This window comes from Kitasatospora sp. NBC_01539 (assembly GCF_045040525.1).
Taxonomy (GTDB): domain Bacteria; phylum Actinomycetota; class Actinomycetes; order Streptomycetales; family Streptomycetaceae; genus Kitasatospora.
The window spans coordinates 4,515,965-4,630,597 of sequence record NZ_CP109390.1 but is presented as its reverse complement, the minus strand read 5'-3'; the positions used below and the strand labels follow the sequence as shown (position 1 = coordinate 4,630,597).

Here is a 114,633-nt window from a genome sequence, read left to right as displayed (position 1 = left end):
GCGTCCTGCGGCCTGCGGAGCGGGCCGCCGGGCCACCGGCCGGACGCACCCGCAGCGCCTCGACGCACGGCCCGCAGCGGCAGTCGGCCGGCACCGCCTCGGCGAAGCCGATCAGCCCGCTGCCTGCGGCTATCGTCACGCCTGCCGCCCGTCGGTGCGGTTCGCACCCTCCTTGCGGGCGGTGCGGGCGGTGCGGGCGGCGGGCGCGGGCACCGGGGCGGTCACCCCGGCCGGGGCGACGAACGCCACCAGCAGGTGCTCCATGAGCGCGCTGCGGGCGGCCTCGTCGAGCTCGTGGGCGGTGGCCCGCTCCAGCCTCCGGACGGCCAGTGCGGCGGCCTCGACGGCGTCGTCGACGAGCACCGTGCGCAGGCCCGCGTCCAGGTCCGCGAGACGGCGGCGGCGCATGGACTCGGCGACCTCGGGCGCGTACTCGAGGGCGAGGGGTTGGGCGGAGTAGACCTCCAGGCCCGCCGCGTGCGCCTCCGCCGCGAGCGCGCGGCTGAGCTCGTCGGCGAACCACTGGCCGTCGCGGAGCGCGGGGCCGGGGCCGGAGTTGGAGTCGCAGGGGAGGCGGCTGGCGGTACGGCTGAGCACCGCGTGGATCTGCTCCCGCAGGTAGGCCTCGTGCTCGGCGACGGACAGCACGGCGCGTGCCGTGTCCCGGACGCGCCACACGACGAGCAGCCGGACGACGATGGGCGTGCCGGTGCGGTCGGTGACGGTGACCGGGTCGCTGCGCCAGTGCCGCAGTCGGACGTCGACCCGCCGCCGGCGGACCAGCGGGTTGACCCAGAGCAGACCGGCCCGGCGGACGGTGCCGCGGTAGCGGCCCCAGCGGGTCAGCACGCGGGCCTCGCCCCCGGGGTTGGAGAGCAGTCCGGCGAGGACGGTGACCAGCATCAGGCCGAGCCCGGCGACCGCGGCGATCTCGGGCGCGGTGAGGCCGACCGGGCCCCCGCGGCGTACGGCGTCGGTGCGGATGTCGGGGAGCGCCTCGAACTCCGGCAGCACACCGGCCCGGACGAGGATCGCCAGCACACCGGCGGCACCGGCGAGGAGCATCAGCAGCGCGAGCCAGCCGGGCAGTGTGAGGGCGTGCCGCTCGCGCACCGCCTGGTCGACGCGGGGCGGGCGGCGCGCGGCGGGCGTCTCGGCCTCGGGGCCGGGGCGGGGGCGCACCGGGGTCAGCGGCCGGGTGGGCGGCCCGTCCTGGTCGTCCGGCCGGACCGGCGGGGCGGCCGGGGCGGGCCGGGCCGACGGGGCGGCCTTGCGGAGCAGCGGCCGGGTGAGGCCTCCGCTCGTCGCCCGGGGCGGCTGGGCCTTTCCGGTGGCGGCGGTCGATCCGGCCGCGCCGGTCCCGTCGGGGCCACCCGCCGCGAGGTCGGGCAGGGGGGCCGGGTGGGGGGCGGGTCGTGGCGACGAGTCGCGGGTGACGTCCATGCGCGGATCCTCGGGTTCGAGTGCGGCACAACGGGGGCCCGGATCTGACGGGCAGCGCCGGTGCCAGGCTAAGTTGACAAGTCATCAAATGAGACATAGCGGACAGCAGTGGGCGTGTCGACGGGTGGTCCGCCGACCGGGCGGGGCCGCCGGGCGGGCGGCACGGACCCGAGGTCCGGCCGCCGGTGCGGTCGGCCGCGCGGTCAGCGGCGCCGGGCCCCGGACCCGCGGGCGAGCATGCGCCGCAGCAGCAGGCCGGCCGTCAGCGTGACCAGCGGCATCGCGACGTACAGCACGAGGTGCAGCCCCTCCCCGCCCGACTGCGACAGCGCCGTGCGGTCCGGCGGCGGGGCCATCGCGTGGGCCAGCAGGACGGCGGCGGGCGAGGGTGCGCCGGGCTCCCCGGACACCGTCGGCGACGGGGACACCGGGGGTGCTCCCGCAGCGGGCGTGCCGCCGGTCGGTGCGGCCGCGACCGCCGAGGGATCGACGGACGGTTCCGCCGGGCCGGGCCGTTCCTCCGTCACGTGCACGACGACCGGTGCCGCCGCCGCACCGTTGCCGGCCCGGTCGGTGGCGGTGGCCGACACGACCTGCTCGCCCACCGCCATCGGGGCGTCGGCGACGCAGGACCAGGCCCCGTCGGCCGCCGCCGTCCCGCTGCACAGGGTGGTCCGCTCCCCGCCGCCCGTCCGCGCGGTCACGGTGACGGTGGCGGCGGCCTCCGCCCGGCCGCCGAACCGCGGCCGGGACGGGACGCTCTCGCCCGCCCGCGGCGACGCCAGCGCGGGGGCCCCGGGCGCGACCGTGTCCACGGTGAGGGCGGTCGGCCGGCCGGTGGCGGTGTTCCCCGCGGCGTCCACCGCCTTGGCGGTGAGCCGGTGGGCCCCCTCGTCGAGGGGCTCGACGGGCAGGCAGGACCACGTGCCGTCGGCGCCGACCCCGGTGCTGCAGAGCTCCCCGGCGATCCGGGTGGATCCGGGCGGCTCGGTCACCGAGACGGTGCTGCCGGGTTCACCGCGGCCGGTGACCAGGAGGCCGGGGTCGTTGGTGTACTCGGGCAGCGTGAGGACGGGAGCCGCGGGCGGCGCCGTCTTGACGGTCAGCCGGACGGGCTCGCTCCGGCGCACCGCACCACCCGTCGCGGACTCCTCCGCCACGAGCGCGTGCGGGCCCTCCGCGAGAGCGGCGTCGGGGCGGCACCCCCAGGTGCCGTCCTGGCCCGCGGTGGCCCGGCAGACCGCGGCCGCGCCGTCGGTGACGGCGACGGCCGCACCGGCGGTCCCCGCGCCGGCGACCTGGGGCCGGACGTCGGCGGTCGCCGTGCCGTCCACCGGCAGGGTGATCTCCGGACGGACCGGTCCGGGCGCGAGCCGGATGCGCTGGTCGGACACCTGTCCGGAGTCGGCGAAGCCCGCGGGGTCGACCATCTGGGAGGCGTCGCGCCCGATCCGCAGCCGGGCCCAGGTGTCGCCCGGCACCACCCGGCCCTGCACGGTCCACTCCAGCCGGGCGGCGTCGGCACCGGCCGCGACCTCGGTCTGGACGCGTTCCAGCGCGTCGAACCGGCCGTTGCGGTCGAAGTCGACCCAGCCGGCGAGGACGGCCGCGCCGCCGCCGGTGGCGACGGGCACGTCCAGCCCGTACGTGCCGCCGGTCACCGCGTCGGCCGGGAAGACGAGCGTCGGGTCCGCGCCCTGGTACGGCGCCCGGCCCGGGCCGGTGCGGGGCGGCACGGGGCTGGCCCAGATGCTGCGCCCGCCGGCCCCCGGGGCGAGTTCGACCAGCGGGCGGGTGGCCGGCACCTCGGGGCGGCCGCCCGCGTCCGTCCGGTCGGCGGACGTGCCCCCCGGCGGGACGGCGGCACCCGGGCCGTCGGCGGGCGGTGCGGGGACGAGCGGCCGCACCAGCGGCGGCGGCACGGCGCGCGACCGGTGGGCCTCGTCGGCGGCGTCCTGGCCGAGGTAGAGGTCGGAGAGCACGTGCGAGGCGTTGCCGTAGCTCTGCGGGGCGGTGCCGAGCGATTCGTCGAGGGTGACGGTGAGGGCGGGGACGAGCGCGGGCGGCGGCGTGGTGGAGCCGTTGCGGGCGGTGGTGCGCTGCTCGATCCGGAGGGTGACCCCGGAGAGGGTGCCGGCGAGTTCGACGGTGCCGGTGCCGTCGGCGGCGGTGTCGGCGTTCGCGTCGGCGGGCGGGGCGAGTTCGTTCCCGGCGGCGGTCCAGCCCGTCCAGGCGGTCCGGCCGACCAGGGTGGGTGCGGTGGGGGTGGCCCCGGTGACGGTGAGCCGGGCCGCCGTGGCGGTGGTGCCGGCGGCTCCGGTGGCGCGTGCGGTCAGGCCGCTGACGTGCAGCCGGGGATTGCGCACGGATCGGGAGAAGGTGATCCGGAGCTCCCCGAGGGTGCGCCAGGAACCGTCCGCGGACGGCCTGTCCCCGCCGATCCGGAAGGTCTCGGCGGGATCACCCGGCCGGATTCCGTCCGTGTACGCTTCGCCTGCTCCGGCACGTCGGCCGAGCGTTCCGGGGGCGGCGCTCGCGGCGACCCCGGGAAGGGGCGAGAAGTCCATCTGGACGGCGAGACCGGACGGCAGCACGGCGCGGCGGTCCTTACCCCACGCGGCCGGGCTCTGCTGCGCGTCCGCGACCCCCGCCGACAGGGCGAGGAGCGCCGCGGCCAGTGCCGCCGCGGCCGGGCGGCGCGTCCGGGCGGGTCGCGGCGCCTCCACCGTCCGGCGGCCGGCACCGGACACCGGTGCGGACGGGCGGAACCGTCGGTTCATCCGGCTCTCCTTCGCTGCCGTGGGGCGTGCCGCGCAGCCGAGAGATGACGCGGCCATAACATCCGACAAAAGCGAACCACGGCGGACAATCCGTCAAACCACGACACCGGACGACACGTCCGCATGTGCACCCGATTGGCCCCGACCCGGCGGAACGTCAGCATGCCTGCGGAGATGGCGGTTTCCCGCCATTCCGGCGAGATCACGATCGGAAATCCCCGCCTGTTTCCGATCATTCGCCGATGGGACCTGTTCGATTTGTCGGTGCGTCAGTAGAGTCGGCGCACGTGAGCATCGACCCCCTTCTCGTGAAGAGCAGTTTCGCCGCCGTCGAACCCCACGGCACCGAGGTGACGGCCTACTTCTACCGCCACCTCTTCGAACACCACCCCGCTGTGCGCGGCCTCTTCGCCGAACACATGGACGACCAGCAGGACCGCCTGTTCGCCGCTCTCGGCGCGCTGGTCACCCACCTGGAGGACACCGACACCCTCGTGGGGATCCTGCAGGACCTCGGCCGCCGCCACGCCGCGTACGGCGCGCTGCCCGAGCACTTCCCGGCGGTCGGCGGCAGCCTGCTCGCGACCCTGGCGCACTTCGCGGGCGACGCGTGGACCCCGGAGACCGAGGCCTCGTGGACCGCCGTGTACGGCGTCGTCACGGACACCATGGGCGGCGCGCTGGCGGACGCCGTCCGATCCGCGGCCCGCGACTGAGACCGCTCCGGTGGCCTTCGACCCCGCGGTCCTCCGCGCCGGCCTCGCCGTGGCCGAGCGTCGCGCCGACCAGCTGACCACCTATTTCTACGCGCACCTCTTCGCCCACAACCCCGGCGTGCGGGCGCTCTTCCCGGAACAGCTCGACGAGCAGCGCGACCGGCTGCTCGCCGCGATCACCCACCTGATCGGCCGCCTCGAAGAACCCGAGCGGCTGACCGGATACCTCGCGGCCCTCGGCCGCGACCACCGCAAGTTCGGCGCCGCCCCCGAGCACTACCCCGCCGTCGGCGCCAGCCTCATCGCCGCCCTCCAGCAGGTCTGCGGCCACTCCTGGACGGTGGAGGACGAGAAGTCCTGGACGGAGGCGTGGACCGTCATCTCCCAGGCGATGATCGACGCGGCCGCCGCCGTCCCCGCCGACACCCCCGCCTGGTGGGAGGCCGAGGTGGTGCGCCGCCGCCGCGCCGCACCGGACGTCGCCGTGCTGACCCTCGCTCCCGACCGGCCGTACCCGTACGTCCCCGGCCAGTACCTCACGCTCTGTTCGCCCCGGGTGCCCCAGGTCTGGCGGCCGTTCTCGATCGCGTGCGCCCCCCGCGAGGACGGCACGCTCGACGTGCACGTCCGCCGGGTGCCGGACGGACAGCTCTCCCCCGTGCTCGTCAACGACGTCGTGCCCGGGGACCGGCTGCGGATCGGCCCGCCGATCGGCGAGGCCGTGCTCGACGCGACGTCCCGGCGACCGCTGCTGGCCGTCGCCGGCGGCACGGGCTGGGCCCAGGTCAAGGCCGTCGTCGAGCAGGTCGTCAGGGACGGGACCCGGCACGTCACCGTGATGCTCGGCGCCCGCGCCGACGCCGACCACTACGACCTCGACGCCGTGCACGCCATGGTGGCCGACTGCGTGCGGCTCGACGTGGTGCTCGCCGCACCCGCCGACGGATCGGCGCGCGGCGAGGCGGTCGCGCTCCTCCACGAGGGCCTGCACCGGCTCGGCGACTGCTCCAACCGGGAGGTGCTCCTCAGCGGGCCGCCCGACCTCGCCCCCTCCGTGACGGAGATCCTGATCGGCCTCGGCGCGGACCCCGAGCTGATCCGGCACGACCCCGTGCCGCGCACCCTCAACCGCTCCCGCCCGCTGACGGCCCCGGAGCGGTTCCTGGAGGAGCGCGACGTCGCCTGGATCAACCGCACCGAACTGGCCTGAAGCCGGGAGGAACGACGAAGGCCCCGGACGGTGTCCGGGGCCTTCGGGTGGTGCGCTCAGCAGGATTCGAACCTGCAACCTCTTGATCCGTAGTCAAGTGCTCTATCCGTTGAGCTATGAGCGCCGGAACGGCCCCTGGGGGCCGCCGCGGCAAGGTGTGGTGCGCTCAGCAGGATTCGAACCTGCAACCTCTTGATCCGTAGTCAAGTGCTCTATCCGTTGAGCTATGAGCGCTCGCCCTGGCGTCTTTCCTCCGGGGCGGTGCGGGGACAACATTACATGACCGTCGACCTGGGGTGAAATCGATTGATCCCGGACGCCCCGCGGCGCCCGGCCCGGCCCCGCCCGGGCGCCGGGACCTGCCGGGACGCACCGGGAACCCCGCACGCGCCGGGACCGCGGGGCGCGACGGAGGCGTGACCGAGGCGCGACGGCGCGTGGGCGGTGCGGGTGCGTACCGGGTGCGGTGCGGGTGCGTAGCGGGGCCCGCCGGAAATGCAGGAAGCCCCGCCGACTTCCGTCGGCGGGGCTTCCTCGATGGCGGAGGCTGAGGGATTTGAACCCTCGATGGGCTTGAAGGCCCAAACCGCATTAGCAGTGCGGCGCCATAGACCGGACTAGGCGAAGCCTCCTCCACCGGACCGCGCCCCCACCGCTCGGGCGCACTCCGTGCGCAAGTGATGATGCCACAGCCCAGGGGCCCGACACCAACCACCGACAACGTTACTAGCCGGGTCGTCCACAGCGCAAAGAACAATGAGATACTGCCGGGGCCCGAGGAGAGCGCGAGCCGCGAGCGCCCGCCGTGACCAGCCGGCGAGCCATCGCTGCGGTGGCCCGAAGCCGTGAGGAGACCTGTCGACGTGAGCAGCAGGCCGACCCGAGGCGCTGCTCGCCTCGCCGCCATACTCGATGCCCTGCCGGACGCGCTGTTGCTGGTGAACAGCAACGGCACGGTGGTCGACGCGAACAAGGCCGCCGTGGAGAGCCTCCAGGCGCCCGGCACCTCGCTCGTGGGGCGTGGCGTGCTCGACCTCCTCCCGGAGTTCGACCCGAGCCGAATCCCCGGCTCGATGCGCCCCCCCGCGGCGGAGAGCGAGGGGCTGGACAAGCCGGTCCGGATGACGGCCCGCCGCACCGACGGCGACACCTTCCCCGTGGAGGTCTCCGGCAACGACTTCAGCGACGACGGCTCCGGCGGCGAGGACCGCGGCTACGTCCCCTACGACCCGTACCGCGAAGGGTCCGGGCAGGACCTGCTGCTGCTCCTGGTGCGCGACCTCACCGGGCGCCTCGGCATCGAGGCGGAGCTGCGGCGCCAGCACAAGCAGACCGAGATGATCCTCCGCGCGGCGGCCGAGGGCGTGCTCGGCGTCGACCTGGAGGGCCGCGTCGTGCTGGTCAACCCGGCCGCCGCGCACATACTCGACTACCGGGCGAGCGAGCTCGGCGGCCGCGAGCTGCACCCGCTGATCCAGCACTCCCAGGCCGACGGCACCCCGCTCGCGCTGGAGGCCTCCGCCCTGCTCGACACCCTGGTCTCCGGCCGCAAGCACCGGGTGCGCGGCGCCGTGCTCTGGCGCAAGGACGGCACCCCGGTCACCGTCGACCTCACCACGGCGCCCGTGCGCGACGGCGAGCAGCTGGTCGGCGCGGTGATGACCTTCACCGACCGTACGAAGGAACTCGCGCTCGTCGCGCGCAACGAGCACCTCACGGCCGTGCTGGAGACCGAGCTCGGCGATGCCCTCACCGCCCTGCACCGGCGGATCGACGCGCTCGCCGGCGACCCGGCCGGGCAGCTCTGGCCGGAGGCGAACTGGACGCTGCGCCGGCTCGCCGACGAGTGCCGCCGGTTCGGCACCCTGATCGACGGGGTGCTCGCGCACCAGGCGTTCGAAGCCTCGGTGGAGACCGGGAAGCAGCAGCTGAAGCGCCGGCCGGTCGGCCTGGACACCGTGGTGCAGCGCGCCGTCGAACGCGCCGGCGAACTCGTCGGCCCCGGCCGGGTGCGCTACTCGGTGCACGCCGCCGCGGTCGAGGTGACCGCCGACAAGGAACGGCTCGGCCGCGCCCTCGCCCACCTGGTCGCCGACGTCAGCGGCATCGGCCCCTCGCTCGACGCGCCCGGCACCGGCGCGCTGCCCTCGCTCGGTGTGCCCGCACTGCCGCCGGCCGGCGGGGACACCCCGATGGTCGTCGTGGCGGCGGCCCAGCGCGGCGAGGTCGCCCGGATCGAGGTGCGCGGCCCCGCCCTGCGGAGCAGTCCCGTGCACCTGCCGATCGCCCGGGGCACCGTCGAACGCCACGGCGGCGTGCTGCAGCGGCACGAGCTGCCGGGCGGCGCCGGCACCACCTACGTCGTGGAGCTGCCGCTCGACCCGGCGGCGGCCCGCGCGGCCGCGGTGGGCCGGCCGAGCGTGCCCAAGGAAACCGACACCGCGATACTGCCGGACCTCCCGGAGCTGCCCTCGGCCGAGCGCCGCGAGGACGCCCCGGCCGAGCAGTCCGGCACGCCGGCCGACCGGGCCGGGGCCGGGACCGCCACGGGCGAGCACGGCCGGCGCGGACCCATCGCCCTCGGCCCGTCCGTCGAGACACCGCAGGCCCTCGTCCCCGACGGTCCGGCCCCGCACCAGGGCGAGCACGGGCCCGGCGCCGACGACGGACAGGGCGGGGCGGAGCGGCACCCCGGCGGGTCCGGCCCGTCCGGCCGGTCCTCCGACGGCACGACCGCGCCCGAGGCGGCCGCCCCCGCCCCCGTCCCCGGACAGCGCACCCACGCGCCGATCGCCCTCGGCCCCGGCCCGTCCTCCCCCGCGGAGGGCTTCGCAGGCGGTTCGGTGGACGACCTGTCGACCCCGCCCGGCGGCGTGCCCGCCGCGGGGCAGCCGGCTGACGGCGCGTCGGGATCCGGCCAGGAGTCCGGGCGCCCGTCACGGCGGCGCCGGGGTGTGCCCGCCGTCGACGAGACGCCCGCGGGCGCCGTTCCGCTGCCCGGGGCTCCCGAGCCGGGCCTGCCGTTCTATCCCGGCCTCGAACACGCACTGCCGGTCGGCGGACCGCCCGCCGCGGCGCCCGCCGTCCAGCCGACCGGGCGCAGGCGCCGACTCGCCGTGCCCGCCGACCCCGGCACGCCGGTGGAGAGCGCGGCGCCCGAGGCGCCCGCGCCGGAGCAGTCCGTCACGGAGCAGTCCGTCACGGAGCACGCACCGGCGGAGGGCCCCACCGCGCTGCCGCCCGGTCGGACGCCGGAGTCCGGCGTCGCGCTGCCGACCCCGGCCCCTCCGGTTGCCTCGGCCGAGCTCGCACCGACGCGGTCCGCCGCGCCCGAGCTGCCGTCGGCGGCCCCGGCCGCCCCGCAGCCGGTGGGCAGCGGGCTGGGCGAACTGAGCCCGCCGCGGCCGCTGCAGAGCGCGTTCGCGTCCGCCTTCCCGAGTGCCTTCCCGCAGCCCGCGGCGCCCGCGGAGCCCGCCCCCGCCGCCCCGGCGGAGCTGCCGGCCCTGCCCGCGGCCACCGGTCCGGGCAGCGCCGCGGACCAGACCCCTGCGGCGGCGGAGCAGCGGACACCGCCGCGTCCGCTCTCCGAGCTCGCACCGGCGGGTGTACCGGCCCCGGCCCCGGCCCCCGCTCCGACTCCGACTCCGACTCCGACGGAGCAGCCGACCGTGCTCGTGCCCGCCGTCGACGGCGGGCCGCGACGGCTGCTGGTCTGGCCGGAGCCGGACGCCTCCACGAAGCAGGCCCTCCAGGACCGCGGCTACCGGCCGGTCATCGTGCGTTCGCGCGAGGAGGTCGACGCGCAGGTCTCGGGCTTCCCCGCGGCGCTCTTCGTCGACCCGCTGACGGGCCCGATCACCCGTACCGCACTGGAGTCGCTGCGCACCGCCGCGCTCAACCAGCGGGTGCCGGTGCTGGTCACCGCGGGCCTCGGCCAGGCCGCCCGCGACGCCGCCCACGGGGCCGACCCCGCCGTGCTGCTGCGCGCGCTGGCCCCGCGGGACAGCGAGAGCCACGCGCCGCGCGTGCTGCTCGTCGAGTCCGACGCCGACATCGCGGCCGCGATGATCGCCAGCCTCGAACGCCGCGGCATGCACGTGGAGCACACCACCGACGAGAACGAGGCGGTGGCCCGGGCCAGCAGCGTGCAGCCGAACCTGGTGGTGATGGACCTGCTGCAGATCCGCCGCCGCCGGGTCGGCCTGCTCGACTGGCTGCGCGCGAACGACCGGCTGCACCGCACCCCGCTCGTCGTCTACACGTCGGTCGACCTCGATCCGAAGGATCTGCCGCGGCTGCGGACGGGCGAGGCGGTGCTCTTCCTCGCGGAGCGTTCGACCTCGGACGACGTCCAGGCGCGCATCGTCGACCTGCTCGGCCGGATCGGCTCGCTCGCCGAGGGCGGTGCCGTCGCGGGCGCCGCGACCGGTTCGGCGGTCGGCGGCTGACACCGCTCGGGCCGGCCCCGGGGCCGGCCCGAGCGCGGTGCCGGCGGTGGTCAGTGGTGGGCGTGGACGACGGCGTGGCCGCGTCCGCGGGTGATCAGCCACCGGTTGACCGGCACGGTCAGCACGAAGGCCACCACGAGGGACAGCAGCAGGGCCGCCCAGAAGAGCGCCCGGCCGAGTCCTGCGTCCATCACTCCGGGCACGGTGACCATGACGGTGTTGTCGACGAGCTCCATGACGAGGATCGACACGGTGTCGGCCGCGAGGGCGACCCGCAGCGCCGCGCCGAGGGCGAGGCCGGAGCGCAGCAGGCCCCGCATGGTGAACGCGTAGCCGAACACGAAGGCCAGGGCCACCGACAGGGCGACGGTCGCGCCGCTGCCCAGGCCCAGGGCGGTGCCGACGATCATGCCGAGCACCTCGCCGGTGGCACAGCCGACGAGGCAGTGCAGGGTGGCGAGCGCGGCGGTCCCCCAGGTGGACACGGATACCGATGCGGACGGGGGCGCGGACGGGGACGCGGGCCGGTGGGGATCGGCCGGGTGCCGGGGGTGATGGTGGTGCTCCATGGTGCGGGCTCCTCTCCCTCGCGGGTTCCATCCAGGGGAACCACATACCCCCTGGGGGTATTCCCCGCGAGGGAGGGGAGGGCGGCTACTCCTTGCCGAGCACCGTGACGTCCAGCGCGTCGGCGGCGTACTCGGCCCGGATCACCTTCTTGTCGAACTTGCCCACCGAGGTCTTCGGCACCGACTCGATGAGCGCCCAGCGCTCCGGCAGCTGCCAGGAGGCGACCCGCCCGGCGAGGAAGGCCCGCAGCTCGCGCAGGCCGGCGACGGCACCGGGCCGCAGGACGACGGTGGCCAGCGGCCGCTCGCCCCACTTCTCGTCCGGCACGGCCACGACCGCGGCCTCCGCGACCTCGGGGTGGGCCATCAGGTGGTTCTCCAGCTCGACCGAGGAGATCCACTCGCCGCCCGACTTGATGACGTCCTTCGCCCGGTCGGTGAGCGTCAGGTAGCCGTCGGGGGTGATGGTGCCGACGTCGCCGGTGCGCAGCCAGCCGTCCTCGCTGAACTTGTCCTCGGGCCGCTCGGGCTCGCGGTCGGCGCCGCCGAAGTACGCGGCCGCGATCCAGGGCCCGCGGACCTCCAGCTCGCCCGCGGCCTCGCCGTCGTGCGGCATGCGCTCGCCGCCCGGGCCGACGAGCCGGGCCTCGACGGAGGCCGGGAACAGGCCCTGCGTGAGCCGGTACGGCCACTCCTGCTCGGCGGTCAGTCCGGCCGGCGGGAGGGAGAAGGTGCCGAGCGGAGAGGTCTCGGTCATGCCCCAGGCGTGCACGACGTTGATGCCGTGCCGCTCCTCGAACGCCTTCATGAGGGCGGGCGGGCAGGCGGAGCCGCCGATGACCACCATGCGGAGGGTGGAGGTGTCGTAGTCGCCCGCGTCGAGCTCGTCGAGCAGGCCGCTCCAGATGGTGGGGACGGCCGCGCCGACGGTGGGCTTCACCCGGTCGATCATCTCGGCGAGCGGCTTGGGCTGCAGGTGCCGGTCGGGCATGAGCAGGCTCGCGCCCGACATGAAGGCGGTGTGCGGCACGCCCCACGCGTTGACGTGGAACATCGGGACGACCGGCAGCGCGACGTCGCGCGCGGTGAGGCCGAAGCTGTCGGCCGCCATCACCTGCAGACAGTGGAGGTAGACCGAGCGGTGGCTGTAGACGACGCCCTTGGGGTCGCCGGTGGTGCCGGAGGTGTAGCAGAGCGCGGCGGCCCGGCGCTCGTCGAGCTCGGGCCACGGGTAGACCGCCGGGCGGTCGGCGATCAGTGCCTCGTACTCGTGGACGGTGCCGGTGAAGCCGTCCAGCAGGGAGCGGTCGCCCTCGCCGCTGATCACGATGTGGCGGAGGGTCTCGTTCAGCTGCCCGAGCACCCCGGCCAGCAGCGGCAGCACGCTGCCGTTCACGATGATCACGTGGTCGGCGGCGTGGTTGATGATGTACGCGAGCTGCAGCGCCGGCAGCCGGAGGTTCAGCGTGTGGAGCACGGCGCCCATCGACGGCACCGCGAGGTACGCCTCCAGGTGCTCCGCGTTGTTCCACATGAGGGTCGCCACCCGCTGGTCGCCGTTCACCCCGAGCTCGTCGCGGAGCGCGTACGCGAGCCGGGCCGCCCGGACGCCCACCTCGGCGTAGCTGCGGACCACCGGGCCGGTGCCGTCCCAGGTGGTGACCGTGGAGCCGGCGTGCACGGTGGAGCCGTGCGCGAGGATCCGGGAGACGGTGAGCGGTACGTCCTGCATGGTGCTGAACACGCGGGTCCTCCTTGACCGGGTGGCGGCAGACACCGGCGGAGCTACTCACAGGTAGCCACGGCCGGCATGCCGATTCTTGTCCGCCCCGGGCCCGGTGTCAGCATTCGTGGTCGAGTTGAGACCAGCGTCTCCGGCGCAGGCCGGAGCCCGGATCAGCCCACCGGCGAGTCGAGCTCGTCCCGGTCGATGGAGAGGGAGACCCCGCCGTACGACTCGGTGACGTTGCCCTGGTGCTGGTGGATGCGCCCGCTGTCGGTCCACAGGTCGGGGTTGAGGTCGCCGGCGCCGTCGGTGACCGTCGCGTGGCCGTCCCAGCGGGCGTACCAGACGGCGTCGGGCAGCGGGGAGCTGCCGGCCCGGGCGGCCGCCGCGAGGTCGGCGACCCCGGACTCGGCGGAGGAGTAGAAGCCCGCCCGGTGCCCTGCCGCGTGCAGGGCCTGGGTCCAGCCGACGGTGAAGTCCATGACGGCCTGGCTGCACGTGCTGTCGCCGCGCGGGTAGGCCTCCATGTCGAGGTAGACCGGCGTGCCCGCGCCGAAGCCGAGTTCACGCAGCGAGGCGACGGCCTCGGCCGCCTCCTGCTGGCCCTGTCCCACGGCGTCGCCGGGGTCGATGTGCTGCGGCTTGCTGCCGCTCGTGCTGCACGGCGCCTGTCGGCCGACGTGCGTGGGGACGAACCGCCAGCCCATCGCGCGGGCCTGCGCGACCCAGTCCGCGGTGAGCCGCGACTGCGTGCAGCCGCGCTGGCTGCCGCTCGTGTAGATGCCGACCGCGCCGTACGGGGAGTCGTCCCACCAGGTCTGCATGGTGGCCAGGGTCGGCGCCGTGCAGGCGTCGAACCCGGCGCCCTGGTAGACCTCGCCCTCGGCCAGACGGCTTCCCGGCGCGGCTGCCGGGTCGTCGAGCACGGTGCGGCTCAGCCGGGGGCCGGCACCGGGCGGGGCGGCCTCCGCCGCGGGCACGGCGGTGGCGCCGATCAGCAGGACGGTCGAGGCCGCGGCCAGCGCGGCTGTTCCCAAGGTACGCACGCCACAGTCGTACTGACCGATCGTCGGATCGCCGGGTCAGGCGCGCGGCCGATCGGGCACGATTCACCCGGCCGGTGGGGGACTTCGGGGATCATGTAAGGGATTTGCAGGCCCTGCGGTCCTTACGTCAGACTCGTCGCCATGCCCGCCGCCGACACCTTCGCACCGCCCACCGGCTCCGCCGCCGGCACCACCAGCACTGCTGTCATCACCAGCACCGCCGGCACCAGCCCGGGCAGCAGGACCTCGGCGCCCACCGGCGTCGCGGCCTCCGCCCGTGGCCGACGCCCGGAACACGGCCCGGCCCGCGTACCCGCCCCCGTGCTCTGCATCACCGCCATGGCCGCCTGCCAGCTCGGCATCGCCGCCTGCACCTCGCTGTTCGGCCTCGTCGGCGTGGCCGGGGCGACCTTCCTGCGCCTGGCCGTCGCCGCCGTCGTCCTCCTCGCGCTCACCCGCCCCCGGCTGCGCGGACGCAGCCGCCGAGACCTCCTCGCCGCCGCCCGGCTCGGCATCGCCTCCGCCGGGATGACGCTCCTCTTCGCCGCCGCCACCAGCAGGCTGGCCATGGGCACCGCCGCCACCATCGAGTTCCTCGGACCACTGGCCGTCGCCCTCGCGTTCTCCCGCCGCGCCGGACACCTGCTCTGGGCCCTGCTCGCCGCCGCCGGAGTCGCCCTGCTCACCCTGGTGGGTCACGGCAGCGGCGGAGCGGCACTCGACCCCGCCGGACTCGGCTACGCCTTCGGCGCGGCCGCCTGCTACGCGGGCTACATCCTCCTCACCCACCGGGTGGGCGCCGCCTTCCACGGGTTCGAGGGCCTCGCCGTCTCCTTCGCCGTCGCCACCCTCGTCGTCGCGCCGTTCGGAGCGGCCCAGGCCTGGCACGGGCTGGCCGCGTCCCCCTCCCCCGCCCTGCTGCTGCTCGCCGTGGCGGGAGTCGCCCTGCTCTTCCCCGTCCTCCCGTACGCGCTGGAGATGACCGCCCTGCGGCGCATGCCGCAGCGGGTGTTCAGCGTGCTGGTGAGCCTCGACCCGGCGATCAGCGCCCTGGTCGGGCTCGTCGTCCTGGGTCAGCTCCTGGGCGGCGTGCAGTTGGCCGGCATCGGGTGCGTCGTCGCGGCGAGCGTCGGCGCGACCCTCACCGCGCGCCGCTGACCCGGCGTCACCGGCGTACCCCCTACTGGCGGCCGTCGCGGGCGGCGAGGTCTGCGCGGGGTCGCGGAAACGAAGGGCGGGCGGGCGCCGCTGTACGGCACCCGCCCGCCGGAACCCGCTGCGGCAGACCCTTTCCCCGCCCGGGTGTCGCCCTCTCCGCGCACCGGCCGCCGGACCGTCGCTGCCACCCCGCCGCTCGGCGCCCCCGCCGACGGCCGAACGGCCAGGTCCCCTCAGGCGGCCCGCGCCTCCGGGGTCAGGGCGTGATCGATGGGCCGGCCGGGGCCGGGGCCACCGCACGGACCACCCGCGGTGGAGCGGCGGTCGGAGCCGGACCGGCAGGCGGGGCCGTCGGACGGGAGTGCGCCATGGTGTTCCTCCGTCGTGCGGGAGTGGCGGGGATCGAAGCACGCCGGACCGGAGCCCGCCGTCGAGGGAGAAGACTTCCGCAACAAATCGACAAAGGCATAGCTCGACCCGGCCTTTTCGCCCGTTAGCGTGATCCCGGTGCGGCGGAGGAATAACCGAGAAACGCCATCACGGTGGCCCCACCTGCGGATTCACCCGATTCGTGGGCGCCCGGAAACCGCCCCCAGTGCGCCGTACCGTCCGCCGGGGCGCATGATGCGAACGCGGTGCGCCCCCGGCCGGATCGTCGGACAACCGGACGTCACACGGCCTTTCCGGGATTCAGGATTCCCAGCGGATCGAACACCGCCTTGATCTGCCGCTGCAGCGCCGACCCGACCGGCCCGAGCTCCTTCGCGAGCCACTCCCGCTTCAGCAGGCCCACACCGTGCTCACCCGTGACGGTGCCGCCCAGATCCAGTCCCAACGCCATGATCTCGTCGAAGGAGGCCTTCGCCCGGGCCGTCTCGTCCGGGTCGTCCGCGTCGAAGATCACCACCGGGTGGGTGTTGCCGTCACCGGCATGGCTGACGACGCCGATGGTCAGCCGCTGCCGCGCGGCGATCTCCTCGACGCCGTCCAGCATCTCCCCGAGCCGCGACCGCGGCACCGCCACGTCGTCGATCATCGTGGTGCCGAGCCGCTCCATCGCGGGCAGCGAGAGCCGGCGCGCCTCCAGCAGCATGTCCGACTCGGCCTGGTCCTCGGCCGGCACCACCTCGCTCGCACCCGCCGCCCGGCACAGCTCGGCCACCGCCGCCAGCTCCGCCTCCTTCGCCGGACCGTCGAACGCCACCAGCAGCAGCGCCCGCGTCGACTCCGGCAACCCCATCTTCGCCATCGCGTTCACCGCGCGGACGGTCGTCGTGTCCATCAGCTCCATCAGCGACGGCACGTGGCCCGACGCCATCACCGAGCAGACCGCCGCGCTCGCCGCGGCCGTACTGGGGAACTCCGCCGCGAGCGCCAACTGCGGGGCCGGCGCGGGACGCAGCGCCACCACCGCCTCCACCACGACCGCGAGCGTGCCCTCCGACCCGACGAGCAGCCGCGTCAGGTCGTACCCGGCGACACCCTTCGCCGTACGCCGACCGGTCGTCAGCAGTTGCCCGTCCGCCAGCACGACCTCCAGGCCCAGCACGTACTCGCTGGTCACGCCGTACTTCACGCAGCACAGCCCGCCGGCACCCGTCCCGATGTTGCCGCCGATCGTGCAGGACTCCCAGCTCGACGGATCCGGCGGGTACGCCAGCCCGTACCCGGCCGCGGCCCGCGACAGCTCGGCGTTCACCACACCCGGCTGCACGACCGCGATCCGGTTCACCGCGTCGATCTCCAGGATGCGGTTCATCTTCACCATCGACAGCACGATGCAGCCGTCCACGGCGTTCGCCCCGCCCGACAGACCGGTCCGCGCCCCCTGCGGCACCACCGGCACCCGCAGCTCGGTCGCCGTCCGCATGACGTGCTGCACGTGCTCCACCGTCTCCGGGAACACCACCACCGCCGCCACCCCGGCCTCGCAGAACCCCGCCATGTCGTGCGCGTACGCCGCCACGACATCCACGTCGACGGCCACCGCCGCCTCCGGGAGCCCCGCCAACAACCGGTCGACCAGATCACCCACGGCAGCCTCCACCTCTCGCACACCCGTCCGCTCTGCACTCTGCCCCCGCCGGACGCCCGCGGCAAGGACGGTGCACAATCACCGATCACGCCACCGCCGGACCCACCCCCGAGCGCGTCCGCCCCCGAGCGGGCCCCGGACGGTCGCCGGGCGCACGCAACGCGAAGGGCGGGTACCGACTTGCGTCGGTACCCGCCCTGAGCTGGGCTTTCGCCTCACCTGCGGAGGGTGTGGGATTTGAACCCACGGTGAGGGGTCACCTCACGACAGTTTTCAAGACTGTTCCCTTAGGCCGCTCGGGCAACCCTCCTGGCGGGGGTCAGCCTAACGGTTCGGGGCCTCCTCGGTGCACTCCGTTTCCGGGTGGGCGTCAGCTGTCGCCCTTGCGCTCGCCGAGGGTGACGGTGGTCTTGGCGGCCTTGCCGTCGCGGGTGTACTCGACCTCGACCTTCTCGCCGGGCTTGTGCGTCCAGATCTCGGAGACGAGGGTCGGGCCGCTGTCGATCGGGATGCCGCCGAGCTTGGTGATGACGTCCCCGGGCTTGAGGCCGGCCTGGTCGGCGGGGCCGCCGGCCGTGACGGCCGCCTGGCCCTGGACGGCGGCGGTCTGGATCTGGGCGCCGTCGCCCTTGTAGTCGTCGTTGCGGAGGACGCCGAGGATCGCGTAGACGGGCGTGCCGTCCTTGATGAGGGTCTCGGCGACCCACTTGGCCTGGTTGATCGGGATGGCGAAGCCGAGGCCGATCGAGCCGGCCCGGCCGGAGCCGCTGGTGTTGGACTGGATCGCCGAGTTGATGCCGATGACCGCGCCGGAGGCGTTGAGCAGGGGGCCGCCGGAGTTGCCGGGGTTGATCGAGGCGTCGGTCTGCAGGGCGTTCATGTAGGAGGCCTGGGCACCGGTCTCGTCGCCGGAGGCGACGGGGCGGTCCTTGGCGCTGATGATGCCGGTGGTGACGGTGCCTTCGAGGCCGTACGGGGCGCCGATGGCGATGGTGGCGTCGCCGACGGCGGCCTTGTCGGAGTCGCCGAGGGGCAGCGGGTTGAGCTTGTCCCTGGGCGGGTTGTCGAGCTTGACGACGGCGACGTCGTAGCCCTGGGCCCGGCCGACGACGGACGCGTCGTACGAGGAGCCGTCGGAGAACTTGACCGTGAGCTTGCCGCCGTTGGCGGCGGGGGCGACCACGTGGTTGTTGGTGAGGATGTGGCCCTCGGTGTCGAAGACGAAGCCGGTGCCGGTGCCGGACTCCTGGGAGCCGGTCGCCTTGATGGTGACGGTGCTGGGCAGCGCCTTCGCCGCGATGCCCGCCACGGAGTCGGGGGCGCGGTCGGTCACCTTGCGGCTGTCGCTGACGCTGACGGTGGTGCTGGAGTGCCCGGCGCTGCTGTCGCTGCCGTCTCCGTCGGAGACGGCGACGCCGATCGCCCCGCCGGCCACACCGGCGACGAGGGCGACGGCCGCGACGAGGGCGATGAGCCCGCCGCGCTTGCGGCGCGGGGCGGGGCCGCCCGCGGAGGCGTACGGGTAACCGGGGCCGCCGGGCTCGGCCGGTCCGCCGGGGACCCCGGGGCCGCCGGTGGGGTGGCCCCAGCCGCCGACGGGGTGGCCCGCGCCGAACGGGTGGTGCGCCTCGGTCGGGGCGGAGGGTCCGGCGGGCGGCGGGGTGCCGGGGGTGCCCGGCGTGCCGTACGGGTCGGTCGACCCGGTGGCCGGAGCCGCCGGGACCGGCGCAGCCACCGGGACCGGGACAGCCGCCGGGGCGGCGTACGGGTCGGCGGCGACCGGGGCGGCGTACGGGTTGGACGCCTGCGGCTGGGGCACGACGGGCGGCGGCGCGTCGATGTAGGCGGGCGCGGCCTGGGGTGCGGCGGGCGGCGGCGCGTCCAGGTAGGCGGGCGCGGCCTGGGGCACGACGGGCGGCGGGGCATCGATGTACGGGGACGGCGCGGCGGGCGCGGGTGGCGCGGCCGGGGCGTCGCTCAGCTTGGCGAAGGCGAGCGTGGGCGCGGACTCGACGACCGGCGGCGCGGCGGCCGGCGCGGTGTCGTGAGCCGGACCCACCGCCTGGGGCGCACCGGAGGGCTGGCCCTCCTGCGGCCCGGTGGACCCACTCGCGTGCTCGGTGCTCACGGACGACCTCCATAGCTGACAGGACCTAGAACCATAGTTTTTCGCATCCCGGATTCGGTTGCCGTAAGGAGCCCCCTGAAGAACGCCTAAGAATCCTTAGGTGTCCCCGACGAACCGCCCTCCGACCTGGTCCGGAGCCCTCTGCTCCGTCCCGCGATCCGGACGGCGGACCTCCGGGCCTTGGCCTCCGGGACTGCGCCGGATAGCCTGTCGTCCTATCTGAACACGCGGGAGCTTGGACCTTCCAGGCTGAGAGTGCGCCGATCGACCGGCCGGGCAGTGACCGGCCGGGCCGAGGTGGCGCAGACCGCCTGAACCTGTCCGGGTAATGCCGGCGTAGGGAGTATCGGCCATGACGGCTGTTCCGCCTGCCTCTTTTTCCGATCCTGGAACCGGGTCTGAGCCCGTCGCCCCGGACGGCGCGCGTGTCGAGGCGCCGCTGGTGCTGGACACCGCTCCCCCGCGGACGCTGGACTTCCGGGCGCAGTTCGCGCTCTGGGCCAACCTCGGCGTCAGTCTGATCGGCTTCCAGAGCGCGGTCACGGTGCTGGTGGTGGGCGGCCGTGAGCTGTCGTTCGCCGCGGCCGTGACGGCGATCGTCGCGGGCACGGTCATCGGCACCTCGATGCTGGGCGTGGCGGCGCTGATCGGCGCCCGGACGGGCGCGCCGGCGATGGCGATGCTGCGCGGGCTGTTCGGCACCCGGCTCTCCTTCCTGCCGACGGTGCTCAACATCCTGCAGTGCATCGGCTGGGGCGTGTTCGAGCTGATCGTGATCGCCGGCGGCGCGCAGACGGTGGCGGGCACGCAGGGGTGGCGCTGGCTGTTCGTGCTGCTCGCCGGCGTGGTCACGACGGTGCTGACGATCTGGCCGCTCGGCGCGATCGCGGTGCTGCGCAAGTACGTGGCGGTCGCGGTGGGCGTGGCGATGGTGTACTTCACCGTCCAGCTCGGCCGGCAGGGCTTCCCGGACCCGGGCGCGGGCAACTGGCACGGTTTCCTGACGGCGACCGACGCGGTCATCGCGGTGTCGGTCTCCTTCGTGCCGCTGGCCGCGGACTACACCCGGCACGCCCGCACCGCGACGTCGGCCTTCTGGGGCAGCTTCACCGGGTACTCGCTGGCCCAGGCCTGGTGCTACGCCCTCGGCCTGATCGCGCTGCTGCAGTCGGGCGGCGACCCGTCGAAGGTGTTCTCCTCCTTCACCGGGGTGGCCGCCGGCTGGGTGTTCCTGCTGGTGCTGGTGGTGCGCGAGACCGACCAGTCGTTCGCCAACGTGTACTCGACGGCGATGTCCGTCCACAACCTCCTGCCGCGGGTCGACCGCCGTCTGCTCACCGGCGGGATCGGCGCGCTGGTGACGCTGCTGGCGCTGCGCATCCAGGAGGGCGAGTTCTACGAGACCTACGCGAACTTCCTCTACCTGATCGGCGCGGTCTTCGTGCCGCTGCTGGCGGTGCTGGCGGTGGACTACTTCTTCGGCGCCGGCCGGCAGGGCTGGAACACCGCGCAGGACGCCCCGGCCCGGCCGCTGATGCTGCTGCCGTGGGTGCTCGGCTTCGCCGCGTACCAGTTCCTGGCGCCGACCGGCATCGCCGACTGGTGGACGGACTTCTGGATGCGGCTGCGGGACGCGGTGGGCTTCACTCCGCAGTCCTGGACGTCGGCCTCGCTGTTCGGCTTCCTCGTGGCGGCGCTCGCGACCTGGGGCCTGACGGCGCTGACCGGCCGGACCTCCGGCACCGGGGCGGACGCCCGCTGACGGCCGTACCGGCCGACCGGCAGGACTAACCGGACCGACCCGAACCAGCCGGACCGACCCGGACCGACCCGGCAGGCCACCGCCCGCCGGGAGGCCGCGCCGGAGCTGTTCACCGCGGGTTCCCCGTGGCGGGTGCGTCCGGACATCCGGGCCCTCGTAGGGTGTTGCCGTGGACACCCGAAGACTCCGTCGGACCGTTCCCGCGGCAGCGGGCGGCCCCGCACCCGACCGCGGCGCCGTCGAGGTCGTCGCGCACCGCGGCTCCTCGGCGGCCCTGCCGGAGCACACCCTGGCGGCGTACCGGCGGGCGATCGACGAGGGCGCGGACGGCCTGGAGTGCGACGTCCGGCTGACGGCCGACGGGCAGTTGGTGTGCGTCCACGACCGGACGGTGCAGCGCACCTCGGACGGCCGGGGCGTGGTCTCCACGATGACGCTCGACCAGCTCGCCGCGCTGGACTTCGGCTCCTGGAAGTCGCCGGACGCGCCGGAACCGAGCCCGGTGCTGACGCTGGCGCAGCTGCTGGAGCTGGTCGCCGGGGCCGGGCGGCCGGTGCGGCTGGCGATCGAGACCAAGCACCCGACCCGCCACGCGGGCCGCACGGAGACCGAGCTCGTCCGGCTCCTCGACCACTACGGCCTGCTGCCGCGGACGGCCGAGGAGTCGCTGGTGCGGATCATGAGTTTCTCGGAGCTGGCCCTGCACCGGGTGCGCCGCGCGGTGCCGGCGGTGCCGACGGTGTACCTGCTCGACCGCCGGTGGCCGGTGCTCGGCCGGACGCGGTCGCTGCCCGGCGGCGCCGGCATCGCCGGTCCGGGGATCGAACTGGTGCGGCGGAGCCCGGGGCTGGTCCCGGCGCTCCGCCGGGCGGGGCACCGGGTGCACGTGTGGACGGTCGACGACCCGGCCGACGTCGACCTCTGCCTGGAGCTGGGTGTGGAGGCGCTGATCACCAACCGGCCGCACGAGGTGCTGGCCCGGCTCGGGCGCTGAGCGGGCCGTCCGGCGGGTGTCCGGGAGCGTCCGGCGGCACCTCGTCCGGTGCCCGTCCGGGCGCGGGGCGGAACCGGGTGTACAGGACGCGCACAACAGCGTGCGCGGGGCGGTCAATCTCCTGAACGGGGGTCAGCGGACGCTCAATTCCTGTGACTTTCACAACGGACCGTAAGCAGTTTTTCGCCGGTTGAATACCGTCCGTCGCGGTACCTCGAAATGTCCGCGCGCGATCGCCCGGGGCTCGTTTCCGACGCATTCCGGAGGGGCATCCATCCCTCGGCAGACGCTGAAGGAGGTCCCGGGGGTGGCGTTGATGGTGGCGCGTGCTGTGCCCGAGAAGGTAGGGCCGACTTCGTCGACCTTGGCGGTGCCGCACGGTCCGGCCAGTGTCGGCGCCGCACGGCGACGGATGCGGCGGGAGCTCGGTGATCGCGCGATACCGGAGACGGTCATCGACGACGCGGTGTTGATCCTCTCCGAACTGCTGAGCAATTCCTGTCGGTACGCGCGGCCGCTCGGAAAGCTCGCGGAACTCGACGAACGGACCGTCGAGGAACACGCCGCGGAGGAGCTGGCGGACGTCCTGGCATCGGCCGTCACCAACCGCGCCCGGAACGCCGGCCGTGCGGATCCGGACGACATCTCCGAGCCCGGGCCCGGCGGCATCCTGGTGCGCTGGTGGACCCAGGCGGACGGGCTGACGGTGGAGGTCACCGACGGCGGCGCACCGACCCGGCCGATGCCTTCCAGTCCGTCGCTGACCGCGCGCGGCGGGCGCGGTCTGAGCATCGTGGGACGCCTCGCCAGCGCATGGGGCGTCCGCGACGCGCCCGGGGAGGTCACCGTGTGGGCGGCCCTGTCCCTGTGCGACGGCAAGAGCGGCGAACCGGTGGCGTAGCGCGCGCCCGGCGGGCCGCGGGCGCCCGGACGCACGGCGGCGGCCCGGAATCTCAGTAGGCTTCCGGTGCACTGTCGCCGTACCCGGGAGCCCCACCATGGCCAAGAAGGCCGCGAAGTCCTCGTCCGAGCCCAGCACCTCCACCGCCACGGGCGAGATCCCGGTCGTCGGCGCGCGGGAGAAGTGCCCCTGCGGTTCGGGCCGCCGTTACAAGGCGTGTCACGGCCGGGAGGCCGCGCACGCCGTGCAGGAGCTGGTGCACCGTCCGTTCGAGGGCCTGCCGGGCGAGGCCGACTGGGTCGCGCTGCGCGAGCTGGTGCCCGCCGCGACCGTGCCGCTGACGCTGGCGGCCGGGGTGGCGGACGGCGCCGTCGGCGAGGTGCCCTCGGTGACGCTGGCGACCGTCCTGCCGCTGGCCTGGCCGGCGCTGCGGCGCGCGGACGGCTCGGTGCTGCTGGGCCTGCAGACGCAGTCGAGCTCCGGCGACCTGAGCCGCGACCTGGGCGACGCCCTGGAGCTGGCGCTCGCCACCGAGCCGGGCACTCCGGTGCCGGCCCGCCGCACCGTGCCCGGCGGCCGCCGCCTGCAGGACATGCTCGACACCGCGGCCGCGTTCGACCCGGCCGTGCACACCGGCTTCGAGTTCTGGCTGGAGGACGCGGAGGCGGCCTCCGGTGAGGTGGCCGCCTCCCTGGAGCGGGCCAACGCCTCGGCGATCCCGACCGAGAAGGTCGCCGGCGTGGACGCCGCGTACTGGTGCGGCACCCCGGACAAGAACCACCTGCGCTGGGTGATGACGGTGCCGGAGGAGAAGCTGCTGGACGCGCTCGCGCGGCTCTCCGCCGCCGGCCTGTCCTCGCTGGGCGAGGGCACCAAGCTGGTCGGCTCGTTCCGGGCGCACGGCCTGACGGTGCCGGTGTGGGACCTCCCGGTGGAGTTCTCGGCGGACGACTGCGAGAAGCCCGCTGCGGAGTTCGCGGAGCGGCTCGCGGGTGCGCTGCAGGAAAGCGCTCCCCTGAGCGCCGAGGAGCGCCGGTCCCGCGCGAACCTGGTGAACCGTCAGGTCACCCTGAACTGACGGAGATGTGACTCCCGTCACATTTGCGGCGGGAGGACGGAGAATCCCAGGTCGGCCGGGGACGGACAAATTGGCTCCCCGCCGGATCTTTGTTACTGTTTAAACAGTCCGGTCGCTGGTGCATCCCCCGTCGCCAGCGGCCGGATTTTCCATTGTCCGGTGCAGAACGCGCTCCCCGGCCGCGCCCGTCGACCGGTTGCCGCGCGCACCGGCCCCACCGGCCATGCCGATCGGCGCACGGAGCCCCACCGGCCGGACGATCGGTCCTCGGCCCGGGCCCGCACCCCGTCAGTTCGGCAGTCGACTGCCGTCCGGCTCGGCCGAGCTCGCCGCGATCAGCCCCTCCAGCAGCGTGCCCACCTGAGGGAGCCACAGCCCGCCCTCCACCGGGGGTGACACCCAGTGCACCGCGCCGGCCCCGCCCTGCGAGGGCGGCAGCATCACGTACCCGCCGGGCCCGTGGTACCGCAGCGAACCGGGCACCCAGGGGCGCTCGGCCAGCAGCCCGCCGAGCTCCTCCAGCGTGAACGGCGCCACGAGCAGCGCGCACCGGGAGGGCGTCGCCAGCACCGGGCCGACCGGCACCCCCAGCTCCGCGAAGTACGCGAGCACCCGCACGCCCGCCGCGGCCGGCAGGCTCACCGCGCAGACCGTACGGCCCGTGGCGACGAGCAGCGGCGCCCCGGGCGACCGGCTCTCCCACCACCACTGGACCATCCGCCCGTCGGTGGTGGCCGCCGCCAGCGGGGGGTCGTGCGGATGGGCCCCGGGCTGCGAGCAGCGCGGGTCCTCGCAGGAGCACGGCCCGAACACCCCCCGGGCCGCACGGGCGCCGGGCACGACCGGCCATCCCCGCTCCGCCGCCTCCAGCGCGGCCACGAGCAGCGCGCCCTGCTCCCGGCGGCGGCCGCCCGGCCACCGCAACTGCATCCGACGCATGGGCGCTCGTTCCTCTCCGCGACCGTGGGGCTCGGGACGGCCGGACGGCGGGGCCGCGACCGGCGTGAGATGAGGGAGGGTCATCGGAACGACGCCCCTGGAACGAGAATCCCCCATACGGCCGGATGGACGCGCCCCACGGGCCGTTGGTTCCACCGTACGAGTGAGTCGGACCCGGCCCGGAGGGCCGCCGGGAGGCGGAAGCATACGATCCGGACCACCGGTTGACCGGTCGTCAGCCGAAGCGGCCGCGCAGGACCGCCCCGGGCCTGCTCCGGCATGCCCGCCGGCTGCCGCGACGGGCCGCGGAAGCGGGAGGCACCGACCTCGTCACGCTTCTGGACATGCCCCGATCGGCCTGTGTACAAGTGGTGGATTGCTGCCGACTAGTGAGATAGCAATCGTTTGGTCCGGCTCTCGGGGTTCCTGCGTGACACGTACCAGTATGTGGGGAGTTGCGACATGACCGACGCCCAGCCGAGCGGACTGGCGGTGTCCGGCGGGGCGCCGTCCGGCCCGGCGGCGCGCGGGACGGCCCAGACGGCGGGCGGGACCGCCGCGGCGGTGTGCCCCCCGGCGCCCGCGGGCGGCGTGCTGGCCCCGGCCGCACCCCTCTCCGAGCTGCTCGGCACGGAGTTTCCCGGCGAGGACGACGCCGCGGGGCTGCAGGACCGTTTGGCCGGATGGCTGTCCGATTTCACGAGCCTGCACGAGCACATCGAACTCCTCGCCCGGGCCCGTGGCCTGGACGCCGCCCTCGCCGCCGTGCTGGAGTCCGGGGCCGCCCTGCTCGGCGCCCGCCGCGGCCTGATCACCACCACCGCCCGCGGCGCCGGACGGCCCGTCGGCCTCGGGCTCGACCGCTGCGGCATCGGCTGCCTGGAGACCGTGCCCGTCGAGCACGGGCCCTTCGCCGGACTGCTCGGCCGGGCCGGCACCGGCGGCCGCCTCCTCGTCGCCGACCTCGCGGCTGACCCCGCCGTCGCACCGCGGTTCCGCGAGGTGGCCGCCCATCTCGGCCTCGGCGCCTGCTTCGCACTGCCGCTCGGCACCGGCGACGACGGCCCGCTCGGCGCCGCCGCGTGGTTCTACGACGAGCCCGCCGAACCCAGCGAGCGGCGCCAGCAACTGGTGCGCCGATACTGCGAGTTCGCCGCCCCCGTCCTGGCCGGCCAGCTCGCTGCCGACCGCACCCGGCGCGCCACCGACGCCCTTCGCCGCGGCCTGCTGCCCGACCGCCTCCCCGTGCTGGACGGCGTCCGGCTGGCCGCCCGCTGCGTGGCCGCCGGCCTGGAGAACGCCACCGGCAGCGACTGGTACGACGCCGTCGAACTCCCCGACGGCACCCTGGCCGTCACCGTGGGCAGCGTCTTCGGCGACGGCCCCGGCGCCGGCCCGGCCTCCGCCCCCGGCGCGGCCGCCGCCATGGGACGCATCCGGGCGGCGCTGCGCGCCTACGCCGTGCTGGAGGGCGAGGACCCGGTCTCCGTCCTCGGCGACCTCGAACTGCTCCTCAAGACCACCGAACCCGCCCGCACCGCCACCGCCGTCTACGGCTGGGTGGAGCCCGCCGAGCGCCGCATCACCCTGGCCGGCGCCGGACACTGCCCGCCCATCCTCGTGAACCGGGACGGCGCCTCCTTCGTCGAGACCTCCCTCTCGGCCCCGCTCGGCGTGCTCAGCTGCTGGGAGGCGCCCGGCGTGGAGCTCACCGCCGAGCCCGGCGACCTCCTCGTCCTCTACACCGAGGGCATGGCCCGCCGCTGCGGCCCCACCCTGCACGCCGGGCAGTCCGTGCTGCGCCGCGCAGCCGCCGACGCCCCGCGCGACGCCCGGCTCGACCCCGACCGGCTCTGCGCCCACCTGCTGGAGGCCACCGGCGGTGCCACCACCGGCACCGACGACCTCGTGCTGCTGGCCCTCCGCTTCGGCTGACCCGGCGGCCCGGCGGCCCGCGGCCCGGCCCGCGGGCCGCCGCCGAACGGATGTCCGACACCCGTACGGCCCGTTCGGGCCGCCCTCGTACCATGGGGGCACGGCCGCCCACGCACCTCGCGATCCGAGATGTCCGGGGCGGCATTACGCGCAAGGAGGCGACGTACGTGACCGAGGACCGCACTCCGGCTGTGTCCGACAACCCCGAGGGCCTGGCCGCCGACGAGGAGGACGAGCCGATCAAGGGCCGCAAGAACGGCCTGTACGGCGAGATCTCCGACGAGCTCGGCACCTCGATGAAGTCCGGCTGGGCCGACACCGGGCTCCGCGGCCTCACCCCGATCGCCCAGGCCGGCCACGCCGCCGAGCGCCGGGCGAAGCTCTCCGCCCGTTTCCCGGGCGAGCGGCTGGTGGTCCCGGCCGGCAACCTGCGGGCCCGCGCCAACGACACGGACTACCCCTTCCGTGCCGCGAGCGAGTACGTGCACCTCACCGGCGACCAGACCGAGGACGCCGTGCTCGTCGCCGAGCCGAACGGCACCGGCCACGACTTCTCCCTCTACCTGCGGCCCCGCTCGAACCGCGAGAACGGCGAGTTCTGGCTCGACGGCCACGGCGAGCTGTGGGTCGGCCGCCGCCACAGCCTGGAGGAGGCGCAGGCCCTGCTCGGCCTGCCCGCCCGCGACGTCCGCAAGGCCGCCGAGGAGCTCGCCGCCGCGAACGCCGTGCCCACCCGGATCGTCCGCGGCTACGACGCCGCCCTGGAGGAGGCCCTCACGGGCGTCCTCGACGAGGAGCACGACGACGAGCTGAAGGTCTTCCTCTCCGGCCTGCGCCTGGTCAAGGACGCGTGGGAGATCGGCGAGCTGCGCGCCGCCTGCGACGCGACCGTCCTCGGCTTCACCGACGTCGTCCGCGAGCTCGGCCAGGCCGTCGCCACCTCGGAGCGCTGGATCGAGGGCACCTTCTGGCGCCGCGCCCGCGTCGAGGGCAACGACGTCGGCTACGGCTCCATCTGCGCCGCCGGCCCGCACGCCACCACGCTGCACTGGGTGCGCAACGACGGCGACGTCCGCCCCGGCGAGCTGCTCCTGCTCGACGCCGGCGTCGAGACGGACACCCTCTACACCGCGGACGTCACCCGCACCCTGCCGATCAACGGCCGGTTCGACGCCCTCCAGAAGAAGATCTACGAGGCGGTGTACGACGCGCAGGAGGCCGGCATCGCCGCGGTGAAGCCGGGCGGACGCTTCCGCGACTTCCACGACGCCGCGCAGCGCGTCCTCGCCGAGCGCCTGCTCGCCTGGGGCCTGCTCGACGCGTCGGTGTACGACGTCGAGAAGGTCCTGGAGCTCGGCCTGCAGCGCCGCTGGACCCTCCACGGCACCGGCCACATGCTCGGCCTCGACGTGCACGACTGCGCGCACGCCCGCCGCGAGCAGTACGTGGACGCGGTGCTGGAGCCCGGCATGGTGCTGACGGTCGAGCCCGGCCTGTACTTCCAGCAGGACGACCTGACCGTGCCCGAGGAGTACCGCGGCATCGGCGTGCGCATCGAGGACGACATCCTCGTCACCGCCGACGGCAACGAGAACCTGTCGGCCGGCCTCCCCCGCCGCGCCGAGGACGTCGAGTCGTGGATGGCGGGCCTCGCGGGCTGACCCGCACGGCACCGCACGCCTGCGCCGGACGGCCGGGCCCCGGTCGGGGCCCGGCCGTCCGGCGCAGGCGGCGGGGGTGGACGGCTAAGCCCCGACCGGGGTCCGGCCGGCGGAACAGGAGCACGACGGCGCGGATCGGGATGCGGCGCCCGGGCTCCGGGCGCCGTGCGGTGTGTCAGCGGCGGGCGCCGCGCCGGCCCCAGCCGGACATGCGGGTCGGCGTGGTGGTGTTCTTCGCATAGGTGGTGAAAACGGACGCACGCATGGCAAGACCCCCCAAGAGATCACTGCGGGTGTGGTGATGGGCGTGCGACGAGGCCCGCCGGTCGGCCCTGCCGGACCGGCGTCGTTCCCCCGAACCCTCGTCGTGGCGTGCCTGTATCCTCCCGGACGGGTGCAGTCGCCTCCCACTGCTTTTTCACAACCCCGCCGTGGGCCGGCGCCGACCCCTGGACACACCCTCAGACTACGGCCGGGCACTGACAATCCGGCCGCCCCGGGGCCCGGCCGGACCTCAGCGGACCAGGCCGAGATCGGCAGGGGTGGCGGTCTCCGGGTCGATCGGGCGGCGCCCCTCGGTGGGCCGGCCCTCCCGCACCCAGTACTCCAGGCCGCCGATCATCTCCTTGACCTCGCGGCCCAGGGCGGCGAGCTTCATCGCGCCCCTGGTGGAGCCGTTGCAGGCCGGGCCCCAGCAGTACACGGCGACGACTCCGATCCTCGCGCCCGGCCCTCGCCCGCGGACAGTGGCGTGGACGACTACACTCGCCGAGATCCCGCCAGTCCGGACGAGGGGAAGCAGCATGCCCGCGCAGCCGTCGAGCGGCCCGGTGCCCGTCACCGTCGGCCGCCGTCCCGAGCCCGTGCACACCGTCGCCGTGTACGCCTTCGACGGCATGTCGCCGTTCGAACTCGGCGTGGTGGTCGAGGTGTTCGGCCTGGCGCGGCCCGAGCTGGGCAGTCTGCTGACCGCCCCCTGGTACACGGTCGTGGTGTGCGCCGACGAGCCGGGGACACCGCTGAACGCCGTCGGCGGTTTCGGCCTGACCGCCCGCCACGGCCTGGACGAACTCGCCGCCGCCGACACGGTGATGGTCGTCGGCGTACCCAACGCCTTCAGTGGTGAGGTCTCCCCGGGCCTGGTCTCCGCCCTGCGGACCGCGCACCGGCGCGGCGCCCGCGTCGTCTCCATCTGCTCCGGCGCGTTCGCCCTCGCCGCGGCCGGCCTGCTCGACGGCCTGGAGGCCACCACCCACTGGCGCTACGCCGAACTGCTGCAGCGCCGCCACCCGGACGTCCGGGTCAACCCCGACGTGCTGTACGTCGACAACGGTTCCGTGCTGACCAGCGCCGGAAGCGCCGCCGGCATCGACCTCTGCCTGCACCTGGTGCGGCGCGACCACGGCGCCAGGGTCGCCAACACCGTGGCCCGCCGCTTCGTCGTGCCACCCCACCGGGACGGCGGTCAGGCGCAGTTCATCGAGGCCGCGGTGAAGCCCGTCGCCGACGAGGACGACGGCGTCGCCCGCTCCATGCAGTGGGCGCTCGACCGCCTCGCCCGGCCGCTCACCGTGCCGCTGCTGGCCCGCGCGGCGCGCATGTCCGACCGGTCCTACCTGCGGCACTTCACCGCCCGCAACGGCACCAGCCCGATGCGCTGGGTCACCACCCAGCGCATCGCGGCCAGCCTGCCCCTGCTGGAGGCGGGCACCGGCACGGTCGAGGAGGTCGCCGCGGCCGTCGGCTTCGAGAGCGCCGCGACCTTCCGCCACCACTTCGGCCGCACCATGCGGACCTCCCCCACGGCGTACCGCCGCGCCTTCTGCCGGGGCGTGGCCTGACGCACCGCCCCGCCCCCACCCGGTGACCGCTACGCGCCGTGGCGCTCGGCGTTGGCGAGGATGGCGTCGTGGAGCCATCGGGCCAGGCCGGGGGCGAGCCGGTCGTAGGCGGCGGTGAAGCGCGGGTCGGCGACGTACATCTCGGCGAGCCCGCGGTGGATGGCGTGGTGGCACGTGTAGAAGTGCCGGGTGATGTGTCCGCGGTGCTCCTCGGCGAGGGCCGCGGCCTGCTCCGAGCCGGCCGGCACGCCGGCCGTGAACGCCTCGGCGAGGCGGGAGTCGAGGGCGTCCGCGGCGGCCCTGACGCGCTGCCAGTCGGCCTTCGTGTAGCCGCCGGTGCGGCGCTGCGACTCCTTCCAGGGGTCGGTGCCGCCCCAGCGTTCCCCGGCCTCGTCCTCCCAGCTCTCCCGGTAGTCGCTCCCGAACACCTCGAACTTCTCCTCGGGTGTCAGCCGGATTCCCATCTTCTGTGCCTCCATGGCTCGTTCGACGGCCGCGGCGAGCTCCTGGAGGTGGCCGATCCGCTCCCCGACAAGCCGGCGCTGGCGGCGCAGGTGCTCGTTCGGCGAGAGGGTGCGGTCGTCCAGGATCGTCGCGATCTCTTCGAGGGGGAAGCCGAGTGCGCGGTAGAACAGGATCTGCTGCAGCCGGTCGAGGTCCGCGTCCTCGTACCGGCGGTAGCCGGCGGGGGTGCGGCCGCCGGGAGAGAGCAGGCCGATCGCGTCGTAGTGGTGCAGGGTGCGCACGGTGACGCCGGCCAGCCCGGCCACCTGGCCCACGGTGTGTCCGCCCATCGGGTCGTTCCCTCCTCGTGGCCTCCAGCCTCGGGCCTCACGGTGCGTGAGGGTCAAGCGCGGGCCCGTACGAGTCTCCGACCGGCGGTGCCGCGGGCGGGCCGGGGTTGGGCGCACCGGACAATTGTCGCCGCACGGCGGGCCGGACACGATGGCGGCATGACGACGAGACCCCTGGTGGGCCGGCTGGCGGCGGAGGCGTTCGGCACCGCGGTGCTGGCCGCCGTGCTGATCGGCTCCGGTGTGCGGGCGGCCGCGCTGAGCGGCGACGCCGGGGTCGGGCTCGTGGCGAACGTGCTGCCCTCGGTGCTCGCCCTGGCCGTGCTGCTGACCGTGCTGGGCCCGGTGTCCGGCGGCCACCTGAACCCGCTGGTGAGCCTGGCGGCGTGGTGGACCGGCCGCCGCCGGGGCGGCGGTGGCCTGCCCGGCCGGGAGCTGCCCGCCTACGCCGCCGCGCAGCTCACCGGGGCGGTGGCGGGTGCGGCCCTGGCGAACGCGATGTACGGCCGCCCGCTGCTGGAGGCCGCGGCGCAACGGCGGACGGGTGGTGCGCTGTGGCTGTCGGAGGCGGTGGCGACCGGGGTGCTGGTGCTGCTGGTGTCCGCCCCGGTGCGGGACGGCCGGGCCGGGTCGGTGCCGCTGGTGGCGGCGGGCTGGGTGGGGGCGGCCTGCTGGGCGACGTCCTCGGGGGGTTTCGCGAACCCGGCGCTGACCGCGGCGCGGTCGCTGAGCGACACGTACGCGGGGATCGCACCGGGGTCGGTGCCGGGGTTCGTGGTGGCGCAGACCGCGGGTGCGGTGCTGGGCCTGGCCTCGGGCGGGCTGCTCCTGCGGACGCCGCGGGCGGGTCAGGTCGCCAGGAAGGACTTCGCGCGGAGCAGGGCGTCCTCGTCGGCGAGCACGTCGCCGGGCCGGTTGCCGCTGCCCAGGAGCACGCCGCCCCAGCGCATCCCGAGGTAGTCGGCGGAGCGGCGCAGGGTGCCGACGAGGGGGTCCGCGTCGGAGGGGTCGGTGCCGGCGTAGGCGCTGACGCCGTAGAGGGTGCGGCCGGCCATGCGGGGCTTGAAGTCGGTGCCGGGCAGGCGCATCCAGCCGGACCAGTGGTCGAGGTAGAGCTTCACCGGGGCGCTGACGCTGTACCAGTACAGCGGGGAGACGATGACGAGGTCGGTGGCGTCGAGGGTGGCGTCGAGCAGGGTGCGGGCCTGGCCGGTCGGCTCGGGGTAGGCGCTGCCGTCGTGGCGGTGGTCGGTGAAGGGCGGGAGGCCGTCGAGGCCGAGCCAGCGCTGCTCGGAGCCCTCGGGGAGGTGTTCGGCGGCGCGGCGGGCGAGGAGTTCGGCGTTGCCGTCGGGTCGGGTCGAGCCGAGCAGGAAGAGGAGGCGGCGCTGGGCCTGGTCGGCCATGGGGGCTCCGGAGGTCGCGGCGGGCGTGGCCGGGACGGTGTCCCGCGTACGCGTGCAACAACGGGCAGCGCCGTGGTTCTTCCCCCCGGGCCCGGGCCGGTCAGTCCGAGATGCCGCCCTGCGCGTTGACCTGGTCGATGCGGATGCGGACGAGGAGTTCGCCGGGGACGCCGTTGCGGGCGCCGAACTCCTCGGCGCGGTGCTCGCCCATGTAGCGGGCGGCGATGCGCGTGGCCCAGTGCCGGAGTTCGGCCGGGTCCTCGGAGAGCGTGGCGGTGCCCTGCACCAGCACGAAGGAGAACGGCGGGCGCTCGTCGTCCACGCAGAGCATGACGCGGGGGTCGCGGGCGAGGGTGCGGCCCTTGACGGTGTCCTTGCCCGTGTTGAGCACGAGGTCGCCGCCGTCCACCAGGAACCAGACCGGCGCGACGTGCGGCCGGCCGTCGGCGCGGGTGGTGGCGAGTTTGGCGGTGCGGGTGCCGTGGCTGAGGAAGGAGCGCCACTCGGGCTCGGTCATCCGGGTCATGGCGTCCATCCTCGCGTCGGGGGGCGGCCGGGCCGCTGCGCCGCGCCGGGGCCGGTGGTGCGGTCAGTGCCGGCGTACGGTCCGGAAGAGCAGGGCGAGCCCGGCCGTCGTCAGGAGCAGCCCGGCCACGGTGACGGCCGGGAGCGCCGCGGGGGGCGCCCCGAGCAGCCGGGCGCCGGCGTTGACGGCTCCCGAGGCCCAGATCAGCAGCACGGCGACGGCGAGCGGCCGGCGGGCGCCCGGGCGGTCGCGCCACCGCGGCGGTGTCCAGCCGGCGAGCAGCGCGGCGGGGAGCGGCAGCATGACGGCGGAGTACGCGAGGAACAGGACGGCCTGGGTGCTCACCGCCGCACTCCCTGCTGGCGGCCGGTGGCGGACCACACGGAGTCGTCGAGCGGAGCGGGTGCGGCAGCGGGGCGGGTACGGTCCACGGGGGGCCTCCGGGGCAGGGTCGGACAACTCGCCGACCAGACTTCCCGGCACACCGTGGGTGAGCGTACCCGCCCTGCGGCGGCAGCGGAACACCTCGTGGGGTCGGATCGGTGACGGAAGGTCAGGCTCCGGGGACGGCGGGGAGGACGTCGGCGAGCTCGCGGAGGAGCCGGGCCTTGGCGCGGGCGCCGACCATGGTCTTCACCGGCTCGCCGTCGCGGAAGACCACGAGGGTCGGCATGGAGAGCACGCCGTAGCGGGCCTGGGTCTCCGGGTTGGTGTCGACGTCGACCTGGACGATGCGGATCCGGTCGGCCTCCTCACGGGCGACGGCGGCGAGCACCGGGGCGAGCATGCGGCAGGGCGGGCACCAGTCGGCGGTGAACTCGACCAGGACGGGCCCGTCGGCGGCGAGCACCTCGGCGGCGAAGGTCGCGTCGGTGACCTCGGCGACTCCTTCGATCTGTGCGACGGCCATGCTGTCTCCTCAGGCGTGGTGGCGGGTGGCGGGGTGCGGGGTGGCGGGGTGCGGGGCGAGCTCGCAGCGTGGTTCGGGGCCGCCGGGAAGGTCGGCGCCGGCTTCGAGTTCGGCGCGGGCGAGCTGGGCGGCGACCTCGTCGCGGACGGTGGCGAGGCGGGCGATGACGTCGTCGAGCTCGGCGAGCTTGGCGCGGTAGACGTCGAGCGAGGCGGGGCAGGTGTCGCCGGCCGGGTGCCCGGCCTGCAGGCACTCGACGAACGGCCTGGTCTCCTCCAGTTCGAAGCCGAAGTCCTGGAGGGTCCGGATCTGCCGGAGCAGCCGGAGGTCCTCCTCGTCGTACTCCCGGTAGCCGTTGCCGTTGCGCCGGGCGGGCAGCAGCCCGCGCGATTCGTAGTACCGCAGCGCCCGTGTGGTGGTGCCCGCCCGCCGGGCCAGTTCGCCGATCCGCATGTCTCCGACGGTAGACCTTGCCGCGGACGTCAACGCCAGCCCGGCCCCGGGAACGGGCAGGGGACGGGTCGGGCGAGCGGGCTGCCGACCGGCAGGACGTACGTGATCAGCAGGACGACGGGGTCGGTGCCGAGGTTGCTGCCGAGGTGCACGCGGTGCGGGCCGGCGGGCTCGACGAAGGCGCTGCCCGCGGCCTGGGTGAGCCGGGTGCGGTCGTGGAGGGTGCGGGTGAGGGTGCCGGAGCGCACCACGACGATCAGGGGGCCCGGGTGGTAGTGCCAGTCCGTGGAGGCGCCGGGGGCGAGGGTGACCTCCTGGACGGTCACCTCGGCGCGGCCGCCGACGCGGGCGGTGATGCCGGTGTCGCAGGTGCCGGCGGCGAGCAGGGTGCTGGTGATCCCGCAGGGTGCCGCGGGCCGGTCACCGGTCGGTGTACTGGTCACCGGTCCCCCCGGACGGTCGACTCCTGTGGACCCGTCAGATTATCCGACTCGTTCGGGGGCGTCCGGCGGTCAGCCCGCGGAGGCGGCGGCGTCGAGTGCCGTCGTGACGCGGCCGAGCAGCTGCTGCAGGCCGGTGAGCTCCTCCACCGACACCCCGGAGGCGGCGAGGATGCGCCGCGGCACGTCGGCGGCGCGCTCGCGCAGGGCGGCGCCGTCGGCGGTGAGCCGGACGGTGACGGAGCGCTCGTCCTCGGTGCTGCGCTCGCGGCGCACCCGGCCGGCCGCCTCCAGTCGCTTGACCAGCGGGGAGAGAGTGCCGGAGTCGAGGCGCAGCCGCTCGCCGAGCTGCTTGACGGGCAGGTCGCCGTGCTCCCAGAGCACGAGCATCACCAGGTACTGCGGGTAGGTCAGGTCGAGGTCCTTCAGGACGACCCGGTAGACGCCGTTGAAGGCGCGGGATGCGGCGTGCAGCGAGAAGCAGATCTGGTGGTCGAGGCGGAGCAGCTGCTCGTCCGGCACCGGGGGCGGTGTGGTCATGGCTCCAGGATAGCCGCGCCGCGGGCATGTGAGTTGTGCGCAATTGAATTGCGTGCTCTACTTATGGGGAAGGGCGGCCCGGGCTTCCGGCCGCCGAGCGGCTCCGAGCAAGGGACGGGTTCACCATGGACGCGCTGTACACCGCTGTCGCCACCGCCAACGGCCGCGAGGGCCGGGCCGTCAGCTCCGACGGGCAGATCGACCTGCCGCTGGCCATGCCCCCCGCGCTCGGCGGCAACGGGCAGGGCACCAACCCCGAGCAGCTCTTCGCGGCCGGCTACGCGGCGTGCTTCGCCAGCGCCCTGGGCCTGGTCGGCCGGCAGGCCGGGGTCGACACCGGCGAGGTCTCGGTGACCGCCGAGGTCGGCATCGGCAAGGACGGCGCGGGCTTCGGCCTCTCCGTCGTGCTGCGCGTCGAGGTGCCCGAGGCGCTCTCCGGCGAGACCGGTCAGCTGCTGGTCAAGCAGGCGCACGAGGTGTGCCCCTACTCCAGGGCCACCCGCGGCAACATCCCGGTGGAGCTCGTCGTCGAGTGACCCTCCGGGGCGACGGGAACGGCGGACGGCCGGGGCGCGCACTGCGCCCCGGCCGTCCGCCGTTCCGTCACGCGTGGGCCGCCGCCCGCCGCCTACAGCGCGGCGCGGATCCAGCCGTCGACCACGGCGGTCAGGTCCTGCTGCGCCGCCGCGTGCTCCAGGCGGTAGGTGCGCACCGCGTCGCCGCTGCTCAGGAAGCCGCGCTTGTCGAACTCCAGCACCACCTCGACGCCGTACGCGTCGGCGATGAAGGTCACCTCGATCTCGTTGCAGCGGTGCGCGTACTGCGGCGCCGCCTTGAACTCGATCTCCTGGTAGAAGGGCAGCGTCTGCCGGGTGCCGCGGATGTGCCCGGCCTCCAGGTCGGCCCGGGAGAAGCGGAAACCGAGGGCCAGCAGCCCGTCGAGGACCCGCTGCTGCACCGGCAGCGCCTCCACCGCGAGCGGGTCGACGTCGCCCTTGTCGAGCTGGCCCGCGATGTCGACCTCGGTCCGCACGCCGAGCACCATGCCGGAGAGGTGCTGCCCGCCGATCGCGGTCGCCGGGGTCTCGAACGGCACCGGGAACGAGAACGGCACCGCGCGGTGCTCGCCCGCCGCCAGCCGCAGCGGCCCGCTGACCACCGCGGACGCGAAGGTGCGGTCGGTGTGGCCCTCGTGGTCCTCGTACTCGACCTCGACACGGGCGATCAGGCTGAGCGTGATGCCGTTGATCTCGGCCTCGCGCTCGCCGCCGACCAGGTTGACCTGGCCGAAGACCGAGCCGCCGGGGCGGACGGTCGGCGTGGACAGCACCGTGTCCACGGTGGGTCCGCCGACGCCGAGAGCGCCGAGAAGCCGCTTGAACACCATCGGATGCACTCCTTGGGAGTCACGGGGGGTGAGGCGCTCGATCGTACTTCGCCCCTCCGCGGCCACCCGGGCCGAGGGGCACCCGGCCGGCGGCCTACCAGGGCGTGACGGCCTTCAGGACCAGCAGCAACGCCGTCGCCGCGTTCAGCGCGGACAGTGCCGAGGCCGCCGTGCCCGCAGCCGCGAGCATCGCCGCCCGGCCGGCCGGACTGTGCGCGGGCGGCCAGGACCGCCCCGGCGGCACCGGGCCGAGCAGCGCCGCCACCCGCCGCGGCACCGGGCCGGGCGCCGGGCCGGCGAACGCCGGCAGGTCCGGCCCCGCGGCGCCGCGGCTCACCAGCGCCGCCCTGGCGACCGCCCGCGCCGCCACCCGGCGGTCGCCCACCGCACCGGCGGCCTCCTCGTCGGCCCACCGCTCCGCGCCGTACGCCACCGCCCGGTGCAGCGGCCGCAGGAACGGGTTGACGCAGCCCGCCAGCCGGGTCGCCAGCAGGTAGCGGTGGTGCCGGTGCGCCAGGTGCGCCCGCTCGTGGGCCAGCAGCGCGGCCCGCTCGTCACCGGTCAGGTGCGCCAGCATGCCGGAGGAGACGACGACGCGGCCCGGCCCGCCGGGCAGCGCGTACGCGTACGGCAGTTCGTCGGGCAGCACCGCGACGCCGTCGCCGGACGGCAGCCCGCCGACCGCCCGGTGGGCCCGGGTGCGCACCCGCACGTGGCGCACCAGCGTGCGGACGACCGCGGCGGCCACCGCCGCGAGCATCACGGCGGCGCAGGCGTCCGTCTCCACGGGGAAGGGCACGAGGTCGCGCACCTCGGGGCCGGACCAGCCGTCCGGCAGCGGGTTGCCCGGGATCCGGGCGGTGCCGAGCACGCCGAGCAGGCCGAGGCAGAGGGCGCTGCAGCCTGCCATGGCGAGGCTGAAGCCGGTGAGCAGCCGGGTCGCGGCGCGCGGGTGCAGGTGCTGCTCGGCGAGCCGGGCGATCGGCAGCACGGTCAGCGGCAGGACGAGCGGGAGGAAGACGAAGACGCCCATCGCCCGGCCTCAGCCCTCACGGCCGTCCGGCGCGGCGGCCCCGGCTGTCGGACGACCGGTCTCCGGACGGCCGGTCTCGGCGTGCCCGGCGGCCGGGGGCCCGGTCTGCGCGGCTGGGACGGTCGGCGCGGCCGGGACGGCGTCGAGCAGCGCGCGAAGCAGCAGTTCGTCGTGTGGGAGGAGGGCGGTGACGAAGCTCGCCAGCACCGCGTCCCGGTCGCGTTCGCCGTCCAGCAGGCGGCGCATGCGCAGGGCGGCCAGCCCGGCGGCGTCCGCGGCGGCGAGCCAGAGGTAGGAGCGGCCGGAACGCGTCCGGGAGACCGCGTTCTTGGCGTGCAGCCGGGAGAGGATGGTGACCACGGTGGTGTAGGCGAGGACGCCGTCGAGGTGCTCCTGCACCCAGCCGGCGGTGGCCGGCCCGGGGGCCTGCCGCAGGACGGCCAGCACCTGGGCCTCCAGCTCGCCCTGGCCGCGGCGGCGGGCCCGGAAGCCCCCGCCGGGGGCGGGTCGTTCGTGGGCCATGGCGGCGCCTTCCTGTCCGTGCGGGCGGGGGCGGCGCCCTCCCGGCGGCCCGTCCGCCGGGCGGGCGGTGCGCGGGTCATCCTACTGAGCGGTCCTCCGGCGGGAGGTCGGACCGATGCGTCGTCAGGGTCCGTTCCGGGCAGCACCACCAGCTCTACAGTGCTGTAGATTCATGGCTCGCAGTGATCGAAGTCGGCCGGGCGCACGGGCCCGGCGCGCGCCTCCGGGAGGGAAAGCCATGGGAGTCTCGCTGGCCAAGGGCGGCAACGTCTCGCTGAGCAAGGAGGCCCCGGGCCTGACCGCGGTCATCGTCGGTCTCGGCTGGGACGTCCGCGCCACCACCGGAGCCGACTTCGACCTCGACGCCAGCGCCCTGCTGTGCGACGCCGGCGGCCGGGTGGTCTCCGACGAGCACTTCGTCTTCTACAACAACCTCACCAGCCCTGACGGTTCGGTCGAGCACAGCGGTGACAACCTCACCGGCGGCGGCGACGGGGACGACGAGCAGATCAAGGTCGACCTCGCCACCGTGCCGCCGACGATCACCAACGTCGTCTTCCCGGTGTCGATCTACGACGCCGACAACCGCCAGCAGAACTTCGGCCAGGTCCGCAACGCCTTCATCCGCGTCGTCGACCAGGCCACCGGCCGCGAGGTCGCCCGCTACGACCTCACCGAGGACGCGTCCAACGAGACCGCGATGGTCTTCGGCGAGCTCTACCGGCACGGCGCCGACTGGAAGTTCCGCGCCATCGGCCAGGGCTACGCCTCCGGGCTGCGCGGTATCGCCCTCGACTACGGCGTCAACGTCTGACCTCTAGTGTCCTGAGTCAGGACACTAGAGGTCCAGCCGGTAGTGGCAGGTGCGGTGCGTCGGACGGTAGCCCAGGGCCTCGTTGACGCGCCGCATCGGCACGTTGTGCTCCGCGGTGTCGGTCAGCAGACCGGCCAGTGCGGGGTGGCGGCGCCGCACGGCCCGGATCTGCTCCGCCTTCATCCACCCGGCCAGGCCGCGGCCCCGGTGTCCGGGCAGCACGCCGGTGCCGTAGTGCTGGGCGTCCCCGGTGCCGTCCCCGGGCACGACCAGCTCGGTGAAGGCGACCATCCCGCCGCCCTCCCCGGCCGGGCCGTCCGCCAGGACCGCCGTGGTGGTGAGGTGGTCGCCGCGCGCCGCGACGGCGGCCGCGGCGGACCGCAGCCGGTCCGCGTCCCACCGGACGGCGCCGAAGCCGGTGTCCCCCACCGGCATGTCGTCCATCGCCGGGCGAGCCGCGACGTACCGGTCGAGCAGGTCGTCCGGTACCGTGCCGTCCCACGAGACCAGCCGGTAGCCGGGGTGCGGCCGCTCCGCGAGAGCGGTCAGGGCGGCCTCGTCGGCCTCCGCCAGCGGGAGCCGGGCGGCCGCCAGCACCAGCACGCGGCGCAGCCCCCGCGCGGCGAGGAACGCCTCGCCGGGCCCGCCCTCGTCCGTCCCGGCGAGCAGGACGCTCCGGTCCGCCGCCCGGGCCGCGGCCGCCGCCGCGTCGAGCAGGAGGCCGCCGGTGCCGCGGCGCCGCTCGGCCGGGTGGACGGTCAGCTCCAGCTCGGCCAGGTGCCGGCGGTCGTCCCGGTCGGACGTCCGCAGGTACGCCGAGCCGACCGGCACGCCGTCCTCCTCGGCCAGCCACACCTCGCGGCGGGCACCGGGGGCGGCGGCGGGATCGGTCAGGGCGGTGAGGCGGATCGGCACGGGGGCTCCAGGCTGAGGCGGTGGACGGCCCGGTGACCGTAGGCGGCGCCGGGCCCGGCTGCAACCGGTTTGCGCCGGCCCGCCCCTCGGCCGGGCTCAGCCCGCGGCGGCCACCGCCTCCACCGGGCGCCGGGCGGAGCCGGTCGTCACCACCAGCACGGCGGCGAGCAGCACCAGGTTCTTCACCACGAACTCGCCCACCAGGGTGAGCATCAGCGGGTTGCCGCCGGCGAAGGCGGTGCCGGGCATCAGCACGAGCACGCCGAAGGTGCCGCACAGGTGCGCGCCGAGCACGGGCAGCGCGAGCACCAGCACGCGGCCGGTCAGCAGCCAGAGGCCGAGCGCGACCTCGAACCAGCCCAGCGCGGGCACGATCCAGCTGCCGGGGTGGCCGGGCACGGTGCCCGTCACCAGCACGGCGGCGGGACTGCGCTCCATCACCTTCAGGATGCCGAACCAGACGTAGAGCAGGCCGAGGCCGGCCCTGAGCAGGGTGAGGCCCCACCGGTGCAGGCCGGGGAGCAGGCGGTCGGTACGGGACTCCGGTGCGGGCACGACGGCGGGCAGCGGGCGGAAATCGGGGATCACGGTCACGGCGGCGTCCCTCCAGAACACGGCTGACGGTGGTGCGGGGCGGGCTGCGGCCGCCGGGCCCGCACCAGGACGGCGGAGCACGCGGGCGGCGGAGCGGGGCGTCACAGGGCAGCGCCGGGCCGCACGGGGCGGCACACGGGGTGCGGCGGGTGACGGCGGGCACGGTGACGTACGGGCGGTGGTGCGGGTCGGGCGCGGATCGGTCCGCGGGACGGTCAGGTGCCGTCCTGGCGGATCCCCGCCGGCCGGTGCAGGCTGCGCAGGCTGCGGACGGTCTCCGGCCGGTCCCCGTAAGGGCCGCCGGTACGGCCTGCGGTGTCGCGGCCGCCGCCGTCACGGCCGGCGAGCTCCCGGCGGAGCAGTTCCCGGTAGGACGTCCGGTAGGCCTGGGCGGCGATCCGGTTGCCCGCCGCCAGGTAGGCGGCGACGAGCGTCTCGTGGGCGCTCTCGCGCAGGTTGTCGGCCTGGATCGCGACGAGTGCCGCGTCGACGGCGGCCCCCACCCAGCCGGCCTGGACCAGCCGGAAGGAGAGTGCCTCCAGGGTGTGCAGGCGCTGTTCGCGCCAGCGGAGGCGGTGGTGGTCGAGCCAGTCCTCCTCCCAGTCGGGCAGCAGGTCGTGGCCGAAGTCGCAGCCCGCGGCCCGGCCGAGCTCCTCGGCGTCCAGGGGGAGCGCGAGGTTGAGCACCCGGGCCGCCGTGTCGCGCAGCGGGGTGAGGTCGGTGGTGACCTCCGGGGCGAGCCGGAGGCGTTCCCGGCCCTCGTGGAGCAGGTCGGTGCGGCTGCCCGGCAGGCGGTGCAGGGCGGTGCGCAGGGCGGCACCGGCGCGGCCCTGGTCGAGGCCGGGCCAGAGCACGGCGGCGGCCCTGGTGCGGGTGAGGCCGCCGGGTTCGACGGCCAGCAGGGCCAGCAGGCGGCGGGCGCCGATGCCCGGTTGCGCCTCCTCGCCGTCGATCTGCAGGGCGAAGCCGCCGAGCAGGTCGAGCCGTACTCCGGTGCCGGCGCGGTCGGCGGGGCACGGACGGTGTCCGTCGGTGCCGTCGGCGGCGCGCAGGGCGCGTGGTCGTTGTGGCGTGCGGTCGGCGGCGCTCCGGCGCGCCGGGCCCGCGGTGGCGACGGCTCGCATGCCGACGCCTCCTGGCAGTGCTTGGATCATGGCTTGCCCCCGTGTCCTTCACCTGCTTTCCACGCTAACGACCGGATGTCCACGGCTGCGAGCGCCATCGCCGCATTGCATGGGAGCCATAGAAGAAGCCGATCGGCCGGGTGGCGCGGGCCGATCGCATGAGCAGCGTCGATTCCGGCCCGAACAAATGTTTGACGGGACACGGTCACCCTCACGCAACACGGTGCAATGCTGCTGCAACGTGCATGCCACGAGCCGTCACATACCTTCCGCAAAAAGCCGCTTCCCCGCTTCCGGCCCGTACGCGAGAAGGACGACGCACCGATGACTCAGCCCATATCCCACCCCCGCACCACCCGCCGCCGGGTCATCGCCGCCGGCCTCGGCGCCGCGGGCGCACTCGCCCTGCCCGCGACCGGGCTGCTGCCCACCACCGGCGCCTGGGCCGCGGAGACCCGCACCGGCCGCCGCGCGCCCGGCACCCACCAGGTCAGCATCGTGGTCCGCTGGAACCAGGCCGTGATGGACGCGATCCTCGCGGAGTACAAGATCGCCGGCACCGTCTTCGGCCCGGCCACCGTCAACGCCCGCGCCCTGGCGGTCGTCCACAACGCCGTCTTCGACGCCTGGGCCTGCTACGACGCCCGCGCGGTCGGCACCCGCTTCGGCGGCGCGCTGCGCCGGCCGCGCCGCGAGCGCACCCTGGCCAACAAGAACGAGGCGATCAGCTACGCGGCGCACACCGCGATGCGCGACCTCTTCCCGAACCAGGCCCCCGCCGCCGACTCCTTCCTCCGCAGCCTCGGCTACGAGCCCGACGCGGTCGCCGGCCCCGACACCCCCGCCGGCATCGGCCGCCGCACCGCGCAGGCCGTGCTCGACTTCCGCCACCAGGACGGCGCCAACCAGGTCGGCACGCCCGCCTACGGCGACACCACCGGCTACGTCGCCCGCAACCAGCCGCAGGCGGTCTCCGCGTTCGACCCGGCGCTGGTCACCGCGCCCGAGCACTGGCTGCCGATGGTCGTCAACGGCAAGACCCAGAAGTTCCTCACCCCGCAGTTCTCCGTGATGACGCCGTTCGCGCTGACCCGGCCCGACCAGTTCTCCGTGCCCGCGCCGCCCGCCTACCCGTCGACCCGGCTCTCGGACGCCATCGAGGAACTGCTGGAGATCAGCGGGAACCTCACCGACGAGCGCAAGGCCATCGCGGAGTTCTGGCTCAACGCGGACGTCACCCCGCCCGGCGCCCAGCAGCTGTGGGGCCGCTTCGTCTCCGCCCGCGACTGCTACGGCGTCGACGAGGACGCGCCGCTCTTCTTCGGCCTCAACATGGCCGAGTGCGACGCCGCGATCGGCTCCTGGGCGATCAAGCGGCAGTTCGACTTCGCCCGGCCGTCCACCCTGATCCCCTACGACCGGCGCGGCCAGCAGATCCGCTCCTGGGGCGGGCCCGGCCAGGGCACCGTCACCATGGACGGCATCCACTGGCGCGCGTACGTGCCGGTGCCGCCGTTCCCGGCGACCGTCTCCGGCCACTCCACCTTCTCCGGCGCGGCCGCCGAGTTCCTGCGCCGCTTCACCGGCACCGACTCCTTCGGCGACTCGTACCTCTTCAAGGCCGGCACCTCCACCATCGAGCCCGGCCTCACCCCCGCCGTGGACGTCACCCTGACCTGGCCGACCTTCACCGCCGCCGCCGAGCAGGCCGGCATCTCCCGCCTCTACGGCGGCATGCACTGGAGCTTCGACAACGGCCCCGGGCTGGAGATGGGCCACAAGATCGGCCGAGTCGTCCACCGGAAGGCCCAGGACCTCCTCCACGGCTCGAACACCTGACTCCGCCACCACGGGAGCTGACCGACCATGACGAACCAGACCACCAACCGGCCGGCCGCCGCACCCGCCCCGGCCGCCCGGACCGGCGGCGGCCGCGCCCCGGCCTTCGCCGGCACCCGCGCCACCGTGGCCGGCACGCTGACCACCATCGTGTCGCTGCTGGTGCTGGCCGGGCTCGGCAAGGCCACCGGCTCGCTGCTGCTGATCGCGCCGCTGGCCGCCACCGCGATGATCATCTGCGCCAGCCCGGCCCTGCCGCCCGCCCAGCCCCGCGGGGTGCTGCTCGGCCAGCTCGGCTCGGCCCTGATCGGCTACGCGGCGGCAGCCGTCGCGGGCCACTCGCTGTGGACGGCGGCCGTCGCCGCAGGCCTCTCCGTCGGACTGATGGGCCTGCTCCGGGCCGTGCACGCGCCCGCCGCCGCCACCGCGGTGCTGGTCGTCGTGCAGCACCCGGCGCCCGTCCGCTTCCTGCTGCTGCTCGCGGCAGGCAGCGTCCTGCTGATCCTCGTCGGCCTCGCGGCCTCCCGGATCGGCGCGATCGGCAAGTACCCCACCTACTGGTGGTGACCGCACCCGCGGCGGGCCGACCCGGCCCGCCGTGCGGCGACGGCCCACCCGCACCGACCGGCCCCGCCGGACCCACCCGAGACAGCTGAGACACCGACAGGAAAGGAGAACCGATGGACCGGCACAGCACCCTGGTCGACTGCGACTGGGTCAGGGCCCACGGCTCCGACGAGGGCGTCGTCATCGTCGAGATCACCGACGGCGGCGCCAACCCCGCCGGCCGCATACCCGGCGCGGTGAGCCTCGACTGGACCACCGACCTCCAGGACCGCGTCCGCCGTGACCTCGTCGGCCCGGAGGCGTTCGCCGCACTGCTCGGCCGCCACGGCATCGGCCCGGACGACACCGTCGTCCTCTACAGCGGAAACAGCAACTGGTGGGCCGCCGCAGGCTTCTGGCAGTTCCGCCTGCACGGCCACCGTGAGCTGCGCCTGCTCGACGGCGGCCGGGCCCGGTGGGAGGCGCTCGGCGGCGACCTGACCGTCGAGGCACCCACCCGCACCCCCGTCGAGTACCCCGTGCGGCCCGCCGACGAGGCGCTGCGCGCCCGCCGCGACACCGTCATCGACGGCATCGGGGCGATCAACCTCGTCGACTGCCGCTCGCTGGAGGAGTACCTCGGCGAGCGCACAGCGCCGCCCGGCGTACCGGACGACCAGGGCGTGCGCCCCGGTCACGCGGAGTCGGCGCAGCACATCCCGTGGAGCGCCACCGTCCGCCCGGACGGCACCTTCCGTGACCGGGAGGAGCTGGAGGCGCTCTACTCGCAGCTCGACGAGGCCGCGCCCACCGTCGTGTACTGCCGCATCGGCTGGCGCTCCGCGCACAGCTGGTTCGTGCTGCACGAGCTGCTCGGCCGCGACGGCGTCGCCAACTACGACGGCGCCTGGCGGGAGTTCGGCTCCCTGGTGGCGGCACCCATCGTCGCCGGCCCGCTCCCCTGGGGCGTGGTCCGGGCCGCGGAGGTCTCCCATGCCTGACGTTACCGTCATGCGCGACGTGCTGCGCAACGGCTTCGACATGACCGACCTGCCGTGGGTCCCCTGGACCGAACCCGGCCGTGTCGGCGTCGAGTTCGTCGTGCTGTGGGGCCCCGACGCCGCCGAGGGGGAGGACTCCGCCGCGCTGCTGCTGCGCTTCCCGCCCGGCGCGCACGGCGACTTCCACGAACACCTCGGCCACGAGCTGATGCTGGTGCTCGACGGCGTGCTCGACCACAGCGACGGCCGCAGCTTCCACCGCGGCGACCTCGTCGTCGAGGACCCGGGCACCCGGCACCAGATGTCCAGCTCCGACGGGTGCACGGTGCTCGCCGTCCGCGCCCGCCCGGCCGCAGCCCGCCGCCCCGAGGACGGCGAGATCACCACCGGGGTCGGCGCAGCCGCCTCCTGACCGTACGCCCGGCACGGGCCGGGCACCGGGCGCGCACCACCACGCCGCGCCCGGTGCCCGGCCGCACGACGGGCGCCCCCGACCGGGCGCGCCCGGCACCACCGGACGCCGCCGGCACCACCCCGGCCCTGCGCCGCCCCGCCGCCATCCGAGGAGTAGCCATGTCGCCTTCCCGAACCGCCACGCCGCACGCGCTGCGCCCGGCCGCACCGCTGGAGCCGGCCGAGAGCCGCCGCGTGCTTCTCACCACCGGCTCGTCCGACGCGCACACCTGGAACCTCGTGCACCTGCAGCTGCTGCTGGAGGAGCACGGCCACTCGGTGCTCAACCTCGGCCCCTGCGTGCCCGAGCAGCTGCTCGTCGACACCGCGCAGCTGACCCGGCCCGACCTGGTCGTGCTCAGCTCGGTCAACGGCCACGGGCACCTCGACGGGCTGCGCGCCGCCCGTGCCCTGCGCGCCGACCGCACCACCCGGGACATCCCCATGGTCATCGGCGGCCTGCTCGGCATCTCCCCCGAGGGCGCGGAGCAGCGCACCGCCGAACTCCTCGCGGCCGGTTTCGACCAGGTGCACCCGGACGGCACCGACCCGTCCGTGCTGCTCGCCTTCCTCGCCGACCTGCCCGTCCTGTGTACCGAGCGGGCCGCCGCGTGAGCCGCTCCCCCGCATCCCCACCGGACCTCGGCAGTTACGTCCGCGCCGCCGCCACCGCCGGCGAACTCGTCGTCCAGCCCCGCATGGGCATGGCCGTCCCGAGCGAGATGGCCGCCGGACTCACCGCGGTCGCGGGCCTGGCCGAGCGCACCGTCGCCACCATCACGCTCGACAGCTACACCCGGGTCGGCGACCACAGTGCCGCCGTCGCCGCCGTCCGCGCCGGCAAGCCGCTCAACGGCTTCCCGCTGGTCGGCCACGGCCCGCGGACGACCGCCAAGGTGGCCGCCGCCGCCGGACGCCACACCCCCGTCCAGGTGAGGCACGGCTCCGCCGACCCCCGCGCGATCTTCCGCACGATGGCCGCCGCCGGCCTCGGCACCAGCGAGGGCGGCCCCGTCTCGTACTGCCTGCCCTACGGGCGGACCCCGCTCGCGGAGTCGGTCGCCGCCTGGCGCGAGGCCGTCCGCACCCTCGCCGAGGAGAGCCGGGCGCACGGCATCCGGGCCCACCTGGAGTCGTTCGGCGGCTGCCTGCTCGGGCAGCTGTGCCCGCCGTCGCTGCTGGTCGCGATGTCGGTCCTGGAGTGCCTGTTCTTCGCCCAGAACGGCATGACGAGCGTCTCCCTCAGCTACGCGCAGCAGACCAGTCCGCAGCAGGACGTCGAGGCGCTGGCCGCCCTCCGCCTGCTCGCGGAGGAACTCCTGCCACCCGGTGTCGACCGCCACGTGGTGCTGTACACCTACATGGGCGTCTTCCCGCGCAGCGTGCCCGGGGCCGGCCTGCTGCTCGCCCGCAGCGCCGAACTCGCCGTCCGCGGCGGCGCCGAGCGCCTCATCGTGAAGACCGAGACCGAGGCGCACCGCATCCCCACGGTCGCCGAGAACCTCACCGCGCTGCGCACCGCCGCCGCCCAGGCCCGTCGCGCCCGCCGCGAACTCGCCGACTCCCCGCGCGAACCGGGCGGCGAGGCCACCGAGGTGCTGCTGGAGGCGCGGGCGCTCATCACCGCCGTCCTCTCCCTCTCGGACGACGTCGGCACGGCGCTGCTGCGCGCGTTCCACCGCGGCATCCTCGACATCCCGTACTGCCTGCATCCCGACAACCGGGGTGCGGCACGCGGCACCATCACCGACGACGGCCGGCTGCGCTGGTCCGAGGTCGGTGCGATGCCGCTGCTCGCCACGGTCGGCCGGTCCGGCGCGATGACGTCCGCCCGGCTGTCGCAGATGCTGCGCCGGGTCGCCGAGCAGCACGACCGCGAGGCCGCCCGGCAGGCCCCGGAGCCGGAGGCCGTCCACACCGAGCCGGCGCCGCTGCGGATCGGCCTGGTCGGCGGCGGGCCGCGCGGCCTGTCGGTGCTGGAGCGGCTCGTCGCCCGCTGCCACGAGCAGCCGCCGGCCCGGCCGGTGGAGGTCACCGCGATCGACCCGTACTGCATCGGTGTCGGCCGGATCTGGCGGCCGGAGCAGTCCCGGTGGTTCCTGATGAACACCCCGGCGCGGGAGGTCACGATGTTCTCGGGGCCGTCCGACGGCGGCCCGGCCCGGCCCGGCGCCGGTCCGACGCTCGCCGAGTGGTGGGAGGCCGACGACCCCGAGCACGCCGAGCCCGAGGGCTACGCGCCGCGCGTCGTCTACGGCCGGTACCTGCGGTTCGTCCTCGGGCTGGTGATGAACGCGCAGGCACCCGGCCTGACGATCCGTGCGGTGCGGTCGCGGGTGCTGACCGCCGACCGCGGCCACGGCCCGAACGCGCTCGGCGAGCCGGTGCACCGGCTGCGGCTGGAGCGCGGCGACGTCATCACCGTCGACCGGCTGGTGCTCGCCTCCGGCCACCCCACCAACGAGCTCGACGAGCAGCAGACCGAGTGGCAGGCCTTCGCCGAGGAGCGTCCGCCGCTGCGGTACGTGACCGGCGACTCCGCCGCCGAGATGCCGCTCGACACCATCCCGCCGGGCACCACGACGGGCATCCTCGGCATGGGCCTGACGTTCTACGACGTCGTCGCCGCGCTCACGCTCGGCCGCGGCGGCCGGTTCACGCCCGCCGAGGGGGGCGGCCTGCGCTACCTGCCCAGCGGGCAGGAGCCGCTGATCGTGCCCGCCTCACGCAGCGGCATCCCGCTGCTGACCCGCGGACGCAACCAGAAGAGCGCCGACTTCCGTTACCGCGCACGGCTGTTCACCGCGCAGCGGATGGGCGCCGTGCGCGCCGCCGGACCGGTGGACTTCCAGTCGCAGGTGCTGCCCTGGCTGCTGGCCGAGATGAACCTCGTGCTCCTCGGCACGCGGCTGCGGCACAGCACCGGCCCGGACGCGGAGCGGGAGTTCGGCGACCTCGCCGCGGCGACCTTCCGCGAGGAGCCGCCCAGCCCGGCCGAACTCGGCGTTCTGGCAAGCGGTTTCGGCGACGCCGGGGAACCCCTCGGGGCGCTCTGGCGGCTCTCCCGGCCGTTCGCCGGACAGCGTTTCGCCAACCCGGCGGACTACCGGCGGGCCCTCACCGCCTGGCTCCGCGAGGACTGCGCCGAGGCGCTGCGCGGCAACGTCGACGGCCCGGTGAAGGCGGCGAGCGACGTGCTGCGCGACGTCCGCGCGACGATCCGGTCGGTCGTCGACTTCGCCGGGCTCACCCCCGACTCGCACCGGCGCTTCCTCGCCGACTTCAACCCGGTCGCCGCGGTGATCTCCACCGGGCCGCCCGCGCAGCGCACCGAGCAGTTCCTCGCCCTGCTCGAAGCGGGCGTGCTGGCACCGGCCGGCCCGGCCGCACGCTTCCGCACCGACCGCGAACTCGGCTGCTTCACCGTCGAGTCGGGCCAGGTCGAGGACTCCCGGGTACGGCTCGGCGCCCTGATCGACGCCCGGGTGCCCAGCACCGACCTGCGCTCCGACCGCGATCCGCTGATCCGCGGGCTGCTCGCCGACGGCGTGATCCGCACCTTCGTCAACTCCTGGGCGGGCGGCGCCTTCGACACCGGCGGCATGGCCACCACCGACACGCCGTTCCACCCGGTGCGGGCCGACGGCGCGATCGAGCGCAGCATGTACGTGCTGGGCATCCCGAGCGAGCACACCCGCTGGTTCACCCAGGTCGGCAGCGGCCGTCCGGGGCCGTGGGGCGCGTTCACCCGGGACGCCGACGCCATCGCCGAGTCGCTGCTGGCGGGGGCGGGGACGCCGGCCGCCGAGGTGGCGGCCGCGGTCCCGGCCGGGAGGGCGGGCCGGTGACCGGAGAACTCCCCGCCGGCTACTGGACGCACCGCAGGACGGCGGCGCACCTCGCGTTCCGCGAGGCCCGCGACCGGCTGCTCGACCTGCGCGACGACCTGGCGGCGGCCCGCGCCGCCCACCGGCCGCCCCGGCCCGCCGCGTTCAACTGGGCCCTGGAGTGGTTCGACGTCGTGGCGGCCGACGCCGCGGGCCCGGCCCTGCAACTGCTGGCGCCCGCCGGCCCGGACGGCCGGGCGGCCGTCGCCGAGGAGACCGGCTGGGCCGAACTCTCGGCGCGGTCCGACACCCTGGCGGTCGCACTGACCGCGCTGGGCGTGGCCCGCGGCGACCGTGTGCTGCTGCTGCTCGGCACCCGCACCGAGCTCTGGGAGAGCCTGCTCGGCTGCCTCAAGCTCGGTGCGGTGGTGGTGCCGTCGTACCAGGACGTGACCCGGGAGGAGGCCGCCGACCGCATCGTCCGCGGCCGGATCCGGCACGTGCTCTGCTCCGCGGACACGGCCGCCCTGGTCGACGGCCTGCCGGTGCCGGGCCGCCGGATCACCCTGGGCGACCGGCCCGGGCCCGGCTGGGACGCGTACCCCGACACCCGCTCGGTGCACCGGCCCTTCCTGCCGGACGGCCCCACGCCTGCGGACGACCCGGCCTTCTGCTACTTCACCTCCGGCACGACCTCGCTGCCGAAGCTGGTCGAGCACACCCACACCAGCTACCCGGTCGGCCACCTCTCCAGCCTCTACTGGAACGGCCTCCGGCCCGGCGACCGGCACCTCAACCTCTCCGCCCCCGGCTGGGCGAAGCACTCGTGGAGCAGCTTCTTCGTGCCCTGGACGGCCGGTGCCACGGTGCTGGCCCCGCCCGACGGCGGCCTCGCGCCGGAGGTGCTGCCGGGCGTGCTCGCGGAGCACGCCGTCGACAGCTTCTGCGCACCGCCCAGCGCCTGGCGGGCGATGCTCCCGCACCTGCACCGTACGGGCGGTGCGGCCGTCCGGCTGCGGGAGGCCACGGCGGCCGGCGAGCCGCTGACGGAGGAGGTGTCCGCCGCGGTCGCCGCCGCCTGGGACGTGCAGGTCCGGGACGGCTACGGGCAGACCGAGGCGACCGCGCTGATCGGCCGCACCCCGGGCGGTCCCGCACCGGACTCCCCGCTGGGCCACCCGCTGCCCGGCTGGACGGTGGTGCTGCGGGATCCGGCGACCGGTCTGACCGGCGACTCCGGCGAGGTCTGCCTCGACCTGTCCGATCACCCGGTCGGCCTGATGGCCGGTTACGCGGACGACCCGGCCCGGACCGCCGCCGCCCTCGCCGACGGCCTGTACCGCACCGGCGACGTCGGCGAGCGGTGCGCGGACGGCTCGATCCGTCTGCTCGGCCGCCTCGACGAGGTGTTCAAGTCGTTCGGGCACCGGGTGTCGCCGGTGGAGATCGAGGCGGTGCTCCGCAGCCACCCCGAGGTGGCGGACGCCGCGGTCGTGCCGCGGCCCGACCCGGCGGGCGGGCTGGTGCCGTACGCGGTGGTGGCGACGCACCGGGAGCCCCCGCAGGGCCCGGGTGCGGCCCGGCTGCGCGGCGAGCTGCTGGCGAGGGCCGCCGAACGGCTCGCGCCGATGTTCGTCCCGCGCGGGCTGGAGTTCGCGGCCGACCTGCCGCGGACCCGGTCGGGCAAGGTGCGCCGGTCGGAGCTGGCCGCGCGGTTCGCGGGCGGCTGACCGCCCCTGCCCTGCCGGCCCTGCCGGCTCGCCGCCGACGGACGGGCGCGACCGACGGGCGCCGACTGCGTGGCGGGCAGGCGGGCGGGCGTGGTCAGCCGGGCGGCGTCCGGTCGTGGCCGGCCGTCGGCGCCGCGCCGCGGTCGGCGGTGGAGAGCAGGGCCTCGGCGACGGCACGGGCCCGCGGGGCCGCGTCGACGGTGCGTTCGCGCAGGGCGGTGATGATGGCGCCGTCGCCGAGCAGGGCGAGCTGCCGGGCGAGGTCGAGGTGGCCGCGGTACCCGGCGGCGGCCAGCAGGGTGTCCAGGTAGTCGACGACCTTCTGCTTGTGCTCGGCGGCGACCCGGTGCGCGGGGCTCTGCGGGTCGGCCTCCTCGACCATGGTGTTGATGAAGGCGCAGCCGCGGAAGTCCGCCGCGGCGAAGCGCTGTGCGAGGCCGTCGAAGAGGGCGAGCGGCAGGTCGCCGGGCGGGCGGGGGCTGGTGTCGACGGTGTCGGCGAGCCAGGCGCGCCAGGCGGCGTCGCGGCGCCGCAGCACCTCCACGACCAGGTCGTCCTTGCCGGGGAAGTGCCGGTAGAAGGAGGCGCGGCCGACCCCGGAGTCGCTCAGGATGCGTTCGATCCCGACCGCGCGGATGCCCTCCTCGTAGAACAGCCGGTCAGCCGCGGTGAGGAGGCGTTCTCTCGCATTGCTCGGCATCCGAAAACGGTACCACTCGGTTCTGATTCTCCGATGGACGTTGACGCATGTCGGTACCGATCGGTACCGTCCTTGGTGTTCGGTACCGCTCGGTTCCATCTTTCGCCGCCACCGAGGAGACACCATGTCCCGTCTGCCCCAGCTCACCGCCGAGACCGCCAACGAGGAGCAGCGCGAACTCCTGGAGAGCACCCTCAAGCAGCTCGGCAAGGTGCCGAACCTGTACGCGGCCCTCGCCAACGGCCCCGCCGCGCTGCGCGGCTACCTGGCCATGCGGGAGGCCCTGGTCGGCGGCACGTTCAGCACCAAGCAGCGCGAGCAGCTCGCCCTCTTCATCGCCCAGCGCAACAGCTGCACCTACTGCGTCTCCGCGCACACCATGCGCGGCGGCCGCGTCGGCCTGAGCGAGGACCAGCTGCTCGCCACCCGCCGCGGCACCGACACCGACCCGCACATGGACCAGGTGCTCAAGCTGACCGGCGAGGTCATGGCCAGCGGCGGACGGGTGAGCGACACCGCCCTCGCCGAGGCCCGCGCCGCCGGCGTCACGGACGCCGAGATCGCCGAGATCGTGGGCCACGTCGCCCTGAACGTGCTCTCCAACTTCTTCAACCACGTCGCCGAGCCGGAGCTCGACTTCCCGCTGGTCGACGCCCACACCCTGGACTGACGGGCCGCGGCGCGGGGCCGGACCTCAGCACTCCGGCCCCGCCGCCCACCGACAGCCGTCACCCCACCACACCACGGGCACCACACGGGCGGCACGCGGGAGCAGCAGTGGACATCGACATCAAGACCCTGAGAACGTTCTGCGAGGTCATCAGAACCGGCTCGTTCACGAGTGCCGCCCAGCGGCTCGGCTACTCGCAGTCGAGCGTGACCGCCCAGATGCGCGCCCTGGAGAGACAGGTCGGCGAACCCGTCTTCCTGCGGCTGCCCAACGGCGTGCGCCTCACCCCCGCCGGTTCCACACTCCGCGGCTACGCAGGCCAACTCCTCACTCTGGTAGGCGAGATGGAGCACGCCCTGCGCGGCCCGACCGCTCCCGTCCCACGGCTCAAGGTCGGTCTGGCACCCGCCCTCGCCTACGGCGAACAGCTCGCCAGGATCGCCCGGTTCGGCCGCCGGCTGCTGCCGGACGTCCAGCTCGCCCTCCGGGTGATGGGCACCGCCGAGATCCACGCGGCCCTCCGGACGGGCACCCTCGACGGCGCCATCCTCCTCACCGGACGCGACCACCACCGCCCCGCCGCACCGGCGTTGGCCACTGCGGTGCCCGCCACGGCCGGCCGGGCCGACGCCGAGGCGCGGACCGCCGTCCTCGCCCGGCGCGCCTCCGCCGCACCCGGTCGCACGGACGGGCCCCAGGCCGAGATCGACGTCCAGGAGCTGGAGTTCACGCCCAGCACCCGGGCCGTCGGACGGATCACCGGCACCTGCCGGCAGGTCGTCGTCGCCGACCCCGACTGCCCCTCGCAGCGCTGGCTCCCCGAATTCCTGCGCCTGCGCGGCGGCGAGACGCCCGAGAGCCTCGAACTCGGCTCCATGGACGGCGTCCACGCCACCGTGCAGGGCGGCCTCGGCTGCGCCATGCTGCCGTCCGGCCTGGCCGGCTCCGCCGACGGGGCCGGCCTCGCGCCGATCCCCGGCGTACCGCGGATGCAGTGGACGGTCTCGCTTCTCGCCGCCCGCGGCAAGGAGATCCGCGACAGCCACCGCCAGGGCCTCGCCGACGCCATCCGGCTGGCACTCACCTGCCCGGTATGACCCCGGCCCGTGGGGACGAGCGGCTCAGTCCGCTCGGTCCGCTCGGTCCGCTCGGCCGACGAGAGTACCGACCACCACCGTCGCCTCCAGGTCCTCGCAGACCACCACCCGGGAGGCCAGCCCGGCCGCGGTGAAGGCCGCCACCGTGCCGGCCGCCTGGCGGCCGCTCGTCTCGATCAGCAGTCGGCCGGCCGGCGCCAGCCACTCCGGCGCCCCCGCGGCCACCCGCCGCTGGACGTCCAGGCCGTCGGCGCCGCCGTCCAGGGCGACCGGCGGCTCGTGGTCCCGGGCCTCCGCGGGCAGCAGCGCGAGGGCCGCGGTCGGCACGTACGGCGCGTTCACGACCAGCAGGTCGACCCGGCCGCGCAACGACGACGGCAGCGGCTCGTAGAGGTCGCCCACGTACACCGCGCCGCCGAACGGCCCGACGTTGCGCCGGGCGCAGTCCACCGCCACCGGGTCGATGTCCGCCGCGTACAGCTCGGCCCGGCCCAGCGCCGACGCCACCGCCGCGCCCACCGCCCCGGCCCCGCAGCACAGATCCACCACGACCGCGGGCGACGGCACCCCGCCGACCGCCTCGACCGCCTGGGCGACCAGGAACTCCGTCCGCCGCCGCGGCACGAACACACCCTCCCGGACCTCGATCCGCAGACCGCCGAACTCGGCCCAGCCGAGGACGTGTTCGAGCGGAAGACCGCCCTCGGCCCGCCGCGCCACCAGGGCGTCGAGCTCCTCGGGGGTACGCGCCGCGGAGACGAGCAGTTCCGCCTCGTCCTCGGCGAAGACACAGCCCGCGGCACGCAGCCGTCCGACGACGGCGGAGACGACCCGGGCGGAGAAGAAAACAGACATGAGAGCCTCTCGGGGACAACCGACAGGTGTCCCACGGCCCACCTACAGAAGGCCACCGGAGGGGGACACCCGACCTGCACGTGCGTTGATCGGACTCACCTCCTCGACTGGTCACCGACTGGTGCACACGGACCCTACCAGGGCCCCGCCGCCACCCGGGTGGACCGCGGCGGCCGGACGGGTGAGCCGACGGACCCGCCTGCCGCCCGCCCGGCACGGCGGCGTGCATGGGTGGAACGCGGCGCCCCCGGGCGTCCGTCCCCCGTCCCCGACGCCATGAGGTGCCCGTGCCGGTCCGCCCGCCGCTGCCCCGCAGCGTGCCGAAACTCCTGCTGCTCCTGCTGTGCGTCTCCGGCCTGTCCGCCCTGCCAGGCCAGGCCGCGGCGGCCACCGCACGGCCCGCCCCCGCCGCGGCACCCGCCTCGGCCGGTGTCGACTGGGACGCCCTGGCCCGGTGCGAGAGCGGCGGCCGGTGGCACATCGACACCGGCAACGGCTACTTCGGCGGCCTGCAGTTCGACCGGGCCACCTGGCGCGAGCACGGCGGCCTCCGCCACGCACCGCGCGCCGACCTCGCCACCCGCGAGCAGCAGATCGCCGTCGCCGAGCACCTCGCCGCCCTGCGCGGCCTCGCCCCCTGGCCGGTGTGCGGCGCCCGCGCGGCCCGGACGGTCGAGCAGCCCCCGCCCGCGAACACCGACCACGCCGGGGCGGCACGCTGGACCGTCCAGGAGGGCGACACCCTCGACGCGGTCGCCGAGGCGCACCGCATCCCCGGCGGCTGGCCGGCCCTCCACGACCTCAACCGCGACACCCTCGGCGACGACCCCGACCTCCTCCTGCCGGGCCAGGTGCTCCGACTCGCCGGCCCCTGACCCGTAGCGGTTGTCGGTGCCCGGTGGCACCATGCCCACGTGCTGATCCCTGGATACGAGGACGCCCCCCTCACCCCGGGCGACGACCTGCCGGCGCGCCCCGGATTCTGGACCGCCCACCTGCGACGGCTCGCACCGGACGACGGCCCCTGCCCCGACCACGGCCCCGCCGACGCGGACTCCGAGGCTGCGCTGGCCGCGCTCACCGACCCGACCGCCTGGCCCGTGCTGCGCCTCCCCCTGCCGCACGGCTGCACCATCCTGGTCGTCCACCGCAACGCCACCGCCCGCACCGGCACCGACATCCTGCTGAGCCGGCCCCGCCGCAGGTACCCGAACCGGCTCGCCCGCACGGGGGACGCCGCCGACGGCCCCGGCCTGAGCTGGCAGGCGCTCACCACCGCGGCCCGCCGCACCGGCGACGGCCACGGCATCACCGGCCGGCACGCCCGCCTGCTCCTCCTGCTGCCCGCCCTGCGCCGCCGCACCGCCCTGCCCTCGGACGCCGCCGTCACCGTCGCGAGCGCCCTCACCGCCGTCGGCGTCCCCCTGCCGCACCGCGCCACCCTCGCCGCGGCCCTGCTGCCGCCCACCGGCACCCGCGCCGCGGAACGCCACGCGGCCTAGGTGTACTGACCACGGAGGTTGGTGACAGGGCTCACGGCGTGGTGATCTTGAAATGAGTGAGGGCCTTCTGGCCCGGTGTGGATTGCGACATCTGCACCGGCTCCCGGAAAGGCCCTCATGCCACACCGCAACGCACCGCTGACCGAGACCGGACGCCTGCGCCTGGCCCACTAGCGTGGTCGAGGACGGCCGGCCACTGCGATGGGCTGCCGAGCGCTTCCAGGTCTCACCGACCACCGCCAAGCGCCGGGCGGACCGCTACCGCGCCTTGGGCGAGGCCGGCATGAGCGACCACTCCTCCCGCCCGCACCGCAGCCCCCGCCGGACCCCGACCCGCACCGAGCGGCGGATCATCAGGGTCCGCGTCCTGCGACGCCGGGGACCAGCCCGCATCGCCCACCCGCTGAAGCTCAACCCGGCCACCGTGCACCGCGTCCCGACCCGCTACCGCCTCGCCCGTCTCACGCACCTGGACCGTGCCACCGGACGCGTCATCCGGCGCTACGAACACGCCGCGCCGGGCGACCTGGTCCACGTCGACATCAAGAAGCCCGGCAACATCCCCGACGGCGGCGGCCACCAGGCCCTCGGCAGAGCGGCCGGCCGCAAGAACCGCTCCGGCGCCGGCTACAGCTACCTCCACAACGCCGTCGACGACCACTCCCGCCCGGCCTGCAGCGAGATCCTGACCGACGAGCGCAAGGAGACCGCCACCGCGTTCTGGACCCGCGCCCAGGACTTCTTCGCCCAGGCCGGGATCACCGTCCAGCGCGTGCCGACCGACAACGGCTCCTACTACAAGTCCCACCTCTGGCGCGATGTCCTGGCCTCGGCCGGGATCGCCCACAAGCGAACCCGGCCCTACCGGCCCCAGACCCACGGCAAAGTCGAACGCTTCAACCGCACCCTGCTCGACGAATGGGCCTCCACGCAGGCCTACCGCACCGAGCAGGAACGCCGCGACGCCTACCCCGCCTGGCTCCACACCTACAATCACCACCGCGGACACACCGCACTCGTCGGCAAGCCACCCGCCAGCCACGTCCCCAACCTCACGGGTCAGAACAGCCAGTCACCTTGGCGGGCCCAATGGTGCTGAACGAGCGAATTGAGTCGGTTCGCGCTCGACACGCGCGGCTGGTGCCACACTTGCAACCGCGGCTAACCGCTGTTTACCGTGCGGACTGGTGCGCTTTACCGTGCGGACTGGTGCGCTTGAAGTACCACGGCGCTGAAGCAGCCGTGTGCATGAGCCGTGCAAGCCCCTCTGCGGACACGGGCCTGCTACTCCCCGTCCGTCCAGTAGCGCTGGAGCCGCACCACCGCTTCGTTCTTGTCCATCTTGGCGACCAGATTCTCGGCAAGACCGACCCGGTTGATCAGCAGATGGACCAGATCTGCCGGGAGAGCCTCGGAGGAGGGCTCGGGCGAGCCTCGGTCGGGTAGTTCCCCGTCCAGTACACAGGCCCAGAACTCTCCTTCCGCCACCTCCAGTTGGTCGCGGATAATGTGCCCCCAGATGCCACCGCCGTAAGCGGTCCGGTTCACAGGGTGCGAAATCCGAGTGCGCAGGATCCGACCGTCGAACAGGCCGAGTTCGTAGGTGACGTGGTGCGTACCCGTACGCCCTCGCGCATCCCTGACGCGCTCCCAGTCTTCGACCCGGCAGAACTGGTCGTGGCGCTCGCGGGTCGGCTGGGGCCAGGTCATCGGGCCGCTCCGACCAGCCAGTCGCGCAGCTGATCATCGTCGCTGAGACTGATCAACTGCACCAACCCCCAGTTGTCCCGATGATTCGGCGCGCTTTGCAGCCGCTCCTGCCAGTCCTCGGCGTACTCCCGCAGCGCGTCGAGCATCTCGCCGATCGCCTCGTCGAAGGTCGCCCCGTCCGCAGCGACCGGCAGTCCCGGAATGAAAACGGACCAGCCGCCGCCCTCCGCAACCACCTGGGCTCGCGACACGCACACCGTGGAGAGGAAGTGCCGCAGCCGCTCGACGTCCACCACCGCCGCTCTGCCCGCGTCCCGCCGCACCGTGGCAACCCGCCCCTGCTCCGCCGCGTCCAGGAGGTCCTTCAGATGCGAGCGCGCTTCCGTGTAGCTCTCGTAGTGCACTGCCGACATGACACATCTCCTCGGATCTCCTTCAGAGTCCCTCAGAGACCTACGTACGTCAAGTACGTCACGTACTTGATTCGACCTGCGCCGCGCATGCTGCGCTATCCGCAACCAGCTCAACCGCGCTCGGCGGTCCGGGCAGTCCCGGCGCGTGGACACGGAGAGGAAGAGCCGACAACATCTGGGCTGGACAGCCGCCACGCCAAACGAGGCTCTGACACGCCTCGACCGCGATGATGGCCGGGCGCACGCGCGTGCGATTCGCAAGGCTCCGGCCAACGGCGGAACTCTCCCCCACGCCGAGATCTCCAGGATTGGCAACTGCGAACCAGGTCGGATGCCACGAGAGTTCACAGGGCCGACCAACCGGATCGTCGACCGCGTGCGCCGCCCGCAGGATTCCTGCACCTGCGGTCCCCGCAATCGAGCCGGCCTGCAACGGCAACCCAAAAGGCTCATAGCTCAGACCAGTTGATCGAGGACCGATGGCGACCATACGGCGGCTGACAGCCCTGCACCGCCAGCAGCTGCGACCACCGGTGCGCCAATGGCGTGAGTCTCGGAATTGGTCCGGACAACAAGAGAGCCCCAGGCCATTGGCCTGGGGCTTCACCTCTGAGCGGGCGACGAGAATCGAACTCGCGCTATAAGCTTGGGAAGCTCATGTTCTACCATTAAACTACGCCCGCATCTGACGAGCCGTCAGCGACCGCTCGATCGATCACCACTGTACCCCATCCGGCGAGCGGCACGGCGTCCCCCGCGGACGCGCCGCGGGGCCGTGCGGGCGGGTGGCCGGGGGGCGTACTGTGTGGGCCGTTCCCGTGACGGGCGGCGGCGAGCCGCTCCGTGGAATGTCCGGAACATCCCCTAATGTGACGCTGCGCTCGCGGCGCGGACCAGGCCCGGGCCGACGGCCGCGCCGGGGCGTGAGGCGGACGGGGAACACGGGGAAGTATGGGAAGGGGATCGATGGAGCAGCGCACCGTCGTTCGTTGTGCCGAGGGGCACCTGTTCAGCACCACCACGTTCCCGATGCAGAATCTCGGGCCCGCGCGGCTGGGGCCGGGCCGGCTCATCAGGTGTCCGCAGTGCGGACGGCTGCGGAGTTCGGTGCCGGCGGACGTGAGCGAGCTGTCGGGAGCGCAACTGGCGCGCGCGATGCGGCTGGAGGCCGTGGAGTTCCTCGCCTGAGGGCGGTCGGACAGCGGCGGTGGGCCCCGGGCGGTCGGATCCTGATTCGTCCGGGGCCCTTCGTTGCCCGTAACCTCGACTGCGTGCTGCTCTCTGACAAGGACATCCGGACCGAAATCGACAAGGGTCGGGTCGTCGTCGACCCGTTCGAGCCTGAGATGGTCCAGCCGTCCAGCATCGACGTCCGGCTCGACCGCTTCTTCCGGGTGTTCGAGAACCACCGGTACCCGCACATCGACCCGCGCGAGGAGCAGCCCGACCTGACCAGGCTCGTCGAGCCGGACGGGGACGAGGCGTTCATCCTGCACCCGGGCGAGTTCGTGCTGGCCTCGACGTACGAGGTGATCACGCTGCCCGACGACGTGGCCTCGCGGCTGGAGGGCAAGTCGAGCCTGGGCCGGCTGGGCCTGCTCACGCACTCCACGGCGGGCTTCATCGACCCGGGCTTCAGCGGTCACGTCACGCTGGAGCTGTCGAACGTCGCGACGCTGCCGATCAAGCTCTACCCGGGCATGAAGATCGGGCAGCTCTGCCTGTTCCGCCTGTCGTCGCCGTCCGAGCACCCGTACGGCTCGGCGCGGTACGGCTCGCGCTACCAGGGCCAGCGCGGCCCGACGCCGTCGCGGTCGTACCTGAACTTCCACCGCACGGACGTCTGACCGGGGTCTTCACCCGCGCAACCCACGCACCCACGCACGCGACAGCGGGCCGCCGATCGGTGATCGGCGGCCCGCTGTCGTGCGGGTGCCCTACTCGGCGCCGTTGCTCGGCGCCGCTGCTCGGCCCGTTACTTGGCCCGTTACTTGGCGTCGGTCAGGCAGAGCACGAACTTCTCGCTGCCCAGCTGCTGGGCGAGGCCGGCGGTGTAGCCCTCGACGGACTCGCAGGCCTGGGGGTCGAAGCTGTTGTCGACGACCGACAGCACCTTGTAGTTGGCGGCGGCGTCGCCGCAGTCGAGGGTCTTGACGTCCGGGTTGTTGTCGCTGCCGCTGACCTTCACGCACTGGCCGGGCTTGGCGTGCACCGGGTCGTCCGAGAGGAGGTCGCCGACGGCGACCTTCACACCGATGATGACCACGAACGTGATCACACCGGCGATGATCTTCTTCGCCTTGCCCTTCTTCGGGGCGGCCGGCGGGACGGCCTGGGCGTACCCGCCGGGCAGCTGGCCGGGCGAGGCGTAGCCGGGTGCCGGCTGACCGGGGGCGGGCTGACCGTAGGCCCCCTGAGCCGACGGGTCGGCGGCGGGCTGGCCGTAGGGCGGCTGCGGGGAAGTCATGGTGATCCTCGGCGGTGAGCGGGTCGGCTTCTGGCGGATTGCAGGCGAACGCTACCGACGGGCACCACCGGGCCGGGCCACGCAATTCGATCAAATGCCGCATTACTGTACTACGTTATGGATCTGCAACGCCGAATTCGGACAAATACCGGAACTTCTTGCCGTTTCGGTGAGTTCAGGCCCGCTTCGGCCGGGTGACGGCCACCAGCTCGCTGCCGTCGGCGGAGAGGCTCAGCTCGGTGCGCAGCTCGGAGAGCTCCCCGAGGTTGTGCAGGTGGGTGCCGCCGCAGAAGATCTCCGCGCGGCCGGCGGGCAGCTCGCACTGCCAGCGCCGGCGGGCGGTCAGCTCGGGCCCCGGCACGTCGATCCGGACGGCGGCGTCGGCCGCGATCCAGGCGGCGAGTTGCGCGTCGACCGCCTCCGTGACGGCCTGCAGGTCGTCCGCGAGGGCGGCGAGACCGTCTCCGGCCTCGGTGGTGAAGCCCTTCTTCCGGAGCGACTTGCCGAGCCGGTAGGTGTCGGTGCTGGCCTCGGTGTCCATCACCGAGGACGCCATGGCGAGGCTGTCGAAGTCGGGGTTGCCGAAGGCGTCGCGGCGGCCCGGGTCCTTGCGCCAGCGCGGGGCGAGCGCGGCGTTGAGGGCGAGGGCGAGCAGGTGGCAGCCGCTGTGCGCGGCGGAGAGCAGGGCGCGGCGTCCGGCGTCGACCCGCAGCTCCGCGGTGCTGCCGACGGCGTCCGCGGGCTCGCCCTCGACGACGTGCAGCACCAGCCAGGACCACGCCTCGTCGCCGCGGCGCACCGGGATGTCGGCGCCGACCAGCAGGCCGCCGCCGTCGGGCCCGACGGCGCCGGTGAGGCAGTCGACCACGGGGTGCGCGACACCGGCGACGGTGAGCGTGCCGAGGTCGGCGGGCTGGTCGGGCCAGGTGTGGTCGAGCGGGTGGAAGGGCGTCGCCGCGGTGACGACGGCGTACCGGCCGCCCTCCAGCGGGTGCACGGCGAGCACCGGGGAGTCGCCGCTCACCGCGCCGGACGGGAAGGTGACGTGGGTGGTGGGGAGGGTCATGAGGGTGCTCCGGGCAGCGGCGTGGGAGGGACGTGGACGGACCGTCCACCCTATCGCCGCGGCCCGGGCCCCCTGCGGTCCGCGGCGGCCGACCGGGCCGGGGTGCGTTCCGGCCGGGCCGGGAGGCCGCGGTACGGCGTCAGCTGAGCGTCGGCAGCTTGATCAGGACGAGCAGTGCAAGCAGCTGCAGTGCGGAGGCTCCGGCCGCCTTGCCCCAGGGCAGGTCGTGCACCCGGCGGACCATCGTGGTCAGCAGCACGGCGCAGACCAGCCAGGTCACCCAGCCGACCACCTGCACGACCACGTTGTCGCCGGGCAGGAAGAGCGCCAGGAGCAGGCGCGGCACGTCGCTCGTCCAGCCGATCAGCACGGCCAGGCCGACGGTCGACTGCCACGGGCCGTCCCCGCCGAGCTGCCGGGCGAGGGCGTACGTGACCCCGCCGAGCATCGCCCCGGCGAGCGCGAACCCGATCGCGGCGGCGACGAGCGCCCACGCGGCGACCGAGAAGGTGGAGTTGACGATGTCGTCGCGGGTGGAGCCCATGCCGAACACCGCGAGCACGCCGTAGACCAGGGACACGACCAGGGCCGGGAGCCACGCCTGGTGGTCGCGCATGCGGTCGAAGGTGCGGGCCGGCTCGCGGTAGATGCCGACGAGCAGTTCCTTCCAGCCCGGCCGGGGCCCGGCGATGCGCGGGGCGACCTGCCCGCCGGCCCGGTAGACGCCGACGTTGTCCTGGGCGGCCGGGTACGGCTCGTCCTGGTAGCCGTGGTCCCCGGCGACGGGGAAGGCCCGGGTGTAGCCCTGCTGGTCCGCGCCGTAGCCGTCCGCGGGAACGCCGGGGTACACCGGCCCGCCCGGGTACGGCTCGCCGGCCCCGGGGGGCGGTCCGTCGGGTCCCTGCGGGGTGTTCGGTCCGGGGTACCCCTGGTAGGGCGCCGTGAAGTACTCGGGCTCCCCGGTGGGCCCGCCGGCGGACTGCTGCCGCGGCGACGGGTCGGCGGGCGCGGACCATCCCCGTCGGGGATCGGCGCCCTGCCCGTTGTCGTATCGATTGCCAGCCACGCCTCGACGGTACCCGCTCGGGCTGACCGGCCGTCGGCCGAGCGCGGGGCGGGCGCCGGATTGCAGCCGTCCTGTGACGACCGGGCCGCCTGCCGGGAGCCCGGCAGGCGGCCCGGGGGTCAGCGCTGGGCGCCGATGGCCGGCCCGTGCACGGCGGCGGCGGCGGACTCGCCGGCCGGGCAGCCGCCGGGGCCCGCGGTGGTGCGCACGGCGCCGACCGGCAGCAGGGTGCCGCAGGCGATGCGGAGGCCGCTCGGCAGCTCGTTGTCGGACTCGACGGTGGCGCCGTCGCCGATGACGGCGCCGTCCAGCGAGGTGCGGGCGCCGATGACGGCGTACGCGCCGACGATGGAGTCCTTCACGAACGCGTCCGCGCCGATCACCGCGCCGGGCAGGACGACGCTGCCCTCGACGATCGCGCCGGCCTCGATCTCGGCACCCTCGGAGACGACGGTGCCGTTGCCGAGCACCGCGCCCGGGTCGACCTGGGCGCCGGGCAGGAGCAGCGCCTCACCGGTCGGGCCGGGGACGGCCGGGGAGTCGACCTTGCCGAGGACGAGGTCGGCGGAGCCGCGGACGAACGCGGCGGGCGTCCCGAGGTCCAGCCAGTACGAGGTGTCGACGACGCCGCGGAGGTGCGCCCCGGTGGAGAGCAGCTCCGGGAAGGTCTCGCGCTCGACGGAGACCTCGCGGCCCGCCGGGATGCGGTCGATCACCGAACGGGTGAAGACGTAGCAGCCGGCGTTCACCTGGTCGGTGACGATCTGCTCGGGCGTCTCGGGCTTCTCCAGGAACTCCAGCACCCGGCCGTCGGCGTCGGTCGGCACCAGGCCGAAGGCGCGCGGGTCCTCGACCCGGGTCAGGTGCAGGGTGACGTCGGCGCCCGCGGCGACGTGGCCGTCCCGCAGCGCCGCGATGTCGAGGCCGGAGAGGATGTCGCCGTTGAAGACGAGGACCGGCTCGTCGGGGCCGCAGGTGAGGCCCTCGGCGGCGTTGCGGATGGCGCCGCCGGTGCCGAGCGGCTCCTTCTCGGTGAAGTAGACGAGCTCGATGCCGTAGGGGCTGCCGTCCTGGAAGTGGTCCTCGAAGACCTCGGCCAGGTAGGAGGTGGCCAGCACGACCCGGGTGACGCCGGCCGCGGCGGCGCGGGCCAGCTGGTGCGCGATGAAGGGCACCCCGGCGACGGGCAGCATCGGCTTCGGCGTGTGGGTGGTCAGCGGGCGCAGCCGGGTGCCCTTGCCACCGACCAGCATGATCGCTTCGGTCATGGTGTGAGCTTCTCCCCTAGTTCCGGTACAGGCCCGGTCTTCGTCATCGGCGACCGGTGCCGTGTTCGACGGCGTGGCTGGCTCCGGGCCCCTCCGGCCCTCCGCCAGCAGACCCGCAGACCGCGCGTCCAGCGCCTACTGTATTTGCTCCCGGGCGCCCTCGTTCCCGAGGCTCCCCCGTTGTCTCCTCCACCGGCGTGCGGTGCCCTGCGCGCGCACCCCGGCCAGGTCCGGGGCGCAGCGGGCCCCGGCACCGCCTGTCGCCGCGCCCGGGCCCGCCTCGTGCCGCCACCGCCCGGACGGCACCGGCCCCGTGCGCCACCGGGGCGTACGGGGCCGGTGTGGCCGGTGGAGCCGGCGGCCGGGCCGTCAGGCGTCGACGGGCTCCGGGTCGGGCTCGGGCTCGACCGGCTGGGCCTTGACGGAGTCGAGCAGCAGCTGCGCCACGTCGACGACCTTCAGGTGCTCCTTGGCCGCGCCCTCGTTCTTCTTGCCGTTGACCGAGTCGGAGAGCATGACGAGGCAGAACGGGCACGCGGTGGAGACGATGTCCGGGTTGAGGGACAGCGCCTCGTCCACGCGCTCGGTGTTGATGCGCTTGCCGATCCGCTCCTCCATCCACATCCGCGCGCCGCCGGCGCCGCAGCAGAAGCCGCGCTCCTTGTGGCGGTGCATCTCCTGCTGGCGGAGGCCCGGGACCTTGTCCATGATCTCGCGCGGCGGGCTGTAGACCTTGTTGTGGCGGCCCAGGTAGCAGGGGTCGTGGTAGGTGATCAGGCCCTCGACGGGGTTGACCGGGACGAGCTTGCCCTCGTCGATGAGGTGTTGCAGCAGCTGGGTGTGGTGGATGACCTCGAAGTGACCGCCCAGCTGGGGGTACTCGTTGGCGATGGTGTTGAAGCAGTGCGGGCAGGTGGCGACGATCCGCTTGACCGGGGCGTCCTCCAGCGCGGCGTTCAGCGTCTCGACGTTCTGCGCGCCGAGCATCTGGAAGAGGAACTCGTTGCCCAGGCGGCGGGCGGAGTCACCGGTGCAGGACTCCTCCTTGCCGAGGATCGCGAACGCCACGCCCGCGGTGTGCAGGAGCTCGGCGAAGGCCTTGGTGGTCTTCTTGGCCCGGTCCTCCAGGGCCCCGGCGCAGCCGACCCAGTAGAGGTACTCGACCTCGGCGGGGTCGATGTCCTCACCGATCACCGGCACCTCGATGCCGGTCTCCTTCTTGAGCTCCTTGACCCAGTCGAGGCGGGCCTTGGTGGCCATGCCCCACGGGTTGCCCTTGTTCTCCAGGTTCTTGAGCATCGTCCCGGCCTCGGTCGGGAAGGAGCTCTCGATCATGACCTGGTAGCGGCGCATGTCGACGATGTGGTCGATGTGCTCGATGTCGACCGGGCACTGCTCGACGCAGGCGCCGCAGGTGGTGCAGGACCAGAGGACGTCGGGGTCGATGACACCGCCCTCCTCGGCGGTGCCGACGAGCGGGCGCTCGGCCTCGGCGAGGGCCGCGGCGGGCACGCCGGCGAGCTGCTCGGCGGTGGCCCGCTCCTCGCCCTCCATGTCCTTGCCGCCGCCGGCGAGGAGGTAGGGGGCCTTGGCGAAGGCGTGCTCGCGGAGGCTCATGATGAGGAGCTTCGGGGAGAGCGGCTTGCCGGTGTTCCACGCGGGGCACTGCGACTGGCAGCGGCCGCACTCGGTGCAGGTGGAGAAGTCGAGGATGCCCTTCCAGGAGAAGTGCTCGACCTGGGAGGCGCCGAAGACGGCGTCGTCGGCCGGGTCCTCGAAGTCGATCGGCGTGCCGCCGCTCGTCATCGGGCGGAGGGCGCCGAGGGCGGTGCCGCCGTCGTCCTCGCGCTTGAAGTAGATGTTGAAGAACGCGAGGAACCGGTGCCAGGCGACGCCCATCGAGGGGTTGACGCCGATGGTGATCGCCCACGCGAAGGAGATGCAGATCTTCAGCATCGCGAAGAGGTAGACGAGGTTCTCCAGGGTGCCGTGCGACAGGCCCCGGAAGGCCGCGACCAGCGGGTAGGAGATCAGGTAGGCCGGGTCGTACGACTCGACGCCGGCGAGCGCGCCCTCCAGGCCGCGGAGGATCATGATGCAGAGGCCGATGCCGAGGATCGTGTACTCGACGTAGAAGGCCTGCCAGGCGATCGAGCCGGCGAAGCGGGACTTGCGGCCGGCGCGGGAGGGCAGGCTCAGCAGCCGGATCACGATGAGGGCGGCGATGCCGAGGGTGGTCAGGGTGCCGATGAGCTCGGTGAAGACCTCGAACGGCAGCCAGTGGCCGATGACCGGCAGCACCCACTCGGCGTCGAAGAGCTGGCCGAAGGCGTTGACCAGGGTCAGCACGAGCGAGAAGAAGCCGACCGCGACGAACCAGTGGGCGACGCCGACGACGCCCCAGCGGTTCATCCGGGTGTGGCCGAGGAACTCGACCGCGACCGTCCTCACCCGCTGCACGGGCTGTCCCGTACGGGTGGGGTCCGGCTGGCCGGTCCTCACCACGTTGTAGATGTACGCGGCCGCGCGTGCGGCGAGCGCGGTGCCGATCACAGTGGTGACCAGCGAGATGACGATCGCTGCTAGCTGCATCGGCTCTCCGTCTCCAGCGGCTGAGTCAAGGGTGGTCCCCTTGAGTGTACTGGTCGGTAACTTATCGACCCAACGCCCGGACATTACCGTCCCGTAGCACTCCATCAGAAGGTGCTCAAGATATGGCGACTGTCACTAAGGACATACTCACCCACCGGGCGGTGCCGCATGCCGCACGGCACTCCCACTCGGACGGAGCATCCGTCGCGCAGCAAAGTTGAGCGCCACCGGCTCAGGCCTGTTGACGGTCCACGATCGGTCGTGCATGCTTGAGCGCGTACCACTCAACTCTTCGTGGAGGTATTTACGATGGCACGCGCGGTCGGCATCGACCTCGGTACGACGAACTCCGTCGTCAGCGTTCTTGAGGGCGGTGAGCCCACGGTCATCACCAACGCCGAGGGCGCTCGGACCACGCCGTCCGTCGTCGCTTTCGCCAAGAACGGCGAGGTCCTGGTGGGCGAGGTCGCCAAGCGCCAGGCGGTCACGAACGTCGACAGGACCATCCGGTCGGTCAAGCGCCACATGGGCACCGACTGGAAGATCAACCTGGACGGGAAGGACTTCAACCCCCAGCAGATCTCCGCCTTCATCCTGCAGAAGCTCAAGCGGGACGCCGAGTCGTACCTGGGCGAGACGGTCACCGACGCCGTCATCACCGTCCCGGCGTACTTCAACGACTCCGAGCGCCAGGCGACCAAGGAGGCCGGTGAGATCGCGGGCCTCAACGTCCTGCGCATCGTCAACGAGCCGACCGCCGCCGCCCTGGCCTACGGCCTCGACAAGGACGACCAGACCATCCTGGTCTTCGACCTCGGCGGTGGCACCTTCGACGTCTCCCTGCTGGAGATCGGCGACGGCGTCGTCGAGGTGAAGGCGACCAACGGCGACAACCACCTCGGCGGCGACGACTGGGACCAGCGCGTCGTCGACCACCTGGTGAAGGTCTTCCACTCCGGTCACGGGGTCGACCTCTCCAAGGACAAGATGGCCCTCCAGCGCCTCCGCGAGGCGTCGGAGAAGGCCAAGATCGAGCTGTCCTCGTCCTCCGAGACCTCGATCAACCTGCCCTACATCACGGCCTCCGCCGAGGGCCCGCTGCACCTGGACGAGAAGCTCTCCCGCGCCCAGTTCCAGCAGCTCACCGCGGACCTCCTGGACCGCTGCAAGCACCCGTTCCACAACGTCATCAAGGACGCCGGCATCGCGCTGTCCGAGATCGACCACGTGGTCCTGGTCGGCGGCTCCACCCGCATGCCGGCCGTCGCCGAGCTCGTCAAGGAGCTGACCGGCGGCCAGGACGCCAACAAGGGCGTGAACCCGGACGAGGTCGTCGCCATCGGCGCCGCCCTGCAGGCCGGTGTCCTCAAGGGCGAGGTCAAGGACGTCCTGCTGCTCGACGTCACCCCGCTGTCCCTCGGCATCGAGACCAAGGGCGGCATCATGACCAAGCTGATCGAGCGCAACACGACGATCCCGACCAAGCGCTCCGAGATCTTCACGACGGCCGAGGACAACCAGCCGTCCGTGCAGATCCAGGTCTACCAGGGCGAGCGCGAGATCGCGGCGTACAACAAGAAGCTCGGCATGTTCGAGCTGACCGGTCTCCCGCCGGCCCCCCGCGGCCTGCCGCAGATCGAGGTCACCTTCGACATCGACGCCAACGGCATCATGCACGTCGGCGCGAAGGACCTCGGCACCGGCAAGGAGCAGCGGATGACCGTCACCGGCGGCTCCTCGCTGCCGAAGGACGAGGTCGACCGCATGCGCCGCGAGGCCGAGCAGTACGCGGAGGAGGACACCAAGCGCCGCGAGGCCGTGGAGACCCGCAACCAGGGCGAGCAGCTCGTCTACTCGACCGAGAAGTTCATCGCGGACAACTCCGACAAGCTCCCCGCCGACGTCAAGACCGAGGTCGAGACCGCGATCGGCGAGCTCAAGGAAGCGCTGAAGGGCGAGGACATCGCCACGATCCGCGAGGCCACCGAGAAGGTCTCCACCACCGCCCAGAAGCTCGGCGCCGCGCTGTACGCGCAGGCCGACGCCGCGGGTGCGGCCGGTGCGGGTGCCGACGCGGGCGCCAAGGACGACGACGTGGTCGACGCGGAGATCATCGACGACGAGAAGCCCAAGGGCGGTGCCGCATGACGGAGAAGCCGCAGGGCGGCAAGCCCGGCGACGACTCCGCCGCCGAGGAGGCCGTTCTCAAGGCCGCCGAGGAAGCCGTCGCCGGGTCCGGCGCCGACGAGCTCGCCGCCGCCAAGCGTGAGGCGAGCGAGCGCACCGCCGACCTGCAGCGTCTGCAGGCGGAGTACCAGAACTACCGCAAGCGGGTCGAGCGCGACCGTCTGACGGTCCGCGAGATCGCCGTCTCCAACATCCTGGAGGCGCTGATCCCGGTGCTGGACGACATCGGCCGCGCCCGCGACCACGGTGAGGTGACGGGCGGCTTCAAGTCCGTCTCCGACAACCTGGAGACGGTGGTCGCCAAGCTGGGCCTGCAGCAGTTCGGCAAGGAGGGCGAGCCCTTCGACCCGACCCTGCACGAGGCGCTGATGCACAGTTACTCCTCGGACGTCACCGAGGACACCTGTGTGCAGATCCTGCAGCCGGGTTACCGGATCGGCGAGCGGATCATCCGCCCGGCGATGGTCGCCGTCGCGGAGCCCCAGCCGGGCACCCAGACCACGTCCGCCCCGGACGCCGCCGACAAGGCGGAGTCCGACAAGGGTGACGGCGCGGCGGACAGCTGACAATCTGTGCGCTGCGGAGTCGTACCACCGACGTCGTCGGGTACGACTCCGCAGCGCCGTTTGGACACATTTCGGGAGGTGGCGGCAGCCATGAGCACCAAGGACTACGTGGAGAAGGACTACTACAAGGTCCTCGGCGTGCCCAAGGACGCCACACCCGCAGAGATCAAGAAGACCTACCGCAAGCTCGCCCGCGAGTTCCACCCCGACGCCAACAAGGGTGACGCGAAGGCCGAGGAGCGGTTCAAGGACATCTCCGAGGCGTACGACGTGCTCTCGGACGAGAAGCGCCGCAAGGAGTACGACGAGGCCCGCAGCCTCTTCGGCACCGGCGGTTTCCGGTCCGGCGGCCCGAACGGCGGCGGCAACTACAACTTCGACTTCGGCGACCTCTTCGCCGGGTCCGGCGGCGGGGGCGGGGGCGGCGGGGGAGGCCTCGGCGACGTCTTCGGCGGGCTGTTCAACCGCGGCGGCCGGCAGGCCCAGCCGCGGCGCGGCGCCGACGTCGAGACCGAGGTGACGCTGGCGTTCGTCGAGGCCGTCGACGGCGCCACCGTGCCCCTGCGGATGACCAGCCAGGCCCCGTGCCGCACCTGCGCGGGCACCGGCGCCAAGGCCGGCACCACCCCGCGGGTCTGCCCGACCTGCGTCGGCGCGGGCACCGTCAGCCGGGGCCAGGGCGCGTTCGCGCTGTCCGAGCCCTGCCGCGACTGCAAGGGCCGCGGCATGCTCGTCGACGACCCGTGCACCGTGTGCCACGGCAGCGGCCGCGCCTCGTCCGCCCGCACCATGCAGGTGCGCATCCCCGCGGGCGTCCAGGACGGCCAGCGGATCCGTCTCAAGGGCAAGGGCGCCCAGGGCGAGCGCGGCGGCCAGCCGGGCGACCTCTACGTCAGCGTGCACGTCGACGACCACCCGGTGTTCGGCCGGAAGGCCGACAACCTCACCGTGACCGTGCCGGTGACCTTCCCCGAAGCCGCCCTCGGCGGGACCATCGAGGTCCCGACCCTCAACGGCCCGGCGGTGCGACTGAAGCTGCCGTCCGGCAGCGCCAACGGCCTCACCCTCCGGGCCCGGGGCAAGGGCGCCACCCGCAAGGACGGGACCCGCGGCGACCTCCTGGTCACCGTCGAGGTCGTCGTCCCCAAGCACGTCACCGGCGACGCGCTGACCGCACTGGAGCAGTACCGCGAGGCCACCGCCTCCGACGACCCGCGAGCCGCCCTCTTCGAGGCGGCGGAGGGAGCGTGACCAGATGACGACGACCCCTGACAGCCCGATCGGCCCGGGCATCGGCGAAGGACTCCCCGGCGGCCCCGGCCGCCGGCCGTCCGCCGCGCGCACCGCCCCGGCGCCGCACTACGTCCTGACCGAGGACACGCCCGTCTACGTCATCTCGGTCGCCGCCGAACTCTCCGGCCTGCACCCGCAGACCCTGCGGCAGTACGACCGGCTCGGCCTGGTCTGCCCGGACCGCACCGCGGGCCGCGGCCGGCGGTACTCCGCCCGGGACATCCAGCAGCTCCGCGAGGTGCAGCGGCTCTCCCAGGACGAGGGCATCAACCTCGCCGGCATCAAGCGGATCATCGAGCTGGAGAACCAGGTCGCCGCCCTCCAGTCGCGGATCTCCGAGCTGGCCGACGCCCTCGACGGCGCCGCCTCCGCCCTCCAGCAACGGGAGGCCGCCGTGCACGCCTCCTACCGCCGCGACCTCGTTCCCTACCAGCAGGTGCAGCAGTCGAGCGCCCTGGTCGTCTGGCGCCCGAAGCGCTGACCGGCCGCAACCGCGACCGCCCGCCGCGCGCAGCCGCCGGTTCCCTCCGACAGGGGGGTGCCGGCGGCTCGGCGTTGGTGAGAGAGTGCGGGGTGAATCCACCGGGAGACCGGGTGTAAACAACAGCCGCAGGGTGCTTGTCACGGCCTAAAATCGCAACCGGCGGCTGTACGACACCGCCGACCACAGGGTCACGCCGAGTCCAGTCCGCCCCGGGAGCCGCACATGAGTGAGACAGCCGAGTCCGGCGTCACCTCCGGCGGCCCCGGCGTGCTCTCCGACGAGGCACGCGTGCTGTACCGCGCGATCATCGGCTGCGGCGGCCGGCTGCCGGCCTCGGACGGCACGGCGACCGACTCCGCCCCGCTGAAGGAACTGCAGGAGATCGGGCTCCTCGTGCCCGACACCGACGACTCCACCCTCCTGATAGCCGTCGATCCCCAGCGCCTCTCGGCGTCGCTGAGCGCCGCGTGGCAGCGCCGGGCGCTCGACCTGCTGACCCGGGCGATCGCCCTTCCGTCGGACCTGCAGGAACTGGCCGAGGCGTTCAACACGCCGGAACAGGTCGGCGGGACCATCCAGTACGTACGCGGAAAAGTTCTGATCAATCAGCAATTGGAACAACTCGTGGCGGGCTGCGCGACGGAGATCCTCACCGCCCAGCCGGGCGGCCCGCGCCCTCCGGACGCCCTCGCCGGCGTCATCGACCGCGACCTGGAGGCACTGCGCCGCGGCGTGAAGCTCCGCCTGCTCTACCACCCGAGCACCCGCTACCACGCGCCCAGCAGGGAGTTCGTCGCGGCGATCACCAGTGGCGGGGCACGCGTCCGCACGCTGGACGACTCCTACACGCGGCTGATCGTCATCGACCGGCGCACGGCGGTCATCCCGGTCGCCGGGGACCTCAACGTGGCGGCCTTCGTCCATGACGAGGCAGTGGTCAACTACCTCATCGACGAGGTCTTCGAACGGAACTGGAACCGCGGCCTGGACTTCGACGGCTCGAACGCCGTTCCCCAGGAGGTGGTCTCCGGCCTCCGCCAGGCCATCATCGATCTTCTGCTCAAGGGCACGAACCACCGGGTGATCGCCCGGAAGCTCGGCATCAGCGAGCGCACCCTGGCCCGCCACATCGCCGAGATGCGCGAGGAGCACAACGTCGAGTCGCTCTTCCAGCTCGGCTACGTGCTGGCCCGCACCACCATGGACCCGCCGCCGGCGCCTGACGATCTCGTGTGACCACTGTCACGGACGGACCGTCAGGCGCCGGCGCTACCGGACTCCGGACGGCACTCCCCCGTGGACGACATCGCAGCTCCTGAGCTCAGGACCACGAAGTGTCGAAGGCCGTCACCGTGGCGACTGCCGGCGGATCCGCCGGCGAGGACGTGCTGACGCCGATCAGTGCGGCAGCGCCAACAGCCAGCGCCACGACCGTGATACGAACGAAACGGCGCACGCGGGACATGCAACCACTCCCTGTCTGTGAGCTCTCGATACGGGCGAACAAATCACTTCGACTCGCACAATCGTCCACATGATGCCGTATATAGCACTCGCGTGTCACGATCGCGCCGCTGGCGGAAGTGCGTCATCTCCCTGCCAGGCAGCCAGATGACACCTCGAAGCTGTGGACGCAGGCCGTCGCAGCGGTAGACGATCAGTTTGCTCGCAATGGGTATCGGCTCGAACACCACACTTGCCGGTGCACCTTCAAGAATTCGGCACCGCGCTCCGCAATGCACGAATGACCCGATCTACCAGCAAAGATCCCCGCCGCCCACAGAGATCCCGATGCTCCTTCGGTCGGCCTTTCCCCCGGAGTCGTCATGAGTGAGCCCTACCTGCGCCATCGCACCGCCCAATCCCCCGAGGGCCGACGTGCACGGGTCTTCCTGGCCGCGCCGCTGATGCGACTGACCGGACCGGCCGACAGCGTCGTCACCATGGCCAGCCGCACCCGCCTCACGACGCTGCGGAGCACCCTCCTCCGCAGCGGCGCGGCCGTGTACAGCGCCCACCACAGCGACGCCTGGACGGTGGCCGGCCGGTCCCCCGAGCCGCGCGTGCCGTCCGACTTCCGCGCGCTGCAGACCTCGGACCTGGTCTTCGCCTACATCGGCGCGCCGCTGTCGGCGGGCGTGAGCCTCGAACTCGGCTGGGCGTCGGCGCTGCGGAAGCCGATCGTGCTGCTCGTCGACGAGGCGATCACCCACAACCCGCTGATCGCGACGATCGAGCAGGTCGCACCCGTGCTGCCGCTCGTCTTCGACGACACCTGGTCGCAGGACGCCCTGCAGCACACCGTGGAGACCGCGCTGGACTGGGCGGGCATGGCCCTGTCGCTGCGCGAGGGCTTCTGGACGGCTCCCGGCGAGCAGTTCCCGATGCCCCGGCAGTCGAGCGGTGACTCGTTCGGCTTCTGGTCCTCGGAGATCGCCACCGGCTGACACCGGATCACCCCGCGTGGGATCACCCCCGTTCCCTCGCGACCACCGGCCGAGCCGGAAGAGCGTGTCGGCGCCGTACATCTCCCGAAGGCGTGAGATGTACCCCGCCACCCGTCCGCCCGCCACAGCCCGCACGCCCGCCGTCGCCCGCACGCCCTCGCCCGCCGGTCCAGCGCGGCCCGGGCCGGCCCCGCGGCCGTCCGCCGGTCCAGCCCCCGGGCGAGCGGCGGCGCCCCCCTCCGTCCGGGAGGCCGGGAGGCCGGGAGCACCGGGCCGGCGCCCCTCAGCCGCGCGGGCCCCCGCGCATCAGCCAGCCCAGCTGGAACAGCGTGCGGGCGCCGTACCGGTCGCGCAGGCGCGAGATGTGGGCCGCGACGGTGCGCTCGCTCAGCCCGAGACGGGTCGCCACGGAACGCTGCGTCAGGCCCTGCGCCAACAGGCGGCCGATACGCTCGGGCACCCGGTCGGCCGGACCGGGCTCCGCCCAGCCCACCGCCTCCGCGTGCCGCCAGTCGCGCTCGAAGGAGGAGACCAGGTGGTCGACCATCGCCGGCTCGCTGACGAACGCCGCGCTGAAGCGGTCCGGGCCCGCCTGGATGACGGCGGTGTGCCGGTCGAAGACGAGCATCCGGCGGAACGGCTCGTCGAGGATCCTCACCTGGCCGCCGTGCCGGGTGACCTCCGCGGCGTAGGCCACGGTGCCGGGCTCGTCGAGGGCGGTGCCCCGGTACAGCGTGCGGATGTCGCCGCCGCGCCGCAGGAACGGCAGGTCCTGCTGAAGGGCGAGGCGCAGGCCGGCCTCCGGCCGCGGGTCGGGCTGCGCGGTCAGCATCTCGTGCCGGCTCTCCGACAGCAGCCGGGCGATGCGGTGCTGGATCTCCGTGCGGTCGTGCAGCACCTCCACCGGTCCGGCCGAGGCCGGGGCGGGCAGCGCGGTGTCGTACGCCTGGGTGAGGCCGCCGAGCAGGTCCGGCAGGCTCTCCGCGCGGACCAGGAGCCGGGTGGCCTGCGAACGGAGTTCGGCGCTGAGGCGGCCGCTCAGGGCGCGCGGGCTGACGGCGGCGTAGGAGTCGTCGGTGCGGGTGACCAGGCCGACGCGGACGAGCCGGTCGAGCACGGCCCGGTCGTCGGCCGGGACGGCGTCGGCCGGGAGCCGTCCGCCGTCGGAGAGCAGCCGGAGGTACAGCGCCTGCTCGGCTTCGTCCGGCATCGGGGCCAGCGACTCGTCCAGCGGCGGGCCGCTCATCGCCGCCCCCCTGCGTGCGGCGGCCGCACGGATCCGGGGCTGCCGGTGCCGGGCGCCACGGCCGCGCCCGGCACCGCGGTTTCCACGGAATCTCCGGCAATGGCCGCCGAAAAACGTCCTCCGGCCGCGGGAAAAGCCGTTTCCCGGCCTCCGGAATTCGGAATCGGCCGCTCCACCGCGTGGATTGCGTGAATCCACGCACCGCGTCCGGCGGTGAATTCGGCGGGGACGGCACCGGCGGGGTCAGTCACGGCGGCTCCCGCGCATCAGCCAGCCGAGCTGGAACAGCGTCCGGGCGCCGTAGCGCTCGCGGAGCTGGGAGATGTGGCCGGCCACGGTGCGCTCGCTCAGCCCGAGGCGGGTGGCGACGGCGCGCTGTGTGAGGCCCTGCGCCAGCAGGCGGCCGACCCGCTCGCCCGCCGCGGGGGAGCCGCGGTGCGGGCGGCCGAGGTCGGCCCACTGGACGACGTCGGCGCCGGCCCAGTCGCGCTCGAACACGGCGACCAGGTAGGAGACCACCGCGACGTCCGTGACGACGACCGCCGCGCCGTGGTCCTCGGCGGCCGAGATGACGGCCGTGCTGCGGTCGAAGGCGAGCATCCGCTGGAACGGCGCGTCGAGGACCCTGGCACGGGCCCCGAGGGCCGTGACGGCCGTGGCGTACGCGACGGCCGCCGGCTCGGTCAGCGCCGAGGGCTGGTAGAGCGTGCGCATGCGGCAGCCGCGCTCCAGGACGGGCCGCTCCACCCGGAGCGCCTGGGCGAGCGTCTCGGCCGGCCGGGGACCGGGCTGCGCGGTGAGGATCTCGTCCCGGCAGTCGTTGGCGAGCCGGACGATCTGCTGGCGGATCTGCTCCCGCCCGACGACCTGGAGGCCTCCCCCGGGTGAGGGCTGGGGCCGGGGCAGGGCACCGTCGTAGGCCTTCGTGAGCCCGTCGAGCATCTCCGGCAGGCTCTCCGCCCGGACGAGCAGGCGGGTGGCGGCGGTCCGGAGCTCGTCGCCGAGCCGGCCGCTGACGGCCCGCGGGCTGACGACGCAGTACGAGCCCTCCGTCCGGGTGACGAGCCCGACCAGCAGGAGCCGGTCGAGGGCCGCCCGGTCGTCGGCCGGGACGGAGTCGGCGGGAACGCGGCCGCCCTCGTCGAGCAGGCGCTGGTAGAGCTGCCGGGCCCCTTCGTCGGGCAGCGGGGGGAACGTCCCGTCGGCCGGGGGCTCAGTCATGGCGGCTCCCGCGCATCAGCCAGCCGAGCTGGAACAGCGTCTGGGCGCCGTACCGGTCGCGCAGGCGGGAGATGTGGGCGGCCACGGTGCGTTCGCTCAGCCCGAGACGGGTGGCGACGGCGCGCTGCGTCAGGCCCTGCGCCAGCAGCCGGCCGACCCGGTTGCCGACGGAGGCGGAGACGCCGGGGACGTCGACCTCGGCCCACTGGACGACGTCGGCCCGGACCCAGTCCCGCTCGAAGATCTTCACGAGGAAGGCCACGGCGGCCGGGTCCGAGATGAAGGCGGCCCGGCTGTAGTCGTCCGCGGCGGGCACCACCGCGACGGACCGGTCGATGATCAGCATCCGCTCGAAGGACTCGTCGAGGATGCGCAGCCCGGCCCCCTCGCCGGTGAGTTCGGCGGCGTAGCCGATCGTCCACGGCTCGCCGAGGACGGACGGCTGGTAGAGCGTGCGCATCCGGGCGCCACGCTGGACGAGCGCCAGGTCCTGGAAGCGGGCCAGCGTGATCGTGGCGGGCTGCCGGGGGCCCGGCTGGGCGGTGAGCAGCTCCTGCTTGCACTCGGAGACGAGCTCGGCGATGCGGTGCCGGATGCGGTCGCGGCCGTCGACGTACGTGGCGCGCTGCGGGTCGTCGCTGTGCCGGGGCAGGGCGTCGTACGCGCGGGTGAGCGGGTCGAGCGCGGTGGGGAGGCGTTCCGCGCGGGAGAGCAGGTCGGCCGCGGCCGAGCGCATCTCCGAGCCGATGCGTTCCCCGACGGCGCGGGGGCTGACGGCGACGTAGGCGCCGTCGATCAGGTTGGGGATGAGCAGGCCGAGGGCGACGAGCTGGTCGACCGCCTCGTGGTCGGCCGGGCCGACCGCGGACAACGGAACGCGGCCGCCCTGGGCCAGGACGGCCAGATAGAGCTCGCGCCCCGCCTCGTCGGGCAGGCCGGCGCCACGGTCGGCCATCGGTTCCGCAGCCACCTCGCACTCTCCCTGCCGAACTTTCCCCTCGGTGTCAGATCATGATCTCAACAAGTTCGGATCGGGAGGGATTCGGTACCCCGTTTGACGCGCCCCCGGTCCGGCGCGCAGATGCGCGCCGGACCCGGGGGCCCGTCGTGACACGCCGTGCCGATGGCGCTTCCCGCGAGGCGGAGCAGCAACGCCTCGCAGGATCCGGTGTCGGGGGCCATCACCACACATGGCGTCCCGGCCGGCGCTCTTCCCCCCGTGGTGGCGGTGCTGACGCACCGGCCACCCACACTGAAGAGCAAGTCGCCGTCATCGGGCTGCGGTTGCCCGGACGGCTGGCGTAGCTCCACCCTCACAGCGTGACGGCCGGGTCACAAGTGGCCACCGGCTGCAGGTTTCCGCAAGTGCAGGAACGCGCAAACCGGGCGGCGCGGGGAAGGGCTCCGAAATGTCCCGGCGCAGGAGTTCCGGGTGTCCGGCCGGGGTGCGCCACCTACCAAACGTTCATTCGTCACCCGCAGGCCCTCCACATTTCGGATCCCCCCCTTCCCGGAAATCCGACCGGAGGCCGGAGGGGCATCCCCGCGGCCGTCCGGTCGGGCGGACCGGCGCGACCACCCGAACCGCTCCGACCTGCGGTGACGTCCGGCCTGCCGGGGTCCGCCGCAGTCCGGCCGCGAGGCCCGCGGAATCGGCGCGCGCGCCCGCGGCCGAATTCTCGTCGGCGTCCCGCATTCCGGCGGTCCCCCGCCGGGGGAAGGCCGGGCCGGGAAAGCCCGGCACCCGGCCCGGTGTGTCCTTCGCCACATTTCCGCCCCGGCCGGAAGGACCGTCCGGCCGGGGAGGCGAACCGGATGCCGGCGTTCCCCCCGGCATCCGGCCCGGCGCGCCTCCCGCGGCGCGCGACCGGCCGGGCGGTCAGCCCCGGACGCCGGACGCCGCCAGGGCGGCGAGGGTGCGCGTCCCGGCGACACCCCAGGCGGCGAGCAGCAGGACGTACAGCAGCACGGCCGCCCCGGTGAAGGCCGCGAGACCGGTGTGCCGGGCCAGCGCGGCGGTGCCGGTGACCAGCGTGCCCACCGGGAACGTCCAGGCCCACCACGTCATGGCGAACGGCATCCCGGCCCGGACGGCCCGCAGGTTGGCCCCGCCCGCCACGCACAGCCACAGCAGGGCGAAGCCCAGCACCGCCACCCCGTACGCCACCGAGAGGCGGCGGGCGGGCCCGGCCGCCGCGGGGCCCACGACGTCGGCCAGCGCGCCGGCCGCGGTCGCGGACTGCCCCAGCGGGCCGAGCACGAGGAACAGCGACGGCGTGAGCCCCTGCGGCAGGCCGCCCTGCCACAGCCCGCCGACGACCGCGGGCAGCACGAGCAGCACCCCCAGCAGCCCTGCGCCGAACAGCGCGCAGCAGCCCAGCAGCGCCGTCGGCCGCCAGAGCGCCGGCAGGTGCGGGAGCAGCGCCGGACCCGCCGCCGCGGCCACCAGGGGGGCCACCACGGGCAGCAGCCAGGTCGGGTCGGCCCGCACCGGGGCGCCGGGCGCCCGGCGGGTGATCATCAGGTACGGCACGGCTGCGGCGACCGCCAGCGCGTGGAGCGTGCCGACCGCCCACAGCGCGAGGCCCGCCACGGCCGCCGGACCGGCACCGACCAGCCGCGCGCCGACGGACAGGGTGGCGGACCCGACCGAGATCAGCGCCATCGGCGGGCAGCCGTGGAACACGGCCGCGGCGGGGTCGCGGGCGGGCCGCGGACTCCGGCGGCGATGCAGCAGCCGGACGGCGGAGGCCGCACCCAGGGCCGCCAGGGCGAGGACGGCGAGCAGCCAGGCGGCCTCGGCGAGGCCGACGAGGCCGGGCACGCCCGGGACGCCGGGCCGGACGGCGGCGGCGCCGGTGGCGACGATCGCGGTGCCCATGACGGCGGCGTACCAGCTCGGCCCGGGCGGTCCGAGCGGCCGGTGGGATCCGTGCGGGCCGGACCGGCGGGACGGCGGAGGTGCGGCACCGGCAGGTCCGGCGGCGGCCGGGACCTCCGGCGCGGCGGGCCGAACGGCGGCGGGCGGGGCGGCGGCGGGCGGGGCGGCGGAAGGGGCCGGGGCGGACGCGGACATGGCACAAGCCTGACGGCGGGCCCGGGCGGGCGGTAGCGGCGCCCTGTCTATGGGGACATAACCTGCCTGTATGCCTCTCTCCCCGCGGGTCCCCGACATCCGCGCCCTGGAACTGCTGCTGGCGGTCGCCCGGCTGGGCAGTGTGGGGCGTGCGGCGGCGGAGCTCGGGGTGAGTCAGCCGGCGGCGAGCGCCCGCATCCGCGGCATGGAGCGGCAGCTCGGGGTGGGGCTGCTGGAGCGCTCGCCACGGGGTTCGCGACCGACCGAGGCCGGACTGCTCGTGGTCGAGTGGGCGCGCAGCGTGGTGGAGGCGGCGCAGGCGCTGGACGCGGGGATCGACGCGCTGCGCGGCCGCAGGGACGCCCGGCTGGTGGTGGTGGCGAGCCTGACGGTGGCGGAGTACCTGATGCCGGGCTGGCTGCTGGCGCTGAACCGGGTGAGCCCGGAGACGGCGGTGACCCTGCGCACGGCCAACTCGGCCGACGTGGCGGCGCACGTGCTGGCCGGGGACGCGGACCTCGGCTTCGTCGAGGGCCCCGGAGCACCGGCCGGGCTGGCGGGGGCGGTGGTGGCGTCCGACCGGCTGGTGGTCGTCGTCGCCCCGGAGCACCCCTGGGCGCGGCGCCGGGCGCCGCTGACCCCGGCGGAGCTGGCGGCCACCCCGCTGGTGCTCCGCGAGCACGGCTCGGGCACGCGCGACGTGCTGGACCAGGCCCTGGCACCGTACGGCGGCACGGCGCCTCCCCGGCTGGAGCTCGCCTCCTCGACGGCGCTGAAGGCGGCGGCGATGACGGGCGCCGGGCCGGTCTGCCTCTCGGAGCTCGCGGTGGTGGAGGAGCTGTCGACGCGCCGCCTGGTGGAGGTGCGGGTGGAGGGTCTCGACCTGCAGCGGCCGCTGCGCGCGGTGTGGCCGGTGGGGCGCCGGCCGGCCGGCCCGGCCCGGCTGCTGCTGGGGCTGACCCGGGAGCCCGCGCGGCCCGGGTGAACAGCGGGCGCCGTGACCCGGATCCACTGGACTCGGAAAGTTGAGCGGAATAGACTCAACTTAACGAATGCTGAACGAGGCAACCCCACTCCTGGGGTGTCCCGACACTGACGACCGCACGAGAGGAGCCCCTCAGCCGTGGATGCAGGAAAGTTCACCAGCAGGACTCAGGACGCCCTGTCCGCCGCGATCCGCAAGGCCAGCGCCGCAGGAAACCCGGACGTCAAGCCGGTGCACATCCTGCTGGCCCTGCTGGAGCAGACCGACGGCATCGCCCGCCCGCTCCTGGAGGCGGTCGGCGCGGACACCGCGCGCACCCTCGCCGCGGCCCGGCAGCAGGCCGCCGCCCTGCCCGCCGCCCAGGGCTCCACGGTCGCCGCGCCCCAGCTCGCCCGCGACACCCTCGCGGTGCTGGAGGAGGCCGGGCGGCGCGCCGCCGACCTCGACGACCAGTACCTCTCCACCGAGCACCTGATGGTCGGCCTCGCCGCCGAGGGCGGCACCGTCGCCGGTCTCCTCGTGCAGCAGGGCGCCACCCCGAAGGCGCTCCTCGCGGCGTTCAAGGACGTCCGCGGCAGCGCGAAGGTGACCTCCGCCGACCCGGAGGGCACCTACAAGGCGCTGGAGAAGTACGGCACCGACCTCACCCAGGCGGCCCGCGACGGCAAGCTCGACCCGGTGATCGGACGCGACACCGAGATCCGCCGGGTCGTCCAGGTGCTCTCCCGCCGGACGAAGAACAACCCGGTGCTGATCGGCGAGCCCGGCGTCGGCAAGACCGCCGTCGTCGAAGGGCTGGCGCAGCGCATCGTCGCGGGCGACGTCCCGGAGTCGCTGCGCGGCAAGCGGCTGGTCTCCCTGGACCTCTCGGCGATGGTCGCGGGCGCGAAGTTCCGCGGCGAGTTCGAGGAGCGCCTGAAGGCCGTCCTCGCCGACATCAAGGACAGCGACGGCCAGGTCGTCACCTTCATCGACGAGCTGCACACCATGGTCGGCGCGGGCGCGGGCGGCGACTCCGCGATGGACGCCGGCAACATGCTCAAGCCGATGCTCGCCCGCGGCGAGCTGCGCATGGTCGGCGCCACCACCCTCGACGAGTACCGCGAGCACATCGAGAAGGACCCGGCGCTGGAGCGCCGCTTCCAGCAGGTGCTGGTCGGCGAGCCCTCGGTCGAGGACACCATCGCCATCCTGCGCGGTCTGAAGGGCCGCTACGAGGCACACCACAAGGTCGAGATCTCGGACGCCGCACTGGTCGCCGCCGCCACCCTCTCCAACCGCTACATCACCGCCCGCTTCCTGCCCGACAAGGCGATCGACCTCGTCGACGAGGCCGCCTCCCGGCTGCGCATGGAGATCGACTCCTCGCCGGTCGAGATCGACGAACTCCAGCGCTCCGTCGACCGGCTGCGGATGGAGGAGCTCGCGCTGGAGAAGGAGTCCGACCCGGCGTCGGTCGACCGGCTCGCCCGGCTGCGCCGCGACCTCGCCGACAAGCAGGAGCACCTGAGCGTGCTCACGGCCCGCTGGGAGCAGGAGAAGAAGTCGCTCAACCGGGTCGGCGAGCTCAAGGAGCGCCTCGACGACCTCCACGGCGCCCTCGAACGCGCCCAGCGCGACGGCGACTTCGAGCGCGCCTCCAAGCTGATGTACGCCGAGGTCCCGGCCGCGGAACACGAACTCGCCGAGGCCCAGGACCGGGCCGCCGACGCGCCGACCGCCACCATGGTCAAGGAGCACGTCGGCCCCGACGACATCGCCGACGTGGTCGGCTCCTGGACGGGCATCCCGGCCGGCCGGCTGCTGGAGGGCGAGAGCGCCAAGCTGCTGCGCATGGAGGACGAGATCGGCCGCCGCCTGATCGGCCAGACCGAGGCCGTCCGGGCCGTGTCCGACGCGGTGCGGCGGACACGCTCCGGCATCGCCGACCCGGACCGCCCGACCGGCTCGTTCCTCTTCCTCGGCCCCACCGGTGTGGGCAAGACCGAACTCGCCAAGGCACTGGCCGACTTCCTCTTCGACGACGAGCGGGCGATGGTCCGCATCGACATGAGCGAGTACGGCGAGAAGCACTCCGTCTCCCGGCTGGTCGGCGCCCCGCCCGGGTACGTCGGCTACGAGGAGGGCGGCCAGCTCACCGAGGCCGTCCGGCGCCGCCCGTACAGCGTCGTGCTGCTCGACGAGGTCGAGAAGGCCCACCCGGAGGTCTTCGACGTGCTGCTCCAGGTGCTGGACGACGGCCGGCTCACCGACGGCCAGGGGCGCACCGTGGACTTCCGCAACGCGATCCTCCTCCTGACCTCCAACCTGGGCAGCCAGTACCTCGTCGACCCGTCCATCCCGGAGGAGCGGAAGAAGGAGCTCGTGCTGGAGACGGTGCGCTCCGCCTTCAAGCCCGAATTCCTGAACCGGCTCGACGACATCGTGGTCTTCGAACCGCTGGGCACCGCCGAGCTGAGCCGCATCGTCGACCTGCAGGTCGCCGGACTCGCCGGCCGGCTGCGCGACCGCCGGCTCACCCTGGAGGTCACGGAGGCCGCCCGCGACTGGCTGGCGCTCACCGGCTACGACCCCGCGTACGGTGCACGGCCGCTGCGGCGGCTGGTGCAGTCGGCCATCGGCGACCAGCTGGCGAAGGAGATCCTCTCCGGCCGGGTGCACGACGGCGACACCGTGGTCGTCGACCGGGACGAGGTGCACGACCGCCTCTCGGTCGGCACGCGGACCCCGCTCACGAAGTGACCGCCAGGCGGGGGCGGACGGCCCGCGGGCCCGTCCGCCCCCGCCGTGCACCTTGTCCGGCGGACGGCGGTCCGGCACCACCGCACCACCGCCCCGCGCACCCGCGGACCTGGGAGAACGACCGGCACAGCGGCCCGCACCGCAGCCGTCACCCCCGCCGGCCGCTGACCGGCCCGGCGCGTCCGGCCCGCCCCGCGGCGCTCCGGCGCGGCCTTCCGCGGCCCGGCCCGGGACACCCTGTGCCATGGCGCCGGGATGAGGCAGGATGGGACATGGAAGGGCGGCCTCTCATTGCCGACCACCCCGTGCTGTGAGATTGAGGACCACCATGAGCATCGACCCGTCGTCCATCCCGTCGTTCGGCGCGCAGCCCGCGGGCGGCCAGCCCGGCGGCTCGCCCGCCGGCCCGCCGCCGGTGGTCGTGCCGGACCAGAACCTGGTGGCCCAGCTGCTCGACCAGATGCAGCTGAAGCACGTGGTCGACGAGGAGGGCGACCTCACGGCCCCGTGGGAGGGCTTCCGCGTCTACTACATGTTCCGCGGTGACAACAAGGAGCTCTTCGCGGTCCGCGCCTTCTACGACCGCTCCTACCCGCTCGAGAAGAAGGGCGAGATCCTCGACCTCATCGACGAGTGGAACCGCGAGACCCTCTGGCCGAAGGTCTACACCCACACGCACGAGGACGGCGTGGTCCGCCTGATCGGCGAGTCCCAGATGATCATCGGCACCGGTGTCAGCCTGGAGTACTTCGTCACCACCACCGCCAACTGGACGCAGGCCTCGGTCGGCTTCGAGCAGTGGATCGTCGAGCGCCTCGGCCTCCAGAGCGAGATCGAGGACGAGGAGGGCGGCGACGCCCCCGAGGGCGACGAGTCCTGAGCCCCGCGTGACCCCGAGCGGGCCCGCCTCCGCCGACGGGGGCGGGCCCGACGGCTGTCCGCCCTCCGGCGGCCTCCACACGGACGGGTGACCGCGGACGGGTGACCGCGGACGCGCGGCGGCACTACCGTGAGCCCATCCGTCGAGACCCTGGAGACGCCCATGGACGCCCGGCCGCTGCTCAACCGCCGCCTGGAGGGCCTCGGCACGACGATCTTCGCCGAGATGTCCGCGCTGGCCACCGCGACCGGGTCGATCAACCTCGGGCAGGGCTTCCCGGACACCGACGGGCCGCGCGAGATCGCCGAGGCCGCCGCCCGGGCCGTCCTCGACGGCCACGGCAACCAGTACCCGCCCGGCCCCGGCATCCCCGAGCTGCGCACCGCGGTCGCCGAGCACCAGCAGCGCTTCCACGGCCTGGCGTACGACCCCGACACCGAGGTGCTCGTCACCGCCGGCGCCACCGAGGCCATCGCCGCTGCCCTGCTCGCCCTGCTGGAGCCGGGCGACGAGGTGATCGCCTTCGAACCGTTCTACGACTCGTACGCCGCCTGCATCGCCATGGCCGGCGCCGTCCGCGTGCCGCTCACCCTCCGGGCACCGTCGTTCCGCCCGGACCTCGACGAACTCCGCGCGCTGATCACCCCGCGCACCCGCCTGCTCCTGATCAACACCCCGCACAACCCGACCGGCACCGTGCTCACCCCGGAGGAGCTCGCCGCCATCGCCGCGCTCGCCGTCGAACACGACCTGCTGGTCGTCGCCGACGAGGTCTACGAGCACCTCGTGTACACCGGCGCCCACCACCCGATCGCCGCCCTGCCCGGCATGAGGGAGCGCACCGTCTCGATCTCCTCCGCCGGCAAGACCTTCTCCTTCACCGGCTGGAAGGTCGGCTGGGTGACGGCGAGCCCCGACCTGGTCGCGGCGGTCCGCACCGCGAAGCAGTACCTGACGTACGTCAGTGCCGGCCCCTTCCAGTACGCCGTCGCCGAGGCCCTCCGTCTCCCCGACGCCTACTTCGACACCCTCCGCGCCGACCTGCTCCGCAAGCGCGACCTGCTCGCCGACGGCCTGGCGGCCGCCGGGTTCCGGGTGTTCAACCCCGAGGGCACCTACTTCGTCACCACCGACATCACCCCCCTCGGCGAGAAGGACGGCCTGGAGTTCTGCCGCTCCCTCCCCGCCCGCTGCGGCGTGGTGGCCATCCCCAACGTGGTCTTCTACGACGACACCGAGGCCGGCCGGAGCCTGGTGCGCTTCGCCTTCTGCAAGCGCGACGACGTCCTCGCCGAAGCCGCGGCCCGTCTCCAGCGGCTCTGACCCGACCGCACCCGCGCGCCCGGCCCGCCCGGGTGGGGGGAGCACGGGGGCGCACCACCGGCGTGGGCGGCGCGTGCGCGGGTGCATGGGAACACGGTTCGCAGAGTCGACACCCCGACTGACCGGGCCGCGTCGACGCTTGCACCCGGAACGGTGAATGCGGGGCGCGGATGGGTAAATCCCCGACGGACCCGGAGAATTCGTGCTTCGCTGCTGCTGAGTCTCCAGCCGGAATCCCTCCTTCCACGGTCGGCCGCGTCCTGGACCGCACAGCCTCGAACAGCCCATCGGTGGGTCGGACGCTGCCGGCAGGGGTGCGCTACGGAGTTCGAAACGCGGAGCCAGCATGCTCACCACACTGCAGACCTCCTACACCGACACCCGGGCCGGCGACCTCGCCTGGCGGCTGGGCGGCGAGCCGCTGCCCGCGCTCGCGGTGCGGGAGCTCAGCTTCGACGGCCCCGGACCCGACGGGGGCGGCCGGACGGGTGCCACGCTGCAGCTGCGCCTGCTCGGTGCCTCGCACCAGGTGGTGCTGGCCGCGGGCCCGGGCGACTGCCTGGAGACGGTGGCCTGCCTGCCGGGCCGCCGGACACCGCTGCCGGCCCGGGTCGCCGAGCGGGTCGCGGGGTGGGAGTACGAGTTCGCCGCGCGGATCGAGGCGCTGCCGGCGCACACGTTCGCGGCGCGCGCCCAGGAACTGCTGGCGCTGGTGGCCGAGCATCCGCGCGGCCTCGCGGGGATCTTCCCCGGTGACCCGTGCGCCTTCACCGCGATGGTGGCGCAGTGCGAGGAGCACCGGGTGCTGTGGCGCACCTGGCACGCCTACCCGCAGGAGGGACGGCTGGTGTGCACCCGGTCGTCGCTGGTGCTGCAGGGCCCGGCCGGGTCCGGGACACACGACTGACCCGTGCGGGTGAACGGCTTCGCACACACCGACGACCCGTCAAATACGCCCCCCGCAGTGTCCGCCGGACGGATGCGGCCGTGGCGCGCCGATGTCGCTAGCGTTTGTGCATGATCAACCGTCCGGCGGGTCCGCCCGCCCAGCCGGGTCTCGACCACCGGGCCGGAGCACCGCGCGTGCACGCGTCGGCCAGGCCGTGGAGCGGCGGTGCAACACCCCCGGGGCTGCGCCGGCGGGTGGCCCGGCCGCTGGTGCTGCTGGCCGCGTTCGTCTGCGCCGCGTGCGGCCTGGTGTACGAGCTGGAGCTGGTCGCCGTCGGGCAGGCCCTGCTGGGCGACTCCGTCACCCAGACCTCGGTGGTGCTGTCGGTCATGGTCTTCGCGATGGGCGTCGGCTCGCTGCTCGCGAAGCGGCTCGCACGGCGGCCCGCGGCCTCGTTCGCCCTGGTGGAGAGCGCGCTCGCGCTGACCGGCGGCCTGTCGGTGCTGGCCCTGCACTCCGCCTGGGCCTGGCTCGGCGGCCAGCGGGCGGTCACCGTCGGCCTGACCTGCACCACCTTCCTGATCGGCCTGCTCATCGGTGCGGAGATCCCGCTGCTGATGACGCTGATCCAGCGGATCCGCCGGGAGCACGCCGGCCGGGCCGTCGCCGACCTCTTCGCCGCCGACTACGTGGGCGCGCTGGTCGGCGGCCTGGCGTTCCCGTTCCTGCTGCTGCCCGCCCTCGGCCCGGCCACCGGGGCACTCGCCACCGGGGCCGTCAACGCGGCGGCCGGCGCGGCCGTGGTGCTCTGGCTGTTCCGCGAGGAGCCGACGCCCCGCGCCCGCCTGCTGCTGTGGACGTGCTGCGCGCTGGTGCTGGCCGTACTGGCCGGCGCCGCCGCGTTCACCGGGGTGATCGAGCGGGCCGCCCGGCAGGCGCTGTACGGCGCCCAGGTGCGGCTCGCCGTGCAGGGCCGCGCGGAGGAGATCGTCGTGGCGGGCGGCGCACCCGGCGGGGCGCACCCGCTGGAGGTCTTCCTGGACGGCCGGCTCGCCGTCTGCGGCCCCGACGAGTACCGCGAGCACGAGGCCCTGGTGCATCCGGCGTTCGGCGGCGGCCCCGGCGGGCGGGTCCTGGTGCTCGGCGGCCAGGGCATGGCCCTGCGCGAGGTGCTCCGGCACACCGGCGTCCGCGAGGTGCTCGTGGTCGATCCCGACCCGGTGCTCACCGGGGTCGTCCGCGGCGACACCGCCCTCGCGGAGCTCACCGCGCACGCCTACGACGATCCCCGGGTGCGGCGCGTCGAGGCCGACCCGCTGGCCTGGCTGCACCGCGCCGCGGACGACGGCGGCGCACGCCCCTACGACGTGATCGTCTCCGACCTGCCCGCGCCGCTCGGGGACGACGGCCGCAGCGCGCACACCCGCGAGTTCTTCGGCATGGCGGCCCGGCGGCTGGCCCCCGGCGGACGGCTCGCCGTCCGCGGCGGCCCGGTGGCCACCGGCCTGTGGGCCGCCGAGGCCGGCCTGCGCGCGGACGGCCTCCGAACGGTCGCCTACCAGGCCGCCGGACCCGTGGGCCGGGCCTGCCCGGGCACCCGCGCGGCCCGCGGCCGGTCCGGCGCCCCCGCCGCCGCGGACCCGGCGGACCGCCGGCCGGCCTTCCTGCTCGCCGCCCGCGCCCAGCCCCGGCTGTCGCTCGGCACCGACGCGCCGCCGCCCCGCTCGCTGACCGCCGCCGGCCTGCAGGAGTCCGCCGCCCGGCTCGCGGCACGGCGGCCCGCGCACCCGCCGGAGCCGTACCGGCTGCTCGGCTGAGGCCGTGCGGGCGCGGCCCGTACCCGCGGCCGGCCCGCTGCCCGGCACGCCGCCACCGGGCCCGCGCCGGGGGCGGGGCGGTGGGGCGGGCAGCGGGCCGGCCGGGCGCCGGACACCGCGGGGCCGTCCGTGTACAGCTCGGGGGGAGGGCCGATCGACCCGACGCCAACCCTCCGCAGCGGGGGGCCGGGTGGGTAGGCTCGCCGTATGGAGCATGAGGTTGTCGTCCCGCTGCCGGCCACCGTCGTCCGGCAGGCCCTGCAGGACCGCGAGCTGCTGGCCCGGTGCATTCCCGGGCTCAGCACGGACGCGGCCACGACGGGCGCCCCGGACGGGCAGATCGACGGACGGCTGAAGCTGCGCATCGGCGGCTCCACCATCACCTACCGCGGCTCGCTCTCCCTGATCGAGGGCCGCGAGGGCGTGCTGACCGCCCTCGCCGAGGGGCAGGAGGCCCGCGGCAGCGGCGAGGTCACCGCGACCGTGCGGCTGGGCGTGCAGGAGCACGCCGACGGCAGCCTGCTGCGCTTCTCCGCCGACCTGAGTGCCGACGGCAGGCTCGCCGAACTGCCCGGTGAGAACCTGGACGCGGCCGGCCGCCGGCTGCTCGACCGCTTCGCCGCGGACCTCGCGGGCGAACTCACGGGCGACACCGCCCAGGCCGGGGACGCCGACGAGGCACCCGTCGAGGTGGACGTCGACGTGGTCGCCGAGACACCGGTCGAGGTGGACGCCGAGACCGGGACCGACGCAGCGGCCGAGGACGACGCAACGGCTGATAACGACGCGGCGGCCGAGGACGAGAGCCCTGCCGACGAGCAGCGGGACGGCGACACGGACGGGACGCCGGACGGACCCGCGGGCGAGGAGGACTCGGACACGGAGGACGAGGAGGGCGAGGAGGACGAGGACGGTCCGGAGAACCCGGACGGCGCCGAGGCCACCGTCGTGTACCTGGAGGACCACGCCGCCCGCGACCTCGACGACGACCTCTCCGACCTGATCGCCTTCTCCGGCGACGACCACGACCACGACCCGGACCCGGACCACGCAGGCGGCAACGACGGCGACCGCCTGCCGGCCCCCGAGCCGGAGCCCGCCGCCGCCGCGTACGGCTACCAGCCGGACCCGGCGCTGAGCGGCCCGGTGCGGCGGTCGATCGTCGGCCGTTCCGCCGAGGAGGTGGACCACGCGCCGCCGCACGGGCGGTACGCCCCCACCCCGCCGTCGCGCAGCGCCCGGGCCCGGGCGGCGAGTCGCTGGGGCGGCGCTGAGCCCACCCTGCTCACCGGAGGCGGCGGCGAGCGCAACGCGATGCCGTGGGTGATCGGCGGCGGCGTGGCCCTGCTGGGCGGTGCGGTCGTGCTGGTGCGGGCGCTGCGGCGGCGCTGAGGCGCACCGCGCGGCCCCGGGGCCCGTCCGACCGTGCGCGTCGCATCGGCGCGCGGCGTCGGGCGCCCGGCCGGGCGTGCCGCCGGAGCGTTCTCGCACCGGCCGTACGCGGCCGATTCGGCGGTGCTTCCAGCTGGGCGCCCGGCGTCGCGCGCGCGGCGGGCGTTGTCGGACAAGCCCTAGACTGGCTGCTCATGAGCACTGAGGACCGCGACGCCCTGCTGGCGCAGATCAAGGACAAGGCCGTCGTGCACGGCAAGGTCACCCTCTCCTCCGGTCTGGAGGCCGACTACTACGTCGACCTGCGCCGCATCACGCTGGACGCCGTGGCGGCGCCGCTGGTCGGCAGGGTGATGCTGGACGCGACCGCGGAGCTGGACTACGACGCGGTCGGCGGTCTGACCCTGGGCGCCGACCCGGTGGCCGCCGCGATGCTGCACGCGGCCGCGGCCCGCGGCCGCACGCTGGACGCCTTCGTGGTCCGCAAGGCGGGCAAGGCGCACGGCCTGCAGCGCCGGATCGAGGGCCCGGACGTGAAGGGCCGCCGGGTGCTGGCCGTCGAGGACACCTCCACCACGGGCGGCTCCGTGCTGACCGCCGTGGAGGCGCTGCGCGAGGCCGGTGCCGAGGTCGTGGGCGTGGCCGTGATCGTGGAGCGCGGCGCGGCCCCGGCGATCGAGGCGGCGGGCCTGCCGTACGTGACCGCCTACACCCTGGACGACCTGGGCCTGTGAGCCCGGTGTGACGCCGGGCCCCCGAGGGCTCCGGCCCGCCGGGCCGTACGGCTCCGGACACGGCGACGGCCGGTGTCCTCCGCGTTCGTCGCGGGGCACCGGCCGTCGGTGTGTCCGGGTGGGCGGTGGTGGGTCAGCCCTTGCGGTGGCGGCCGCCGGCGACCGGCTCGACCGGGGTGGACGCCTCGCCGCCGGCCTTCTTCTTCTTCCGCTCGCGCACGATCTCGACGAGGATCGGGGAGACGGAGACGAGGATGATCAGCGCCATCGCGGGGATCAGGTACTTGTCGATGACCGGGGCCATCGCGTCGCCGAAGAAGTAGCCGATGAGCAGCATCGACTCCGTCCAGAGCACGCCGCCGACGACGTTCCACACGAAGAAGGTCCTCGCGGGCATCTCCAGGGTGCCGGCGACGGGGTTGAGGAACGTCCGGACGATCGGGATGAAGCGGGCGATCACCACGGCCTTGCCCGGGCCGAACTTGTCGAAGTACTCCTCCGCCTTCAGCACGTACTCGCGGCGGAAGATCTTCGACTCCGGCTTGTCGAACATCCGGGGCCCGATCCGGGCGCCGATGAAGTGCCCCAGCTGGGCGCCGGCGATCGCGCAGATCGGCGCACCGATCAGCAGGACGGCGATCGGCAGCTTGGCGCCCTCCCCGAGCACCGAGGAGGCGGCGCCGGAGGCGGCCACGCCGGCCAGGATGAGCAGTGAGTCGCCGGGGAAGAAGAACCCGACCAGCAGGCCGGTCTCGGCGAAGATGATCGCGAGGAGGCCGATGGCGCCCAGTGACGCGATCAGCGATTTTGCGTCAAGGAGATTGACGGCGAGCTGGTTGTAGTCCACGGGCGCAGGATAGCGCTCCGAGGTTGAGAGGAGCCTAAAGGGACCGGCCCTCCCGGCCCCGGCCCGCGGCTCCGGAGGGGGCCCGCCGTCCCGACTGGCGGGCCGTGGGTGACCCCGGCGGACGAGTCTGGGAAGATGGCCCAGGTGTCCGGCCCGCGGTCGAGGACCACCCTCTTCTCGTACCGCGATGCACGCCGTGAGCCAGAGGCGTATCGAGCATCGGACAGCGTCGTCCGATCGCCCCACACCGACAGGAGCGGATTCGCATGCCCATCGCAACTCCCGAGGTCTACAACGAGATGCTTGACCGGGCCAAGGCGGGCAAGTTCGCCTACCCGGCCATCAACGTGACCTCGACCCAGACCCTGCACGCCGCGCTGCGCGGCTTCGCCGAGGCCGAGAGCGACGGCATCATCCAGATCTCCACGGGTGGCGCGGAGTTCCTGGGCGGTCAGTACAGCAAGGACATGGTGACCGGCGCCGTCGCGCTCGCCGAGTTCGCGCACATCGTGGCCGCCAAGTACGACATCACCGTCGCGCTGCACACCGACCACTGCCCGAAGGACAAGCTGGACGGCTACGTCCGCCCGCTGCTGGCGATCTCCGCCGAGCGCGTCGCGAAGGGCCTGAACCCGCTCTTCCAGTCGCACATGTGGGACGGCTCCGCCGAGACCCTCGCCGACAACCTGGCGATCGGCAAGGAGCTGCTGGCCCAGGCGCGCGCCGCCAAGATCATCCTTGAGGTCGAGATCACCCCGACCGGCGGCGAGGAGGACGGTGTCTCGCACGAGATCAACGACGAGCTGTACACCACCGTCAACGACGCCGTCCGCACCGCCGAGGCCCTGGGCCTGGGCGAGCAGGGCCGCTACCTGCTCGCCGCGTCCTTCGGCAACGTGCACGGCGTCTACAAGCCGGGCAACGTCGTGCTGAAGCCGGAGCTCCTGCGCGAGCTGCAGGACGAGCTCGGCAAGCAGTACGGCAAGACCGACCCGTTCGACTTCGTCTTCCACGGCGGCTCGGGCTCCACCGCGGAGGAGATCGCCACCGCGCTGGAGAACGGCGTCGTGAAGATGAACCTCGACACCGACACCCAGTACGCCTTCACCCGCCCGGTCGTGGACCACGTCTTCCGCAACTACGACGGTGTGCTGAAGGTCGACGGCGAGGTCGGCAAGAAGAACACCTACGACCCGCGCACCTGGGGCAAGCTGGCCGAGGCCGGCATGGCCGCCCGCGTGACCGAGGCCGCGCAGCAGCTGCGCTCGGCGGGCACCCGCCTCAAGTAGGGCCCAGTACCACCGGCTCAGTACCACGGCCCGGCACCACCGGCCCAGCACCACCGGCCCGCTCCGCGCGGGCCGCGCACGACCTGACGGCCGTGCCCCCGGGAGACCTCTCCCGGGGGCACGGCCGTCGTCGTGTTCCGGCGCGGGTCAGCCGACCGCGACCCGGGCGCCGCCGCCCGGCGCGGCGGGCTCGCCGCGGGCCCGCCGGTAGTGCCGGGCGGCCTTCGCCCGGTTGCCGCACCCGGCCATCGAGCACCAGCGGCGCATGCCGTTGCGCGAGGTGTCCAGGAACCACAGCGGGTGGTGGTGCGGGCCCGCGCAGCTGCGGATGCGGTCCGGGGCGGTGCCGAGCAGCTGCAGGTAGTCGTCGAGCGCGAGCCAGCCCGCGAGCCACGCCGGGTCGTCGACCTCCACCGTGGTGGCCGGGCCGGCCTCGGTGAGCCGGTAGCGCAGGGTGCCCCGGCCGAGCAGCCGGTTGACCTCGCGCACGGCGTCCGGGCCGGCGGCGGCCTCCCCCGGGTGCGGCCGTCCGCCGGACGGGGCGACGGCGGAGAGCAGCACCTCGCGGACGTGCCGGGTCGCGGCCAGCGCGGTGCCGTCGGCCGGGCACAGCCCGGTGAGGCCCGCCGACGACAGCCAGACGCGGTAGCCGTCGAGGCCGTCGAGCAGGTCGGCCGGGCCCGCGGCGGCGTCCCAGCGGGTGTTGAGCAGGTCGAGGGCGAGGGGTTCGCCGGGCAGGGGGCGGCGGTCCGCCGGGTCGCAGGCGCGGACGGCGGCGCCCGCCGGGCCGTGCCAGCGCGCCTCCGGTCGTCCCGCGCCGAGCGCGAGGTCGAGCAGGGTGACCCGGGCGTCCGCCAGGGCCGTGAGCGGTGTGCCGTGCGCGCGCATGGACTCCCCCGGCCGGCCGGGCCGCCGGCCCGGACCCTCCGGGCGGGCACTGCACGCGCAGTGCGGCGGCTCCCGGCCAGTCTGGCGCCGGGCCCCCGCGGCCCGGAACGTCCGCACGCCCGGTGTGCGCGCAACGGTCAGAGGCCGTGCGCGCCTCCATAACTGACCGGCGGGAATCTTTTCTAGCTTCGGAGGTGCCAGACCCGGACACGCAGATCCGAACGCCCGATGGGGAGAGTGAAGCACGATGGCTCAGGCCGAATCTGACCTGGCACAGCCGGGCGCCGAGGCGCCCAACGACCTTCTGACCGGCGATGCCTACCTGGAGAGCCTGCGTGACGGGCGCCAGGTGTACATCGACGGCGAGCTGGTCAAGGACGTCACGGAGCACCCGGCGTTCCGCAACGCGGCCCGCTCGATGGCGCACCTCTACGACGCGCTGCACCACCCGGACACCAAGGACATGATGACCACGGTCGACCGGTACACCGGCGCCCGGGTGCACCGGTTCTTCACCCCGGCCCACTCCGCGGACGACCTGGTCAAGGCCCGTGACGCGATCGAGCACTGGGCCCGCCTGAGCTTCGGCTTCATGAACCGGACGCCGGACTACAAGGCCTCCTTCATGGCCGGCCTGGCCGTGACGCACTCGTTCTACGAGCCCTTCGGCGACAACGCCCGCGCCTGGTACGAGAAGTACGCCCGCCAGGGCCTCTCGATCAGCCACGCGATCGTCAACCCGCCGGTCGACCGTCACAAGGCCGCGCACGACATCCCGGACGTCTACCTGAAGGTCGTCGAGGAGCGCGACGACGGCATCGTCGTCGAGGGCGCCAAGCTGATGGCGACCGCCTCGGCCCTCACCCACGTGGCGTTCGTCGGCCAGATCCACCTCGCCAACCTTGAGAAGGGCAAGGCCGAGGACATGGCCCTGGCCTTCATGGCGCCGCTCAACACGCCCGGCATGAAGGTGATCTGCCGGCCGTCGTACGAGAAGAAGGCCAACAGCCCGTTCGACAACCCGCTCTCCAGCCGGTTCGACGAGAACGACGCCGTCCTGGTCTTCGACAAGGCGTTCATCCCGTGGGAGAACGTGCTGATCTACCGGGACACCGAGAAGATCCACCAGTACTTCCCGCGGTCCGGCCTGCTCAGCCGCGGCTTCTTCCAGGGCGCGATCCGGATGGCCGTGAAGCTGGAGTTCATGGCCGGCATCCTCGACCGCGGCACCCGCCTCAACGGCACGGACAAGTTCCGCGGCGTGCAGGCCGGTCTCGGCGAGCTGCTCGCCTGGCGCCACCAGACCTGGGCCGTCACCACGGCCATGGCGATGGACCCGGAGGCGGGCGAGGGCGGCACCGTGCTGCCGCGCATGGACTACTCGGCCGGCTACCGGGCACTCGCCCCGATCAGCTGGGACCGCACCCACAAGTTCTTCGAGGAGCACCTGGCGGGCGCGCTGCTGATGACGCCCTCCAGCCACCTCGACCTGCAGAACCCCGAGCTGCGCCCGCTGTTCGACCGCTACTACCGCGGCTCGGGCACCACGGCGGAGGAGCGCGCCAAGCTGTTCAAGCTGGCCTGGGACGCGGTCGGCTCCGAGTTCGGCGCCCGCCACGAGCTGTACGAGCTCAACTACGCGGGCGGCCCGGACCAGGTGCGCCTCGACACCCTGAACTGGACCCGCGCGGCCGGACTGCTCGACCAGTACGGCGACTTCGTGCAGAAGGCCATGGACGACTACGACCTCGACGGCTGGCGCAACGGCCGCTGGGCCGAGACCGACTGATCCGGCCGGTGCGGGCGGCCGCTCCGGCGGCCGCCCGCCTCGCTCACAGGAGGCGGTAATGAACCACGATCTACGCACTGTCATGCGTCACTTCGCGACCGGTGTCTGCGTCGTCAGCACCTACACGGACGGCGCCGAAGGGCGCCGGCACGACGCCATCACGGTCAACTCGCTGACCTCGGTCTCGCTGGACCCGGCGATCATCACCCTCTGCTTCCGGCACGACTCCCGCTTCCTCGCCGACCTCCGGACGGCCGGGGTGTGGGGCGTGTCGATCCTCGACCGCGAGTCCGAGGGCCACGCACGGGCGTTCGCCAAGGACCCGGACTCCCGGCAGACCTCGATGGCCTCCGCCGCGCACAGCTTCGGCGAGGCCACCGGCGTGCTGCTGCTGGAGGCGGCCGGCTGGATGGAGGTCGCGTACCGCGACGAGCTCGTCATCGGCGACCACGTGATGGTGATCGGCGAGGTCGTGCGGCTCGGCGCCGCCGACTCCACCGCGCCGCTCATCTTCCTGCAGGGCGGATTCCACACCCTCGAACTCACCCGTTCCTGATCTACGGAGATCGCACCACCATGAGCAAGAACCGCTACAAGAGACCCCTGATCGCCTCGTCGGCCGCGGCCGCGCTGCTCGGGACCGCCGCCCTGGTGGCCCCGACCGCGACCTCTGCCAACGCCGCGGTCGACACCACGCCGGTGAAGGTCTGTCTGACCGGCACCACGAGCACCACGAACGAGGTCAACGTCACGCTGCCGAAGGTCGCGGTCGAGCCGGTGCTCCAGTCGACCCCGTCGTACCTCGGCCCGTGCGCCGCGTACGGCACGCCGAGCGCGCTGGGCAACGGCAACGTGCGGACGTACGCCCAGCAGGACGCGACCGGCAAGCCGCTCTCGATCGGGTTCGTCTTCCCGAAGACCACCCTGCAGAACCTGCCGACCACGATGACGGACCAGCACCACTGCTTCGACATCAACGGCAACGGCGTCATCGACGAGCACACCGAGTGCATGGGCGGCCACGAGCGTCCCCTCGACCTGCCGGCCGCGCTCACCGGCTCCTCGGGCATCCCGTACAAGTGGGCGCTGCTGAACTTCAACTCGATGGGCCACGGCCCCGAGGGCATCTACGACACCCCGCACTTCGACTTCCACTTCTACGTGCAGCCGAAGGCCGAGCGGGACGCGATCCGCCCCGGACCGTGCGCGCTCGCGATCAACTGCGAGGACTTCGCCACGGCGACGGAGCCGGTCCCGGCGCCGTACCTGCCGGCCGGCTACGTCGACAACGGCGTGGCCGAGGTCGCGATGGGCAACCACCTGATCGACCAGAGCTCGCCGGAGTGGCACGGCACGCCGTTCACCCAGACGTTCATCTACGGCGCCTACGACGCGAAGATCAGCTTCCTGGAGCCGATGATCACGAAGGCGTACTTCGACGGCCTGGTCTCCGGCACCAACCCGAACGCGTGCTTCCCGATACCCCAGCCGCAGGCCTGGCAGGTCTCCGGGTACTACCCGAAGAACTACTGCATCAAGTACCGGGCCAACCGCGGCGACTTCACCGTCTCGATGGAGAACTACCAGCACAGCTGAGCCATCCCACCGGCAGGGCTCTCCCCCGTCCTGCCACAGGCCCGGCACCCGGGGGACACCCCCGCTCCCGGTGCCGGGCCACACCCACAGGCCGTTCGGATACTCGGAGGAGAGCGCATGGACGGCGCCGGACATCCACGAGTGGCAGGAATCTGACATGTCATCGGCGATCTCACTCGCAGTCATCGGAGGCGGGGCCTCGGCGGTCTGCCTGATCGATGCCCTGGCCCAGCGGGACACCGCCCCGGGCAGCATCACGGTCTTCGAGCCCTCGCCGCACCTGTGGCGGGGCCGGGCGTACCAGTCCGACACCACGACGGTCCGGGTCAACGCGACCCCCGACGACATGTCGGTCCGGGCCGGGGACTTACGGCACTTCGAGCGCTGGCTCATGACCCGCGACCGCATCCTCGGGCTCCCCGAGGGCACCACCGGACTCGACCCGAAGGCCGGCGCCCGCTTCGCACCGCGCACCGAGTACGGGGAGTACCTGGAGCAGACCGCGCACGCGGCACTCGCCAAGCTGCGGCTGCGCGGCTGGCGGGTCGACCTGGTGAGCGAGTCCGTGACCTCGGCGAACCTCGCCGCCGGGCGCGCCATGCTGCGCACCAACGAGGGCCGGGTCCGCGCCTTCGACTACGCGGTGCTCTGCGTCGGCGGCGACAGCCCCAAGGACGTGTACGGGCTCAACGGCAACCAGGGATTCGTCGCCGACCCGTACCCGATCACCCAGAAGCTGCAGGCCGTCGGACCCGACCAGCACGTCGCGGTGGTCGGCAGCGGCCTGACCTCCGTCGACATCATCATCTCGCTGGCCTCCCGCGGCCACCGCGGCCGGATCAGCCTGCTCTCCCGCCGCGGCATGCTGCCGGGCGTCCGCCAGAAGCCGGTGCACTTCGACCTGAAGCACGTCACGCCGGAGCGGATGCAGCGGCTGTCGAAGCGCCAGACGAGCCTGCGGATCGCCGAGATCGCCGACCTCATCGGCAAGGAGTTCGCCGAGGCCGGCGCCGACCTGAGCGCCGTGATCGAGGAGATCACCGGCGCCCACCGCGAGGACCCGGTGGAGCGGCTGCGCCGCCAGCTGTCCGAGGTCGACTCGCCCGACCTCGGCCTGCGCATCCTGCAGCGGGCCGTGCCCGACACCGGCCCCGACATCTGGCCGCTGCTCTCCGAGCGCGACAAGGTCGAGCTGCTGCGCACCCACTACCGCACCATCATGAGCCTCTGCTGCCCGATGCCGCCGAGCAGCGCCAACGAGCTGCTGCGCCTGGCCGACGAGGGCCGGCTCTCCATCATCTCCGGCCTGCAGGACATCTCCGCGGCCCCCGACGGCGGCTTCACCGTCGAGACCTCCGAGCAGGAGGCGTTCCGCGCGGACGTCGTCATCAACGCCGTCAACGCCTCCGAGGGCAAGATCCCGAACGCCGCCGCACCGCTGGTCAACTCCCTGACCCGCAACCGGCTCGCGGACCGCCACCCGCACGGCGGCCTGCACATAGCCCGCGCCACCAGCCGCCTCGCGGTCGAGGGCCGGCCCGAGCCCCGGTGGTACGCGCTCGGCAACATCGCCGCCGGCACGCTGTTCTTCACCTTCGGCATCCCCTCGCTGGTCGACCGCAGCCAGGACATCGTCCGCGCCGTCCTCGCCCACTCCGACCGGATCGCCGGCCTGCGCGCCGAACGCGTCCTGCAGCACGCCTGACACCCGCGGCCCACCGCACCCGCACGAGAGCACCCGCACCCGCACGAGCCACAGCCGAAGGAGAGCACCCCCGTGACCACGACCACCCCGAGCTACCTCGCGGACACCGCCACAGGCCTGCCGCTGCCCGGCGACGCCGCGTTCGCGAGCCCGGCCGAGGAGCGCAGGCACCGCAAGCAGCGGCTCGCCGCCTCGCTGCGCCTCTTCGGCAAGTACGGCTTCGGCGAGGGCATCTCGGGCCACATATCCGTCCGGGACCCGGAGCTGCCCGGCCACTTCTGGGTCAACCCGTTCGGCGTCTCCTTCAAGCGGGTGACCGTCGGCGACCTCATCCTGGTCGACTCCACCGGCGCCGTGGTCGAGGGCCGGCACAAGGTCAACCCGAGCGCCTTCGTCATCCACTCCGCCATCCACGACCTCAACCCGGACGCGGAGGCCGCCGCACACGGCCACACCGCGCACTCCCGGGCCCTGGGGTCGCTCGGCCGGCTGCTGGACCCGATCGACCAGGAGTCGGCGGCGTTCTACGGCAAGCAGGTGCTGTACGGCGAGTACGAGGGCCCCTCGGTCGCGGTCGAACAGGGCCGCGACATCGCCGAGAAGCTCGGCGACAACCGGGCGATCCTGCTGCGCCACCACGGCCTGATCACGGTCGGCGGGTCGCTGGAGGAGGCCGTGCACTGGTTCTTCACCTTCGACAGCTGCGCCGAGGTGCAGCTGCTCGCCCTCGCCGCGGGCACCCCGGAGAGCTTCACCCACGAGCAGGCCCTCTCGGCGGGCGCCGGCTTCGGCGACGCGCAGCTCGGCCGCTTCAGCTTCCAGCTGCTCTGGGACGAGATCGTCCACGAGCAGCCCGACCTGCTCGACGAGTGACGACCCGTCGGGCATCCGCGCACGCACACGACACGGAGGAGTGGTCATGAAGGTTCTGCTGTTCGGCGCCACCGGCAACATCGGCCGTGCCATCGCCGCCGAACTGGCCGCCCGTGGGCACGAGGTCACCGGCGTGACCCGCTCCGCAGGCGTCGGCACCGGCTCGGCCGTCCCGCTGGTCGCCGGTGACGTCGCCGACGCCGAGCAGGTGGCCGAGCTCGCCCAGGGCCACGACGTGGTCGCCTCGGCGGTCGGCCCGCGGATCGGCGCCGACGACGACCGCACCATCATCCTCGGCGCCGCCGACGGCCTGATCGGCGGCCTGCGCAAGGCCGGCCTGCGGCGCCTCGTGGTGCTCGGCGGCGCCGGCAGCCTGCGCGCCGCCGACGGCACCCGGGTCGTCGACGACCCGCACTTCCCCGAGCTGTGGAAGGCCAACGCCCTCGCCCAGATCGAGGCGCTCGACCGCTACCGCGCGGCGGACGACCTCGACTGGACGTACATCTCGCCGGCCAAGCTGATCGAGCCCGGCGAGCGCACCGGGGTCTACCGGCTCAGCGGCGACGACCTGCTCGTCGACGCGGAGGGCCGGACCCGGATCAGCATCCCGGACTACGCGGTCGCCTTCGCCGACCAGATCGAAGGCGGGCAGGCCCTGCGGACCAGGGTGTCCGTCGCCTACTGACGGGCGACCCGCCCCCGCGTACCGCGGCCCGCCGGCCCCCACCCGGCGGTCCGCACCTCGAATCGGCACCATCGGCCCGTACGGGCGCCGGCCCCACCCGGCGCCCGGCGGGCCACCATCCGGAGGGAACCGAACACCATGTCATCCACCGACGCCAGGGCCAAGGGCGGGGGCGCGGTCGTCGCCATCCTCGGCGCACTCACCGCGCTCGGCCCGCTGTCCAACGACACCTACCTGCCCGGCCTGCCCGACCTCACCCACGACCTGAACGCCAGCGCCTCCGCGGGGCAGCTCAGCCTCACCGCCTGCCTGCTCGGCCTCGGCTTCGGGCAGCTCTTCGCCGGCCCGATCTCGGACGCCGCCGGACGCCGCAAGCCGCTGCTGTGGGGCCTGGCCGTCTACACCGTGGCGGCCCTGCTCTGCGCCGTCGCGCCGAACATCTGGCTGCTCGTCGCGCTGCGCGCGGTGCAGGGCCTCGGCGGCGCGGTCGGCATCGTCATCGCCGCCGCGATCGTCCGTGACAAGCACGAAGGCGCCGCGGCCGCCAAGTACTTCGCCCTGCTGATGCTGATCACCGGCCTGGCGCCGGTGCTCGCCCCGGTGGCCGGCGGCCAGCTGCTGCGCTTCACCTCGTGGCACGGCATCTTCACCCTGCTCGGCATCCTCGGTGCGCTCATGCTCGCCGTCGTCGCCGTCGCCCTGCCGGAGACCCACCCGGTCGCGAGGCGCCGCACCGGCGGCCTGCGGGCCACCGGCCCGGTCTTCCGGAAGCTGCTGTCGGACCGCGTGTTCGTCGGCTACAACCTGGCCTGCGGCCTGGCGTTCGCGGCGATGTTCGCCTACATCGCCGGCTCGCCGTTCGTGCTGCAGGACATCCACGGCATGTCGCCGCAGGGCTTCAGCGCGGTCTTCGCGGTCAACGCCGCCGGCCTGGTGATCGCCGCGCAGATCTGCGGCCGGATCGTGCACCGCACGGGCCCGCGCGCGCTGCTGGCCACCGGTCTCTCCGGCTCCGCGATCGGCGGCCTCGGTCTGCTGGTCACGGTGCTCGCCGACGGCGGTCTCGTGCCGCTGCTCGTCGCGCTGTTCGTGGTCGTCTCCAGCGTCGGCCTCGTCATGCCGACCGCGACCGCGCTGGCCCTCCAGGACCACGGCGACTCGGCGGGTTCGGCGGCCGCGCTGCTCGGCCTGTCGCAGCACGTCATCGGTGCCGCCGTGGTGCCGCTGGTCGGTCTCGCCGGCGAGGGCACGGCGGTGCCGATGGGCATCGTCATCGCGGTGCTCGGCGTCGGTGCCCTCGGCTCGTTCACGGCGCTGACCCGCGGCGCGTCCGCCCAGGCCGCCCCGGCGGCCGCCGGTGTGCCGGAGTCCGTCGCCGAACAGGCCGCGCACGCCTGATCCTCCCCGGCCGCCCCGCCCGGCACCCGCCCGGCGGGGCGGCCGCACCCCTCCTCCCCGCACCGCCGTCTCCTCCCCGCACCGCAGTGCCCTGCCGTGCCGCAGCGCCCGCAGCGCCCTGCCGTGACCCGTCATGCCTGCCGTGCCCCGTCATGCCCCGGAACCACGGAACACCGCTCCCCTCGGTTGCCGTCAACGCCCAGCCGCACGTTTCCACTTCACGAGCCGGAGATCGCCATGCCGTTCGGAACCTCGACCCAGACCCTGCCCCGGGAGGAGTCCTGGCGGACCCTGCCCGCCGCCCAGCAGCCCGAGTGGCCCGATCCAGAGGCGCTGGAGGAGGTCTACGACGAGCTGCGCACCTACCCGCCGCTGGTCTTCGCCGGCGAGTGCGACAACCTCACCGCGCGCCTGGCCGCCGTCGCGCGGGGCGAGGCGTTCCTGCTGCAGGGCGGCGACTGCGCGGAGACCTTCGACGGCGTCTCCGCCGACCAGATCCGTTCCAAGCTGAAGACCATGCTGCAGATGGCCGCCGTGCTCACCTTCGGTGCCTCGGTGCCGGTGGTGAAGGTCGGCCGGATCGCCGGCCAGTACTCCAAGCCCCGTTCGCAGCCGACCGAGACCCGCGACGGCGTCACCCTGCCCACGTACCGCGGCGACTCGGTGAACGGCCTGGCGTTCTCGGCGGAGGCCCGCACGCCGGACCCGAAGCGGCTGCTGCGGATGTACCACCACTCCGCGGCCACCCTCAACCTGGTGCGGGCCTTCATCTCCGGCGGCTACGCCGACCTGCGCGAAGTGCACTCCTGGAACCAGGACTTCGTGCGCACCTCGCCGGCCGGCCAGCGGTACGAGCAGCTCGCCGAGGAGATCGACTCCGCCCTGTCGTTCATGCGGGCGTGCGGCGTCGACCCGACCGAGCTGCACCGCACCGAGTTCTACACCAGCCACGAGGCGCTGATCCTCGACTACGAGTGCGCGCTCTCGCGGCTCGACAGCCGCTCCAACGAGCGGTACGACGTCTCCGGGCACATGATCTGGATCGGTGAGCGCACCCGTCAACTCGACGGCGCGCACCTGGAGTTCGCTTCCAAGGTGCGGAACCCGATCGGGGTGAAGCTGGGCCCGACCACCACCGTCGACGAGGCCCTCACCCTGATCGACCGGCTCGACCCGAAGCGCGTCCCCGGCCGGCTGACCTTCATCACCCGCATGGGTGCGGAGAAGATCCGCGACCTGCTGCCCGACCTGGTCGAGAAGGTCACCGCCGCGGGCGCCCAGGTCGCCTGGGTCTGCGACCCGATGCACGGCAACACCTTCACCGCGTCCACCGGGCACAAGACCCGCAGCTTCGACGCGGTGCTGGACGAGGTCGGCGGCTTCTTCGACGTGCACCGCAGCCTCGGCACCCACCCGGGCGGCATCCATGTGGAGATCACCGGCGACGACGTCACCGAGTGCGTCGGCGGCGGCTTCGGCCTGGTCGCCGAGGACCTCCACCAGCGCTACGAGTCGGCCTGCGACCCGCGCCTCAACCGCAGCCAGTCGCTCGACCTCGCCTTCCTCGTCGCCGAGATGTACCGCGGCCGCGGCACCTCGTCGAGCAGCCGGACGGTGCGCTGATGCGGGCCGTCCGCGGGGCCATCCAGGTCGACCGGGACGACCCGGGCGAGGTCATGGAAGCCACCCGGCTGCTGCTGGAGGAGATCATGGCGGCCAACTCGCTCGTCCACGACGACCTGGTCTCCATCTTCTTCACCGCCACCCCCGACCTGCGCAGCGGGTTCCCCGCCCGCGCCGCCCGCGACCTCGGTCTCACCGACGTGCCGCTGATGTGCGCCCAGGAGCTCGACATCGACGGCGGCCTGCCGCGCACCGTCCGGGTGCTGGTGACCGCCGAGACCCCGCTCCCCCGCGACCGCGTCCGCCACGTCTACCTCGGCGGCGCCCGCGCCCTGCGGCCCGACCTGACGGACCGCATGGCAGGTGCCAGGTGATCCGTACCGCCGCCGTGGTCGGGGCGGGCCTGATCGGCACCTCGGTCGCGCTGGCACTGAGCAGACGCGGGGTGCTGGTGCACCTCATCGACACCGACGCGGACGCCGTCCGCACCGCCGTCGCCCTCGGCGGCGGCGTGGACTGCGCGCCGGAACAACCGGTCGACATCGCCGTGCTGGCGGTGCCGCCGAGCTCGATCGGCCGGGTGCTCGCCGAGCAGCAGCGCCGCGGGCTCGCCCACACCTACACCGACGTGGCCAGCGTCAAGCACGAGCCCGAGCTGGCCGTGCTCGACGCGGCTCCCGACCCGACCAGCTTCGTGGGCGGCCACCCGATGGCCGGCGGCGAGCGCTCCGGGCCGCTGGCGGCGTGCGCCAACCTCTTCGAGGGCCGCACCTGGGTGCTCACCACGTGCTCGCACACCTCCCGCGAGACGCTCAACCGGGCCCTGGCCGTCGTGGCGATGTGCGGGGCCGTACCGGTGGTCATGGAGTCCACCGCGCACGACCGGGCCGTCGCCCTGGTCTCGCACGCCCCGCACGTGGTGGCGGCGCTGATGGCGGCCCGGCTGGAGCACGCGCCCGAGGAGGCGTCCCGGCTGGCCGGGCAGGGCGTGCGCGACATGACCCGGATCGCGGGCGGCGACCCCGGCCTGTGGGGCGACATCCTGGAGGCCAACGCCACCGCGGTCGCGGACGTGCTCGCGGAGTTCGCCGACGACCTCGCCATGACCGTGACCGCGCTGCGCAGCCTCGCCGAGGTCGACGCCGCCAGGCGGGCCGAGGAGATGACCCGCGTGATCGACCTGCTCGGCCGCGGCAACGCCGGCCGGGCCCGCCTGCCCGGCAAGCCCGGTGCGGCGGGCGGCGCCTTGGTGCCCGTGGTGATCGGCGACCGTCCGGGCGAGCTGGCGCGGCTGTTCGCCGCCGTGCACGAGACGGGCATCAACGTCGAGGACGTCTCCATCGACCACTCCACCGGCCGGCCGAGCGGCCTGGTCGAGCTCGTCGTGTCGACCGACACGGCCGGCCTGCTCGCCGACCGGCTGCTGGCCGCGAACTGGACCGTGCAGCGGATCCGCCCGGTCTACCCGACCGCGGCCGCGCAGCCGTACGGCGGCCCGGAGCACGAGAGGCCGGCCCGGCTCTCCGTGCCGGGCTGACGGAGGGCCGGAGATGACCCTGGTCTACGTCCTCAGCGGACCCAACCTCGACCGGCTCGGCCTCGCCGCGGACGGCCCGGACGGCCCGGACGGCCCCGGCGCCTACGCCGCGCTCGTCCGGCTCTGCCAGGACACCGCCGAGGCCCTCGGCCTGCGCGCCGTGGTGCTGCGGACCGAGAGCGAGGCCGAACTCGTCGGCTGGCTGCACCGGGTGGCGGCGGAGCGCGCACCGCTGGTGCTCAACCCGGCGGCCCTCACCCACTGCTCGTACCCGGTGCGGGACGCCCTCGCGCTGCGCCGGTCGCCGGCGGTCGAGGTGCACCTGTGCAACCCGTACGCGCGTGAGCCGTTCCGGCGGATCTCGGTGCTGTCCGACGTGGTCGACGGCACCGTGACCGGCCTCGGGCCGGACTCCTACCGGCTCGGCCTGCACGCCGTCGCCCGCCTCGCCGGGGCGGGCGCCCCCCATCAGGAGCGTCAAGGAGCCAGCGCGTGACCACCACCGCCCGAGGGGCGACGGCCCGCATCCCGGGGTCGAAGAGCATCACCAACCGGGCGCTGCTGCTGGCCGCGGCCGCCCTCGGCCCGAGCCTGCTGCGGGCGCCGCTGGTCAGCGACGACACGGTGGCGTTCCGGCAGGCCCTGGAGGCGCTCGGCGTGCCGGTGGCCGAGCAGGACGACGGCTGGCGGGTGGACGGCACCGGCCGCGGCCCGCACGGCCGGGCCCGGATCTGGTGCGAGGACGCCGGCACCGCGGCCCGGTTCCTGCCGGTGCTGGCGGCGGCCGGGGCGGGCCGGTTCGAGGTGGACGGCACCCCGCAGCTGCGGGCCCGTCCGCTCGGGCCGCTCGCCGACGCGCTGGTGCGGCTCGGCGCCGACGTCACCGCCGGGCCCGACGGCGGGCTGCCGCTGGTGATCACCACCACCGGCCTGCAGGGCGGCGAGATCGCCCTGGACTCCACCACGAGCAGCCAGTACCTGACCGGCCTGCTGCTCTCCGCCCCGCTGATGCGCACCCCGCTGACGGTGCACGCGGCGGGCCTGGTCAGCCGTCCCTACATCGACATGACGGTCGCGCTGATGCGCCGTTTCGGCGCCACCGTCGAGGAGGGCCCGGGCGGGAGCCTGCGGGTGAGCGGCTCCTACCGGGCGACCGACCTGCGGATCGAACCCGACGCCTCCACCGCGTCGTACGTGTTCGCGGCGGCCGCCGTCACCGGCCGGTCGGTGACCGTGCCCGGCCTGGGCCGCGACAGCCTGCAGGGCGACCTGCGCTTCGTGGAGGTGCTGCGCCGGGCGGGTGCCCGGGTGGACATCGGCGCCGAGGACACCACGGTGACCGGCACCGGGCCGCTGCGCGGCGGTTTCGACGTCGACATGGGCGACATCTCGGACACCTTCATGACGCTCGCCGCGATCGCCCCGCTGGCGGACGCGCCGATCACCGTGCACGGCATCGCGCACGCCCGGTGGAAGGAGTCCGACCGGATCGCCGCCGTGGCCGGCAACCTGCGCACGCTGGGCGTCGAGGTGACCGAGGGGCCGGACCGGCTCACCGTGCACCCGGGGCCCGTCCGTCCGGGGCTGATCGCCTGCCACCGCGACCACCGGATCGCGATGTCCTTCTCGGTGCTGGGCCTGCGGGTGCCGGGCATCACGCTGGACGACCCGGCGTGCGTGGGCAAGACCTTCCCGGAGTTCCACGCGGAGTTCGGCCGGCTCTTCGGCTGACGGCACGGCCGCATCCGCACGTGCGAGGGGGCGCCACCCGTGACGGGTGGCGCCCCCTCGTGCACGCTGTCAGTGCCGCCAGGCGGCGGCGGCGCGGAGCACGGTGTCGTTGGCGGACGGCTCGCCGACGGTGATCCGTACGCCGTCGGCGCCGTACGGCCGGACGGCCGCGCCGAGCACGGCGCACGCCTCGGTGAACTCGGCGGTGCGGTCGCCGAGGCGCAGCCAGACGAAGTTGGCGTCGCTGTCGGGCAGGCCGAAGCCGAGCTCGCGCAGTGCGGCCGTGACCCGGTCCCGCTCCTTCACCAGCAGCTCGACCCGGCACAGGAGTTCGTCCTCGGCGGCCAGCGAGGCCGTCGCGGCGTCCTGGGCGAGCTGGCTGACGCCGAACGGCAGGCCGACCTTGCGGAGCACGGCGGCCACGTCGGGGTGCGCGACGGCGTAGCCGATGCGCAGGCCGGCGAGACCGTACGCCTTGGAGAAGGTGCGCAGCACGACGACGTTGCCGTGGGTGCGCTGGAACTCCATGCCGTCGGCGGCCTCCGGGTCGCGGACGAACTCGATGTACGCCTCGTCGAGGACGACGAGGACGTCGGCGGGCACGCGGTCGAGGAAGCGGGCGAGTTCGGCGCGGCGGACGACCGTGCCGGTGGGGTTGTTGGGGGTGCAGAGGAAGATGATGCGGGTGCGGTCGGTGACGGCGTCGGCCATGGCGTCGAGGTCGTGCGTCTCGTCGGCGCGCAGCGGCACCCGCACGGACGTGGCTCCGCAGACGTCCGCCATGATCGGATAGGCCTCGAACGACCGCCAGGCGTACAGCACTTCGTCACCGGGACCGGCGGCGGCCCGGACGAGCAGCCGGCCGACGGCCACCGAGCCGGTGCCGAAGACGAGCCGGTCGGCGGGTACCGCGAGGCGCTCGGCGAGGGCCTCGCCGAGCGCGGTGCAGGCCGGGTCGGGGTAGCGGTTGATGCGGCCGGCCTGGCGGCGGACGGCGGCGACCACGGCGGGCAGCGGCGGGTACGGGTTCTCGTTGGACGAGAGCTTGAGGTTCTCGCAGCCCTGGCGGGGCACGCGGCCGGGCACGTACTCCGGCACGGCGGCCAGGGCGGCTCTGAGCCGGGGGGCGTCGTAGCTGCTCATGGCGGTTGCCTCCTGCGGTCGGGGTCCGATCAGGTCGGGTTGAAGGGCGAGGGTGCGGCGAACTTCCAGCGCAGGGTGGTGAAGTCGCGGACCTCGACCACCTGCTCGACGGCGAACTCGACCAGCCGCAGGGCGCCCTGGACGGCCTTGGTGCGGCCCTCGTCCCAGTCGATGCGGGCCGTGCCGGAGACGTGCAGCGCGTGGCCGGACTCCCAGTCGAGGAAGGTCAGGCCGCAGGCGGGGTCGAGCTGGAGGTTGCCGAGGGTCATGTAGAAGGAGTTGCCGAAGTAGTCGGGCCAGACGATCCGGTCGGGTGCGGTGACCTGGACGAAGCCCGGGGCGCCGCCGCGGTGCGAGGCGTCGGCGCCGTGCTCGGGGGCCCGGCTGGCGATGAAGAAGGTGTCGGCGCCGGTGATCCAGGCCTGCTGGCCGGCGTCGAGCACGGTGGAGCGGCGGACCTGCGGCGTGAGGGGGCCGGGACGGTCCGGGCGCAGCACGCGCTGCTGGAGGTACTTGGGGCAGTTGCCGAGCACCTGCTCGGTGGTGACGACGAGGACGTCGCCGTCGCGCTCGGCGGTGCCGTTGATGCGGATGCGCTGGCTGGTCTGCGGCTCGATCGCGAGCATCCCGATGTCGCGCCGCCCGTCGAAGACGGTATCCAGCGGATCGCCTGGCACCGGAAGGGCCTTGACGTGGATGGTGTGGGTGTCCACGGCGCCGGTGAAGCCGCGCGGGCCGGTGAGGACGGTCGACCAGGCCGCGCCCGCGCCGTCCACCCCGCCGATCACGATCATCCGCTGGCGGCGCAGGAACATGTCGAACTGGGGCGGGATCGCGGAGTCGAACATCGGCGAGCCCCAGCCGGGGTTGCCCTCGCCGGCCCGCCGCTGCACCGCCTGCTCACCTTCGTGGTACGGCGTCTTGACCATCGGTCGGCCCTCTCTGTGCGGGTGTTCGGGGTTTCGTGGTGTTCGGGGCGTCAGGGGTGTTCGGGGTGCCGGGGGTGTTCGTACCCGACGGATGTCCGGGCGGGTGCCGGGGTTCGTGTCGGGACGGCTCCCCGGTCACGGCCGCGGGCCGGGTCCGGGGGGATCGCCCCGGACCCGGCCCGCGGTGTGCGGTCGGCGCCGTCGGTCAGGCGTGCTTGCCGATCAGCAGCACGGTGTCGACGACCCGGTTGGAGAAGCCCCACTCGTTGTCGTACCAGCCCGCGACCTTCACCTGGCGACCGCCGATGACCTTGGTGAGGCCGGAGTCGTAGATGCAGGAGGCGGGGTCGGTGACGATGTCCGCGGAGACGAGCGGCTCGTCGGTGTAGCGCAGGATGCCGGCGAGCGGCCCCTCGGCGGCCGCCGCGAACAGCGCGTTGACCTCCTCGACCGTGGTGTCGCGGCCGACGGTGACGGTGAGGTCGGTGACCGAGCCGACGGTGACGGGCACGCGCAGGGCGTAGCCGTCGAGCTTGCCGTTGAGCTCGGGCAGCACCTGGCCGATGGCCTTCGCGGCACCCGTGCTGGTGGGCACGATGTTGTCGGCGGCGGCGCGGGCCCGGCGGAGGTCCTTGTGCGGACCGTCCTGGAGGTTCTGGTCCTGCGTGTAGGCGTGCACGGTGGTCATCAGACCGTGCTCGATGCCCAGCGCGTCGTTGAGCACCTTCGCCAGCGGGGCGAGGCAGTTGGTGGTGCAGGAGGCGTTGGAGACGATGGTGTGCACGTTCTCGTCGTACGCCTCGTCGTTGACGCCGAAGGCGATGGTGAGGTCCTGGTTGGTGGCCGGGGCCGAGATGATCACCTTGCGGGCGCCGGCGGCGAGGTGCGCCTTGGCCTTCTCCGCGTCGGTGAACACGCCGGTCGACTCGACCACGACGTCCACTCCGAGCTTGCCCCAGGGCAGGTCGGCGGGGTTGCGCTCGGCGGTCACGCGGATGGTGCGGCCGTCCACGACGATCTCGCCCGTGCCGGCGGTCACCGGCACCGGGAGCTTGCCCAGCGTGCTGTCGTACTTCAGGAGGTGGGCCAGGGTCGCAGCGTCGGTCAGATCGTTGATCGCCACGATCTCGATGTCGGCGTTCTGCTCAAGTGCGGCGCGGAGGAAGCTGCGGCCGATCCGGCCGAATCCGTTGATGCCTACCTTGATTGCCACGGGTGGGGCCCCTTCTGGTGGGTGCACAGGGAGCGCGCGCAGCGCCGGTGATCCGCGCGCCCGGCACTGATCTGTACCGCCGACGCTAGGCGGGCGCCGGGGCGCGATCTTGCCGATTCGCGCATGGCTTGTTGCGAGTTGACGCATGATCCGCCCTGGCGGCTTCCCACCCGGCAGCCGCATCAGTACTGCCGATCAAACCCGGATACCTTCGAGAAGGTATGTTTTCATGATGGAGGGGTCCGCCCTCCCGGAGCGGACCGGGTGTCAGCGATCGGCCTCACGTCCCACGGGGGAGCCATGGATGTTGTGCGCACCGAGACCCAGCCACCCGACCGGATCCTCCTGCAGCCTCCGGCCGAGCACGTCAGCGAGGTCAGCCTCGGACGCGTCCGGATCACGATCGTCGAGGGCAGCCCGCAGGACGCCCCCGGCGACGACGTACGGCTGCCGCCGCAGCGCATCCGCGCCGGCGAGGCCTACCTCAGGGTCAGCTGCCCGCTCGCCGACCCCTTCGCCGTGCCCGAGCTGCTCCGCCAACTCGCCGACCAGGGCGCCCTACCCGCCGACCGCACCGCCGAGCTGCTCGCCCGCGGCATCAGCGGACTCGTCGCGCAGGCCTGCGCCGACTACATGGACCGCGGCCCGCAGAGCCCCGCGGTGGCCCGGAGTTCGGGCCTCGCCCGCCGCGCCATGCTGCAGCGCGTCAAGCACTTCGCGCGCAGCCGGCTCGCCGACCCCGAGCTGAAGCCCGAGATGCTCGCCCAGCACCACCACATCTCGCTGCGCTACCTGCAGAAGCTCTTCCAGGAGCACGGCGAGAGCCCCGCCAGCTGGATCCGCGACGAACGGCTCCACCGCTGCCGCACCGAGCTGCGCGACCCGCGGCTCGCGCACCTCACCATCGCCATGATCGGCGAGCGCTCCGGCCTGTACGGCGCCTCGCACTTCAGCCGGCTGTTCCGGGACCGCTACGGCATCTCGCCGCGCGCGTACCGGCGCGACCACACCGCCCTGGACGAGGCCGCCTGACGCACCGCCGCACCCCGCACCAGGCGGCCGCTCCGCATGCCCGGCCGGTACCGACGCATCGCCGGACCGACGCAGGCCGTACCGACGCACGCCCCGACGGATCCACCCGGGACGACCGGCGCCGCCCGGTCCCGACCGAAAGGCCCCTCCTTGTCCAGCTTCGAATACCCCGGCGAGTTCTACGAGGTGATCCGCAAGGATTTCCGCGACCTCGCCGCGGAGACCGAGTTCCTCGCCTCCTACCTGCCGCCCGGCGGCCGGGTGCTCGACATCGGCAGCGCCACCGGCGGCAACCTGCGGGCACTCGCCGCGCTCGGCCACCCCGGCACCGGCCTGGACCAGAGCGCCTCGTTCACCGCCTACGCCGCCGCGGCCGCCACCGAACCGGGCTCGGCCGAGGTCGAGTACGTGCACACCCGCGCCGAGGACCACACCACCGAGCACCGCTACGACCTGGTGTACAGCCTCTTCAGCACCCTCAACCAGCTGACCAGGGCCGAGCTCCGGCAGCTCCTGGAGTCCGTCCACGGCTGGCTCGCGCCCGGCGGCCACGTCGTCATCGACATCGGCCACCTGCTCAACTTCGTCGACGGCTACCAGCCGCACATCATCGCCCACCACCAGGGCGACGGCCTCCTCGTCACCCGCCTCGCCCGGCAGTCGGTGCACGCGCACCGCGCCGTGTGGCGCAACGAGGAGACCATCATCGCCCGCGGCGGCGACGGCACCGTCTCGATGTACGCCAACTTCTTCGACCAGACGGTCTTCACCGCCCCCGAGGTGCGCGACCTGCTCCTCGACGCCGGCTTCGAGGTGGTCGCCGAGTACGGCGGCTTCCGCAAGGAGCCCGGTCCGCGCATAGGCCGCGGCCCGCTGCTGTTCGTCGCCCGCTCCGCCACGACCGGCCAGGAGGCCGCCGCATGACCGCGCCCGCCGTCACCCGCACCCTGCCGCTCGCCCTCCTGGACGGCGGCCCCGCACCCGAGTTCCCGGTGCCCGACCTCGGCTCCGCACTCGTGCGCGCCGCCGGCCGGCCCGACGCCGGACGCCTGCACTTCGTCCGCCCGGACGGCTCCGCCGTCGACCTCGGCTACCCCGACCTCCTCGACGCCGCCCGGCGCATCCTCACCGGCCTGCGGGCCGGCGGCGCCCGCCCCGGCGACCGGGTGCTGCTCCAGATCCGGAACGCCCCGGACCAGTTGGCCGCGTTCTGGGCCGCGGTGCTCGGCGGCCTCGTGCCGATCCCCGTACCGCCCGGCCGCGCCGACGCCCCCGAGGCCGCCGCCCAGCAACTGGAGTGGATCTGGTCCGGCTACCAGCGCCCCTGGGTCGTCGTCGGCGACGACGGCGCCGCCCCCGGCCCCGCGATGGCCGGGACCGGCCGCTGGCTCGGCCGCACCGGCGAGCTCCGCACCAACGAGCCCGCCGCCGACCTGCACCGGGCCGCACCGGACGACCTCGCCGTGCTGCTGCTCACCTCCGGCAGCACCGGCGTGCCCAAGGCCGTCGCCCTCACCCACCGCAACATCCTGGCCCGCTCGACGGCCACCGCCGCCGTGCGCCGCCTCGACGCCACCAGCCGCTCCTTCAACTGGATGCCGCTGGACCACATCGGCGGCCTGGTGATGTTCCACGCCCGGGACGTGCTGCTCGCCTGCACCCAGGTGCACGCGGGCACCGACTGGATCCTGGAGGACCCGACCCGCTGGTTCGACCAGATCTCCCGGCACCGCTGCGACACCACGTGGGCACCGAACTTCGCGTTCAACCTGGTCAACGACCGTGCCGCCGAGATCGCCGGCCGCGACTGGGACCTGCGCAGCCTCCGCTACATCATGAACGGCGGCGAGTCGGTCAAGGCCCGTGTCATCCGCCGGTTCCTCGACCTGCTGGCGCCGTTCGGCCTGCCCCGCACCTCCATGCACCCGGGCTGGGGCATGTCGGAGACGTCCGCCGGCGTCGTCGACTTCGTCTTCGACCCCGAGACCATGGGCGACGAGCGCTTCGTGCCGGTCGGCCGCCCGCACCCCGGCGTCTCGCTGCGCGTCGTCGACGAGCACGAGAACGTGCTGCCCGCGGGCACCGTCGGACGGCTGCACGTCACCGGCGCCCCGGTGTTCTCCGGCTACTACGACAACCCCGCGCAGAACGCGAAGTCGTTCACCGACGACGGCTGGTTCCGCTCCGGCGACCTCGCCGTCATCGAGGACGGCATCCTCACCGTCACCGGCCGGGTCGACGACCTGATCCGGCTGAACGGCGCCGAGTACCACGGCCACGAGATCGAGGCCCTCGTCGAGGAACTCCCCTTCGTCGAGCCGTCCTTCACCATCGTCTCGCCCTGCACCTCGCCCGCCGGCGGGGAGGAGCTCGTGGTCTTCTACCACCCCCGGGGCCCCGAGAGCGCCGACGAGGCCGACCGCCGCATCCGCGACCTCGTCACCGAGCGCTACGGCATCCGGCTCGGCGCGGTCGTCGCGATCGCCCGCGAGGACGTGCCGAAGACCGGCATCGGCAAGCTCCGCCGGGCGGAGCTCCGCAAGCGCCACGAGGCGGCCGGCGCCGCCGGACCGGCGGCCCGGGCCTGACCCGGCCCCCGTCGCACGGCACGAGCGGCCCCCGGTCCGGACTCCGAACCGGCCGAGGGCCGCTCGCCGTGTTCCACGGGGATCCGGCCGCACGGCCCGGCCGTGCGGCCGCAGCGGGGTTTGCCCTCGAACCATGAAGTGCGGTACCTGAGTTCATGGCCACTTGGGCTGAGCGAGAGGAAGCCGATGGCACAACAGGAGCGGGCCCGCAGGACGTACGAGGCGGTACTGGACGCCGCCGCCCGGGAATTCGCCGCGCACGGCTACGCCAACACCAACCTCGGCCACGTCGCATCGAGCACCGGCGTGACCAAGGGGGCCCTGTACGGCCACTTCGCCTCCAAGGAGGAACTGGCCGCAGCTCTCGTCCAACACCTCGACGAGGCCTGGAAACTGATCGAGGACGGCGTCGGGGAGCACCCCGACTCACCCGTCGAGACCCTCAAGCACGTCACCTGCGCACTGGTCGCCCGGCTGCACCGCGACATCAGGGTGAACGCCGCCCTGCGGCTGCTGCTGGAGGAGGCGCAGTCGACCAAGCGCACGCCGGCCTTCGTGTCGGACGTGGAACGCACACTGCTGCGCCTCGTGGTGCAGGCGCAGCAGTCGGGCGAGATGGACGCCGGCTACCCGGCGGAGCCGGTGGCGCAGCTGATGACCACCGTGATCTTCGGTGCGCACTACCTCGGTTCGGTCCGCGAGGAGCTGGACCTCATCACCCGGGTCAGGTCGTCCTGGGACGTCCTGCTGCCGGCGCTGGGCGCCCGCTGGGTGAGCTGAACGGCGACCCGCCGGGACGGGAGCGATGGGCCCGGCCGCCCGGCCGGACCCACCCGTCCCAGGGCGCCCTCGGGGAGGCGCTCGGGCCGCCGGTCGGCGATGCGCTCCAGGGCGGCGTCGCGGGTGCCGTGGCGCCCCGCGTGCGGGCCGCCCGGCCGCCCCTCGGCGCCGGCCACCTCGCGGTGGGCCAGGTCGGCGAGGGCGACGATCCGCTCGGCCACCGGCCGCAGCCGCATGCCGCTCTCGGTGAGGGCGATCCGCCGCCCGCGCCGGTCGAAGAGCACCGCGCCGAGCGAGGCCTCCAGGTGCTGGATCTGGGCGGTCACGCTGGACTGCGCGTAGTTCAGCTTCTTGGCGGCCCGGGTGAAGCTCAGTTCGCTCGACACCTCGAGGAACGAGCGCAGGTGCTGCAGTTCCATCAGATCTCCTCGGATACGTGCTGCCAGGCCGATCTGAAGGCGAGCCGCGCGCTGAGGATGACGGCGCCGTCCTGCGTGGCACGGACCCGTACGACCCGCTCCTCCGTGCTGCGCTCGGCGATCGCGGCCGGACCGGGGTCGAGCAGGATGTCGGAGTCGAGTTCGGCGTAGCCGCGGAACTGAACGCTCAGGCCGCACAGGACGTCGGACGGCCTGGTGGACCTGACCTCCGCGGTGAGCATGCCGTACTGCCGCAGTGCCTCCAGCAGCAGCACCGCCTGGACGTGGTCGGACGAGTGGTCGAAGAAGGTCGGGTGGTGCTGGTCGACGCGTAAACGCCAGCGGTCGTCACCGGCCGGTACGAGCACGACGTCGCCGGGGCGACGGCGGCCGACGGCCGCGGGCGGCACCTCGACGGTGCACGGCCCGTCCGGACGGGCCGTGGCGCGGTCCGCGGACGGCACGGCGCGCCTGCTGCGGATCCGCTGGTAAATCCTTCGGTCGAGGATGTCACCGGCCATGGACACCTCGGCGCAGGGCCGCCCGTCGGCGGTGCGCACCACCGCACGGGTGAGCACCGGCATCCTCGACGCCGACCGCCCGGCGGGCAGTTCGACGGTGAGGTCGAGGGTGACCTCCTGGGGCCCGGCGGAGCCCGC

Annotated in this window: 101 protein-coding genes, 5 tRNA genes, 2 pseudogenes and 1 riboswitch (2 of these 109 only partly in view); of the genes and pseudogenes, 59 read left to right on the top strand and 49 right to left on the bottom strand. The window is 74.2% G+C overall.

Annotation, left to right across the window (positions count from 1 at the left end):
• The 3 genes from OG335_RS20015 to OG335_RS20005 form a co-directional block, all read right to left on the bottom strand.
• On the bottom strand, positions 1-139 hold the 5' end (the start) of the coding sequence (locus OG335_RS20015; protein ID WP_405012490.1) for a C40 family peptidase. 752 nt of this gene lie to the left of the window's left edge; the window shows 139 of its 891 coding nt (coding positions 1-139); its start codon is at positions 137-139; the stop codon falls past the left edge of the window.
• A complete protein-coding gene (locus tag OG335_RS20010; protein WP_405012489.1) occupies positions 136-1,443 on the bottom strand; it encodes an SPFH domain-containing protein in 1,308 nt (435 codons plus the stop codon). The genes OG335_RS20015 and OG335_RS20010 overlap by 4 nt, the downstream gene beginning before the upstream one ends.
• A 203-nt stretch (positions 1,444-1,646) precedes the next feature.
• A complete protein-coding gene (locus OG335_RS20005; RefSeq protein ID WP_405012488.1) occupies positions 1,647-4,223 on the bottom strand; it encodes an Ig-like domain-containing protein in 2,577 nt (858 codons plus the stop codon).
• Positions 4,224-4,510: 287 nt separating this feature from the next.
• Between OG335_RS20005 and OG335_RS20000 the strand changes: the two genes are divergently transcribed.
• Positions 4,511-4,939 (top strand): globin family protein, encoded by a 429-nt coding sequence (locus OG335_RS20000; RefSeq protein ID WP_405012487.1) that lies wholly within the window; start codon positions 4,511-4,513, stop codon positions 4,937-4,939.
• A 10-nt stretch (positions 4,940-4,949) separates the two neighbouring features.
• Entirely contained in the window at positions 4,950-6,149 is a 1,200-nt protein-coding gene (locus OG335_RS19995) for a globin domain-containing protein (RefSeq protein ID WP_405012486.1), read from the top strand.
• 48 nt (positions 6,150-6,197) lie between these two features.
• Here OG335_RS19995 and OG335_RS19990 read toward each other — a convergent pair.
• The 3 genes from OG335_RS19990 to OG335_RS19980 form a co-directional block, all read right to left on the bottom strand.
• Positions 6,198-6,273: transfer RNA gene (locus OG335_RS19990), tRNA-Arg, on the bottom strand.
• Between the two features lie 34 nt (positions 6,274-6,307).
• A tRNA-Arg gene (locus OG335_RS19985) sits at positions 6,308-6,383 on the bottom strand.
• A 304-nt stretch (positions 6,384-6,687) separates the two neighbouring features.
• Positions 6,688-6,781: transfer RNA gene (locus OG335_RS19980), tRNA-Ser, on the bottom strand.
• A 231-nt stretch (positions 6,782-7,012) separates the two neighbouring features.
• Here OG335_RS19980 and OG335_RS19975 point away from each other — a divergent pair.
• The gene (locus tag OG335_RS19975; RefSeq protein ID WP_405012485.1) at positions 7,013-10,597 is read left to right on the top strand and encodes a PAS domain-containing protein; all 3,585 of its coding nucleotides are present in this window, start codon (positions 7,013-7,015) and stop codon (positions 10,595-10,597) included.
• A gap of 50 nt (positions 10,598-10,647) precedes the next feature.
• Here OG335_RS19975 and OG335_RS19970 read toward each other — a convergent pair whose 3' ends face one another.
• From OG335_RS19970 to OG335_RS19960, 3 genes are all read right to left on the bottom strand, one after another.
• Positions 10,648-11,166 carry a DUF4396 domain-containing protein gene (locus OG335_RS19970; protein WP_405012484.1) on the bottom strand — a complete coding sequence of 173 codons (519 nt, stop codon included), beginning with the start codon at positions 11,164-11,166 and terminating at the stop codon, positions 10,648-10,650.
• An 85-nt stretch (positions 11,167-11,251) separates the two neighbouring features.
• Complete coding sequence (locus OG335_RS19965) at positions 11,252-12,910, bottom strand: long-chain fatty acid--CoA ligase (RefSeq protein ID WP_405012483.1); 1,659 nt, start codon at positions 12,908-12,910, stop codon at positions 11,252-11,254.
• 152 nt (positions 12,911-13,062) lie between these two features.
• A complete protein-coding gene (locus tag OG335_RS19960) occupies positions 13,063-13,938 on the bottom strand; it encodes a DUF1906 domain-containing protein (RefSeq protein ID WP_405012482.1) in 876 nt (291 codons plus the stop codon).
• 141 nt (positions 13,939-14,079) lie between these two features.
• On the opposite strand from OG335_RS19960, the gene OG335_RS19955 reads away from it, so the two are divergent.
• A complete protein-coding gene (locus OG335_RS19955) occupies positions 14,080-15,096 on the top strand; it encodes an EamA family transporter (protein WP_405012481.1) in 1,017 nt (338 codons plus the stop codon).
• A gap of 670 nt (positions 15,097-15,766) precedes the next feature.
• On the opposite strand, the gene OG335_RS19950 is transcribed toward OG335_RS19955, so the two are convergent.
• From OG335_RS19950 to OG335_RS19940, 3 genes are all read right to left on the bottom strand, one after another.
• On the bottom strand, positions 15,767-17,131 hold the full coding sequence (locus OG335_RS19950; RefSeq protein ID WP_405012480.1) for an FAD-binding oxidoreductase: 1,365 nt from the start codon (positions 17,129-17,131) through the stop codon (positions 15,767-15,769).
• Between the two features lie 222 nt (positions 17,132-17,353).
• Positions 17,354-17,441: transfer RNA gene (locus OG335_RS19945), tRNA-Ser, on the bottom strand.
• A gap of 60 nt (positions 17,442-17,501) precedes the next feature.
• A complete protein-coding gene (locus tag OG335_RS19940; RefSeq protein ID WP_405012479.1) occupies positions 17,502-19,259 on the bottom strand; it encodes a S1C family serine protease in 1,758 nt (585 codons plus the stop codon).
• Positions 19,260-19,476: 217 nt separating this feature from the next.
• A riboswitch (TPP riboswitch) is annotated at positions 19,477-19,619 on the top strand.
• 82 nt (positions 19,620-19,701) lie between these two features.
• Between OG335_RS19940 and OG335_RS19935 the strand changes: the two genes are divergently transcribed.
• The 4 genes from OG335_RS19935 to OG335_RS19920 all read left to right on the top strand — a co-directional run bounded on the left by OG335_RS19935 (position 19,702) and on the right by OG335_RS19920 (position 23,994).
• Complete coding sequence (locus OG335_RS19935) at positions 19,702-21,021, top strand: purine-cytosine permease family protein (protein WP_405012478.1); 1,320 nt, start codon at positions 19,702-19,704, stop codon at positions 21,019-21,021.
• Between the two features lie 169 nt (positions 21,022-21,190).
• Positions 21,191-22,015 (top strand): glycerophosphodiester phosphodiesterase, encoded by an 825-nt coding sequence (locus tag OG335_RS19930; RefSeq protein WP_405012477.1) that lies wholly within the window; start codon positions 21,191-21,193, stop codon positions 22,013-22,015.
• A 232-nt stretch (positions 22,016-22,247) separates the two neighbouring features.
• A complete protein-coding gene (locus OG335_RS19925; protein WP_405015458.1) occupies positions 22,248-22,916 on the top strand; it encodes an ATP-binding protein in 669 nt (222 codons plus the stop codon).
• Positions 22,917-23,013: 97 nt separating this feature from the next.
• Positions 23,014-23,994: a DUF5926 family protein gene (locus OG335_RS19920; protein WP_405012476.1), complete on the top strand. Its 981-nt coding sequence runs from the start codon at positions 23,014-23,016 to the stop codon at positions 23,992-23,994.
• Positions 23,995-24,282: 288 nt separating this feature from the next.
• Here OG335_RS19920 and OG335_RS19915 read toward each other — a convergent pair whose 3' ends face one another.
• The gene (locus tag OG335_RS19915) at positions 24,283-24,933 is read right to left on the bottom strand and encodes a bifunctional DNA primase/polymerase (protein ID WP_405012475.1); all 651 of its coding nucleotides are present in this window, start codon (positions 24,931-24,933) and stop codon (positions 24,283-24,285) included.
• 462 nt (positions 24,934-25,395) lie between these two features.
• On the opposite strand from OG335_RS19915, the gene OG335_RS19910 reads away from it, so the two are divergent.
• Together OG335_RS19910 and OG335_RS19905 are read left to right on the top strand one after the other, a co-directional pair.
• The gene (locus tag OG335_RS19910; RefSeq protein WP_405012474.1) at positions 25,396-26,868 is read left to right on the top strand and encodes a PP2C family protein-serine/threonine phosphatase; all 1,473 of its coding nucleotides are present in this window, start codon (positions 25,396-25,398) and stop codon (positions 26,866-26,868) included.
• Between the two features lie 167 nt (positions 26,869-27,035).
• Entirely contained in the window at positions 27,036-28,529 is a 1,494-nt protein-coding gene (locus OG335_RS19905; RefSeq protein WP_405012473.1) for an aminopeptidase P family protein, read from the top strand.
• A gap of 514 nt (positions 28,530-29,043) precedes the next feature.
• Here OG335_RS19905 and OG335_RS19900 read toward each other — a convergent pair.
• Positions 29,044-29,232, bottom strand: coding sequence for a hypothetical protein (locus OG335_RS19900; RefSeq protein ID WP_405012472.1), 189 nt, complete (start codon positions 29,230-29,232; stop codon positions 29,044-29,046).
• 160 nt (positions 29,233-29,392) lie between these two features.
• Between OG335_RS19900 and OG335_RS19895 the strand changes: the two genes are divergently transcribed.
• Positions 29,393-30,370: a helix-turn-helix domain-containing protein gene (locus OG335_RS19895; protein ID WP_405015457.1), complete on the top strand. Its 978-nt coding sequence runs from the start codon at positions 29,393-29,395 to the stop codon at positions 30,368-30,370.
• A 29-nt stretch (positions 30,371-30,399) separates the two neighbouring features.
• On the opposite strand, the gene OG335_RS19890 is transcribed toward OG335_RS19895, so the two are convergent.
• Positions 30,400-31,164 carry a MerR family transcriptional regulator gene (locus tag OG335_RS19890; RefSeq protein ID WP_405012471.1) on the bottom strand — a complete coding sequence of 255 codons (765 nt, stop codon included), beginning with the start codon at positions 31,162-31,164 and terminating at the stop codon, positions 30,400-30,402.
• Between the two features lie 159 nt (positions 31,165-31,323).
• Between OG335_RS19890 and OG335_RS19885 the strand changes: the two genes are divergently transcribed.
• Positions 31,324-32,124 carry an aquaporin gene (locus OG335_RS19885; protein WP_405012470.1) on the top strand — a complete coding sequence of 267 codons (801 nt, stop codon included), beginning with the start codon at positions 31,324-31,326 and terminating at the stop codon, positions 32,122-32,124.
• On the opposite strand, the gene OG335_RS19880 is transcribed toward OG335_RS19885, so the two are convergent.
• The 7 genes from OG335_RS19880 to OG335_RS19850 all read right to left on the bottom strand — a co-directional run bounded on the left by OG335_RS19880 (position 32,013) and on the right by OG335_RS19850 (position 35,436).
• Positions 32,013-32,567 carry a flavodoxin family protein gene (locus OG335_RS19880; protein ID WP_405012469.1) on the bottom strand — a complete coding sequence of 185 codons (555 nt, stop codon included), beginning with the start codon at positions 32,565-32,567 and terminating at the stop codon, positions 32,013-32,015. The two genes, OG335_RS19885 and OG335_RS19880, sit on opposite strands and share 112 nt — an antisense overlap.
• A gap of 100 nt (positions 32,568-32,667) precedes the next feature.
• Entirely contained in the window at positions 32,668-33,102 is a 435-nt protein-coding gene (locus OG335_RS19875; RefSeq protein ID WP_405012468.1) for a PPOX class F420-dependent oxidoreductase, read from the bottom strand.
• A gap of 54 nt (positions 33,103-33,156) precedes the next feature.
• A complete protein-coding gene (locus OG335_RS19870) occupies positions 33,157-33,438 on the bottom strand; it encodes a hypothetical protein (RefSeq protein WP_405012467.1) in 282 nt (93 codons plus the stop codon).
• Positions 33,439-33,646: 208 nt separating this feature from the next.
• A complete protein-coding gene (gene trxA / locus OG335_RS19865) occupies positions 33,647-34,003 on the bottom strand; it encodes a thioredoxin (protein WP_405012466.1) in 357 nt (118 codons plus the stop codon).
• Positions 34,004-34,012: 9 nt separating this feature from the next.
• On the bottom strand, positions 34,013-34,456 hold the full coding sequence (locus OG335_RS19860; protein WP_405012465.1) for a MerR family transcriptional regulator: 444 nt from the start codon (positions 34,454-34,456) through the stop codon (positions 34,013-34,015).
• A gap of 29 nt (positions 34,457-34,485) precedes the next feature.
• On the bottom strand, positions 34,486-34,899 hold the full coding sequence (locus OG335_RS19855; RefSeq protein ID WP_405012464.1) for a cupin domain-containing protein: 414 nt from the start codon (positions 34,897-34,899) through the stop codon (positions 34,486-34,488).
• A gap of 69 nt (positions 34,900-34,968) precedes the next feature.
• Entirely contained in the window at positions 34,969-35,436 is a 468-nt protein-coding gene (locus OG335_RS19850; protein WP_405012463.1) for a MarR family winged helix-turn-helix transcriptional regulator, read from the bottom strand.
• A 125-nt stretch (positions 35,437-35,561) separates the two neighbouring features.
• Between OG335_RS19850 and OG335_RS19845 the strand changes: the two genes are divergently transcribed.
• Positions 35,562-35,972 (top strand): organic hydroperoxide resistance protein, encoded by a 411-nt coding sequence (locus OG335_RS19845; protein WP_405012462.1) that lies wholly within the window; start codon positions 35,562-35,564, stop codon positions 35,970-35,972.
• Between the two features lie 92 nt (positions 35,973-36,064).
• Here OG335_RS19845 and OG335_RS19840 read toward each other — a convergent pair whose 3' ends face one another.
• The 3 genes from OG335_RS19840 to OG335_RS19830 all read right to left on the bottom strand — a co-directional run bounded on the left by OG335_RS19840 (position 36,065) and on the right by OG335_RS19830 (position 38,378).
• Positions 36,065-36,823, bottom strand: a complete 759-nt coding sequence (locus tag OG335_RS19840; protein ID WP_405012461.1) for a sporulation protein — start codon at positions 36,821-36,823, stop codon at positions 36,065-36,067.
• A 94-nt stretch (positions 36,824-36,917) separates the two neighbouring features.
• Complete coding sequence (locus OG335_RS19835) at positions 36,918-37,856, bottom strand: M56 family metallopeptidase (RefSeq protein ID WP_405012460.1); 939 nt, start codon at positions 37,854-37,856, stop codon at positions 36,918-36,920.
• A gap of 9 nt (positions 37,857-37,865) precedes the next feature.
• On the bottom strand, positions 37,866-38,378 hold the full coding sequence (locus OG335_RS19830; protein WP_405012459.1) for a BlaI/MecI/CopY family transcriptional regulator: 513 nt from the start codon (positions 38,376-38,378) through the stop codon (positions 37,866-37,868).
• A gap of 238 nt (positions 38,379-38,616) precedes the next feature.
• Here OG335_RS19830 and OG335_RS19825 point away from each other — a divergent pair, with 238 nt between their 5' ends.
• Complete coding sequence (locus OG335_RS19825) at positions 38,617-39,192, top strand: TerD family protein (RefSeq protein WP_405012458.1); 576 nt, start codon at positions 38,617-38,619, stop codon at positions 39,190-39,192.
• A 24-nt stretch (positions 39,193-39,216) separates the two neighbouring features.
• Here OG335_RS19825 and OG335_RS19820 read toward each other — a convergent pair whose 3' ends face one another.
• The 3 genes from OG335_RS19820 to OG335_RS19810 form a co-directional block, all read right to left on the bottom strand.
• Positions 39,217-40,107 (bottom strand): GNAT family N-acetyltransferase, encoded by an 891-nt coding sequence (locus tag OG335_RS19820; protein ID WP_405012457.1) that lies wholly within the window; start codon positions 40,105-40,107, stop codon positions 39,217-39,219.
• Between the two features lie 96 nt (positions 40,108-40,203).
• Positions 40,204-40,701 (bottom strand): hypothetical protein, encoded by a 498-nt coding sequence (locus OG335_RS19815; protein WP_405012456.1) that lies wholly within the window; start codon positions 40,699-40,701, stop codon positions 40,204-40,206.
• Positions 40,702-40,916: 215 nt separating this feature from the next.
• Positions 40,917-41,825: a BTAD domain-containing putative transcriptional regulator gene (locus OG335_RS19810; protein WP_405012455.1), complete on the bottom strand. Its 909-nt coding sequence runs from the start codon at positions 41,823-41,825 to the stop codon at positions 40,917-40,919.
• A 324-nt stretch (positions 41,826-42,149) separates the two neighbouring features.
• Here OG335_RS19810 and OG335_RS19805 point away from each other — a divergent pair, with 324 nt between their 5' ends.
• The 7 genes from OG335_RS19805 to OG335_RS19775 all read left to right on the top strand — a co-directional run bounded on the left by OG335_RS19805 (position 42,150) and on the right by OG335_RS19775 (position 51,221).
• A complete protein-coding gene (locus OG335_RS19805) occupies positions 42,150-43,664 on the top strand; it encodes a vanadium-dependent haloperoxidase (RefSeq protein WP_405012454.1) in 1,515 nt (504 codons plus the stop codon).
• 27 nt (positions 43,665-43,691) lie between these two features.
• Positions 43,692-44,231, top strand: coding sequence for an HPP family protein (locus OG335_RS19800; protein ID WP_405012453.1), 540 nt, complete (start codon positions 43,692-43,694; stop codon positions 44,229-44,231).
• 113 nt (positions 44,232-44,344) lie between these two features.
• Positions 44,345-45,211, top strand: coding sequence for a sulfurtransferase (locus OG335_RS19795; protein ID WP_405012452.1), 867 nt, complete (start codon positions 44,345-44,347; stop codon positions 45,209-45,211).
• Positions 45,204-45,623 carry a cupin domain-containing protein gene (locus OG335_RS19790; protein WP_405012451.1) on the top strand — a complete coding sequence of 140 codons (420 nt, stop codon included), beginning with the start codon at positions 45,204-45,206 and terminating at the stop codon, positions 45,621-45,623. Before OG335_RS19795 ends, OG335_RS19790 begins: the two co-directional genes overlap by 8 nt.
• A gap of 161 nt (positions 45,624-45,784) precedes the next feature.
• Positions 45,785-46,279, top strand: coding sequence for a cobalamin-dependent protein (locus OG335_RS19785; protein WP_405012450.1), 495 nt, complete (start codon positions 45,785-45,787; stop codon positions 46,277-46,279).
• Positions 46,276-49,512 carry an FAD/NAD(P)-binding protein gene (locus OG335_RS19780; RefSeq protein WP_405012449.1) on the top strand — a complete coding sequence of 1,079 codons (3,237 nt, stop codon included), beginning with the start codon at positions 46,276-46,278 and terminating at the stop codon, positions 49,510-49,512. Before OG335_RS19785 ends, OG335_RS19780 begins: the two co-directional genes overlap by 4 nt.
• On the top strand, positions 49,509-51,221 hold the full coding sequence (locus OG335_RS19775) for an AMP-binding protein (protein ID WP_405012448.1): 1,713 nt from the start codon (positions 49,509-49,511) through the stop codon (positions 51,219-51,221). Before OG335_RS19780 ends, OG335_RS19775 begins: the two co-directional genes overlap by 4 nt.
• Positions 51,222-51,315: 94 nt before the next feature.
• Here OG335_RS19775 and OG335_RS19770 read toward each other — a convergent pair whose 3' ends face one another.
• Complete coding sequence (locus OG335_RS19770) at positions 51,316-51,921, bottom strand: TetR/AcrR family transcriptional regulator (RefSeq protein WP_405012447.1); 606 nt, start codon at positions 51,919-51,921, stop codon at positions 51,316-51,318.
• Positions 51,922-52,045: 124 nt separating this feature from the next.
• On the opposite strand from OG335_RS19770, the gene OG335_RS19765 reads away from it, so the two are divergent.
• Positions 52,046-52,591 carry a carboxymuconolactone decarboxylase family protein gene (locus tag OG335_RS19765; protein ID WP_405012446.1) on the top strand — a complete coding sequence of 182 codons (546 nt, stop codon included), beginning with the start codon at positions 52,046-52,048 and terminating at the stop codon, positions 52,589-52,591.
• Between the two features lie 107 nt (positions 52,592-52,698).
• Positions 52,699-53,688, top strand: coding sequence for a LysR family transcriptional regulator (locus OG335_RS19760; RefSeq protein WP_405012445.1), 990 nt, complete (start codon positions 52,699-52,701; stop codon positions 53,686-53,688).
• 24 nt (positions 53,689-53,712) lie between these two features.
• Here the strand turns inward: OG335_RS19760 and OG335_RS19755 are convergent, their stop codons facing one another.
• Positions 53,713-54,543, bottom strand: a complete 831-nt coding sequence (locus OG335_RS19755; RefSeq protein WP_405012444.1) for a putative protein N(5)-glutamine methyltransferase — start codon at positions 54,541-54,543, stop codon at positions 53,713-53,715.
• A 287-nt stretch (positions 54,544-54,830) separates the two neighbouring features.
• Between OG335_RS19755 and OG335_RS19750 the strand changes: the two genes are divergently transcribed.
• The 3 genes and pseudogenes from OG335_RS19750 (at position 54,831) to OG335_RS19740 (ending at position 57,144) form a co-directional block, all read left to right on the top strand.
• The gene (locus tag OG335_RS19750; RefSeq protein WP_405012443.1) at positions 54,831-55,418 is read left to right on the top strand and encodes a transglycosylase family protein; all 588 of its coding nucleotides are present in this window, start codon (positions 54,831-54,833) and stop codon (positions 55,416-55,418) included.
• A gap of 39 nt (positions 55,419-55,457) precedes the next feature.
• Entirely contained in the window at positions 55,458-56,045 is a 588-nt protein-coding gene (locus OG335_RS19745) for a hypothetical protein (RefSeq protein WP_405012442.1), read from the top strand.
• Between the two features lie 117 nt (positions 56,046-56,162).
• A pseudogene (locus tag OG335_RS19740) lies at positions 56,163-57,144 on the top strand (IS481 family transposase).
• Between the two features lie 185 nt (positions 57,145-57,329).
• On the opposite strand, the gene OG335_RS19735 reads toward OG335_RS19740, so the two are convergent.
• The 3 genes from OG335_RS19735 to OG335_RS19725 form a co-directional block, all read right to left on the bottom strand.
• The gene (locus tag OG335_RS19735) at positions 57,330-57,755 is read right to left on the bottom strand and encodes a cytotoxic translational repressor of toxin-antitoxin stability system (protein WP_405012441.1); all 426 of its coding nucleotides are present in this window, start codon (positions 57,753-57,755) and stop codon (positions 57,330-57,332) included.
• Positions 57,752-58,168 carry a prevent-host-death protein gene (locus OG335_RS19730; RefSeq protein ID WP_405012440.1) on the bottom strand — a complete coding sequence of 139 codons (417 nt, stop codon included), beginning with the start codon at positions 58,166-58,168 and terminating at the stop codon, positions 57,752-57,754. The genes OG335_RS19735 and OG335_RS19730 overlap by 4 nt, the downstream gene beginning before the upstream one ends.
• A 612-nt stretch (positions 58,169-58,780) precedes the next feature.
• A tRNA-Gly gene (locus OG335_RS19725) sits at positions 58,781-58,851 on the bottom strand.
• A 268-nt stretch (positions 58,852-59,119) separates the two neighbouring features.
• On the opposite strand from OG335_RS19725, the gene OG335_RS19720 reads away from it, so the two are divergent.
• A complete protein-coding gene (locus tag OG335_RS19720) occupies positions 59,120-59,356 on the top strand; it encodes a hypothetical protein (RefSeq protein WP_405012439.1) in 237 nt (78 codons plus the stop codon).
• Positions 59,357-59,439: 83 nt separating this feature from the next.
• Positions 59,440-60,015, top strand: a complete 576-nt coding sequence (dcd, locus tag OG335_RS19715; protein ID WP_405012438.1) for a dCTP deaminase — start codon at positions 59,440-59,442, stop codon at positions 60,013-60,015.
• 140 nt (positions 60,016-60,155) lie between these two features.
• Here dcd and OG335_RS19710 read toward each other — a convergent pair whose 3' ends face one another.
• From OG335_RS19710 to OG335_RS19690, 5 genes and pseudogenes are all read right to left on the bottom strand, one after another.
• Positions 60,156-60,635, bottom strand: a complete 480-nt coding sequence (locus tag OG335_RS19710) for a hypothetical protein (protein WP_405012437.1) — start codon at positions 60,633-60,635, stop codon at positions 60,156-60,158.
• A 175-nt stretch (positions 60,636-60,810) separates the two neighbouring features.
• Complete coding sequence (locus tag OG335_RS19705; RefSeq protein ID WP_405012436.1) at positions 60,811-61,701, bottom strand: metal-dependent hydrolase; 891 nt, start codon at positions 61,699-61,701, stop codon at positions 60,811-60,813.
• A 139-nt stretch (positions 61,702-61,840) separates the two neighbouring features.
• Positions 61,841-62,767, bottom strand: coding sequence for a Yip1 family protein (locus tag OG335_RS19700; RefSeq protein ID WP_405012435.1), 927 nt, complete (start codon positions 62,765-62,767; stop codon positions 61,841-61,843).
• 203 nt (positions 62,768-62,970) lie between these two features.
• Positions 62,971-64,035, bottom strand: a pseudogene (locus OG335_RS19695) (sugar phosphate nucleotidyltransferase); the annotation flags it as partial.
• 369 nt (positions 64,036-64,404) lie between these two features.
• Positions 64,405-66,627 carry a (Fe-S)-binding protein gene (locus tag OG335_RS19690; protein WP_405012434.1) on the bottom strand — a complete coding sequence of 741 codons (2,223 nt, stop codon included), beginning with the start codon at positions 66,625-66,627 and terminating at the stop codon, positions 64,405-64,407.
• Between the two features lie 309 nt (positions 66,628-66,936).
• Here OG335_RS19690 and dnaK point away from each other — a divergent pair, with 309 nt between their 5' ends.
• The 6 genes from dnaK (at position 66,937) to OG335_RS19660 (ending at position 73,604) form a co-directional block, all read left to right on the top strand.
• Positions 66,937-68,775: a molecular chaperone DnaK gene (gene dnaK, locus OG335_RS19685; RefSeq protein WP_405012433.1), complete on the top strand. Its 1,839-nt coding sequence runs from the start codon at positions 66,937-66,939 to the stop codon at positions 68,773-68,775.
• Entirely contained in the window at positions 68,772-69,380 is a 609-nt protein-coding gene (gene grpE, locus OG335_RS19680; protein ID WP_405012432.1) for a nucleotide exchange factor GrpE, read from the top strand. Before dnaK ends, grpE begins: the two co-directional genes overlap by 4 nt.
• Positions 69,381-69,470: 90 nt before the next feature.
• Positions 69,471-70,631: a molecular chaperone DnaJ gene (gene dnaJ, locus OG335_RS19675; RefSeq protein WP_405012431.1), complete on the top strand. Its 1,161-nt coding sequence runs from the start codon at positions 69,471-69,473 to the stop codon at positions 70,629-70,631.
• Positions 70,632-70,635: 4 nt separating this feature from the next.
• Positions 70,636-71,154 (top strand): heat shock protein transcriptional repressor HspR, encoded by a 519-nt coding sequence (locus tag OG335_RS19670; protein ID WP_405012430.1) that lies wholly within the window; start codon positions 70,636-70,638, stop codon positions 71,152-71,154.
• A gap of 225 nt (positions 71,155-71,379) precedes the next feature.
• Entirely contained in the window at positions 71,380-72,393 is a 1,014-nt protein-coding gene (locus tag OG335_RS19665) for a helix-turn-helix domain-containing protein (RefSeq protein WP_405012429.1), read from the top strand.
• A gap of 590 nt (positions 72,394-72,983) precedes the next feature.
• On the top strand, positions 72,984-73,604 hold the full coding sequence (locus OG335_RS19660) for a hypothetical protein (RefSeq protein ID WP_405012428.1): 621 nt from the start codon (positions 72,984-72,986) through the stop codon (positions 73,602-73,604).
• 283 nt (positions 73,605-73,887) lie between these two features.
• Here OG335_RS19660 and OG335_RS19655 read toward each other — a convergent pair whose 3' ends face one another.
• From OG335_RS19655 to OG335_RS19640, 4 genes are all read right to left on the bottom strand, one after another.
• Positions 73,888-74,850 (bottom strand): LuxR C-terminal-related transcriptional regulator, encoded by a 963-nt coding sequence (locus OG335_RS19655; RefSeq protein WP_405012427.1) that lies wholly within the window; start codon positions 74,848-74,850, stop codon positions 73,888-73,890.
• Between the two features lie 243 nt (positions 74,851-75,093).
• On the bottom strand, positions 75,094-76,071 hold the full coding sequence (locus tag OG335_RS19650) for a LuxR C-terminal-related transcriptional regulator (protein WP_405012426.1): 978 nt from the start codon (positions 76,069-76,071) through the stop codon (positions 75,094-75,096).
• Positions 76,064-77,041: a LuxR C-terminal-related transcriptional regulator gene (locus OG335_RS19645; RefSeq protein ID WP_405012425.1), complete on the bottom strand. Its 978-nt coding sequence runs from the start codon at positions 77,039-77,041 to the stop codon at positions 76,064-76,066. The genes OG335_RS19650 and OG335_RS19645 overlap by 8 nt, the downstream gene beginning before the upstream one ends.
• 909 nt (positions 77,042-77,950) lie before the next feature.
• Positions 77,951-78,952: a C4-dicarboxylate ABC transporter gene (locus OG335_RS19640; RefSeq protein WP_405012424.1), complete on the bottom strand. Its 1,002-nt coding sequence runs from the start codon at positions 78,950-78,952 to the stop codon at positions 77,951-77,953.
• Positions 78,953-79,217: 265 nt separating this feature from the next.
• Here OG335_RS19640 and OG335_RS19635 point away from each other — a divergent pair, with 265 nt between their 5' ends.
• The 8 genes from OG335_RS19635 (at position 79,218) to pyrE (ending at position 89,909) form a co-directional block, all read left to right on the top strand.
• Entirely contained in the window at positions 79,218-80,132 is a 915-nt protein-coding gene (locus tag OG335_RS19635; RefSeq protein ID WP_405012423.1) for a LysR family transcriptional regulator, read from the top strand.
• A gap of 138 nt (positions 80,133-80,270) precedes the next feature.
• On the top strand, positions 80,271-82,874 hold the full coding sequence (clpB, locus tag OG335_RS19630) for an ATP-dependent chaperone ClpB (protein WP_405012422.1): 2,604 nt from the start codon (positions 80,271-80,273) through the stop codon (positions 82,872-82,874).
• Positions 82,875-83,202: 328 nt separating this feature from the next.
• Positions 83,203-83,754 carry a YbjN domain-containing protein gene (locus tag OG335_RS19625; protein ID WP_405012421.1) on the top strand — a complete coding sequence of 184 codons (552 nt, stop codon included), beginning with the start codon at positions 83,203-83,205 and terminating at the stop codon, positions 83,752-83,754.
• 162 nt (positions 83,755-83,916) lie between these two features.
• A complete protein-coding gene (locus OG335_RS19620; protein ID WP_405015456.1) occupies positions 83,917-85,077 on the top strand; it encodes a pyridoxal phosphate-dependent aminotransferase in 1,161 nt (386 codons plus the stop codon).
• A 346-nt stretch (positions 85,078-85,423) separates the two neighbouring features.
• The gene (locus tag OG335_RS19615) at positions 85,424-85,984 is read left to right on the top strand and encodes a DUF2617 family protein (RefSeq protein WP_405012420.1); all 561 of its coding nucleotides are present in this window, start codon (positions 85,424-85,426) and stop codon (positions 85,982-85,984) included.
• 110 nt (positions 85,985-86,094) lie between these two features.
• Positions 86,095-87,783, top strand: a complete 1,689-nt coding sequence (locus tag OG335_RS19610) for a spermidine synthase (protein WP_405012419.1) — start codon at positions 86,095-86,097, stop codon at positions 87,781-87,783.
• 207 nt (positions 87,784-87,990) lie between these two features.
• On the top strand, positions 87,991-89,175 hold the full coding sequence (locus OG335_RS19605) for an SRPBCC domain-containing protein (RefSeq protein WP_405012418.1): 1,185 nt from the start codon (positions 87,991-87,993) through the stop codon (positions 89,173-89,175).
• A gap of 194 nt (positions 89,176-89,369) precedes the next feature.
• Complete coding sequence (gene pyrE / locus OG335_RS19600; protein WP_405012417.1) at positions 89,370-89,909, top strand: orotate phosphoribosyltransferase; 540 nt, start codon at positions 89,370-89,372, stop codon at positions 89,907-89,909.
• Positions 89,910-90,042: 133 nt separating this feature from the next.
• On the opposite strand, the gene OG335_RS19595 is transcribed toward pyrE, so the two are convergent.
• Positions 90,043-90,756: a DedA family protein gene (locus OG335_RS19595; protein WP_405012416.1), complete on the bottom strand. Its 714-nt coding sequence runs from the start codon at positions 90,754-90,756 to the stop codon at positions 90,043-90,045.
• 266 nt (positions 90,757-91,022) lie between these two features.
• Between OG335_RS19595 and fbaA the strand changes: the two genes are divergently transcribed.
• Positions 91,023-92,045 (top strand): class II fructose-bisphosphate aldolase, encoded by a 1,023-nt coding sequence (gene fbaA, locus OG335_RS19590; protein ID WP_405012415.1) that lies wholly within the window; start codon positions 91,023-91,025, stop codon positions 92,043-92,045.
• Positions 92,046-92,192: 147 nt separating this feature from the next.
• On the opposite strand, the gene OG335_RS19585 is transcribed toward fbaA, so the two are convergent.
• Positions 92,193-92,933: a CGNR zinc finger domain-containing protein gene (locus OG335_RS19585; RefSeq protein WP_405012414.1), complete on the bottom strand. Its 741-nt coding sequence runs from the start codon at positions 92,931-92,933 to the stop codon at positions 92,193-92,195.
• Positions 92,934-93,180: 247 nt separating this feature from the next.
• Here OG335_RS19585 and OG335_RS19580 point away from each other — a divergent pair, with 247 nt between their 5' ends.
• From OG335_RS19580 to aroA, 12 genes are all read left to right on the top strand, one after another.
• Entirely contained in the window at positions 93,181-94,722 is a 1,542-nt protein-coding gene (locus tag OG335_RS19580) for a 4-hydroxyphenylacetate 3-hydroxylase family protein (RefSeq protein WP_405012413.1), read from the top strand.
• A 58-nt stretch (positions 94,723-94,780) separates the two neighbouring features.
• Positions 94,781-95,278 (top strand): flavin reductase family protein, encoded by a 498-nt coding sequence (locus OG335_RS19575; protein WP_405012412.1) that lies wholly within the window; start codon positions 94,781-94,783, stop codon positions 95,276-95,278.
• A 20-nt stretch (positions 95,279-95,298) separates the two neighbouring features.
• The gene (locus tag OG335_RS19570) at positions 95,299-96,318 is read left to right on the top strand and encodes a hypothetical protein (protein ID WP_405012411.1); all 1,020 of its coding nucleotides are present in this window, start codon (positions 95,299-95,301) and stop codon (positions 96,316-96,318) included.
• Positions 96,319-96,475: 157 nt separating this feature from the next.
• A complete protein-coding gene (locus OG335_RS19565) occupies positions 96,476-98,023 on the top strand; it encodes an FAD/NAD(P)-binding protein (RefSeq protein WP_405012410.1) in 1,548 nt (515 codons plus the stop codon).
• Between the two features lie 72 nt (positions 98,024-98,095).
• Positions 98,096-98,896, top strand: coding sequence for a class II aldolase/adducin family protein (locus OG335_RS19560; RefSeq protein WP_405012409.1), 801 nt, complete (start codon positions 98,096-98,098; stop codon positions 98,894-98,896).
• Between the two features lie 46 nt (positions 98,897-98,942).
• Positions 98,943-99,581, top strand: a complete 639-nt coding sequence (locus OG335_RS19555; RefSeq protein ID WP_405012408.1) for an NAD(P)-dependent oxidoreductase — start codon at positions 98,943-98,945, stop codon at positions 99,579-99,581.
• A 138-nt stretch (positions 99,582-99,719) separates the two neighbouring features.
• Positions 99,720-100,979 (top strand): multidrug effflux MFS transporter, encoded by a 1,260-nt coding sequence (locus OG335_RS19550; protein WP_405012407.1) that lies wholly within the window; start codon positions 99,720-99,722, stop codon positions 100,977-100,979.
• Positions 100,980-101,216: 237 nt separating this feature from the next.
• Positions 101,217-102,602 carry a class II 3-deoxy-7-phosphoheptulonate synthase gene (locus OG335_RS19545; protein WP_405012406.1) on the top strand — a complete coding sequence of 462 codons (1,386 nt, stop codon included), beginning with the start codon at positions 101,217-101,219 and terminating at the stop codon, positions 102,600-102,602.
• Positions 102,602-102,976 (top strand): chorismate mutase, encoded by a 375-nt coding sequence (aroH, locus tag OG335_RS19540; RefSeq protein WP_405012405.1) that lies wholly within the window; start codon positions 102,602-102,604, stop codon positions 102,974-102,976. The genes OG335_RS19545 and aroH overlap by 1 nt, the downstream gene beginning before the upstream one ends.
• Positions 102,976-104,139, top strand: a complete 1,164-nt coding sequence (locus OG335_RS19535) for a prephenate dehydrogenase (protein WP_405015455.1) — start codon at positions 102,976-102,978, stop codon at positions 104,137-104,139. The genes aroH and OG335_RS19535 overlap by 1 nt, the downstream gene beginning before the upstream one ends.
• A gap of 13 nt (positions 104,140-104,152) precedes the next feature.
• Positions 104,153-104,635 (top strand): type II 3-dehydroquinate dehydratase, encoded by a 483-nt coding sequence (locus OG335_RS19530; protein WP_405012404.1) that lies wholly within the window; start codon positions 104,153-104,155, stop codon positions 104,633-104,635.
• Positions 104,632-105,870: a 3-phosphoshikimate 1-carboxyvinyltransferase gene (aroA, locus tag OG335_RS19525; protein WP_405012403.1), complete on the top strand. Its 1,239-nt coding sequence runs from the start codon at positions 104,632-104,634 to the stop codon at positions 105,868-105,870. Before OG335_RS19530 ends, aroA begins: the two co-directional genes overlap by 4 nt.
• Before the next feature lie 69 nt (positions 105,871-105,939).
• On the opposite strand, the gene hisC is transcribed toward aroA, so the two are convergent.
• From hisC to gap, 3 genes are all read right to left on the bottom strand, one after another.
• Positions 105,940-107,013 carry a histidinol-phosphate transaminase gene (gene hisC, locus OG335_RS19520; protein WP_405012402.1) on the bottom strand — a complete coding sequence of 358 codons (1,074 nt, stop codon included), beginning with the start codon at positions 107,011-107,013 and terminating at the stop codon, positions 105,940-105,942.
• A 29-nt stretch (positions 107,014-107,042) separates the two neighbouring features.
• Complete coding sequence (locus OG335_RS19515) at positions 107,043-107,942, bottom strand: pyridoxamine 5'-phosphate oxidase family protein (protein WP_405012401.1); 900 nt, start codon at positions 107,940-107,942, stop codon at positions 107,043-107,045.
• Positions 107,943-108,147: 205 nt separating this feature from the next.
• Entirely contained in the window at positions 108,148-109,155 is a 1,008-nt protein-coding gene (gene gap, locus OG335_RS19510) for a type I glyceraldehyde-3-phosphate dehydrogenase (RefSeq protein ID WP_405012400.1), read from the bottom strand.
• A 300-nt stretch (positions 109,156-109,455) separates the two neighbouring features.
• Between gap and OG335_RS19505 the strand changes: the two genes are divergently transcribed.
• From OG335_RS19505 to OG335_RS19490, 4 genes are all read left to right on the top strand, one after another.
• Positions 109,456-110,187 carry a helix-turn-helix domain-containing protein gene (locus OG335_RS19505; RefSeq protein WP_405012399.1) on the top strand — a complete coding sequence of 244 codons (732 nt, stop codon included), beginning with the start codon at positions 109,456-109,458 and terminating at the stop codon, positions 110,185-110,187.
• A 150-nt stretch (positions 110,188-110,337) separates the two neighbouring features.
• A complete protein-coding gene (locus OG335_RS19500; RefSeq protein WP_405012398.1) occupies positions 110,338-111,111 on the top strand; it encodes a class I SAM-dependent methyltransferase in 774 nt (257 codons plus the stop codon).
• On the top strand, positions 111,108-112,775 hold the full coding sequence (locus OG335_RS19495; RefSeq protein ID WP_405012397.1) for an AMP-binding protein: 1,668 nt from the start codon (positions 111,108-111,110) through the stop codon (positions 112,773-112,775). Before OG335_RS19500 ends, OG335_RS19495 begins: the two co-directional genes overlap by 4 nt.
• 186 nt (positions 112,776-112,961) lie before the next feature.
• On the top strand, positions 112,962-113,555 hold the full coding sequence (locus OG335_RS19490; protein ID WP_405012396.1) for a TetR family transcriptional regulator: 594 nt from the start codon (positions 112,962-112,964) through the stop codon (positions 113,553-113,555).
• Here OG335_RS19490 and OG335_RS19485 read toward each other — a convergent pair.
• Complete coding sequence (locus OG335_RS19485; RefSeq protein ID WP_405012395.1) at positions 113,456-113,974, bottom strand: LysR family transcriptional regulator; 519 nt, start codon at positions 113,972-113,974, stop codon at positions 113,456-113,458. The genes OG335_RS19490 and OG335_RS19485 overlap by 100 nt on opposite strands.
• Positions 113,974-114,633: the 3' portion of a ScbA/BarX family gamma-butyrolactone biosynthesis protein gene (locus OG335_RS19480; protein ID WP_405012394.1), read on the bottom strand. The gene runs 366 nt beyond the window's last position; the window shows 660 of its 1,026 coding nt (coding positions 367-1,026); its start codon lies beyond the right edge, outside the window; its stop codon occupies positions 113,974-113,976. The genes OG335_RS19485 and OG335_RS19480 overlap by 1 nt, the downstream gene beginning before the upstream one ends.

Coding starts and splice junctions, on each gene's coding strand:
- OG335_RS20010 (WP_405012489.1), bottom strand. CDS start 1,443: ATGGACGTCACCCGCGACTCGTCGCCACGACCCGCCCCCCACCCGGCC.
- OG335_RS20005 (WP_405012488.1), bottom strand. CDS start 4,223: ATGAACCGACGGTTCCGCCCGTCCGCACCGGTGTCCGGTGCCGGCCGC.
- OG335_RS19970 (WP_405012484.1), bottom strand. CDS start 11,166: ATGGAGCACCACCATCACCCCCGGCACCCGGCCGATCCCCACCGGCCC.
- OG335_RS19955 (WP_405012481.1), top strand. CDS start 14,080: ATGCCCGCCGCCGACACCTTCGCACCGCCCACCGGCTCCGCCGCCGGC.
- OG335_RS19920 (WP_405012476.1), top strand. CDS start 23,014: ATGGCCAAGAAGGCCGCGAAGTCCTCGTCCGAGCCCAGCACCTCCACC.
- OG335_RS19915 (WP_405012475.1), bottom strand. CDS start 24,933: ATGCGTCGGATGCAGTTGCGGTGGCCGGGCGGCCGCCGCCGGGAGCAG.
- OG335_RS19910 (WP_405012474.1), top strand. CDS start 25,396: ATGACCGACGCCCAGCCGAGCGGACTGGCGGTGTCCGGCGGGGCGCCG.
- OG335_RS19890 (WP_405012471.1), bottom strand. CDS start 31,164: ATGGGCGGACACACCGTGGGCCAGGTGGCCGGGCTGGCCGGCGTCACC.
- OG335_RS19885 (WP_405012470.1), top strand. CDS start 31,324: ATGACGACGAGACCCCTGGTGGGCCGGCTGGCGGCGGAGGCGTTCGGC.
- OG335_RS19880 (WP_405012469.1), bottom strand. CDS start 32,567: ATGGCCGACCAGGCCCAGCGCCGCCTCCTCTTCCTGCTCGGCTCGACC.
- OG335_RS19875 (WP_405012468.1), bottom strand. CDS start 33,102: ATGGACGCCATGACCCGGATGACCGAGCCCGAGTGGCGCTCCTTCCTC.
- trxA (WP_405012466.1), bottom strand. CDS start 34,003: ATGGCCGTCGCACAGATCGAAGGAGTCGCCGAGGTCACCGACGCGACC.
- OG335_RS19860 (WP_405012465.1), bottom strand. CDS start 34,456: ATGCGGATCGGCGAACTGGCCCGGCGGGCGGGCACCACCACACGGGCG.
- OG335_RS19850 (WP_405012463.1), bottom strand. CDS start 35,436: ATGACCACACCGCCCCCGGTGCCGGACGAGCAGCTGCTCCGCCTCGAC.
- OG335_RS19845 (WP_405012462.1), top strand. CDS start 35,562: ATGGACGCGCTGTACACCGCTGTCGCCACCGCCAACGGCCGCGAGGGC.
- OG335_RS19840 (WP_405012461.1), bottom strand. CDS start 36,823: ATGGTGTTCAAGCGGCTTCTCGGCGCTCTCGGCGTCGGCGGACCCACC.
- OG335_RS19835 (WP_405012460.1), bottom strand. CDS start 37,856: ATGGGCGTCTTCGTCTTCCTCCCGCTCGTCCTGCCGCTGACCGTGCTG.
- OG335_RS19830 (WP_405012459.1), bottom strand. CDS start 38,378: ATGGCCCACGAACGACCCGCCCCCGGCGGGGGCTTCCGGGCCCGCCGC.
- OG335_RS19825 (WP_405012458.1), top strand. CDS start 38,617: ATGGGAGTCTCGCTGGCCAAGGGCGGCAACGTCTCGCTGAGCAAGGAG.
- OG335_RS19810 (WP_405012455.1), bottom strand. CDS start 41,825: ATGCGAGCCGTCGCCACCGCGGGCCCGGCGCGCCGGAGCGCCGCCGAC.
- OG335_RS19805 (WP_405012454.1), top strand. CDS start 42,150: ATGACTCAGCCCATATCCCACCCCCGCACCACCCGCCGCCGGGTCATC.
- OG335_RS19800 (WP_405012453.1), top strand. CDS start 43,692: ATGACGAACCAGACCACCAACCGGCCGGCCGCCGCACCCGCCCCGGCC.
- OG335_RS19795 (WP_405012452.1), top strand. CDS start 44,345: ATGGACCGGCACAGCACCCTGGTCGACTGCGACTGGGTCAGGGCCCAC.
- OG335_RS19790 (WP_405012451.1), top strand. CDS start 45,204: ATGCCTGACGTTACCGTCATGCGCGACGTGCTGCGCAACGGCTTCGAC.
- OG335_RS19785 (WP_405012450.1), top strand. CDS start 45,785: ATGTCGCCTTCCCGAACCGCCACGCCGCACGCGCTGCGCCCGGCCGCA.
- OG335_RS19770 (WP_405012447.1), bottom strand. CDS start 51,921: ATGCCGAGCAATGCGAGAGAACGCCTCCTCACCGCGGCTGACCGGCTG.
- OG335_RS19765 (WP_405012446.1), top strand. CDS start 52,046: ATGTCCCGTCTGCCCCAGCTCACCGCCGAGACCGCCAACGAGGAGCAG.
- OG335_RS19755 (WP_405012444.1), bottom strand. CDS start 54,543: ATGTCTGTTTTCTTCTCCGCCCGGGTCGTCTCCGCCGTCGTCGGACGG.
- OG335_RS19735 (WP_405012441.1), bottom strand. CDS start 57,755: ATGACCTGGCCCCAGCCGACCCGCGAGCGCCACGACCAGTTCTGCCGG.
- OG335_RS19730 (WP_405012440.1), bottom strand. CDS start 58,168: ATGTCGGCAGTGCACTACGAGAGCTACACGGAAGCGCGCTCGCATCTG.
- OG335_RS19720 (WP_405012439.1), top strand. CDS start 59,120: ATGGGAAGGGGATCGATGGAGCAGCGCACCGTCGTTCGTTGTGCCGAG.
- OG335_RS19710 (WP_405012437.1), bottom strand. CDS start 60,635: ATGACTTCCCCGCAGCCGCCCTACGGCCAGCCCGCCGCCGACCCGTCG.
- OG335_RS19705 (WP_405012436.1), bottom strand. CDS start 61,701: ATGACCCTCCCCACCACCCACGTCACCTTCCCGTCCGGCGCGGTGAGC.
- OG335_RS19690 (WP_405012434.1), bottom strand. CDS start 66,627: ATGCAGCTAGCAGCGATCGTCATCTCGCTGGTCACCACTGTGATCGGC.
- dnaK (WP_405012433.1), top strand. CDS start 66,937: ATGGCACGCGCGGTCGGCATCGACCTCGGTACGACGAACTCCGTCGTC.
- grpE (WP_405012432.1), top strand. CDS start 68,772: ATGACGGAGAAGCCGCAGGGCGGCAAGCCCGGCGACGACTCCGCCGCC.
- dnaJ (WP_405012431.1), top strand. CDS start 69,471: ATGAGCACCAAGGACTACGTGGAGAAGGACTACTACAAGGTCCTCGGC.
- OG335_RS19670 (WP_405012430.1), top strand. CDS start 70,636: ATGACGACGACCCCTGACAGCCCGATCGGCCCGGGCATCGGCGAAGGA.
- OG335_RS19665 (WP_405012429.1), top strand. CDS start 71,380: ATGAGTGAGACAGCCGAGTCCGGCGTCACCTCCGGCGGCCCCGGCGTG.
- OG335_RS19660 (WP_405012428.1), top strand. CDS start 72,984: ATGAGTGAGCCCTACCTGCGCCATCGCACCGCCCAATCCCCCGAGGGC.
- OG335_RS19655 (WP_405012427.1), bottom strand. CDS start 74,850: ATGAGCGGCCCGCCGCTGGACGAGTCGCTGGCCCCGATGCCGGACGAA.
- OG335_RS19650 (WP_405012426.1), bottom strand. CDS start 76,071: ATGACTGAGCCCCCGGCCGACGGGACGTTCCCCCCGCTGCCCGACGAA.
- OG335_RS19640 (WP_405012424.1), bottom strand. CDS start 78,952: ATGGGCACCGCGATCGTCGCCACCGGCGCCGCCGCCGTCCGGCCCGGC.
- OG335_RS19635 (WP_405012423.1), top strand. CDS start 79,218: ATGCCTCTCTCCCCGCGGGTCCCCGACATCCGCGCCCTGGAACTGCTG.
- OG335_RS19625 (WP_405012421.1), top strand. CDS start 83,203: ATGAGCATCGACCCGTCGTCCATCCCGTCGTTCGGCGCGCAGCCCGCG.
- OG335_RS19620 (WP_405015456.1), top strand. CDS start 83,917: ATGGACGCCCGGCCGCTGCTCAACCGCCGCCTGGAGGGCCTCGGCACG.
- OG335_RS19615 (WP_405012420.1), top strand. CDS start 85,424: ATGCTCACCACACTGCAGACCTCCTACACCGACACCCGGGCCGGCGAC.
- OG335_RS19610 (WP_405012419.1), top strand. CDS start 86,095: ATGATCAACCGTCCGGCGGGTCCGCCCGCCCAGCCGGGTCTCGACCAC.
- OG335_RS19605 (WP_405012418.1), top strand. CDS start 87,991: ATGGAGCATGAGGTTGTCGTCCCGCTGCCGGCCACCGTCGTCCGGCAG.
- pyrE (WP_405012417.1), top strand. CDS start 89,370: ATGAGCACTGAGGACCGCGACGCCCTGCTGGCGCAGATCAAGGACAAG.
- fbaA (WP_405012415.1), top strand. CDS start 91,023: ATGCCCATCGCAACTCCCGAGGTCTACAACGAGATGCTTGACCGGGCC.
- OG335_RS19585 (WP_405012414.1), bottom strand. CDS start 92,933: ATGCGCGCGCACGGCACACCGCTCACGGCCCTGGCGGACGCCCGGGTC.
- OG335_RS19580 (WP_405012413.1), top strand. CDS start 93,181: ATGGCTCAGGCCGAATCTGACCTGGCACAGCCGGGCGCCGAGGCGCCC.
- OG335_RS19575 (WP_405012412.1), top strand. CDS start 94,781: ATGAACCACGATCTACGCACTGTCATGCGTCACTTCGCGACCGGTGTC.
- OG335_RS19570 (WP_405012411.1), top strand. CDS start 95,299: ATGAGCAAGAACCGCTACAAGAGACCCCTGATCGCCTCGTCGGCCGCG.
- OG335_RS19565 (WP_405012410.1), top strand. CDS start 96,476: ATGTCATCGGCGATCTCACTCGCAGTCATCGGAGGCGGGGCCTCGGCG.
- OG335_RS19555 (WP_405012408.1), top strand. CDS start 98,943: ATGAAGGTTCTGCTGTTCGGCGCCACCGGCAACATCGGCCGTGCCATC.
- OG335_RS19550 (WP_405012407.1), top strand. CDS start 99,720: ATGTCATCCACCGACGCCAGGGCCAAGGGCGGGGGCGCGGTCGTCGCC.
- OG335_RS19545 (WP_405012406.1), top strand. CDS start 101,217: ATGCCGTTCGGAACCTCGACCCAGACCCTGCCCCGGGAGGAGTCCTGG.
- aroH (WP_405012405.1), top strand. CDS start 102,602: ATGCGGGCCGTCCGCGGGGCCATCCAGGTCGACCGGGACGACCCGGGC.
- OG335_RS19530 (WP_405012404.1), top strand. CDS start 104,153: ATGACCCTGGTCTACGTCCTCAGCGGACCCAACCTCGACCGGCTCGGC.
- hisC (WP_405012402.1), bottom strand. CDS start 107,013: ATGAGCAGCTACGACGCCCCCCGGCTCAGAGCCGCCCTGGCCGCCGTG.
- OG335_RS19515 (WP_405012401.1), bottom strand. CDS start 107,942: ATGGTCAAGACGCCGTACCACGAAGGTGAGCAGGCGGTGCAGCGGCGG.
- OG335_RS19505 (WP_405012399.1), top strand. CDS start 109,456: ATGGATGTTGTGCGCACCGAGACCCAGCCACCCGACCGGATCCTCCTG.
- OG335_RS19495 (WP_405012397.1), top strand. CDS start 111,108: ATGACCGCGCCCGCCGTCACCCGCACCCTGCCGCTCGCCCTCCTGGAC.
- OG335_RS19490 (WP_405012396.1), top strand. CDS start 112,962: ATGGCACAACAGGAGCGGGCCCGCAGGACGTACGAGGCGGTACTGGAC.
- OG335_RS19485 (WP_405012395.1), bottom strand. CDS start 113,974: ATGGAACTGCAGCACCTGCGCTCGTTCCTCGAGGTGTCGAGCGAACTG.